Source organism: Anaerostipes hominis (ex Lee et al. 2021), from assembly GCF_002270485.1.
Classification (GTDB): Bacteria; Bacillota; Clostridia; order Lachnospirales; family Lachnospiraceae; genus Anaerostipes; species Anaerostipes hominis.
The window spans coordinates 56,653-171,995 of record NZ_NQOG01000003.1; the positions used below are offsets into that span (position 1 = coordinate 56,653).

The 115,343-nt window shown below is 43.3% G+C and carries 116 protein-coding genes and 7 pseudogenes (2 of these 123 only partly in view); 12 read left to right on the top strand and 111 right to left on the bottom strand.

Annotated elements, in window-relative coordinates; all coding sequences use genetic code 11:
* From CI597_RS04490 to CI597_RS04505, 4 genes and pseudogenes are all read right to left on the bottom strand, one after another.
* Window positions 1-210, bottom strand: partial view of an inositol monophosphatase family protein gene (locus CI597_RS04490; protein ID WP_051405220.1) — the 5' end (the start) only. Its footprint begins 495 nt before the window's first position; the window shows 210 of its 705 coding nt (coding positions 1-210); the start codon lies at window positions 208-210; its stop codon lies beyond the left edge, outside the window.
* A 63-nt stretch (window positions 211-273) separates the two neighbouring features.
* Entirely contained in the window at window positions 274-765 is a 492-nt protein-coding gene (locus CI597_RS04495) for a hypothetical protein (protein WP_024727708.1), read from the bottom strand.
* A gap of 48 nt (window positions 766-813) precedes the next feature.
* A pseudogene (locus CI597_RS19335) lies at window positions 814-957 on the bottom strand (glyoxalase); the annotation flags it as partial.
* Between the two features lie 83 nt (window positions 958-1,040).
* Entirely contained in the window at window positions 1,041-2,030 is a 990-nt protein-coding gene (locus CI597_RS04505; RefSeq protein WP_024727709.1) for a hypothetical protein, read from the bottom strand.
* Between the two features lie 296 nt (window positions 2,031-2,326).
* Between CI597_RS04505 and CI597_RS04510 the strand changes: the two are divergent.
* The 4 genes and pseudogenes from CI597_RS04510 to CI597_RS19695 form a co-directional block, all read left to right on the top strand.
* Window positions 2,327-2,620 (top strand): annotated as a pseudogene (locus CI597_RS04510) (phage integrase N-terminal SAM-like domain-containing protein); the annotation flags it as partial.
* Between the two features lies 1 nt (window position 2,621).
* Window positions 2,622-3,363: pseudogene (locus tag CI597_RS19690) on the top strand (IS91 family transposase); the annotation flags it as partial.
* Window positions 3,364-3,651: 288 nt separating this feature from the next.
* A complete protein-coding gene (locus CI597_RS04520) occupies window positions 3,652-3,888 on the top strand; it encodes a hypothetical protein (RefSeq protein WP_024727712.1) in 237 nt (78 codons plus the stop codon).
* A 660-nt stretch (window positions 3,889-4,548) separates the two neighbouring features.
* A complete protein-coding gene (locus CI597_RS19695; RefSeq protein ID WP_369882370.1) occupies window positions 4,549-4,656 on the top strand; it encodes an AraC family transcriptional regulator in 108 nt (35 codons plus the stop codon).
* Window positions 4,657-4,780: 124 nt separating this feature from the next.
* On the opposite strand, the gene CI597_RS04535 is transcribed toward CI597_RS19695, so the two are convergent.
* The gene (locus tag CI597_RS04535; protein WP_024727715.1) at window positions 4,781-8,251 is read right to left on the bottom strand and encodes an FAD-dependent oxidoreductase; all 3,471 of its coding nucleotides are present in this window, start codon (window positions 8,249-8,251) and stop codon (window positions 4,781-4,783) included.
* A 266-nt stretch (window positions 8,252-8,517) separates the two neighbouring features.
* On the opposite strand from CI597_RS04535, the gene CI597_RS04540 reads away from it, so the two are divergent.
* Complete coding sequence (locus tag CI597_RS04540; protein WP_024727716.1) at window positions 8,518-9,516, top strand: MerR family transcriptional regulator; 999 nt, start codon at window positions 8,518-8,520, stop codon at window positions 9,514-9,516.
* A gap of 535 nt (window positions 9,517-10,051) precedes the next feature.
* Here the strand turns inward: CI597_RS04540 and CI597_RS04545 are convergent.
* The 3 genes and pseudogenes from CI597_RS04545 to CI597_RS04555 form a co-directional block, all read right to left on the bottom strand.
* Window positions 10,052-10,531 (bottom strand): flavodoxin, encoded by a 480-nt coding sequence (locus CI597_RS04545; protein ID WP_024727717.1) that lies wholly within the window; start codon window positions 10,529-10,531, stop codon window positions 10,052-10,054.
* Between the two features lie 175 nt (window positions 10,532-10,706).
* Window positions 10,707-10,973 (bottom strand): annotated as a pseudogene (locus CI597_RS04550) (flavodoxin); the annotation flags it as partial.
* Between the two features lie 21 nt (window positions 10,974-10,994).
* Window positions 10,995-11,612, bottom strand: coding sequence for a flavodoxin family protein (locus tag CI597_RS04555; protein WP_024727719.1), 618 nt, complete (start codon window positions 11,610-11,612; stop codon window positions 10,995-10,997).
* Window positions 11,613-11,765: 153 nt separating this feature from the next.
* On the opposite strand from CI597_RS04555, the gene CI597_RS04560 reads away from it, so the two are divergent.
* Both CI597_RS04560 and CI597_RS04565 read left to right on the top strand, forming a co-directional pair.
* Complete coding sequence (locus CI597_RS04560; protein ID WP_024727720.1) at window positions 11,766-13,025, top strand: DNA repair protein; 1,260 nt, start codon at window positions 11,766-11,768, stop codon at window positions 13,023-13,025.
* Window positions 13,015-13,317, top strand: coding sequence for a YolD-like family protein (locus tag CI597_RS04565; protein WP_024727721.1), 303 nt, complete (start codon window positions 13,015-13,017; stop codon window positions 13,315-13,317). The genes CI597_RS04560 and CI597_RS04565 overlap by 11 nt, the downstream gene beginning before the upstream one ends.
* Window positions 13,318-13,333: 16 nt before the next feature.
* Here CI597_RS04565 and CI597_RS04570 read toward each other — a convergent pair whose 3' ends face one another.
* The 51 genes and pseudogenes from CI597_RS04570 to CI597_RS04815 form a co-directional block, all read right to left on the bottom strand.
* The gene (locus CI597_RS04570) at window positions 13,334-13,630 is read right to left on the bottom strand and encodes a hypothetical protein (RefSeq protein ID WP_235824545.1); all 297 of its coding nucleotides are present in this window, start codon (window positions 13,628-13,630) and stop codon (window positions 13,334-13,336) included.
* Window positions 13,631-13,866: 236 nt separating this feature from the next.
* Window positions 13,867-14,301, bottom strand: a complete 435-nt coding sequence (locus CI597_RS04575) for a PTS sugar transporter subunit IIA (RefSeq protein ID WP_024727722.1) — start codon at window positions 14,299-14,301, stop codon at window positions 13,867-13,869.
* A 123-nt stretch (window positions 14,302-14,424) separates the two neighbouring features.
* Entirely contained in the window at window positions 14,425-14,988 is a 564-nt protein-coding gene (locus CI597_RS04580) for a DNA-3-methyladenine glycosylase I (RefSeq protein WP_024727723.1), read from the bottom strand.
* 13 nt (window positions 14,989-15,001) lie between these two features.
* Window positions 15,002-15,541 (bottom strand): methylated-DNA--[protein]-cysteine S-methyltransferase, encoded by a 540-nt coding sequence (locus CI597_RS04585; protein WP_024727724.1) that lies wholly within the window; start codon window positions 15,539-15,541, stop codon window positions 15,002-15,004.
* A gap of 23 nt (window positions 15,542-15,564) precedes the next feature.
* Entirely contained in the window at window positions 15,565-15,822 is a 258-nt protein-coding gene (locus CI597_RS18375) for a diguanylate cyclase domain-containing protein (RefSeq protein WP_235824556.1), read from the bottom strand.
* A 23-nt stretch (window positions 15,823-15,845) separates the two neighbouring features.
* On the bottom strand, window positions 15,846-15,986 hold the full coding sequence (locus tag CI597_RS18380) for a hypothetical protein (RefSeq protein WP_235824546.1): 141 nt from the start codon (window positions 15,984-15,986) through the stop codon (window positions 15,846-15,848).
* 71 nt (window positions 15,987-16,057) lie between these two features.
* Window positions 16,058-16,645, bottom strand: a complete 588-nt coding sequence (locus CI597_RS04595; protein ID WP_024727726.1) for a class I SAM-dependent methyltransferase — start codon at window positions 16,643-16,645, stop codon at window positions 16,058-16,060.
* 163 nt (window positions 16,646-16,808) lie between these two features.
* A complete protein-coding gene (locus CI597_RS04600; RefSeq protein WP_034549440.1) occupies window positions 16,809-17,315 on the bottom strand; it encodes a GNAT family N-acetyltransferase in 507 nt (168 codons plus the stop codon).
* A gap of 125 nt (window positions 17,316-17,440) precedes the next feature.
* The gene (locus tag CI597_RS04605) at window positions 17,441-18,808 is read right to left on the bottom strand and encodes a 6-phospho-alpha-glucosidase (protein ID WP_024727727.1); all 1,368 of its coding nucleotides are present in this window, start codon (window positions 18,806-18,808) and stop codon (window positions 17,441-17,443) included.
* Between the two features lie 27 nt (window positions 18,809-18,835).
* A complete protein-coding gene (locus tag CI597_RS04610) occupies window positions 18,836-20,383 on the bottom strand; it encodes a PTS transporter subunit EIIC (RefSeq protein WP_024727728.1) in 1,548 nt (515 codons plus the stop codon).
* The gene (gene licT, locus CI597_RS04615; RefSeq protein ID WP_024727729.1) at window positions 20,380-21,225 is read right to left on the bottom strand and encodes a BglG family transcription antiterminator LicT; all 846 of its coding nucleotides are present in this window, start codon (window positions 21,223-21,225) and stop codon (window positions 20,380-20,382) included. Before licT ends, CI597_RS04610 begins: the two co-directional genes overlap by 4 nt.
* Window positions 21,226-21,240: 15 nt before the next feature.
* Entirely contained in the window at window positions 21,241-21,753 is a 513-nt protein-coding gene (locus CI597_RS04620; RefSeq protein ID WP_024727730.1) for a PTS sugar transporter subunit IIA, read from the bottom strand.
* Window positions 21,754-22,405: 652 nt separating this feature from the next.
* Window positions 22,406-23,338, bottom strand: coding sequence for a translation elongation factor Ts (tsf, locus tag CI597_RS04625; protein ID WP_034549442.1), 933 nt, complete (start codon window positions 23,336-23,338; stop codon window positions 22,406-22,408).
* 21 nt (window positions 23,339-23,359) lie between these two features.
* Window positions 23,360-24,088: a 30S ribosomal protein S2 gene (gene rpsB, locus CI597_RS04630; protein ID WP_024727732.1), complete on the bottom strand. Its 729-nt coding sequence runs from the start codon at window positions 24,086-24,088 to the stop codon at window positions 23,360-23,362.
* A 151-nt stretch (window positions 24,089-24,239) separates the two neighbouring features.
* Window positions 24,240-25,010, bottom strand: coding sequence for a GTP-sensing pleiotropic transcriptional regulator CodY (gene codY, locus CI597_RS04635; protein ID WP_024727733.1), 771 nt, complete (start codon window positions 25,008-25,010; stop codon window positions 24,240-24,242).
* 2 nt (window positions 25,011-25,012) lie between these two features.
* The gene (gene topA, locus CI597_RS04640) at window positions 25,013-27,106 is read right to left on the bottom strand and encodes a type I DNA topoisomerase (protein ID WP_024727734.1); all 2,094 of its coding nucleotides are present in this window, start codon (window positions 27,104-27,106) and stop codon (window positions 25,013-25,015) included.
* 15 nt (window positions 27,107-27,121) lie between these two features.
* The gene (gene dprA / locus CI597_RS04645; protein ID WP_024727735.1) at window positions 27,122-28,201 is read right to left on the bottom strand and encodes a DNA-processing protein DprA; all 1,080 of its coding nucleotides are present in this window, start codon (window positions 28,199-28,201) and stop codon (window positions 27,122-27,124) included.
* Window positions 28,194-29,711 (bottom strand): YifB family Mg chelatase-like AAA ATPase, encoded by a 1,518-nt coding sequence (locus tag CI597_RS04650; protein ID WP_024727736.1) that lies wholly within the window; start codon window positions 29,709-29,711, stop codon window positions 28,194-28,196. Before CI597_RS04650 ends, dprA begins: the two co-directional genes overlap by 8 nt.
* Window positions 29,712-29,786: 75 nt before the next feature.
* Window positions 29,787-30,236, bottom strand: a complete 450-nt coding sequence (gene nrdR / locus CI597_RS04655) for a transcriptional regulator NrdR (RefSeq protein ID WP_024727737.1) — start codon at window positions 30,234-30,236, stop codon at window positions 29,787-29,789.
* A 106-nt stretch (window positions 30,237-30,342) separates the two neighbouring features.
* A complete protein-coding gene (locus tag CI597_RS04660; protein WP_024727738.1) occupies window positions 30,343-30,588 on the bottom strand; it encodes a YlmC/YmxH family sporulation protein in 246 nt (81 codons plus the stop codon).
* 117 nt (window positions 30,589-30,705) lie between these two features.
* A complete protein-coding gene (locus CI597_RS04665; protein WP_024727739.1) occupies window positions 30,706-31,500 on the bottom strand; it encodes an RnfABCDGE type electron transport complex subunit B in 795 nt (264 codons plus the stop codon).
* Window positions 31,501-31,513: 13 nt separating this feature from the next.
* Window positions 31,514-32,089, bottom strand: coding sequence for an electron transport complex subunit RsxA (rsxA, locus tag CI597_RS04670; protein ID WP_006567153.1), 576 nt, complete (start codon window positions 32,087-32,089; stop codon window positions 31,514-31,516).
* Window positions 32,090-32,101: 12 nt separating this feature from the next.
* A complete protein-coding gene (gene rsxE, locus CI597_RS04675; RefSeq protein ID WP_024727740.1) occupies window positions 32,102-32,803 on the bottom strand; it encodes an electron transport complex subunit RsxE in 702 nt (233 codons plus the stop codon).
* A gap of 1 nt (window position 32,804) precedes the next feature.
* Window positions 32,805-33,416, bottom strand: coding sequence for an RnfABCDGE type electron transport complex subunit G (locus CI597_RS04680; RefSeq protein ID WP_024727741.1), 612 nt, complete (start codon window positions 33,414-33,416; stop codon window positions 32,805-32,807).
* Complete coding sequence (locus tag CI597_RS04685) at window positions 33,409-34,359, bottom strand: RnfABCDGE type electron transport complex subunit D (RefSeq protein WP_024727742.1); 951 nt, start codon at window positions 34,357-34,359, stop codon at window positions 33,409-33,411. The genes CI597_RS04680 and CI597_RS04685 overlap by 8 nt, the downstream gene beginning before the upstream one ends.
* A gap of 13 nt (window positions 34,360-34,372) precedes the next feature.
* Window positions 34,373-35,689, bottom strand: a complete 1,317-nt coding sequence (gene rsxC / locus CI597_RS04690; RefSeq protein WP_024727743.1) for an electron transport complex subunit RsxC — start codon at window positions 35,687-35,689, stop codon at window positions 34,373-34,375.
* Window positions 35,690-35,946: 257 nt separating this feature from the next.
* Window positions 35,947-37,188 (bottom strand): glutamate-5-semialdehyde dehydrogenase, encoded by a 1,242-nt coding sequence (locus tag CI597_RS04695; RefSeq protein ID WP_024727744.1) that lies wholly within the window; start codon window positions 37,186-37,188, stop codon window positions 35,947-35,949.
* A gap of 24 nt (window positions 37,189-37,212) precedes the next feature.
* Window positions 37,213-37,422 carry a DUF896 domain-containing protein gene (locus tag CI597_RS04700; RefSeq protein ID WP_024727745.1) on the bottom strand — a complete coding sequence of 70 codons (210 nt, stop codon included), beginning with the start codon at window positions 37,420-37,422 and terminating at the stop codon, window positions 37,213-37,215.
* Window positions 37,423-37,443: 21 nt separating this feature from the next.
* Window positions 37,444-38,298, bottom strand: a complete 855-nt coding sequence (gene proB / locus CI597_RS04705) for a glutamate 5-kinase (RefSeq protein WP_024727746.1) — start codon at window positions 38,296-38,298, stop codon at window positions 37,444-37,446.
* A gap of 174 nt (window positions 38,299-38,472) precedes the next feature.
* Complete coding sequence (nrdG, locus tag CI597_RS04710; protein ID WP_024727747.1) at window positions 38,473-38,970, bottom strand: anaerobic ribonucleoside-triphosphate reductase activating protein; 498 nt, start codon at window positions 38,968-38,970, stop codon at window positions 38,473-38,475.
* On the bottom strand, window positions 38,971-41,130 hold the full coding sequence (nrdD, locus tag CI597_RS04715; RefSeq protein ID WP_034549443.1) for an anaerobic ribonucleoside-triphosphate reductase: 2,160 nt from the start codon (window positions 41,128-41,130) through the stop codon (window positions 38,971-38,973). It lies immediately after the preceding gene.
* Between the two features lie 72 nt (window positions 41,131-41,202).
* Window positions 41,203-42,798, bottom strand: coding sequence for an NAD(P)/FAD-dependent oxidoreductase (locus CI597_RS04720; protein ID WP_095142886.1), 1,596 nt, complete (start codon window positions 42,796-42,798; stop codon window positions 41,203-41,205).
* Window positions 42,795-44,018, bottom strand: a complete 1,224-nt coding sequence (locus tag CI597_RS04725) for an NAD(P)/FAD-dependent oxidoreductase (protein WP_024727748.1) — start codon at window positions 44,016-44,018, stop codon at window positions 42,795-42,797. Before CI597_RS04725 ends, CI597_RS04720 begins: the two co-directional genes overlap by 4 nt.
* A complete protein-coding gene (locus tag CI597_RS04730) occupies window positions 44,008-45,183 on the bottom strand; it encodes a phosphopentomutase (protein WP_024727749.1) in 1,176 nt (391 codons plus the stop codon). The genes CI597_RS04725 and CI597_RS04730 overlap by 11 nt, the downstream gene beginning before the upstream one ends.
* A gap of 56 nt (window positions 45,184-45,239) precedes the next feature.
* Window positions 45,240-45,614 (bottom strand): hypothetical protein, encoded by a 375-nt coding sequence (locus tag CI597_RS04735; protein WP_024727750.1) that lies wholly within the window; start codon window positions 45,612-45,614, stop codon window positions 45,240-45,242.
* Between the two features lie 63 nt (window positions 45,615-45,677).
* Window positions 45,678-45,914 carry a hypothetical protein gene (locus tag CI597_RS04740; protein ID WP_235824547.1) on the bottom strand — a complete coding sequence of 79 codons (237 nt, stop codon included), beginning with the start codon at window positions 45,912-45,914 and terminating at the stop codon, window positions 45,678-45,680.
* A 237-nt stretch (window positions 45,915-46,151) separates the two neighbouring features.
* Window positions 46,152-46,376 (bottom strand): annotated as a pseudogene (locus tag CI597_RS19340) (cell filamentation protein Fic); the annotation flags it as partial.
* Between the two features lie 12 nt (window positions 46,377-46,388).
* Entirely contained in the window at window positions 46,389-46,556 is a 168-nt protein-coding gene (locus CI597_RS17915; protein WP_155854018.1) for a hypothetical protein, read from the bottom strand.
* Between the two features lie 136 nt (window positions 46,557-46,692).
* Window positions 46,693-47,772, bottom strand: a complete 1,080-nt coding sequence (locus CI597_RS04750) for an AAA family ATPase (RefSeq protein WP_024727752.1) — start codon at window positions 47,770-47,772, stop codon at window positions 46,693-46,695.
* Window positions 47,773-48,504, bottom strand: a complete 732-nt coding sequence (locus CI597_RS04755; RefSeq protein ID WP_024727753.1) for a DUF6414 family protein — start codon at window positions 48,502-48,504, stop codon at window positions 47,773-47,775.
* A gap of 134 nt (window positions 48,505-48,638) precedes the next feature.
* Window positions 48,639-50,906 carry a S8 family peptidase gene (locus CI597_RS04760; protein ID WP_024727754.1) on the bottom strand — a complete coding sequence of 756 codons (2,268 nt, stop codon included), beginning with the start codon at window positions 50,904-50,906 and terminating at the stop codon, window positions 48,639-48,641.
* Complete coding sequence (locus CI597_RS04765) at window positions 50,899-51,948, bottom strand: ATP-binding protein (RefSeq protein WP_024727755.1); 1,050 nt, start codon at window positions 51,946-51,948, stop codon at window positions 50,899-50,901. The genes CI597_RS04760 and CI597_RS04765 overlap by 8 nt, the downstream gene beginning before the upstream one ends.
* A 205-nt stretch (window positions 51,949-52,153) precedes the next feature.
* Window positions 52,154-52,840, bottom strand: a pseudogene (locus CI597_RS19345) (Fic family protein); the annotation flags it as partial.
* A 190-nt stretch (window positions 52,841-53,030) separates the two neighbouring features.
* Window positions 53,031-53,450: a hypothetical protein gene (locus CI597_RS04780; protein ID WP_024727757.1), complete on the bottom strand. Its 420-nt coding sequence runs from the start codon at window positions 53,448-53,450 to the stop codon at window positions 53,031-53,033.
* Between the two features lie 87 nt (window positions 53,451-53,537).
* The gene (locus CI597_RS04785) at window positions 53,538-55,190 is read right to left on the bottom strand and encodes a putative polysaccharide biosynthesis protein (protein WP_024727758.1); all 1,653 of its coding nucleotides are present in this window, start codon (window positions 55,188-55,190) and stop codon (window positions 53,538-53,540) included.
* A gap of 8 nt (window positions 55,191-55,198) precedes the next feature.
* Entirely contained in the window at window positions 55,199-55,696 is a 498-nt protein-coding gene (gene ybeY / locus CI597_RS04790; protein ID WP_024727759.1) for an rRNA maturation RNase YbeY, read from the bottom strand.
* Between the two features lie 4 nt (window positions 55,697-55,700).
* Window positions 55,701-56,708: a PhoH family protein gene (locus CI597_RS04795; protein ID WP_006567170.1), complete on the bottom strand. Its 1,008-nt coding sequence runs from the start codon at window positions 56,706-56,708 to the stop codon at window positions 55,701-55,703.
* 94 nt (window positions 56,709-56,802) lie between these two features.
* On the bottom strand, window positions 56,803-58,038 hold the full coding sequence (locus tag CI597_RS04800; protein WP_024727760.1) for a sporulation protein YqfD: 1,236 nt from the start codon (window positions 58,036-58,038) through the stop codon (window positions 56,803-56,805).
* 12 nt (window positions 58,039-58,050) lie between these two features.
* Entirely contained in the window at window positions 58,051-58,317 is a 267-nt protein-coding gene (locus CI597_RS04805; RefSeq protein ID WP_024727761.1) for a YabP/YqfC family sporulation protein, read from the bottom strand.
* Window positions 58,318-58,430: 113 nt separating this feature from the next.
* Complete coding sequence (gene rpsU, locus CI597_RS04810) at window positions 58,431-58,607, bottom strand: 30S ribosomal protein S21 (protein ID WP_006567174.1); 177 nt, start codon at window positions 58,605-58,607, stop codon at window positions 58,431-58,433.
* A gap of 151 nt (window positions 58,608-58,758) precedes the next feature.
* Window positions 58,759-59,064 carry a hypothetical protein gene (locus tag CI597_RS04815; RefSeq protein WP_006567175.1) on the bottom strand — a complete coding sequence of 102 codons (306 nt, stop codon included), beginning with the start codon at window positions 59,062-59,064 and terminating at the stop codon, window positions 58,759-58,761.
* Between the two features lie 238 nt (window positions 59,065-59,302).
* Here CI597_RS04815 and CI597_RS04820 point away from each other — a divergent pair, with 238 nt between their 5' ends.
* The gene (locus CI597_RS04820) at window positions 59,303-60,895 is read left to right on the top strand and encodes a X2-like carbohydrate binding domain-containing protein (RefSeq protein ID WP_235824548.1); all 1,593 of its coding nucleotides are present in this window, start codon (window positions 59,303-59,305) and stop codon (window positions 60,893-60,895) included.
* Window positions 60,896-61,543: 648 nt separating this feature from the next.
* Here CI597_RS04820 and CI597_RS04830 read toward each other — a convergent pair.
* The 11 genes and pseudogenes from CI597_RS04830 to CI597_RS04875 all read right to left on the bottom strand — a co-directional run bounded on the left by CI597_RS04830 (window position 61,544) and on the right by CI597_RS04875 (window position 73,465).
* Entirely contained in the window at window positions 61,544-61,768 is a 225-nt protein-coding gene (locus tag CI597_RS04830) for a hypothetical protein (protein ID WP_024727763.1), read from the bottom strand.
* A 17-nt stretch (window positions 61,769-61,785) separates the two neighbouring features.
* Complete coding sequence (locus tag CI597_RS17710) at window positions 61,786-63,780, bottom strand: leucine-rich repeat domain-containing protein (RefSeq protein ID WP_024727764.1); 1,995 nt, start codon at window positions 63,778-63,780, stop codon at window positions 61,786-61,788.
* A gap of 364 nt (window positions 63,781-64,144) precedes the next feature.
* Window positions 64,145-64,613, bottom strand: a pseudogene (locus tag CI597_RS19700) (recombinase family protein).
* Window positions 64,614-64,949: 336 nt separating this feature from the next.
* Window positions 64,950-67,589 carry an alanine--tRNA ligase gene (gene alaS, locus CI597_RS04845; protein WP_024727765.1) on the bottom strand — a complete coding sequence of 880 codons (2,640 nt, stop codon included), beginning with the start codon at window positions 67,587-67,589 and terminating at the stop codon, window positions 64,950-64,952.
* Window positions 67,590-67,717: 128 nt separating this feature from the next.
* Window positions 67,718-67,882 (bottom strand): hypothetical protein, encoded by a 165-nt coding sequence (locus CI597_RS18100; RefSeq protein ID WP_009289798.1) that lies wholly within the window; start codon window positions 67,880-67,882, stop codon window positions 67,718-67,720.
* A 78-nt stretch (window positions 67,883-67,960) separates the two neighbouring features.
* Window positions 67,961-69,199 carry a bifunctional phosphoribosyl-AMP cyclohydrolase/phosphoribosyl-ATP diphosphatase HisIE gene (gene hisIE / locus CI597_RS04850; protein ID WP_024727766.1) on the bottom strand — a complete coding sequence of 413 codons (1,239 nt, stop codon included), beginning with the start codon at window positions 69,197-69,199 and terminating at the stop codon, window positions 67,961-67,963.
* Window positions 69,200-69,787, bottom strand: a complete 588-nt coding sequence (gene hisB / locus CI597_RS04855; RefSeq protein ID WP_024727767.1) for an imidazoleglycerol-phosphate dehydratase HisB — start codon at window positions 69,785-69,787, stop codon at window positions 69,200-69,202.
* Window positions 69,788-69,801: 14 nt separating this feature from the next.
* Window positions 69,802-71,097: a histidinol dehydrogenase gene (hisD, locus tag CI597_RS04860; RefSeq protein WP_024727768.1), complete on the bottom strand. Its 1,296-nt coding sequence runs from the start codon at window positions 71,095-71,097 to the stop codon at window positions 69,802-69,804.
* Window positions 71,098-71,101: 4 nt separating this feature from the next.
* Complete coding sequence (gene hisG / locus CI597_RS04865) at window positions 71,102-71,755, bottom strand: ATP phosphoribosyltransferase (RefSeq protein WP_006567182.1); 654 nt, start codon at window positions 71,753-71,755, stop codon at window positions 71,102-71,104.
* 1 nt (window position 71,756) lies between these two features.
* Entirely contained in the window at window positions 71,757-72,968 is a 1,212-nt protein-coding gene (gene hisZ / locus CI597_RS04870; protein WP_024727769.1) for an ATP phosphoribosyltransferase regulatory subunit, read from the bottom strand.
* Between the two features lie 101 nt (window positions 72,969-73,069).
* Complete coding sequence (locus CI597_RS04875) at window positions 73,070-73,465, bottom strand: PH domain-containing protein (RefSeq protein ID WP_024727770.1); 396 nt, start codon at window positions 73,463-73,465, stop codon at window positions 73,070-73,072.
* Window positions 73,466-73,587: 122 nt separating this feature from the next.
* On the opposite strand from CI597_RS04875, the gene CI597_RS04880 reads away from it, so the two are divergent.
* Window positions 73,588-75,330, top strand: coding sequence for an Rqc2 family fibronectin-binding protein (locus tag CI597_RS04880; RefSeq protein WP_024727771.1), 1,743 nt, complete (start codon window positions 73,588-73,590; stop codon window positions 75,328-75,330).
* Window positions 75,331-75,363: 33 nt separating this feature from the next.
* Here the strand turns inward: CI597_RS04880 and spo0A (CI597_RS04885) are convergent, their stop codons facing one another.
* From spo0A (CI597_RS04885) to CI597_RS05025, 29 genes are all read right to left on the bottom strand, one after another.
* Window positions 75,364-76,170 carry a sporulation transcription factor Spo0A gene (spo0A, locus tag CI597_RS04885; RefSeq protein WP_024727772.1) on the bottom strand — a complete coding sequence of 269 codons (807 nt, stop codon included), beginning with the start codon at window positions 76,168-76,170 and terminating at the stop codon, window positions 75,364-75,366.
* A 93-nt stretch (window positions 76,171-76,263) separates the two neighbouring features.
* On the bottom strand, window positions 76,264-77,082 hold the full coding sequence (gene spo0A, locus CI597_RS04890) for a sporulation transcription factor Spo0A (protein ID WP_022260673.1): 819 nt from the start codon (window positions 77,080-77,082) through the stop codon (window positions 76,264-76,266).
* A gap of 110 nt (window positions 77,083-77,192) precedes the next feature.
* Window positions 77,193-78,410, bottom strand: coding sequence for a SpoIVB peptidase (gene spoIVB / locus CI597_RS04895; RefSeq protein ID WP_024727773.1), 1,218 nt, complete (start codon window positions 78,408-78,410; stop codon window positions 77,193-77,195).
* 101 nt (window positions 78,411-78,511) lie between these two features.
* Window positions 78,512-80,194 (bottom strand): DNA repair protein RecN, encoded by a 1,683-nt coding sequence (gene recN / locus CI597_RS04900; RefSeq protein WP_024727774.1) that lies wholly within the window; start codon window positions 80,192-80,194, stop codon window positions 78,512-78,514.
* Between the two features lie 7 nt (window positions 80,195-80,201).
* Window positions 80,202-80,666, bottom strand: a complete 465-nt coding sequence (gene argR, locus CI597_RS04905) for an arginine repressor (protein WP_024727775.1) — start codon at window positions 80,664-80,666, stop codon at window positions 80,202-80,204.
* Complete coding sequence (locus CI597_RS04910) at window positions 80,663-81,511, bottom strand: NAD(+)/NADH kinase (RefSeq protein ID WP_024727776.1); 849 nt, start codon at window positions 81,509-81,511, stop codon at window positions 80,663-80,665. Before CI597_RS04910 ends, argR begins: the two co-directional genes overlap by 4 nt.
* A 16-nt stretch (window positions 81,512-81,527) precedes the next feature.
* Window positions 81,528-82,343 carry a TlyA family RNA methyltransferase gene (locus CI597_RS04915; RefSeq protein WP_024727777.1) on the bottom strand — a complete coding sequence of 272 codons (816 nt, stop codon included), beginning with the start codon at window positions 82,341-82,343 and terminating at the stop codon, window positions 81,528-81,530.
* Entirely contained in the window at window positions 82,340-84,223 is a 1,884-nt protein-coding gene (gene dxs, locus CI597_RS04920; protein WP_024727778.1) for a 1-deoxy-D-xylulose-5-phosphate synthase, read from the bottom strand. Before dxs ends, CI597_RS04915 begins: the two co-directional genes overlap by 4 nt.
* 43 nt (window positions 84,224-84,266) lie before the next feature.
* Complete coding sequence (locus CI597_RS04925) at window positions 84,267-85,160, bottom strand: polyprenyl synthetase family protein (RefSeq protein ID WP_024727779.1); 894 nt, start codon at window positions 85,158-85,160, stop codon at window positions 84,267-84,269.
* A complete protein-coding gene (gene xseB / locus CI597_RS04930) occupies window positions 85,153-85,359 on the bottom strand; it encodes an exodeoxyribonuclease VII small subunit (RefSeq protein ID WP_024727780.1) in 207 nt (68 codons plus the stop codon). The genes CI597_RS04925 and xseB overlap by 8 nt, the downstream gene beginning before the upstream one ends.
* A gap of 960 nt (window positions 85,360-86,319) precedes the next feature.
* Complete coding sequence (gene xseA, locus CI597_RS04935) at window positions 86,320-87,528, bottom strand: exodeoxyribonuclease VII large subunit (RefSeq protein ID WP_024727781.1); 1,209 nt, start codon at window positions 87,526-87,528, stop codon at window positions 86,320-86,322.
* Window positions 87,529-87,927, bottom strand: a complete 399-nt coding sequence (gene nusB, locus CI597_RS04940; protein WP_235824549.1) for a transcription antitermination factor NusB — start codon at window positions 87,925-87,927, stop codon at window positions 87,529-87,531. It lies immediately after the preceding gene.
* 59 nt (window positions 87,928-87,986) lie between these two features.
* Window positions 87,987-88,364, bottom strand: coding sequence for an Asp23/Gls24 family envelope stress response protein (locus CI597_RS04945; protein ID WP_024727783.1), 378 nt, complete (start codon window positions 88,362-88,364; stop codon window positions 87,987-87,989).
* Between the two features lie 152 nt (window positions 88,365-88,516).
* Window positions 88,517-89,086, bottom strand: coding sequence for a SpoIIIAH-like family protein (locus tag CI597_RS04950; RefSeq protein ID WP_006567201.1), 570 nt, complete (start codon window positions 89,084-89,086; stop codon window positions 88,517-88,519).
* Window positions 89,087-89,089: 3 nt separating this feature from the next.
* Window positions 89,090-89,629 (bottom strand): stage III sporulation protein AG, encoded by a 540-nt coding sequence (locus tag CI597_RS04955; protein ID WP_235824550.1) that lies wholly within the window; start codon window positions 89,627-89,629, stop codon window positions 89,090-89,092.
* Window positions 89,630-89,639: 10 nt separating this feature from the next.
* Window positions 89,640-90,095 (bottom strand): stage III sporulation protein AF, encoded by a 456-nt coding sequence (locus CI597_RS04960; protein WP_024727785.1) that lies wholly within the window; start codon window positions 90,093-90,095, stop codon window positions 89,640-89,642.
* 6 nt (window positions 90,096-90,101) lie between these two features.
* Window positions 90,102-91,226, bottom strand: a complete 1,125-nt coding sequence (locus CI597_RS04965; RefSeq protein ID WP_024727786.1) for a stage III sporulation protein AE — start codon at window positions 91,224-91,226, stop codon at window positions 90,102-90,104.
* Entirely contained in the window at window positions 91,223-91,603 is a 381-nt protein-coding gene (locus CI597_RS04970; protein ID WP_024727787.1) for a SpoIIIAC/SpoIIIAD family protein, read from the bottom strand. The genes CI597_RS04965 and CI597_RS04970 overlap by 4 nt, the downstream gene beginning before the upstream one ends.
* An 11-nt stretch (window positions 91,604-91,614) precedes the next feature.
* Window positions 91,615-91,812: a stage III sporulation protein AC gene (gene spoIIIAC, locus CI597_RS04975; RefSeq protein ID WP_006567206.1), complete on the bottom strand. Its 198-nt coding sequence runs from the start codon at window positions 91,810-91,812 to the stop codon at window positions 91,615-91,617.
* A 10-nt stretch (window positions 91,813-91,822) separates the two neighbouring features.
* Window positions 91,823-92,341 (bottom strand): stage III sporulation protein AB, encoded by a 519-nt coding sequence (locus tag CI597_RS04980; protein ID WP_024727788.1) that lies wholly within the window; start codon window positions 92,339-92,341, stop codon window positions 91,823-91,825.
* Complete coding sequence (spoIIIAA, locus tag CI597_RS04985; RefSeq protein ID WP_024727789.1) at window positions 92,334-93,266, bottom strand: stage III sporulation protein AA; 933 nt, start codon at window positions 93,264-93,266, stop codon at window positions 92,334-92,336. Before spoIIIAA ends, CI597_RS04980 begins: the two co-directional genes overlap by 8 nt.
* A gap of 358 nt (window positions 93,267-93,624) precedes the next feature.
* Entirely contained in the window at window positions 93,625-94,278 is a 654-nt protein-coding gene (locus tag CI597_RS04990; protein ID WP_024727790.1) for a 3-oxoacid CoA-transferase subunit B, read from the bottom strand.
* A complete protein-coding gene (locus CI597_RS04995; protein ID WP_024727791.1) occupies window positions 94,275-94,949 on the bottom strand; it encodes a CoA transferase subunit A in 675 nt (224 codons plus the stop codon). The genes CI597_RS04990 and CI597_RS04995 overlap by 4 nt, the downstream gene beginning before the upstream one ends.
* A gap of 17 nt (window positions 94,950-94,966) precedes the next feature.
* Window positions 94,967-95,785, bottom strand: coding sequence for a 3-keto-5-aminohexanoate cleavage protein (locus CI597_RS05000; protein ID WP_024727792.1), 819 nt, complete (start codon window positions 95,783-95,785; stop codon window positions 94,967-94,969).
* A gap of 9 nt (window positions 95,786-95,794) precedes the next feature.
* Window positions 95,795-97,087: an MFS transporter gene (locus tag CI597_RS05005; RefSeq protein ID WP_024727793.1), complete on the bottom strand. Its 1,293-nt coding sequence runs from the start codon at window positions 97,085-97,087 to the stop codon at window positions 95,795-95,797.
* A gap of 62 nt (window positions 97,088-97,149) precedes the next feature.
* A complete protein-coding gene (locus CI597_RS05010; RefSeq protein WP_024727794.1) occupies window positions 97,150-98,100 on the bottom strand; it encodes a cyclase family protein in 951 nt (316 codons plus the stop codon).
* Between the two features lie 17 nt (window positions 98,101-98,117).
* Window positions 98,118-99,041 carry a 3-hydroxyacyl-CoA dehydrogenase family protein gene (locus CI597_RS05015; RefSeq protein WP_024727795.1) on the bottom strand — a complete coding sequence of 308 codons (924 nt, stop codon included), beginning with the start codon at window positions 99,039-99,041 and terminating at the stop codon, window positions 98,118-98,120.
* Window positions 99,042-99,058: 17 nt separating this feature from the next.
* A complete protein-coding gene (locus tag CI597_RS05020) occupies window positions 99,059-99,847 on the bottom strand; it encodes an SDR family NAD(P)-dependent oxidoreductase (protein WP_024727796.1) in 789 nt (262 codons plus the stop codon).
* Between the two features lie 18 nt (window positions 99,848-99,865).
* Window positions 99,866-100,216 (bottom strand): cupin domain-containing protein, encoded by a 351-nt coding sequence (locus CI597_RS05025; protein WP_024727797.1) that lies wholly within the window; start codon window positions 100,214-100,216, stop codon window positions 99,866-99,868.
* A 323-nt stretch (window positions 100,217-100,539) separates the two neighbouring features.
* Here CI597_RS05025 and CI597_RS05030 point away from each other — a divergent pair, with 323 nt between their 5' ends.
* Window positions 100,540-100,995: a winged helix-turn-helix transcriptional regulator gene (locus CI597_RS05030; RefSeq protein ID WP_024727798.1), complete on the top strand. Its 456-nt coding sequence runs from the start codon at window positions 100,540-100,542 to the stop codon at window positions 100,993-100,995.
* Window positions 100,996-101,061: 66 nt separating this feature from the next.
* On the opposite strand, the gene CI597_RS05035 is transcribed toward CI597_RS05030, so the two are convergent.
* The 5 genes from CI597_RS05035 to CI597_RS05055 all read right to left on the bottom strand — a co-directional run bounded on the left by CI597_RS05035 (window position 101,062) and on the right by CI597_RS05055 (window position 105,519).
* The gene (locus CI597_RS05035; RefSeq protein WP_024727799.1) at window positions 101,062-101,934 is read right to left on the bottom strand and encodes a DMT family transporter; all 873 of its coding nucleotides are present in this window, start codon (window positions 101,932-101,934) and stop codon (window positions 101,062-101,064) included.
* 2 nt (window positions 101,935-101,936) lie between these two features.
* Window positions 101,937-102,494, bottom strand: coding sequence for an elongation factor P (gene efp, locus CI597_RS05040; protein WP_024727800.1), 558 nt, complete (start codon window positions 102,492-102,494; stop codon window positions 101,937-101,939).
* A 65-nt stretch (window positions 102,495-102,559) separates the two neighbouring features.
* On the bottom strand, window positions 102,560-103,750 hold the full coding sequence (locus tag CI597_RS05045) for an iron-containing alcohol dehydrogenase (RefSeq protein WP_034549453.1): 1,191 nt from the start codon (window positions 103,748-103,750) through the stop codon (window positions 102,560-102,562).
* Window positions 103,751-103,760: 10 nt separating this feature from the next.
* Window positions 103,761-104,537 (bottom strand): shikimate kinase, encoded by a 777-nt coding sequence (locus tag CI597_RS05050; protein WP_024727802.1) that lies wholly within the window; start codon window positions 104,535-104,537, stop codon window positions 103,761-103,763.
* Between the two features lie 97 nt (window positions 104,538-104,634).
* The gene (locus CI597_RS05055; protein WP_024727803.1) at window positions 104,635-105,519 is read right to left on the bottom strand and encodes a LysR family transcriptional regulator; all 885 of its coding nucleotides are present in this window, start codon (window positions 105,517-105,519) and stop codon (window positions 104,635-104,637) included.
* 235 nt (window positions 105,520-105,754) lie between these two features.
* Here CI597_RS05055 and CI597_RS05060 point away from each other — a divergent pair, with 235 nt between their 5' ends.
* Entirely contained in the window at window positions 105,755-107,746 is a 1,992-nt protein-coding gene (locus CI597_RS05060; RefSeq protein WP_024727804.1) for an FAD-dependent oxidoreductase, read from the top strand.
* Between the two features lie 74 nt (window positions 107,747-107,820).
* On the opposite strand, the gene CI597_RS05065 is transcribed toward CI597_RS05060, so the two are convergent.
* From CI597_RS05065 to CI597_RS05075, 3 genes are all read right to left on the bottom strand, one after another.
* Window positions 107,821-108,567 carry a hypothetical protein gene (locus CI597_RS05065; protein WP_095142887.1) on the bottom strand — a complete coding sequence of 249 codons (747 nt, stop codon included), beginning with the start codon at window positions 108,565-108,567 and terminating at the stop codon, window positions 107,821-107,823.
* Window positions 108,568-108,582: 15 nt separating this feature from the next.
* Window positions 108,583-109,734, bottom strand: coding sequence for an amidase domain-containing protein (locus tag CI597_RS17715; RefSeq protein WP_024727807.1), 1,152 nt, complete (start codon window positions 109,732-109,734; stop codon window positions 108,583-108,585).
* Window positions 109,735-110,017: 283 nt separating this feature from the next.
* Window positions 110,018-110,512: a YqeG family HAD IIIA-type phosphatase gene (locus CI597_RS05075; protein ID WP_024727808.1), complete on the bottom strand. Its 495-nt coding sequence runs from the start codon at window positions 110,510-110,512 to the stop codon at window positions 110,018-110,020.
* 146 nt (window positions 110,513-110,658) lie between these two features.
* Here CI597_RS05075 and CI597_RS05080 point away from each other — a divergent pair, with 146 nt between their 5' ends.
* Window positions 110,659-112,200 carry a nitrite/sulfite reductase gene (locus tag CI597_RS05080; RefSeq protein WP_024727809.1) on the top strand — a complete coding sequence of 514 codons (1,542 nt, stop codon included), beginning with the start codon at window positions 110,659-110,661 and terminating at the stop codon, window positions 112,198-112,200.
* Window positions 112,201-112,293: 93 nt separating this feature from the next.
* On the opposite strand, the gene CI597_RS05085 is transcribed toward CI597_RS05080, so the two are convergent.
* The 4 genes from CI597_RS05085 to CI597_RS05105 form a co-directional block, all read right to left on the bottom strand.
* A complete protein-coding gene (locus CI597_RS05085) occupies window positions 112,294-113,283 on the bottom strand; it encodes an ABC transporter substrate-binding protein (protein WP_024727810.1) in 990 nt (329 codons plus the stop codon).
* A gap of 102 nt (window positions 113,284-113,385) precedes the next feature.
* Window positions 113,386-113,811: a hypothetical protein gene (locus CI597_RS18390; RefSeq protein WP_235824551.1), complete on the bottom strand. Its 426-nt coding sequence runs from the start codon at window positions 113,809-113,811 to the stop codon at window positions 113,386-113,388.
* 68 nt (window positions 113,812-113,879) lie between these two features.
* Window positions 113,880-114,887: a TRAP transporter substrate-binding protein gene (locus tag CI597_RS05100; RefSeq protein ID WP_024727812.1), complete on the bottom strand. Its 1,008-nt coding sequence runs from the start codon at window positions 114,885-114,887 to the stop codon at window positions 113,880-113,882.
* A 13-nt stretch (window positions 114,888-114,900) separates the two neighbouring features.
* Window positions 114,901-115,343 carry the 3' end of a TRAP transporter large permease gene (locus CI597_RS05105; RefSeq protein ID WP_024727813.1) on the bottom strand. 847 nt of this gene lie beyond the right edge of the window, so only the last 443 of its 1,290 coding nucleotides appear in the window; the start codon falls outside the window, past its right edge; its stop codon occupies window positions 114,901-114,903.

Below are 115,343 nucleotides of genomic sequence, written 5' to 3' on the forward strand. Positions count from 1 at the left end.
AAGGTTTGTAGTCCCGTCAACCGGGTCTAAAATCCAAAAGCTATCCGCATCTATCTCCTGCAATCCGGTTTCTTCTCCAAGAAACTGAATATCCGGTGCAAGGGCAAACAGTTCCTTCTTTAAGAAATTTTGCACGGCAATATCTACCTGCGTTACATAGTCTGCAAGACCCTTTTCTTTCACATGAGCAGCCATTTCACGGTTCTTTATGAGCCCCGCTCAGAAAACCGATAACTCCAATTTCCCATTCAAATTCTTCAGCATACCATTTTTTCATTTTGCATCCCCGTTTTTGTACATATTGAAAAACAGTTCTCTAAATTCTTTCTCCGAAAGTCTTAACTCTGTTTCGTTATAATAAGGAGCACCATCTCTGATTCCGAATTCAAGAGCAGTAGGTCCGTCTAAGTAGTAAGCTTTATATGCGTAGTCAATCGCTTCTGCCTGTCGAACATAATCTACTAAAGCCTTTGCTGCATTTCTGGATTTTTCGTCCGACATACCGCCAACTGCAAGACCTGAGCCTGCACAGTAAATATCTAAGTAAACTTCTTCCGCTTCTTCCGATGTCGCCAGAATACAGTATGAAAAAAGATTCTCCATATTTTCCGTTTCATAAATTGGTTGACCAAATAGCGCTTTGATTTTACCGCATATGAGCGGAAATTGATTTCCATAATTTGAAAAGTCTTCAATAAAATTATATAGTTTACTGCTATCTGTTAATTTTTTCATGCTTTTCACTGATTGAAATGTGTATGGCATTTTATCCTCCTCTGCTTTAGAGCATATTTGAAAATTTTATGTTTTTCTCTAGTTATTCAGAAGTTTTGTTAAATCCTCAATAGAAGCATCCATCTTCACAGAGAGTTCTTCCATAGACATTCCGGCATTCAGAAAACGCTTGACCACCATTTTCATATCCCCACCAACCCCTATGAGATGCTCGTCCAGATCTCTGTTGTGTTACTCACCGACAAACCTGAATTAATTTATACAACAATCTCCTCGATAAACTGAAAGTTGTCGTTGTTCTAAATTTACTGTGCTATTTCCTTGATATAGTTGGCAACATCATTCGGAATAGAATAGTATATCTCCATGTCCTCCATGCCGGATAGAGTGCCGGGAATAATATCCAATATATAATATTGATTCTGAACTTCAAACACAGTCATCTTTTCATTTTCCACCAAATTTTTCTCTTTTGTATGACGCTCTAATTGATAAGTCGTTATCGCACATATATCATTTTTTTCATCAGGTATTTGTCCGATTTCTGTCCATGTATCCTGCTTTATCTGATTATAAAATTCTGCAATTTCCTCCAACTCTGTCATCGTATAAGATGCTTCTGGATTCTGAAAAACAATTTCTATTTTTTGCTCTTTTGAAACATCTGCAAGCTCATCTGCACTATATGAATGGCTCTTTGCCGCGTTTCCTCCACTGAAGCCGTCAAAATTATCCAAGTCCAAGTCTTTTGCGCTGCCCGGCTCAAAATCTTTTACTCCCCAAGATGCAAAAATATCATTTTTATCTGAAATATCCGAACCCTTCTGTACCAGATTTACAATATATTTTCCGGTTGATACCGGAATATGATACTTTACAGGATTATCCTCAAAGAGTTCTTTTATATAAAAATTCCCGTTATCCTCATAAAATTGTTCCTCTCCCATGCTAATTTCCGGCGCCCCTTTTTCAAGCCAAAATTCGTCTGTCACTTTTTCATAAGACATGATGATGTACTGTAATTCAGCTTGTGCAGGAATTTCATTAACTTCTTCCCACTCTGTCCAATTCGCATTCTGCAGGTAATTGGCAATATCGTTTTTTCCGTTAATCTGAAAAATTACTATATCTTCCGGCGATACGAACTCAATAAGCTGTTCCTCCGAAACATCTTCCGGGTTTATTGTTGCCGCTAATGCGTTGTCTGTTTCCTGTGTTTTTTTCATTTCACACCCGACAAACAGAGTGATACAGCACATTAATGTAATTGCGAATACAAGTTTTTTACTATTCATGTTAATTACCCTTTTTCATATCAAATTCCAATTGAACAAAATCGCTGCGCGATGGCCTACCAAGGCTGTGACATAGCGATTTTCTGTTTTCTGTAATAAAAACAGTGGAAAGCAAGTCCTAAAAGTAGTATTGTTAAGTTACCACACCAAACAATCAAACAGGATCGACCTTCCCACTGCCTATGAAAAGAATAACACCCTTCCGCTTGGTTGGCAAGCGGTTTTATGACCCAAATGCGCCTCCGTGTAAAGCAGTGACTTTTTGATACTACTGATTTTACATGGAGGATTTTATTATGTACGAAAAATACTTAGAAAAACTTGAGGAAGCCGCAAAAATCCGGAATCTTAAAGAACGTTCCATCAACTGTTATAAAAACTATGTCTCTTACTTTCTGAAATATCAGGGTAAGAATCCGGAGGAACTTACCTGTCAGGATGTCAGGACTTTTTTGCTTGCTAAAAAAGATGAAGGGCTGAAAGCCACAACCCTGAATCTTTATAATTCTGCCATCCGTTTTTTCTATCGGAATGTCCTGCACATCCTTTGGGATGACATCATGGTCCCACGGATGATTCTGGAACACAAGCATCAGTATCATGCATACATGGGGATCCAATCTTTCCTACCATCCGCATATTCATGTGGTGTCTACTGGCGGTGGTTTGGACACGGACCGGAATTGGCGGCAAAAAAAGGATGGCTTTTTTCTTCCCGGGAAGTCCTTAGCCGGGCTGTTTAAGGGAAAATTATTATCCGGGCTCAAAGCCCTGCGTGATGCCGGGAAACTATGCTATGAGGGAAACGCCGCCAGGTACCGCAACCACTATGAATATCAGGAACTACTGAATGCCTGTTATGGGAAACACTGGGTTACGGATATCCGGGAGTCTTTTGCCGGTGCCGAAACGGTCATGAATTATCTGGGGGCGCTATACACATCGGATAGCGATCAGTAACAGCCGTATCCTCCGTATGGATGAAGATACGGTAACGATACGGGTAAAGGACTACAAAGATGGAGGTGTCTGGAAAGAACTGACCTTGGAGGGTGTGGAATTCGTCCGTCGGTTTTTGATGCATGTCCCACCGAAAAACTTTGTCAGGATACGCCACTACGGTCTGCTTAGCAATCATAATAAGCGGAAACTGATCCCCCTTTGCAGGAATCTGATCGGCTGCCGTGAATTCCTGAGGCGTTTCAGGAAAGATGACAAGGTACACGCAATAAAGATCCTATATAAAAAAGATGTCACAGTATGTCCCCGCTGCGGTGGGACTGTAGCTTATGAAACATGTACTGGATGGGGCTATAGAAAGAGCAGCGCGTGACTCAGGGAAAATGAAATATGAGACGCGCAGAATAGGGGGAAAGGGGGAAGTATACCCAAAAGTCCGTGAAATGACAGGATGGTCGAGAGTATTTGAGAAAGTGAATGCCTCATACAGGTAAAGAGAGGGCTATTTGAATCCCCATATATCGGACGCGACTTTGTTCAATTCGGAAAAACCAAAAGTGTGCTGAATAAGAGGGCACAAGGGCTTGCCCTCTTATTCAACCCACCTTCGGTTCTTTCCTTAGAAAATTTACTGAACGGCAGGGATGAGGAGTACTCCACAATGTCCGAAATGTTTTCCCTGGAATTGGGAAAAGGCTATCCCGATCTGTCAGATGGCCCTAACCCCTTTATTTACTTTTCTTCTCAGGAGATTATTTATGGAAGTGTCCTTATTGAGGGAACCAGCTATACGGTCCTGTTAGGTCCTGTATTTGAAGTTCCCGTTACAGCCCAGCTGATCAATCTATATAACAGGGAAACCATCATTCCGCCTGAAAATAAAGAAGCCATCACATAATTTTTGTATTCCATACCCCCGACAAACCGCATCCGCCTTGCAAAACATTTATCCCTGCTCCATCTGATCTTAAATAATAAAAGCGCGGATATTCAAGATATACTGGAAATAAGCTTTTCAGATAATACGCTGCGGGAATCCGTCAACGTGGAAGGCTTTCTGGAAAATCAGGAAAATGACACCCTCCGCTCTACCTATTATGCAGAGACAGAACTTTACGGCCATATACGCTCCGGCAAACCCTGATCTCTTAATGAAACATATGAAATCCTCACCGCTCAACCTAAGTGACAAAAAGCTGGCAAATTCCCCCCTGCGGCAGGCAAAAAATACATTCATCAGTACTGCTACAAGTGCAGGGATGCTCGGCGCCATCCCGGGCGGTGTTGATATTGAAAAAACATATCATCTTATGAATGTTTATATACAGGAATGTGAACAGCTGCAGTCCATAGAAAAAATTGATTCTCTGCGATACCAAATGCTTGTGGATTTCTGTAAAAAGGTAGGAGAAGCGTCCGTGCCGCCAGACGGGTTGTCCGCCGATCTGTATATCTGCATGAACTATATCAGAAGCCACACCAACCAACCGATTACGATCGAAGACGTTGCTTCCCAGATCAAACGCTGTTCACTTTTACAGAAAAGAGCCTGGCTGAGATCAGCAGCTATTTCTGCTATTCCAGCCAGGCACATTTTCAAAGTGCTTTTAAAAAACAGTATGGCATCACGCCCATGCAGTACCGAAAACAAAGCCGGATACTCTAATCTGTCCATCTAAACCTTTTGCTTTTTGCGGCTGCCATAAGAGTTGTCCTGATCTAAAAGGTGTATAAGAAAGAGCGGCCTGATCCTCGCCGCTCTTTCTTCGCAAAAAATATAAAATACTTTTTTATAATCCAAGTTTTTTCTTTAACTCATTGCTGACATCATATCCACTAAATTCCATAGAAATGACATAATCATCCTCTTCTCCATGAATTGGTGTCCATACCTGCGCATAGAACGGGTTCTTCTTCGCAATATCCCCGTAATGCCATTCATGGGCCAGGCATTCCGGACACCAGTGCCCGCCATGCAGGGCCGTATTGACTGACATTTCAAAAATATGTCCATCCGCACATTTCCATTTGATCGGTGTATAGATATCGGCAGGCATCTCTTCGGCCAGGCATTCGCCCCCGCGGAATTCTGCTGCTTTTTTCAGATCCTCCAGATCCAGATTCTCGATTCCCTTTTCCTCATCATATCCATGATCCAGATAAGTAACCTCTTCGCTCGGATGGAACAGCTCCACATCATCCCAACTCTTGATCGCGGCGCGCTTTTCCCTGGAACCGAAGAACGCCTTGATCCAGTCCTCATCATTGTGCTCTAATGCGTAATAGAGGCCGCCTTTCTTCTGCCCGATTTCTTTATTATGCGCTTTCATCTGCTCCGCTGTGGGGAACATAGCCGCGATCATCGGATTATCCATCATCCGCTGCATTTCCTCCTGGACACCGCCCCAGTACTGCTCTGCCGGGATACAACGGAAATGAAGGATCTCATCCAGCTTGTCCGCGTCTGAGAAATAATGTCCGTGGAAATTGTAAAACGGCAGTGCGTCCGCGTCATATAAATCTTTGATCGTGATCCCCATCGGTTTCAGTTCCACTTCCAGCTGCTCCCAGCATGCCAGGCGGTATCCTTTGCCGCTGCTCAGGTTATAGCCCTTCCTCCAGAAGGATTCCGGAACCCAGTCCTCACAGATATTTGCCATGCAGATACCGGATTCGATGGAGGTGCTCCATTCCAGCACACAGTTTGCCGGCTGGTGGAAGATGATAGGCTCTTCGCCTGCGCTCTCATTGCTTGGGTGCTGGCCTGTCTGGCGGATGGATACCCAGTGCTTCAGGCCGGACTCAAATACCGCCATCTCGGAAAATACTTTCGAGAGCGCATAATAGTCAAATATGGATGGGTTGATAGGGTCTCCCACCCTGCCCCAATGGATGGGATAGGTTCTGTTTCCGGTTTCCGCCACGGTGCCCACATAGACAAAATGTACTTTATCCGGATCCGGTTGTTCCTTGATGGCCTTGATAATGCTTAACGTAGACCCGATATTGGTATAGAGTGTTTTTTCCGGGTACTTGTCTGCCGCGGGGGATACCATTGCGCCGATATGCAGCACATAATCCGCCCCGTCCACAGCTCTCTTGATATCCTCATAATTTCCAAGGTCGCCCCAGCAGATTTCCAGATTCGGCCCCGCAAATTTTTTCATCTTTTTCCTGTTTACATCAGACGGCCTCGCGAACGCACGTACCTTAAAGCGGTTGCTCCGGCTCAGGAGCTGCTTTAAGGTCTCCTGCCCCATGGTTCCCGTCACACCGGTAACCATCACCAGTTTCTGGGGTTTTACCACATCCTGATACACCTCCGGGTCGTCAAAGGTGACAGCCGCTATATGGGCTTCCCTGACCGCGTCGATTGCCCTTCTCGCCTGTCCGGCATCGCCGACCTTCATATAGCCCGCACCGATTGCCCTTGCGCCCTCTTCAATTTCTTTTCCGCATCTGGAAGCCGCGCCTACGGCAATCACCGCATGATCGCAGGGGAATTCCATAACCTCATCCCCTTTTTTGCCGATCACTTTGCCTTCCTCGATTGCCGTAACAGTGATGTCAGTTACCGGCGTGATCCCTGCCGCGTAAATATGTTCCGTCACGCAGATTTTTCTCGGTGATCCTAAGTCCATACAGAACTCCGGCAGCATTTCCAGGTCTGTTACCTGACAGCCTCTTTCAGCAAGGTATTCCGCCACTTCCATGCCCACCATGCCTCCGCCGATGACGACGATATTTCCACTTACAGACACTTTTCCGCCCAATATATCATGAGAATTTACAACATGGGGCAGATCCGCGCCCGGTATCGGCGGAATGATCGGCTCCGCGCCAATCGCGTTGATCACGGTATGAGGATTGATCTCTGCGATCAGCTCCTTTGTCACGGTCGTATCCAGGCAGATATCCACGCACAGCTCCTCAGCCTGCCTTGCCATGGAAAGCACGGCATTTTTCATTTCTTCTTTTCTGGGTGCCTCTCCTGCAAGCACAAACTGCCCGCCTAATCGATCCGTTTTTTCACACAGGATGGGGTGATGGCCGCGCTTCTTTAAAACGATGGCCGCGTGCAGCCCACCGATTCCGCCTCCGGCAACCAGTACCGTCTCAGGCTGTTCCGTCTTCCTGATTGCGTATTCCTCTTCATAGCCCACAGCCGGATTTCTCAGGCAGGAAATCTGCGGCGTGTCCGTATTTTCAAAATAGTCATAGCATCCCTGGTCGCATCCGATGCAGTATGTAATATGATCCAAGTCGCCCGCTTTTGCTTTGTTGCAAAAATCAGGATCCGCAAGCTGGGCACGTCCCATGACCACCATATCCACCTTGTCTTCTTCCAGATAAGATTCCGCCAGTGACGGGATGTTGATACGCCCAACCCCTACCGTCAGCATGCCCGTTTCTTTCCGTATGCGGGCCGCGTTTTCCACATTGAAGCCTCTGGGAAGATCGATGGGCGGCACTTCATATTTTAACGCGGAGGAAAGGATATTTCCTCTGGAAACATCTAATACATCCACACCGGATTCTCCTGCCAGTTTGCAAAAATCAATGACTTCTTCTATCGTAAGTCCGCCTTCCAGATCGTCATCCTGGGCGCCGATCCTCATGAATAACGGCATATCCTCCGGGATATTTTCCCGGATCGCCCGGATACATTCCAGCGGGAATTTTGCCCTGTTTTCAAAGGAACCGCCGTATTCATCCGTACGGTGGTTGATGCCGCCAGACAGGAACGAATGGGGGAGGTAAGTATGGGCGCAATGAAATTCGATACAGTCAAACCCTGCCTCCACAGCCCTTTTTGCCGCTTTTCCGTAGCTGTTCACCACTTCCTTTATGGTATCAATGCCAATCCCCGGAATTGTCATTCCCGGCTCTACCTCCATATCGCTTGCCAGCAGGATCTGCGCCGTCTGATCCATGCCGACCGCCAGAGAGCCCTGCCAGAGCTGGATACCCGCTTTTCCGCCTTCCGCGTGGATGGCGTCCGTCAGCTTCTTCATGCCCGGGATAAACATATCGTCACTGATGGACAAAAACTGCCTGGGCGCGCTTGGCGTATGCACACTGCTGACTTCCACGATGTTCAGCCCGCTTCCCCCTTTTGCCCGCGCGGCATGGTAGTTGATCAGCTTGTCCGTGACAAAGCTGGTATTACCGGAAAACTTGGTTCCCATGGCAGGCATGATGACACGGTTTTTCAGTTCCATTCCCCTAATCCGGATCGGTGAGAATAATTTTTCAAACATTTTACTTCCTCCTGTTTTACTTCTGTTATAATTGTTATAATGAAATCATTATATACCCTTCACCAAAGTGAATGTCAAAAAGGGAAAATCAGACAAATTTCTCAGACGTTTTTTCCTCTTTGCGCAGGATAAATTGGTCACTTTTTTGTAAATGAAATTTTATTGAAAAAAATACAGCACAAAAGTATACAGTTGACTGCATACTTTTTACGGGTTATAATAAAAGCATATTTAGATACAATTCCGTAGGATAAGCTGGTGGAAAAATGAGAATACAGGAAGTATCCCATAAGACTGGTATTACAAAGAGAAATATTCATTATTACATCAAACAAGGAATCATTACGCCGAAAATGAATCCGGCAAACGGTTATTATGATTTCTCGGAAGAAGACTGCCAAAAATTAGTCATGGTACGATATCTGCGGAACGCGGATTTCCCCGTATCCGCGATCCATTCCATTATCACCAATCCGCTGACAGCCAGCTATTATCTCAATCAGCACGCAAAGAAACTGCAGCAGGAAATTGCCTGCTTTAATAAAATCATTAACAGCCTGCAATATATGATGGAACATCTGTCCCTGGAACCTGATTTCGAGGAGCTTTTTTCTCTGGGCAATCATTCTGGGTTAAACAAATTATCCGATTCCTATAGCAGCGAGCGTTTCGACCAATATGACCTGACTTTTATCAACCGTTTCCTTTGGGGTGGTTTTTTGCCGGAGGGCGAACTTACCGAATACCAAAAATTTCTTTGGGCAAAGCTCCAACAGACTACACTGGAACATCCGTCCGAAGACTATCGATCACTTTACGCCTTTATCAAAACTTTAAACCCCAGTGTCATTGATTCCATCTTTTCCCAGAAAAACGAACGGCATAGATATATTGCCAATCTGGATGAAAAAGAAAAAGACATCTGCATCTCAAATATGGTCTCCGCAATAGAGGATATCCTGGAACATACCGAATACATCCGCCTTTGGAAAGAAATCTATCCGGGATACTTCAGGCCTTTCGTACGTATACAGGCTTCAGAGCTAAGCAGGCTGGTATATGAATTCAGCCCTCTTTATCATGCCTATTTAGAAAATATCACTGATGTCTGCGAAAGGCTTTACCAGTATTTGCGCACTGCCTCCGGGGCAGGCTTGTCAGACAGGCTCCACAAAGCCCTGGATGGCTCGCTGGATATTGAAAACGCGAATCATGGAGAATTGGAGGCTCTGTTCTCTCTGCCTGAAAGTTATATAATTTTCTAAAAGCCTGTTTATAGCTCAGAGACTTTTTCCAATATACGCAGAAAGCCGGAAAACTATATGATAAAGTATTTAACACTTCCACTAAAATCTAACTAAACTGGAACATATTTTTTACCAATTTTAAAATAGTACTTCCGTTTAATATGAAAAAATCTACAGACAGCATTTATAAACTTCCTCGCTAACTTCTAATTGAACAAAATCGCTGCGCGATGGCCTGTCAAGGCTGTGGCATAGCGATTTTGTTCAATTCGTATTTGTCTTATTATACAGTATTTCAGTTCAGAAGTATAGCAGTGCATATATACTTCAAAGGAACTTTGCCTACAGTCCAAAGCATGCGTAAAAGAATACTATAATTGATTCAGTTTTTAAACTTTAACATATGTGTTCGTCATTTCTGTATCTGAGTATAATCTATACCTCTCTACCTTTTATGGCAGAGCTAGCACAAAAAAGACTTATCTGCTTTTATACAAATAAGTCTTTTCTACATTTAAGGTCTATTTATCACTTTAAAGAGCTGCTAGCTTTTCTAAAATCTCAGACTATCAAACCATACTTTTATTTCATTTTCACTCACATTTACATCAAATCTCTTACCATCCTTTAGTATCGCACCCGGACAGGAGGACTCCAATTCAGCGTTGGTATTGCCCATCCCGCTGCTTCCAGATGTTGCCACTGGAATAATAATCTTGTCATTCCAGTCATACTGTTCCAAAAACGTATTAATAATTGTAGGAGCAACGTACCACCAGATGGGAAAAGCAAGAATCAGAATTTTGATATTTTCTATATCCTCCAGTTTATTAGCAACCTTCGGTCTGAATGACTTATCATTCATCTCCACACTGCTCCGGCTATTTTTATTCATCCAATCAAGATCCGCAGAGGTATATGGTATTTCCGGACAAATTTCATGCAAATCCCCACCTACTACGTTCGCAATTTTCTTTGCCAGTTTTGCAGTTGTTCGTGTTGCTGAAAAATATGCTACTAATATTTCACTCATAATTCTAACCTCCTGTTTCATATAATAAATTAACGATTTTTCGCCCACATCTCGGCAGTTCTCACACTGTCTCATCTATACAAACGCTATACACATTTTTTTCTATCATCTGTGTATGCTGTAATAAATACTTATATAATTATAACACAATACACACGATACACCATCATAAACAATACTGCATTTTAGGATATCCAAGAAAAATGAAATCATAGTTTCCAATTTCCTCACTTTGATCAGCGATTGCGGGCCGATAGCTCTGATCGCTCATCTCCACAGAACTGCGGGACTTTTTGTCCGTCCAGTTCAAATCATCTTTTGTATACGGAACTTCCGGCTTAATTTCGTAAATATCTGCATGTGCCGCTTCTGCCAGCGCCTGGGCGGCCTTTTTTGTTGTACCTGTTGCCGAAAAATAGGCAACTAATATTTTTTTATTCATTGTATCCCTTCTTTCTGGTCATTACCTGATAAAATTTGTCCGTTTGAATGTTTCCTTCTCAGGCAATCCATATGCTTCCCTTCCGAGAGCAATGCTTTTCATAAGGAAAGCCATATTTTTCGCCAGAGTTCTCATCGTCTGCAGTCCTTCTTCATCCTGGCCGGCCTCACCGGGCTCTCTGCCGTGTATGCTGTTCCAGTATTGGCTGGATGCAACTGGCATCCCTGTAATCGTAAAATATTTGTTCAGCTGGTCAAACGTGGCGGATAAGCCTCCGCGTCTTGCTGCCACAGCACATGCACCGACCTTCATGGTCTTATCAAATTGTGTGCTGTAAAACAGCCGATCAAGAAAGGCACTCAGTGTAGCATTTGCCGAAGCATAATAGACCGGACTGGCTACCACCAGCCCATCACATTCTTCGAATTTCGGTGCTGTCTCATTGACGATATCATTAAATACACATTTCCCTTTTTCCACACAGGAATTACAGGCCACACATCCTCTGATATCCTTGCTTCCTACTTGGACTATCTCAGTTTTAATGCTTTCTTCCAAAAATATCTTTTCCATTTCATGCAGTGCCACATATGTATTCCCCCTTGAGTGAGGACTCCCATTGATCATTAATACCTTCATAATGAAACCTCCTTTTATTATAGGATACTCCCTAGAGTCAACTCCATGTCAAGAATTTTTTGCCCCATAAATTACCACACTCATTTTATCGAACACACGTTTCCTTGCCGTATCAGCTGTGCTATACTCAAATCAGAAAGGAGTGTCGTATTTATGGAGAAATCAATCTATGCATGTATTGACCTGAAAAGCTTTTATGCTTCAGTGGAAGCTGCCGAACGGAAACTCGACCCATTTAAAGAAAACCTCGTGGTCGCCGATCCGTCCAGAGGCCGGGGTGCCATATGCCTCGCCGTCACGCCGGCCCTGAAATCTCTTGGAATCAAAAACCGCTGCCGTCTTTTTGAAATTCCGGAAACTGTGACATATATCACTGCAAAGCCGCGGATGAAGCTCTATATGGAATATTCCGCCCGGATCTACTCCATTTATTTAAAATATGTCAGCAAAGAAGATATTCATGTTTATTCCATTGACGAATGCTTCCTGGATTTCACGCCTTATCTGCATACGTATGGAAAAACTCCGAAAGAAATGGCGGTCATGCTGACGGATGCAGTCCGCAGAGAAACCGGAATCTGTGCCACGGCAGGCATCGGCACAAACCTGTTTCTGGCAAAGGTCGCTCTGGATATCACCGCAAAGCATTCTCCGGATCATATCGGTTATCTGGATGAAAAAGAATTTAAGAGGACCATCTGGCATCACCGCCCAATCACAGATATATGGAATATCGGAAAAGGCATCGCCGCCAGGCTCAGCCGTTATGGCATTTACGATCTTTACGGGACAGCACATATGGATGAAAAGCTTCTCTATAAAGAATTCGGTGTCAATGCAGAGTTTCTGATCGACCATGCCCACGGGAGGGAGCCGTGTACCATAAAAGAAATTCATGATTATGAGTCTAAAAGCCACTCTGTTTCCCAAAGCCAGATCCTCTTTGAAGATTATTCTTATGACAATGCTCTTCTAGTCCTCAAAGAGATGACAGATGCACTGGCTCTGGAACTCAGGAGCCGTCATCTGACAACCGATTCCATTTCCATGTCCGTCGCATACTCCAAAAGAGAACTCTCTCCGTCCGGCGGCACCAGGAAACTTTCGGAGCGGACCGATTCCTATCGGGAACTCTCCCATGAATTTGAACGTTTCTTTCACCAGACTGTGCAGAGGGGCATTCCCATCCGCAAAATCTCTGTCGGTGCAAATCATGTGGAGGAGACTTCCTTCCGGCAGCTTCATCTGTTTTCGGATATGGAAAAAGCTGAAAAGGAACAGCATCTGCAGGATGCCGTCCTTTCCATTAAGCATCGGTTCGGAAAAAATGCCGTGGTGCGGGGAATGAGCCTGTATGAAAAAGCAACTGCCAGAAAACGCAATACTTTAATCGGAGGCCACAATGAAAGCTGACCGGGCAAGACAATTTCTTCCGTTTGCCGCTTTAAGAGGTTTTGATGAAATGCTCCGCGAGATAGAAAAGCAGTCAGTTCCAAAAAAAGAATTGACGGAAGAGGAATTAAGACTTTTAAATCAAAAAATAAAATCGATTGGCAAAGGATCGAATATATGCATTGTTCATTACGAAAAAAGTGCATATGCAGAGACAAAAGGAAAAGTATCTTTTATTGATCCGGTATTCCGCAGAATCTTCGTCGGAGAAAAAAGTATTTCTTTTGACGATATCCAGAGTATATCCGATTAATAGCTGCAAAAGCATATTATTTCTCCTTTTTGCTGAATTTGACTGCTCCAAAAATCAGCCAGCCAATGCCAATCAGGGTAATGCCGATAGATATACCTTCGGATACGCCAAATATAAACTGCGAAGCATCGGACGTCATATCCTTTAACTGCGTGAGAGGCATCAGGCGTCCGACGAACAGCAGCAGCAAACCGATGCACACATCTTTCAGTGATCTTAAATGCTGGCAGCTCCCTAACATTGTTTTCATATTCTGTTCACTGGCTTCCGGCAGCTGTGTACTCTCTATATCATGTCCCGCCACAAGCTTCATTTGTAATGCCGAGCAGCTCAGCCTGTGTCAATCCCTGTGCTTTTCCTTTACATTTTATGTGATTTCCGATTTTTTGTATATCCATAACTGCCTCCTTGATACTGTTTATTGTGCCTTAGATTTTTATGAAATACTATCTACCTGTGGTAGAATTCCGGCAGATAAAAGAGAAAAAGAATGTGAAGTCCTTTAAACCTTACACATTCTTCTTCATGGCCGATATTATTTTGCCTTTATCAGATTCCTTCAAAGATATCCAAGATTTCCTGCTTTGATTTCGCATGGGCTATCTTATCCACATTGGCAAGGTCGGAACATGTGACTGCGATCTTGCCGAGCATTTCAATATGTTCGTCATTTTTCCCTGCAATCCCTATGATCACATAAGCAGTCTGTCCGTCATAGTCCACTCCGTCCGGAACTTGCAGCAGTGAGATTCCGGAGGACTTGATCCTCTCCTCTGACTTGCAGATACCGTGCGGAATTCCGACATGATTTCCAATATAAGTGCAAGCTGCCTCCTCACGTTTCAGCATATCTTCCAGGTATTCAGGCTGAACATAACCATTTTCAATCAGTACGCCGCCTGCTGCCCTGATTGCATCTTCTTTTGAATCCAGTTTTACATTGAGACGAATATTATTTTCATTAAATACTTTATTGTCTGCCATTTTATTTCCTCCAATTTTAAATTTAGTTGTTGCTTATATATAGATTATATAAACTCTGTTTCCAAAAATCCATTTGTTCCAGTGCTGTATTTATCAAAAATAAATTTGACAAAGTTATCACTGTCACGACAGGCCATGTTCCAAAAAGCAGCCTTCGTCATGAGAATATATTACGCCTACCGACTGTAAATACGCATATATAATCGTTGTCCCCACAAACTTCATGCCTCTTTTCCTGAGGTCCTCGGATACGGCATCCGACAGTTCGGAGCAGGCCATTCCTTTTTCAAAGATTACTTTTCCATCCGTCCAGTGCCAGATATAGTTTGAAAAAGAGCCGTATTCTCTCTGTATCTCCCGGAATATCTCTGCATTGTTTACCGCCGCTCTGATTTTCAGCTTATTGCGGATAATCCCCGGATTCTGCTGAAGTTTCAGCAGCTTGTCTTCCGTATAAGCACATACTTTTTCTAAATCAAAATCGTCAAAAGCCTCACGGAATGCCTCCCGTTTGTTCAGCACACATTCCCATGACAGCCCCGCCTGAAAGGATTCCAGGACCAGCATCTCAAATAATCTGTGATCATCATATACCGGGACCCCCCATTCCTCATCATGATAACGGATATAAAGCTCATTCTTTGGATTTGCCCATGTACATCTCTGTTTCTCATCCGGCCATTCCATAAAATCTTCTCCTTTAAAGAGCAGTTCCCTTTTTGGGAACAAACAACTGTGACATATCTGCCCCTTCATGCTCAAGCAGTTTTATTTTGGCGGCAATGCCCCCTGCATATCCCGTCAGGCTTCCATTAGACCCAACTACCCGGTGGCAGGGAATGATAATAGAAATGGGATTATGACCGACCGCCCCTCCGACTGCCTGGGCAGACATTCGTGCTCTGCCCGTCTTTGCAGCCATCTTCCCGGCAATTTCGCCGTAGCTCATCACTTTTCCATAGGGAATCTCACGCAGAATTTCCCACACGCCCTGCCTGAATTCCCCGCCTTTCGGACATAAAGGAAGCTCAGAAATGGAAGGCTTTTCCCCGGCAAAATACCGGTCCAGCCAGTCTTCTACTGTTTTAAACACGAAAAGACCATCTTTTTTCTCCATATCTCCTGAGAGCGTTCCTCCAAAATATTTCTGTCCTTCCATCCAAAGACCCACAATATTATCGCCGTCTGAGGCAATGGTCAGCATCCCTAAAGGTGACTGATACTCTATAAAAAAATACATGTTTTCCTCCGATACAGAACTTTTTATCGCTCAGGCTTGTATATTCCGTAATTTCCTCTCCCGGTGCTCTTCACTTTATATAGAGCAGTGTCTGCATTTTGGTAAAGTTCCTGAAAAATCTCCCCGTCACAGGGATAAAATACCACTCCCATGCTGAAGGATACCTCCCCTTTATCCGCATATTTGCGACGCAGCAGATAACAGAGCATATTGCTTCTCGGAATCACATCATCCTCGGACCCAATGTTTCTCAATAAGACCATAAATTCGTCTCCGCCCATTCGGCCGCACAGATCGCTTTCTCTCAAAAAAACCTTAAATAATCCATGGAGCCTCTCGTCTGGCCTCTGTAATAATGAATCAGCAGCGAATCACGGTCAAAAAAGTCAGAGAACCGCTCAGCATCTGCACAGATAGTCAGGCGGAATATCTCCGGCTTCTTCATCAAAGAGATCTTTCGTCATGTTATATTCATAAAATCTGATGGTTTTTCCTTCCCATGATTTCCCCATACTTTCATTTTTCTGCCGATAAAAATAGGACTGTATCTGTTATGTACGATTCAAACTCAGTGAATCCAGCAGATTCAAAAAATAATTGAAGTTCTCTTTGGCTGTACACCCTCACATCACCTTTTTTTGAAAAGGGAAATACCAGCGTGTTGGCAAGACACCGCACCAGAGGAGAAAAAAACGGTTCAGCAATAAAAACTTTACCATTTACCTTTAATACCCGCAAACATTCATCGGCAAAGGTCTGGGGATTTTCAAAATGATGGAACGCGCAGGATACCGTAATAACATCCATACTCTCATTTTCAAAACCGAGAGGCGCACAGGGGCCAACCGTAAATGTACAGGCCGGGTATCTTTCTCTGGCAGACGCAATCATATTTTCAGCAATATCTACACCAAAGGCATTAACTCTCGCCTTTTTTGAGAGTTCTCCAAGCAGATATCCATTGCCGCAAGCGACGTCCAGAACATTGTCTCCATCTCTGAGCACCGCCTTTTTTATAATCTCTTGTTTATGGGATCTTGTCAACCATTGCTTGATTAAATAATTCTGATTTTTCTGTCTGCCAATCAGAAAGTTTTCAATCACGCAAACTCAGCGATCACTATCTCATTTCCATCAATATCACTTAAACGGACCTCGTAAGTTCCATTTCTGTATAGAACTCAATAAGTTCCTTTACCTGCTCAGAAAATATGTTTGTGCAGTAGTATCCTGTTAGCATCTTCTCACCTCATCATATTTATCAGTTTCAAATATACGTTACTGTTTTCAGCAGTGAATACATCCTCATATCAATGACTTTACCATTTTTCATGGCGTTATTTCTCAATGTTCCCTCATATTGAAAACCGGCTTTTTCGAGTACCCGGCATGATGCGGCATTGTATGCAAACGGCTCAGCATAGATTCGAATAATATCACTCTTGTCAAAGACATATGTACAAATTTGTTTTACAGCTTCGGTCATTATTCCTTTGCCCCAGTATTCTTCTGCTATACAATAGCCCAACTCACCAGTCTGTCTGTGTATGTTCTCTTGACGGAACACTCCAATACTGCCGATCACTTTGTTGTCTGCTGTGACAGCAAAAGCAAAAGTTTTATCTTCGTCTGCAGAAAGCACCTCCGTTATATATGCTGTTCCATCCTTCTCAGTGTAAGGGTAAGGCAGCCCATCCCGAAGATTATTTTGTATTTTTGTATTAGACAGAGCCGCCGCTAAATCTCTTGCGTCCGATAACTCCCACTTTCTTATTTCTCAACAACTGGTGGTATACATTGATGATACGGTTCTTGCGGTGTTGCTACAGAACGTGCGCCCGCCGGGCGCACAACGAAAGAAAGCCCGAACCGTAAAGTTTTCGAGCTTTCTTTATATAATTACTTCAATGTCGGCCAGTATTCCTTATTAGCTTCCATCAAATCGTCTAATATCTCTTTTGCCACTTTCATGCTTGGAACAGTCTTATTCAGGGTAAAGGCTTCCAGTACTTTCTGATAGGAACCCTCGATACAGCCCTCTACTAAGAGTTTTTCACAGTTTAACTGCTGCATCATCATTCCTTGCTGGAATAGCGGGATATTATCCTGTGCGATGACTTCCGGGCCTTTCTTACCGATGTAGGCAGGTACTTCTACCATAGCATCGTAAGGCATGTTGGGGATAGCTCCCTTGTTTTCGGTGATGACCAGAAAACGCGCTTTGGTGTCGTTTTTCAATGCGATAGCCAAATCGGCAATCCAATCACCATGACTGCCTGCATAGAATACTGTTTCGTCAATCTCGCCGGAAGCCAGATATTTGTCGATACCGTCGAACAGATTCTTTTCACGAGTCTCCATAACCTCGTTGGCACGGGTATGATTAGGATCGGAATGTTCCACAAACTCTTTCTGCTGCAGATAGTAGTTTAAGTAAGTGTTAGGCAGAGTGTCCGGGAAATTCTTCATGATTTCGTACACACCCTTCCATACATAGTACCAGCTGCCTTTGGCGTGGCGATTTGTTTTATTGTCGTTGCTCTTACCAGCTAAAGCTGCCTTATCTTTTAAATACGCAGACGGCAGCAGGATTTCCTGCTCCATGATATAGTCTCTGATCTTAGGCATCATATCCTCGCCCTTGTATTCGATGCCCGTAAACCAGCCAAAGTGATTCAGTCCATAATAGTCATAAACAATGTTATGTTTATCTTTAATGTTCAGAGCGGCAGCAACCATATCAATGATAGCAATAGGCATGTCGCAGATATTAATAATGCGAGCATCAGGACGAAGCTTACGGCAGGCTTCCGATACGACGGAAGCCGGATTGGAGTAGTTCAAAATCCAGTAGGTTGGTTTTGCATATTTTTCGGCATCATCAATTACCTGAATCATAGGGAAGATTGTACGCATACCATAAGCCAGGCCGCCGCAGCCGCAGGTCTCCTGACCCACACAGCCGTGACGAAGAGGGATTTTTTCATCCAACTCACGCATTGCATATTTTCCTACGCGCATCTGTGCAAAAATGAAATCAGCATCTTTATAAGCTTCTTCTGCGTCATAGGTGATTGTCAGTTTAATTCCGCATTTTAAATCCTCATCCAGAATCCAACGAACCAAAATGCCAACCTTATCCTGACGTTTTTTATCTAAATCAAACAGACGGATCTCATCTACCTCCAGCTCATTCTTGCGAAGAGCGATGGATTTTACAATACCCGGTGTAAAGGTACTGCCGCCGCCAACAATTGTAATGATCATATGCTTTTCCTCCTTAAAAATATTAATTTACATTTTTTCTAATGCGTCCTCTACCTGACCGCGAACAGCCGCTACCTGCATGCCCAGAATAATCTGGAGATCCTTTCCACTGCGCTTGATACCGCTGTTCTTTACTTTATTAATCAGGGTTTCATTAATCAGGGATTCATCCTTTACAACCACTCTTAAACGGGTGAAGCAGTTTTCCAGTGAATCAATATTGCTTTTGCCTCCCAGACCATTGATCAGGCTGACGACATCATCCGCTGCGTTGGAAGCGCCAACAGACGGTGCTGCTTTTTCTGCAATATTTTCCACCTCGCGGCCAGGAGTTCTTAAATTCAGTTTCTTAATTAAGAAAGTGAACAGGAAATAGTAAATTACGCTGACTGCGATACCCATAACCAATAACATAGGCCAGTTAGTCTTTTCCACGCCCAGTACCAGATTGGAAATTATAATGTTGACAATACCGCCGCTGGTAGAAGCCGGGATACTCAATACTTTTAACAATACCAGATTGATACCGCTGATTACAGAATGAATCAGGAATAAAACCGGCGCTGCAAAGACGAATAAATAGTCAATAGGTTCGGTAATTGCAGACAATACTGCTGTCAGCATCAAAGGCAGAATGAGCGCCCTGGTCTTTTCTTTATTTTTTTTAAATGCAGTAGTAATAAATGCCAGGGCGATGCCAATATAAGGGAACAGGTTGTTAAAGGTGTAGCTGTTAAAATAGGTAGAGTCTGAGAAAGCCCCAGGCATATTCATCTCTGCTACACGGATAGGATATGCACCTGCTATGATGGTATTGCCCTGTGCCAATGTGCCGCCCACATCAGTAAACTGGAAAGGTGCATATACCAGATGGTGCAGACCGGTAGGAACTAACAGCTTATTTAACAGACCGTATACAAACAGGCCTACATTGCCGCTGCTTACGATCATGCCGGATACTGCACTGATTGCAGACTGCACTAACGGCCATACGAAGGTCATGAGAAAGCCCACGCCGATAGCAGCAGGAATCATCAATAAGAACGGGAAGCGCACGCCGGAGAACATGGAGAAGTATCCTTTGAACTGCTTACCACCAAACTTATTGAACAGATATCCGGTAAGGCAGCCCATCAAAATACCGCCAAATACACCGGTGTCCAGTACCTGAATGCCCATTACCTCAGCCTGACCTGTACCGTACAGACCAAGCGTACCCGGCTCTGCAATCTTGCCAAAAAAATTTAAAGTAATGTTGTTAGCATTTAAAAATATGAAGAAGCCCATCAGGCCGATTAAAGAAGCATGACCTTTGTCTTTCTTTGCCATAGCGCCTGCAATGCCGACACAGAAAATAATGCTTAAGTTATTGATCAGATACATCAATGTGCTATAAATCAAGTTACCAATTAACCGGAAAGGCGCTGCCTGTAAAAAAGTCAGCTTTTCCGTAATCGTTGTGTTGGTCAATAAAATACCAAGAATCAGAATCGTACCAGCTACCCCCAGATACATCATAGGCTGTACAATTGACTTTGAAAATACTTCCAAAGAACTTTTGATTTTTTCTTTCATTCTTGAACTCCTTCATTTGAAATCAATGTAATAATGTGATAAATCAGATATCTTTTTTCTGAATCCGTCACCTTTTTATGATAGCTCTTTTGTATATAATCTCCTATCCTCTCCACACACTGAAAGGCTTCTGGATATTCCTGCTGCGCCAGCTGAAATACAGATACATCTTCCAGTTGTTTGCCATCCTTGTCCAGCACCCTTCTGGCAAAAAACTGCAGATGCCGCATAAATCGTTCGTATAATAGGGAATCATGATTGAGTACCACTCCATAATGATTCTGCACGATTCTTATAATTTCGCTGATTAGCTGGAGACTTACAATCAGTTGGTCTGCCCGCTGGTTTAAGTTGGCATTTACGATATGTAACGTAATAAACCCCATTTCATCTTCGGAAATATGAATACCCATATGCTTATCAATGATTTTTGCTGCTTCTTTAGAAAGAGCGAATTCTTTTTTATAAAACTGCTTGATCTCCATAAGCAGGGGATTCTGGAACACCACTTTATTCTTTTCCCGCTCTAAGGACATGCTGATGTGGTCTGTCAGTGTGATATAAATATTGTCATCCAGATTTAAATCCGATTTTTCCCGAAGCATGGCTACGATTTCTTCTGCAATAGACAGATAAATGATTGGGATTTCCTGCACCAACTTAGCCAGCCGGTTTCCGATGCTTTTTTCAGCCAGAGTAAAAACTTTTTCAATCCGGTCTTCTTCAAGGAACTCACCGGCTTTTTTGCCAAAGGCCAGACCTTTTCCTATGACGATCATTTCCTCGCTTTTTTGATCTTCCACCATTACTACGTTGTTATTGTAAATTCTTTTAATCCTCATAAGAATTCCTTTCCATCAGCCAAGCCACAAAAGTTTTTCCTGTGGCATAACCTGTCCGATGTCCCTTTTATGCAAAATACCAAGTTCGCTGCTATCCGGCAGTAGCACCATGGTAGTAGCCTCGTAACCGCTGCTTTTAATTTTGTCCATATCAAAGGTGATCAGAAACTGACCCTTTTCCACCCGGTCACCCTGCTGCACCAGCGCTTCAAAACCGTCTCCGCCCATTTCCACTGTGTCAATGCCGATATGCAGAATTACATTGATACCGTTATCTCCTGCAATGGCTATGGCGTGATTGGTGGGAAAAAGCGCTTCTACCATGCCGCTCATAGGGGCGTAAAGCTTGCCCTCTGCCGGGATAATGGCCAATCCGTCACCCATGGATTTCTTCGCAAAAGCTTCGTCATTCACTGTTTCTAACGGGATGACTTCACCCATTAAAGGGCTGCCAAGTTCTTTTGACGGCTTTACCAATTCCGTGAGTGTACTTTCCGATTTCCCCATGATACGTGATAAAATACCCATAATATAACCTCCCTTCTGGAATTTCCTGCTTGTTCTGATTGCTGGCAGTGCTTGATTCATTTTTTGCGCAGCAAAAAAACAGGCTTAACCAAAATCATTAAATAACAATAAACGTTATTGAAAGATTTTGGTTAAGCCTGCTTACACAGTAACATTCCGCTTTTCTTTACAAGTACATGATATCAAAACACAAATTTTTTGTCAATGTTATTTTAAAAAAATGTTTGTATAATTTGATATAGAAATGGCGATTATCGCATAAACACTGTATTTATCCGCAATATAACAATTTAAAAAGCACTTATTTTACTACTGATTTACCACGATTAAATGAGCTTTGATATGACAATAAAATTAGAGTGGACACCATGCCGATAGGCCCTTCGGAAATAAATATTTTCTAAGACAAAAGGGACCCTTGTTTTCACAATGTCCCTTTCTGTCCAGTCTACACTTTCCTTCCTACTTAAACATCAAGCAATCTTTTCATTGATAAGTTAGGTAATAAATCCTACCCAATCTCTGACCCATGTATTACCCAAAATAACGCGATATTTTATGATAATCTATGATAGCATTACTTGTAAAAAGTTCGGAAATCTCAGTAAACCCGTTATTCTACACTGATAATGGCAGTCTAATTACAAACGGATTAGTTTCCCATCTGCTTTGCCACTTCCTCAGCAAAGTTCTCTTCTTTCTTTTCGATTCCTTCGCCTGTCTCAAAACGGATGAATCCTTTAATGGCAATCTTTGCAGAATTAGCTTTTGCTACTTCTTCTACATATTTTCCAACAGCCTGTTTTCCGTCTTCAGCCTTTACATAAGTCTGATCTAACAGACAAACTTCTTTTAATTCTTTGTTCAGACGTCCGATGATCATCTTCTCGATGATGTTGTCCGGCTTGTCCGGATTTTCATTCTTAGCCTGAGCTTTTAAGATTTCTGTTTCATGATCGATGTAATCTTTAGAAACTTCATCTCTGCTTGTATATTTCGGCATAATAGCAGCTACCTGCATAGCTACGTTTTTACCCATCTCTTTGATCTCGTCGTTGACAACATCTGTCTCAACTTCTACTAATACGCCGATCTTTCCGCCTGCATGAATATAAGAAGCAACAAATCCGGCTGCTGATTCCATCTGTGCAAATCTACGGATATTTAAGTTCTCACCGATGATTGCAATTTTTCCGTCTAATACTTCTTTTACAGTTTTTCCTGCTTCTGCTTTAGATTCTTCTGCAAGGAAAGCTTCGATATCTGCCGCACCTGTTGTGAGAGCCTGATCTGCAACCTCTGCAACATAAGTCTGGAACTGTTCGTTCTTAGCAACGAAGTCAGTCTCAGAGTTTACTTCCACAATAGCAGCTTTCTTTCCGTCATCAGAGAGTTTAGTAGCAACTAATCCTTCTGCCGCAATACGTCCGGCTTTCTTTTCAGCCTTTGCAAGTCCCTGCTCTCTTAAGTGCTCAACTGCTGCTTCCATATTTCCATCGGTAGCGTTTAATGCCTTTTTACAGTCCATCATTCCGGCACCGGTTTTTTCTCTTAATTCTTTTACCATTCCTGCTGTAATAGCCATGATTTTTCCTCCAAATAAATCTTATTGTTCTGCAGCTTCCTCTTCTGCTTCCACATCAGCAGCATCCATTCCCTGGTTTGCTTCTACAACAGCATCAGCCATTGCGGATGTGATCAATTTAACTGCACGGATTGCATCATCGTTTCCTGGGATGATGTATTCTAAATCTTCAGGATCACTGTTTGTATCTGCAATACCTACCAGAGGAATTCCCAATGTGTGTGCTTCCTGAACACAGATATTTTCTTTTTTAGGATCTACGATGAAGATCATATCCGGAATTTCTTTCATCTCCTCGATTCCGCCTAAGTTCTTCTGTAATTTATCCATTTCTTTTCTAAGTTCTAATACTTCTTTCTTTGGAAGAACTTCAAATGTTCCGTCTTCTTCCATCTTTTTGATCTTCTTTAAACGGTCGATACGGCTTCTGATTGTCTTGAAGTTTGTGAGCATTCCACCTAACCATCTCTGGTTTACATAGAACATTCCGCAGCGCTCTGCTTCTGTCTTTATAGAATCCTGAGCCTGTTTCTTTGTTCCCACAAATAAGATCTTTCCGCCTTCTGCAACACATTCTTTTACTGCGTTGTATGCATCGTCTACCATGCCTACGGATTTCTGAAGGTCGATGATGTGGATTCCGTTACGCTCTGTGTATATATACGGAGCCATTTTAGGATTCCATCTTCTTGTCTGATGTCCGAAGTGAACACCTGCTTCTAATAACTGTTTCATTGAAATAACGCTCATAAAAAATCTCCTTTGGTTATGCTTCCACCATTGTCATTATCCCGGCAAACCTCTCGGCACCTACCGAAATTCCAACGGCGTGTTTATTTTTACCTTTGACAGTATAGCACATCTGTTTTACACAATGCAAGAAAAATTTCGCACTTCCGGCTTAGATACGCCCGGCCCGGTTTAATTCGCCAAAAATCAGGTCATTTACAACCTTGATATAAGTTCCTTTCATGCCGGAAGACCGGGACTCGATGACTCCCGCACTCTCCAGCTTTCTCAGTGCATTGACGATGACTGAACGGGTGATGCCGAAACGGTCGGCAATCTTGCTGGCAACCAAAATACCCTCGCTCCCGTTCAGCTCATCAAAAATATGATGAACCGCTTCCAGTTCCGTAAAGGAGAGAGTTCTGAAGGCAGATTCGATGATATTCTGCTTTCTGCGTTCACTCTCTATCTCTTCACTGACAGAACGCATCATTTCCAATCCAACGACTGTTGTTCCGTATTCAACCAATATAATATCATCAATCGTATAGTCATCTTCCATCCGGTACATAAACAGCGTGCCAAATCTCTCTCCTGCGATATCGATCGGGGAGATAATACCGCAGTAGCGGTGAATGTCTCTTTCAAAACCGAGTGTCTGGAGATTTACATTCTCCTTCGTGGATAATATCGTCAACAGACGCTCATTTAAATCCGTGTCAATATAATCCCCAATTTTGCCGCTGATCATCTCTTCGATAGGATCTATGTTCTCTGAATTTTGAATTCCTAAGATCTTTCCCTTTCTACTGATAACGATCACATTGGAATCCATAACCTCCATCAGAACCTGACAGATGTCATTGAAAACGACTTTTTGTGAATTGTTGTTATGCAGTAATTTATTTATCTTCCTGGTTTTATCTAATAATTGTACACTCATAGCTACTCCTTATTTTCCGTAACTTCTTCCTCTTTCGGCAGATCACATACATATCCGCAGTGTTCGTCTGAACAAACCAGTTTCTTTCCTTTTTCCACCATATACTTTCCGCAGCGCTCACACTTGACGGTAGAAGGCTTCTGCCATGACATAAATTCGCATTCCGGGTTATCCTCACATCCGTAGTATTTCCGACCCTTCTTGGTTTTCTTTAAGACGACTTCCTTTCCGCACAGCGGACATGGAACTCCGATCTTTTCAAAGTGAGGTTTTGTGTTTCGGCAGTCAGGGAATCCCGGACAGGCCAGAAACTTCCCATACGGCCCATATTTCACGACCATATTGCGTCCGCACTGGTCACAGACCACATCGGTCACTTCGTCCTCAATGGTTACCTGCTCCAGTTCTTTTTCTGCGGCCTCCACGGCTTCTTTAAGATCCGGATAGAAGTTTTCCACCACGGATTTCCAGTGGACCTTGCCTTCCTCCACCATATCCAAAAGCGCCTCCATCGTAGCGGTGAAATGCACATCCACGATAGACGGAAATGCCTTTTTCATCATGGTATTGACCGCTTCTCCCAGCTCCGTCATATACAGATTCTTCTTTTCCTTGACCACATACCTTCTGGCAATGATCGTAGATATGGTAGGAGCATACGTACTCGGCCGTCCAATACCCTGTTCTTCCAGGGTGCGGACAAGCGTTGCTTCCGTGTAGTGGGCCGGCGGCTGTGTAAAATGCTGTTTGTGGTCAAACTCTTTTAACTTCAGCTCCGTGGAAGTATCGATACTTTTCAGTATGACATTACCTTTTGATTTCTCATTGTCGATGTTGTACACAGTCAAAAATCCGTCAAAAACGATCTTGGATGCGGAAGCATTGAAACGGTATCCGTTGGCATCGATCTTTACGGATGTAGTCTCATACTTGGCTGCACTCATGCGGCTCGCCATAAACCGGTTCCAGATCAGCTGATAAAGCCTGAACTGGTCTCTGGAAAGCTGTTCTTTCAAGCTCGCCGGGGTGTTCTCGATGTAAGTGGGACGAATGGCTTCATGGGCGTCCTGTACATTTTTGTCGTCCTTTTTTGAAACTTGTCCGTTTCCGACAAAATCACTTCCGTAGGTTTCAGAGATGAACTCTCTGGCATTCTTATCTGCCTCTTCCGAAATCCTTGTGGAGTCTGTACGCAGGTAAGTGATCAATCCCACGGTGCCTTTTCCTTTGATGTCTACACCCTCATACAGCTGCTGAGCAATCCTCATGGTTTTTGCTGTCGGAAAATTCAGTTTGCTGGATGCATCCTGCTGCATCGTACTGGTCGTAAACGGAAGCGGGGCTTTCTTGATACGCTCCCCTGTCTTTACGCTGTCAACATGAAATTCGGCGCCTTCAAGTTCCGCAAGGATCTTGTTCAGCTGTTCTTCATTCTTGATCTCGATCTTCCCGTCTTTGTCTCCGGCAAACTTGGCCTCCAGGGGCTTTTTGCTCCCTTTCACATTCAGAAAAGCATCCAGTGACCAGTATTCTTCCGGTATGAAAGCGCTGATCTCTTCTTCCCGGTCACAGATCAGGCGGAGCGCCACAGACTGTACCCGGCCTGCGCTCAATCCCCTCTTGATCTTTGCCCATAAAAGAGGACTGATCTTATACCCGACAATCCGGTCTAAAACACGTCTTGCCTGCTGGGCATCCACCAGGTCCATGTCGATCTCTCTCGCATGCTTTAATGATTCCTTGACTGCATTCTTGGTGATCTCATTAAATGTGATACGGCTGCATTTTTTATTCTCAAGTTTCAGCGCATAATAAAGATGCCATGAAATTGCTTCCCCTTCCCGGTCAGGGTCAGTCGCGAGATAAACTTTGTCGGCCTTTTTCACTTCTTTCCTCAATGCCGCCAATACTTCTCCCTTGCCCCGGATCGTAATATATTTTGGTTCAAAATTATGTTCCAGGTCGATTCCCATCGTACTCTTGGGGAGATCCCTCACATGACCGTTGGATGCAATGACCGTATAATTTTTCCCTAAAAATTTATTGATCGTCTTTGCTTTCGCTGGTGATTCTACAATTACTAAGTATTTTGGCATTTTTGCACCTCTTAATTATATTTTTATTATGTAATAATTTTTCAGTATTTCTTCTGCCAACCCCTGCCTCTGTAGATAGTATAAGGATGTCACAGCCTCTGTGACCGGCAGTTTTGCCTCCGAAGCTATCTGTTCCAGGCATTTAGGTTCCAAACTCAAAACATCATACACCATTTTTTCACCTCTAGCAAGTGAATTTTTATCAAATTGACAGACATTATGTGAAAATACTCTGAATTTTGGAAATTCATTTAAGATATCTTCGGGGCCGGAAACCAGCTTGGCGCCTTGCTGGATCAGGCGATGGCAGCCCCTTGATACATCACTCGTCACATTGCCCGGGAGTGCAAAAATTTCTTTGTTTTGTTCCAATCCGCAGTCCGCTGTGATCAGAGATCCACTTTTCTCTCTGGCCTCCACTACGAAAATTCCGTCGGAAAGGCCACTGATGATCCTGTTCCTCTGCGGAAAAAGAAAAGAAAGCGGCTCTACGCCGGGACCATACTCAGAATAGATCACACCCTGTTTCTCTACATCGGCGAACAGTTTTTTATGTGCTTTCGGATAAATCCGGTCAATCCCGCATCCCAGAACACCTGCCGTCGGTGCGCCTACATCCAGGGCTCCTCTGTGAGAAGCTCCGTCGATTCCCCTTGCCATGCCGCTGACGATCAAAACACCCCTCCTGGACAGCTCTTTTGCAAAATATCCTGCCATCTCTCTTCCATATAAAGTACAGGATCTGGCCCCTACTATGGCAATGACCAGCCTTGATTCCTGCGGCCTGCCTTTTCGGAAAATGCCAAACGGATAGTCATAGATCTGTTTGAGCCGCTGTGGATAATCAGGTTCTTTCCATATAATATAGTCTGTTTTCTGCTTTTTTAGCTCCTCGTACTTCTTACAGATATAAGATTCATCTCTTGTCTCAAGAAAAAGCCGGTACTGTCTCTTGTTAAGAAATGGCTTTGCAGTCTCCGCATTAAGCTTCCTGAGTTCCTCCGGATGAATAATGGCAGAAAGGATCTCACCCTGCGTCTTTCGATTCATCTCAAGAAGCGACGTAAACCAGAACCACGAAATCTTTTCATTCATATCCCACAGCCTCCGATAAAAACTCCATGTTGCGCAGAGACAGTGCCTCTATAAGATGTCCCTCCCCGATCTCGCTTTTCTGTTCCATTCCGGCAATCGTTTTTGCTGTCCTCACAATCTTATGAATACCCCGCATAGAAATATGATGTTTCTTTTGTTCTTCTTTTAAGATTCTTCGGCTTTCTTTGGACAACGGACAGATTTTTTCTAAGTCCTCTGCCTGTATCTGACCGTAATAAGAATACGGAGTATCCGAGAGTTCTCTCTGTTCCTCCCTGATATTTTCCAAAACCCTGCTGCGGATGGCAGCCGAATTTTCAGTCTCGGCGTCCATTTTCTTTGCCTCCTGTCCAACTGTGAGAATCAGATCAAAACGGTCCAGTATGGGCCCTGAAAGTCTGTGATAATAGGACCGCTTTTCACCCGCACTGCACCGGCATGCCTCCGGAGTAAAGCTGTTGCCGCATGGACATGGATTCATGGCCGCTGCAAGTAAAAAGTCCGCAGGCATGGTATAGTCTCTCCCAAGCCTGTTTAAAATAATCTGCTTATCTTCCAGCGGCTGTCTCAGGGCTTCAATGCATTTGGCGTCAAACTGTGCCAGTTCATCCAGGAACAGGACACCTTTGTGGGCAAGTGTGATCTCTCCAACTTTTGGAACCGCTCCCCCACCGATCAGCGCTCCCCTGGATATGGAAGAATGAGGTTTTCGGAAAGGCGGACAAAAATCTTCTGCCTCCCGGTGGACACCGGCCGCCTGATACAGAGCCTGCACCTCCAGATATTCTTCCTCGGATAAACTGTTCATGATAGAAGAAATCCGTTCAAGCGCCATAGTCTTGCCACAACCTGGAGCTCCGATCAGAAGAATGTTATGCCTCCCGGTTACGGCGATTTCCAGAGCTCTTTTTAAGAAAGCCTGTCCTTTTATTTCTGAAAAATCATGACACTGGCTGTCAAGGATCATCCTTTTTTCCTTAAAATGATATGGAAGCACACACCCGCTTCTGAAATAGTCCACGGCATCGGAAAGATGTTTTACCGGAACCAGTTCCACATCTCTGATATGTACAAGGGATTCCATATCATCATAGGGAACCATAAATCGCCGGATGCCCTGCTTTCTCCCTTCCATGATGATGGGCAGGCACTGTCTGATCCCATGGACACTGCCGTCCAATCCCAGCTCTCCCAGGAGACAGATGGGCGGTTCTTTGTTAATTGGAATATAATTGAGACCGGCCATAACGGCCGCTGCGATGGGAAGATCAAATGCGGTTCCTGTCTTTCTGATGTCGGCAGGAGATAAATTGACGGTAATTTTCATAGGAGGGAGCGGACAGCCCAGAGCCCGCAGTGCGGATTCCACCCTGTGCCTGGATTCTTTTGCTTCATTAGAAAGGCGGCCTACCATAGTAAAGTATGGGAGACCGCTTCTTAGTTCCGCTTCGACCTGAATGATACAGCCTGCGGCGCCTGAAACAATGCCGCTTAACATCGAACAAAACATAAAGCCTCCTTCTTCTCCGGAAGCCTTTCAGCTAACAATATACTGTATCTTATCATGTTTTCTATTTTTTTACAACTATTTCAGCAATTTTTTCAGTTCACTCATGAAGGTGTTCACATCTTTGAACTCTCTGTATATAGCGGCAAACCTTACATATGCCACCTCATTCAGTTCCTTCAGCTTGTCCATGACGATTTCTCCGATCAGGGAACTCTCTACCTCGCGCTGTCCGAGATTATAGATCTTTGTCTCGATCTCATCTACAATCTGATCTATCTGTCCCATGGATATAGGCAGCTTGTGGCAGGACTGTACGATACCCGCCTTGATCTTGGAGCGGTCATACATCTGTCTGGTCTTGTCCTTCTTGATCACAGACAGCGGTTCTGTCTCGATCTTTTCATAGGTCGTGAAACGCTTGCTGCAGTCGTCACACTGTCGTCTTCTCCGTATAGAGTTATTGTCTTCCGAATGTCTGGAATCAATGACTCTGGAATTTTCACTTCCGCAATAAGGGCACCTCATTTTTCTACCTCCCGGGCTATGCTTTTCTTTGTACTCTTTTGAGAGGCAGAACACGTCTGCCTCAAGACTTTCCATTCGTTAAAGGAAGTATATCATTTTTTCCAGATCACTTCAAACATTCTTTTTCATTAATATCCACCAATACAGTGTCACAGCCGATTCGAATGATCTTCTTATATGGAATATAATAAAACTCTCCTTTTGTAAAACATAGGATCTTTGTCGCTTTTGGAACGATCAGACATAAAATCTGACCTGACGCCAGGTCAAACTCCAGGTCGATTACACATCCCAGTTTATCTCCGGTCCGGCAGTTGATAACATCCTTTTCCCTCAACTCTAAAAACTTCATGAAACGCCACCCCAGAAAAATAGTTATAATAGTGTATGCCCCAGGAAATAAAATGTGTCAAAAAGGCTGTATCCTCCAGTCAGATACAGCCTAATGATCTTTATATAATTCACTTTATTATACAGTAATGATTTTTTTCGGACACTTCTTGGCACAGAGTCCGCAGTTGACACATTTCTCATAGTCTATATGAGCAATGTTATTTTCTACGGTAATCGCTCCAAGCTTACATTCTTTCGCACAGAGCCCGCAGCCGATACATCCGGCTTTGCACACGGACATGACGTCTTTTCCCTTGTCTTTAGAATTACACTGCACTAAATGCTTCTTGTCGTAAGGAACCAGTTCAATAAGTCCCTTCGGACAGATATCGGTACATTTTCCGCAGCCGATGCACGCTTCTTTGTCAACATACGCAATACCGTTGACGATGGAGATTGCATTCTCAGGGCACACCTGGGCGCAGCTTCCGAATCCCATACATCCGAAAGAGCATGCTTTGGGCCCCTCTCCGGGTACGTTCATGGCTTCCACACAGCTCATCTGTCCTGTATATTCGTATTTATTTGATGCTTTCTCACAGGTCCCCGCACACTTTACGAATGCCACCTGTTTTACGAAGTCACCGGCTTCCACACCCATGATGGCACCGATTTTTTCTGCCGCCGCAGGCCCGCCTACCGGACAGGCATTGACCGCAGCTTCTCCGTTCGCGATCGCTTTTGCAAGCCCGTCGCATCCGGCATATCCGCAGCCTCCGCAGTTATTTCCGGGAAGTTCTGCGCGGACTGCTACTTCTTTTTCATTGACCGGAACCTTAAACTTCTCAGAAGCGATTCCCAAAAGAATAGCAATGACCAAACCAATGCCTCCGACCACGACGGCCGCGAGGATAATTGCTGTAATATCCATTTTTGCTACCTCCCTATATGATTCCTGAGAATCCAAAGAAAGCGATAGCCATCAGCCCTGCCGTGACAAGAGTGATCGGCATTCCTTTGAAAGATTCCGGGATGTTGTTGTATTCTAATTTCTCGCGGATACCAGCCAGGATCACGATGGCGATGGTAAATCCGACAGCCACTCCAAATCCGTTGACTACACTGGTAATAAAGTTGTAATCATACTGAACGTTATTCAATGCAACACCGAGCACCGCACAGTTGGTAGTGATCAGCGGAAGATATACGCCTAAAGACTCATAAAGAGCCGGCATAGATTTCTTTAAAAACATTTCCACGAACTGAACCAATGCCGCAATGACAAGGATAAATGCGATCGTCTGAAGATATTCCAGATGAAACGGTACGAGTATGCCCGCATAAACGAAATAGGTAACCGCTGAGGCGATTGTGATGACGAAAATAACCGCAGCGCCCATTCCGCCGGCAGTTTCTACCTTCTTGGATACACCAAGGAAAGGACAAAGGCCTAGGAACTGGCTCAATACTACGTTATTAACTAATGCCGCACCGATTGCGACTAATAATAAATTTGACATTGTTCATCCCCCCTATTTGTCATCCACACTGTTATCGAAAAACCGGCTTCCACAGGCACCGTTTCCGCAGCTTGCACAGTCGCCGCAGCCGGAAGCCTGAGGCTCTCCTGCTTTTTTCGGTTTCTTGTTTCTTACCTTATTCTGAACTGCAACAAGGCAGGCCAGGACAAAGAATGCTCCGGGGGCCAGGATAAAGATCGTGATCGGCTCATAAGCAGCCGGCATGATCTTTGTGCCAAAGATCGTACCTGCACCGAGGAGTTCACGGAAAGCTCCGATCACAGTCAGTGCAATGGTAAATCCCAGTCCCATTCCGACACCGTCGAAGAAAGAGAGAACTGCCCCGTTCTTAGATGCAAAGGATTCTGCGCGTCCCAGGATGATACAGTTTACTACGATCAGAGGAATGTATATTCCAAGGCTTGCATTCAGTGACGGCACATATCCCTGCAAAAGGAACTGTACTACCGTTACCAGAGATGCAATGATAACAATATAGCCCGGAATACGGACCCTGTCAGGAATAATATTTCGCATGAGTCCAATGATCAGATTGGAAAACATTAACACGGCCGTAGTGGAAAGTCCCATTCCTGCCCCGTTGATGGCGGATGTGGTTACCGCGAGGGTAGGACACATACCGAGCATTAAGACGAAAGTAGGATTTTCTTTGACAATACCGTTGATTAAACGTTCTATCGGATTACTTTTCATCTCAATTACCTCCTTTCAATGTATCCATTAAAGCAACACAGCTGTTGACCCCGCTTGTTACCGCACGGCTGGTGATCGTGGCACCGCTGATGGCATCGACCTTTGCGTCGTCGTTCTTGCCGGAACCGTCTTTTACGACTTCAAACTGCTTCGCTTTTTTATCTTTGAAGTTACTCTTAAATTCATCTTCTTTTGCCTTCATACCAAGACCTGCGGTCTCACTGATCGTCAAAGTCTCATATCCGTTGACCGTACCGTCATTCTTGACACCGACGGAGAGGGTGATATCTCCGCCGTACCCGTCAGGGTTTGTCACGGAGAATACATATCCAAGACCTTTTCCGTCCTTATCTACTGCTTTGGCAATCTCACTGACCGTATTCTGGCCCAAATTCTTTGCCTTCAAAACTTTGTTTATCTCTTTTTTATTAAGCTTCACTGCCTCAAATCGATCTGCGTCTTTGAACACAGCCTTGTATGCTTCCTGTTTTGTCTTTTCTTCCTGCTTTGCAATCGGATCTTTGGTCACGTTGTAAACGAATCCAAGGATCAGTCCGGCAGCCAGAGTGATGATAAATAATTTAATACAGTCGTTTACTAAACTTTTATTCATTGTCTTTGCCTCCTTTTGCCTTCACAATTCCAAACGGAGTAGGAACCGTAATCTTTTCAATCAGAGGAACAACCAGGTTCGCAATGATAATAGAGTAAGAAACTCCCTCTGCCATCGGTCCGAACAGTCGGAAAATACCGGTCAGCAGTCCGCAGAGGACGCCGAAGATGATCTTTCCTCTGGAAGTGATCGGTGAAGTTACATAGTCCGTTGCCATGAAGATCGCACCGAGCATCAAACCGCCGGAAAAAATCTCAGACGCCATGTAAGTGAGATCGAAGCCATGTCCTCCAAAAAGCAGTACGAAGACAGCCACCGTCGCCACATAGATGCATGGGATCAGCGGTGAGATCACTTTCTTTAATACCAGGTAGGCTCCTCCCAGGAGGAGAAGGACGGCGGATGTCTCTCCGATCGTTCCCGGGATAAATCCTGTAAAGACATTTCCGAGGTCTACACTCTTTCCTGCTTTCAGCAGGGCAAGAGGAGTCGCGGTGGTGACACCGTCATAGGTAAATGTCGTCATTCTTGCCGCAAAAGAGATCATCAGAAAACAGCGGGCTCCCAATGCCGGGTTCATAAAATTCTGCCCCAGGCCGCCGAAAACTTGTTTTACGACAATAATAGCAAAAAGGCCGCCGAGCACCGGCATCCAGAAAGGAACACCTGCCGGCAGGTTCAGCGCAAGCAGGAGTCCGGTCACAGCCGCGCTCAGATCGCTGACGGATACTTTTTGTTTCATTAGCTTCTGATATATATACTCAGCAGCCACACAGGTGACAATGGAGACCGCAATGGTCACAGCCGCAGATGCACCGAAGATATAGATACCAAAAACTGTGGCCGGGAGTAATGCAAGGATTACGTCCAGCATAATGCTTTGTGTTGAGCTTTTGTCCCTTACGTGCGGGTTTGCTGAAACACGATATAATGTTTCGTTCATATGTACCTCTCCTTTACTTCTTTCTACGATTTGCCAAGACCTGTTTGCGTCCTGTCTTCATTGACTGTGCCAGGTTTCTCTTCGCCGGACAGATAAAAGAACAGCATCCGCATTCCACACACTCATCTCCGTGGAGTGCCTCAAATGCTTCAAAGTTATTGTTATCTGCCAGTACGGACAGTCTCGCCGGCATTAACTTCTGAGGACAGACGCTGACACAGCGCCCGCAGTTGATACAGTTGCTCGGCTCTACGGCAGACACAGGGTCCTTTGTAAATGCAAGCAGAGAAGAAAATGTTTTGACAGCCGGAACGTCGGTAGTAAACATGGCCATTCCCATCATCGGACCTCCGGAGATCACCTTTTCAGGCTGTCCCTTAAATCCACCGGCCGCTTCGATCAGTTCGTTGACGTTGGTTCCCGTGCGGACTAAAAGGTTTTTAGGGCTCTCAACCGCATCTCCGGTCACCGTTACCACACGGCGGAACAAAGGTCTTCCCTCTTTTACCGCTTCCTTGACAGCAACAATCGTTGCCACGTTGTCCACAATACATCCTGCATCTGCCGGAAGCATACTGGAATTGATGGCTCTTCCCGTAGTCGCATAGATCAGGGAACGCTCCGCTCCCTGCGGATATTTTGTCTTTAACTCTGCAACCGAAATTCTTGCATCTCCTTTGACACAATCGCTGACTTTGGCAATGGCATCTTTTTTATTGTCTTCCACTGCGATGATCCCTTTTGCCTTCGGGAACAAGTCAAGAACAATGTTAAGACCTTCCACGAGGACTTCCGGAGTCTCCATCATGATCCTGTAATCTCCGGTTATGTAAGGCTCACACTCCGCACCATTGACAATGATGTACTCGATGGCATCCGGATCTTTCGGAGCCAGCTTCACATGAGTCGGGAAACCTGCCCCTCCGAGCCCGACGATCCCTGCGTCTTTGATCGCAGCGAGAACCTCGTCTCTGGTCATATCCTGATACGGCTTTGCTTTAAACTCCGCTTCTTTAAATTCTCCGTCGTTTTCTATTACAATTGCATTTACTTTTGCCCCGGCGGGAGTCACTCTCGGCTCGATTGCTTTCACCGTACCCGAAACAGAGCTGTAAATATTGGCAGACACAAAACCGCCTGCCTCTGCAATCTTCTGTCCCGCCAGTACCTGATCACCTTTTTGTACGATCGGTTTCGCAGGTGCCCCGATATGCTGGCCGACAGGTAAAACAACATCTCCTTTAGGCAGATATTCGGTGATCGGAGAATTTTTTGCGTATTCTTTCCCGTCATCCGGATGAACTCCGCCGCTAAATGTAAACAATGCCATTTTTAAGCCTTCCTTTCTCTTTTCTTTAATTTCCATATCTTTAATGATAAATTGTTTAGCATGCAAAATCAACTTTCGACATTTTTTTCACAAATGAAATCCCACAAAATAACACACATATCACTAAAATCTTTTCATTCTTTTACTTTTTTCATCTTTTTGCACAGAAAAAGAAACAATAGTGCTTTCTATATGTGAATTAATTATCAATCTAAAAGGAGTCCCCGATCCTGAGAACTCCCTCTTTGAAGTTTTATCTAATGCCTGATCTGTCCATTGCCATAAATAATAAATTTGGTAGTCGTCAGCGCATCGAGTCCCATCGGTCCCCTTGCATGGATCTTTTGGGTGCTGATTCCGATCTCGGCTCCAAAGCCGAACTCGAATCCATCGGTAAATCTCGTGGAAGCATTTACATAGACTGCAGCCGCATCGATCTTCTCCAGAAACTCCTGGGCATGGGAATAAGAATCTGTGACAATCGCCTCGGAATGTTTGGTATTGTAGCGGTTGATATGTTTTACCGCCTCATCAAAACTGTCCACGACCTTTACCGAGATAACGGCATCCAGATATTCGGTTCCCCAGTCTTCTTCCGTCGCCCGGATAACCTGGTCACTGACTGCCATGACTCTCTCGTCTCCTCTGACCTGCACTCCCTTTTTCAGCAATGCCTCTACGACAGCCGGAAGATGGGTCTGTACAACATCTTTATGTATGACCAGAGACTCGCATGTATTGCAGGTTCCAAGCCTCTGAGTTTTTGCATTGACCACGATATCGACAGCCATTTGGGGATCTGCATACTCATCGATATAAGTATGGCAGTTTCCGGTTCCTGTCTCGATCACGGGAACCGTGCTGTTTTTCACGACACTCCGGATCAATCCGGCTCCGCCTCTTGGAATGAGGACATCAATATATTCATTCATCTGCATCATCTTTGTGGCAGTTTTCCGGCTGGTATCTTCCAGGAGCTGAATGCCGAATACCGGCATCTTTTTCTTGGCTAATGATTCCTGGAGAACTTTAGTAATCGCAAGATTAGAATGTATGGCGTCGCTTCCGCCGCGGAGCAGGCAGGCGTTTCCTGTCTTAAAGCAAAGAGCAAACGCATCCGCAGTGACATTGGGACGGGATTCATAGATAATCCCCACAACGCCCAAAGGCACGACCTTCTTTCCGATCAGCAGTCCGCTTTTATTGGGCTTCATCTCGGTGACTGCCCCGATGGGATCTTCCAAGTCCGCCACCTGTCTGAGTCCTTCTGCCATGCCTTCGATCCTGTCAACCGTCAGAGTCAGACGGTCCACCAGTGCCTCCGACATCCCGCGCTCCATGGCTGCTTTCACGTCTTTTACATTCTCCGAAAGAATGTAATTCTGGTTTGTCACAAGCTGGTCTGCCGCTTCCCTGAGCAGCTCGTTTTTGTCATTCATAGGCGCCTGCGCCAGAACGACCGACGCTTCTTTTGCCTGTCTTCCTAATTGTTCTAACATAACAACCTCCCTTCTATCTTTATCTCAGTGCTTTCCCTTTGGCTTCAGCGGAGTCACACTTCCGTCCTCATTCTTTATGCTGATATGATTCAGCTGTCCGCGCAGATTTGCCCGGACAGACTGGATATATTCTTCTCTCAGCTTTTTCTGCTCCTTCTTTTCCTTCTCTGAAAGCCCGATGGACTTTTCCAGATGATATAATTCATTGATTCTTCTGATCTTGTCTTCGTTCATACTATTCCTTTCCAGTCAAAATTATGAGTTTAAATACGGACATTCCGTAAGATATTTCCGAAAATTAAAATGTTCTCTTTTATGGGCTAAGAAAAGCGTTCCGATCTCCCTGCCCCCGATAATTCTGTTCAGGTCATTTAAATCTCTGCTGTTTGCTATGACCATATCGGCCCCGCAGTCTGTCACAATATTTGCAGCTGCGATCTTTGTGGCCATGCCCCCGGTTCCCACCTTGGTCACAGCTCCTTTTGCCATGTTTTCGATCTCTTCGGTAATCACGGGTACTTCTGATATAAGTCTTGCTCTTTTATTTTTATGCGGGTCGTCCGTATATAATCCGTCTATATCCGTGAGAAGAATCAAAAGATCTCCTTCTACTACCGCAGTGACCACGGCAGATAAAGTGTCATTGTCTCCGAACTCAATTTCTTCTGTGGAGACGGTGTCATTTTCATTTACGATAGGAATGATGCCCAGACTCAGCAGCTGGTTAAATGTATTTCTTGCATTGAACCTGCGCATATCGTTCAACATCGTCTCTTTTGTGATGAGGATCTGGGCAGAGCCCTGATTGTATTCAGCAAATAGCTTTTGATAGATCATCATCAACTGTCCCTGTCCCACGGCAGAGCAGGCCTGCTTCATCGGAAGAGATCCCGGGCGTTCCTTTAGTCCCAGTGCTTTATAGCCGACCCCGATCGCTCCGGACGATACTAATATCACATCTTTTCCGCTGTTGTGAATATCTGTCAGGACACGGACCAGCTTTTCAAGCCGGAATAAATTTAGCTGTCCTGTCTTCGGATGTATCAGGGAAGAAGTCCCTACCTTAACTACGATCCGCTTCTTATCCTTTAGTTTTTCTCTGTTTTCCATAATGCTGAAGTCCTGTCCTATTCCCGCTGAGCCTCGGTCAGCGCAGTTTATGATTATTGTAGCCTCTTTCTAAAAAAAAATCAACGTATTATCACCGAAAAATCGACACGAAAAATTGATTTAGTTAAAAACCCAGAAGAATCTGACTATATCAGAATTCTTCTGGGTTTTTAACTAAACATCAAGAAGGATTACATCTTCACTTTCCAGTGATGCTTTCACGTCAATGACTCTTTGATTACTGCTTCCCCGGAATCTTAAATTTAAATCCTTTTTTTCTTCCACAAAAGGGCCGTCCACTAAAACATCCAGATATTGAAGCACCTCCGGATCAAACTCCATGATTTCTTCAAACAGATAAGAAGAATACATCCAGATATTTTTTTCCGGACAACGCTCTTTGAGTTTCATCAGCAATTCCCTGACCGGACGCCGGTTTGCAGGCTCCATAGGCTCTCCTCCAAGAATCGTTGCCCCGGCTATATGCTCTCCTGCTGTCAGTGTTAAAAATTCTTCTTCCGTTTCTTTATTCCATTTAAGGCCGCCCTCAAAATCCCATGTTTCCGGGTTAAAACAACCCTTACACTTCCTCGTGCACCCCTGTACAAACAGAGAGGTCCTGATGCCGACTCCATTGGAAATATCGATCTTCCTGATCTGTGCGTACCGCATTTAGTTCACCTCTTGCACCTGGTTATCCAGATGGACAAACCGTTCTCCGATCTCCTGGGTACGTCCCTTGTTCCAGAAATTATCTCCCAGATATCCGCAGGTCCTGCGGCATACGTTTAAAGTCTTGTGGCTTCTGTTGCCGCAGTTCGGACAGTACCACTCATAGTTCTCATCAAGAAGGATTTCCCCGTCAAATCCGCATTCCTGACAGTAGTCTGACTTTGTATTGATCTCGGCATACTGAATGGTATCGTACATATAGTCAATCAGAGCAGACAGCGCTTCGAGATTCTGATTCAGGTTCGTTACCTCCACGTAACTGATCGCCCCGCCTGAAGAAATGCTCTGGAACTTTGCTTCAAATCCAAGTTTTTCAAAGGCATCGATCGGTTCAGTCACGTTTACATGGTAAGAATTTGTAATATAATCTTTATCCGTGATTCCTTCCACAACACCAAACCGTTTCTTTAAGCTTCTTGCAAACGTATAAGTCGTAGACTCTGCCGGAGTTCCGTACACGCTGAATCCAAGTCCGGACTCTGCCTTCCACCGGTCACATGCTCCCCGGAGACGCTCCATGATCCTGACAGCCAGTTCATCGCCTTCCTCCGTCGTATGACTTTTTCCGAGGAGGGAAAGAACACACTCGTACAAACCGATGTATCCAAGGGAAAGTGTAGAGTAGCCGCCTTCCAAAAGCTTATCGATCGTTTCGCCCGGCTTCAGCCTTGCGATGGCTCCGAACTGCCAGTGGATCGGACTCACATCTGACAAGGTACCTTTCAGGCTCTCATGCCGCAGCATCAGCGCTTCCCGGCACAGGCTCAGGCGTTCGTCGAGGATATTCCAGAATTTCTCCATATCCTGCTCCGCAGACAATCCCACATCGGCCAGGTTAATAGTCACGACTCCCTGATTAAATCTGCCGTACCATTTATAATTGCCTTCTTCATCTTTCCATGGGGCCAGAAAGCTTCGGCATCCCATACACGGGAACACTTCCCCTTTGTAATTCTTCTTCATGATCTTTGCCGAAATAAAGTCGGGCATCATGCGTTTTGCCACACATTTGACCGCCAGATCCGTCAGATAGCGGTACCTGCTGTCTTTCGGTACGTTGTTTTTATCCAAGACATACAAAAGTTTTGGAAATGCCGGTGTCACATAGGCTCCCACCGGATTTTTCATTCCCTCATACCGCTGCCTTAACATTTCTTCGATCAGCATCGCCGTCTCTTTTTCATATTCCGGTTCTTCACTGATGTACATGAAGACAGACAAAAACGGAGCCTGTCCATTGGTAGTTGAAAAGGTATTGATCTGATACTGTATCGTCTGGATGCCGGAAACGATCTCATCGTGAAGACGGTCTTCTGCGATCAGTTCTACTTCCCGTTCCGTATACTCTTTTCCGATCATCTCCCCTTCCTTTTTCACCTTTTCTTTATGTTTATCTAAGCTCACTCTTACAAAGGGTGCCAAATGGGAAAGCGAAATCGTCTGGCCTCCATACTGACCGTTTGCCACCTGCTGTACAATCTGGGTCGCAACCGTACAAGCAGTCTGGAGGGACTTCGGAGTTTCAATCAGTTTACCGTTTATCACCGTTCCGTTTTTAAACATATCCTTTAAATCCACCAAGTCACAGTTATGCATCTGCTGGATATAGTAGTCCATATCGTGAAAATGAATGATGCCGTCATCATGTGCCTGGACAATTTTAGGCGGAAGCATCATCCTCCTGCAGTAATCCCTGGAAAATTCCCCTGCGATCAGATCCCTCTGTGTTGCCAGGATATTCGGATCTTTATTAGAGTTTTCATCCAAAGCTTCCTGGTTTTCTCCGGTCACGATGCCGAATACCTCATTGTCAATGGTATTCGTCTCTCTCTGGAACTCTCTGACCTTACGGTATCCTTCATAGGCCTTCGCCGTCAAAATCTGGTCTTTTTGAATGAGCTTTTCAAATACCTGGTCTTCGATCCGGTAAATGCTGATATCCTCGTCTCCCTGATGTTCCTCATGGATCTCAAAGGAAATATCCTTTGCACATTTTTCATCTACAACCCCGCTTCCGTACCTCATAGCTTTTAAGATGGCAAGTTCGATTTTAGACGGATCAAAATCTACTTTACTGCCATTTCTCTTAATCACTTTCATTTATCTTCACCCTTTCAATTATTCTGTCCTCTATTATAAACCAATATATATTGTGTGTCCAGATGTTAAACATCACAATATGTTGTATTTTTTATCCATATTTTCGATTAATTGTTCGGCCGTTTTGATGCCGTCCATAGCCGCAGACGTGATTCCTCCGGCATATCCTGCGCCTTCCCCGCATGGATAGATCCCGGGAATACTGCCCTGAAATGACTCATCCCTTTCCATCCGGAGAGGAGATGAGGTTCTCGCCTCAATTCCGCTCAGGACTGTATCACCATCAGAAAATCCTTTGATTTTTTTCTCAAAGGCATCCATTCCCTCGATGATTGCCTCTGAAATCTCATCCGGCAGACATTCCCTTATATTTGCGAATGCTGTTTTCCCTTTTGTATTGGGAAGGACTCTTCCGAATTTATCACTCTTTTTATCTTCCTTAAAATCTGAAAACGTCTGAACGGGTATCGCTCCGTTTCCGGCCCGGTAAGCTTTCTCCTCCCACTTTCTCTGGAATTCGATGCCAGCCAGCGGATGTTCCGATCCAAAATCTTCCGGCGTTACACTGGCAATGATCGCGCTGTTTGAATTTCTCGCCATACGGTCGTGATTGCTCATGCCGTTGACTGTCAGCCTTCCTTTTTCTGAAGACGCATTCACTACAAATCCTCCGGGGCACATACAGAAAGAATAGACACTCCTGCCGCCTGAAGCCCTGTAAGTAAGTTTATAGGAAGCCGTGGGCAGTTTTTTGTCCCCCGCCCCTTTTCCATACTGGGATTCGTCAATCTTCTGCCTCAGATGCTCCACCCTTACCCCGATAGCAAAAGATTTCGGCATCATATACAGCTTATTTTCGTACAGCATTTCAAAGGTATCTCTGGCACTGTGTCCTACCGCCAGTACTGCGGTATCGCAGGGAAGTGTCTCTGTTTCATTGATCACAAGCGCAGTCATTCTGCCTTCTTTTATTACTAAATCTGTTACCTTGTTTTCAAACCGAATCGTTCCTCCTGCTTCCTGTATGGCATTTCTCATATTTGCCACAACCTTACAGAGCAGGTCTGTCCCGATATGCGGCTTTCCGTCATATAAGATTTCTTCCGGTGCCCCGTATTTAACAAAGGTCTCCAGCACAAACCGGTTCCGCCCGTATTTGTCCTTCACTGCCGTATTGAGTTTTCCATCAGAAAAGGTTCCGGCCCCTCCTTCTCCGAACTGTACGTTTGACTCAGGGTTGAGATTTCCGCTTTCCCAGAAAGCCTCTACGTCCTTCATTCTCTCTTCCACGGGTTTCCCTCGCTCCAGAAGAATCGGTTTTAACCCGGCTTTTGCCAGAACCAGGGCGGCAAAAAGGCCGGCCGGACCCATGCCGATCACCACAGGGCGGACCGGTATTTCCTTTCTGCACCTGGGTAACCGGTATTCTTTTCTTTCGGCCTTCGTTATCCTGGGATTTTTGTTTCTTTTGAGAAACACGGATTCTCTCTCTATTTCTGCATCGATTGTATATACATAGCTGATCTGGTCTTTTTTTCTGGCATCCAAAGACCGCTTAAAGATCTGATAGCTTTTTAACGGTGCGTGATGTACCGCTTTCTTTATTTTCTGTTCCAGCTGGACCTTCGTATGTTCCGCCGGAAGTTTTATCTGACTGATTCTGATCATTGATTCCCCGCCTCTATCTGATTTCCCGAAATATATCCTGATGTAAAAGCCCACTGAAGATTATATCCGCCACAGGTGCCGTCTACATCCAGCAATTCCCCGGCAAAGTACAGCCCCCGATGGATCTTGGATTCCAGTGTACCCTCGATGACTTCCCTGACAGAGACGCCGCCTGCCGTCACCTGTGCCATATCGAACCCTTTATACCCCGAAACCGGGACCGGAAACTTCTGTATCATGGAGCGGATCTGCCTCAGTTCTTTCTGTGTAAGGTCTGCTGCACTCCTCTCCGGCCGGATCTTTATACGGCTCAGTACCGTAAATGCCAGTTTTTTATTCAGGAAGCCCTGGAGAAATTCTTCCGCTGTCTTGTAATATCCGACTTTTCTGAAATAGTCCATTAATTCCTTCAATGTAATCTGCTCCGGCATGAGGTTTAAGATCACCTCCACCTTTTTCTTCTTCCTCAGAGCATCGATGGCATACCGACTGATTTGAAATACCGGAATTCCGGATATTCCGTATTTGGCAAACTGGACCTCTCCTTTTTGTTCTGCGGTCTTTTGGCCGTTCACATAAACCGAAAGAGCGCAGACACTGCGGACGCCGGCCAGATGTTTAAAGAACTTTTCCCCTGATTCCAGAGCCGCCAGAGCCGGAAAAATATCCGTAACAGTATGTCCCATAGCTTTTGCCAGAGCATATCCGCTGCCGTTGCTCCCCAGTTTTTCCTGGGCCGTTCCCCCGGCTGCCAGGATGATATTCCTGCCCTGATACTTATCTGTGCCGCACGTTACATGAAATGTATCCTTTTTCTTCTGAATCCTTTTGACTTCCGTCCCTGTCTTCATATGTACGCCGAGCTGTCTCATTTCTCCTGTCAGTGTATCAACGACTGTGGAAGCCTGCATGGACGCAGGATAATAATATCCTCCCAAGTTGGTGGTCAGCATCCCCATGGACTGAAAAAAATCCAGGGTCTCTGCCGCCCCGAACACCTCCAGCATAGAATATGGGAATCCCGGTTTTTCTCCCCGGTAACAGTCCTGGTCCAAGTAACTGTTTGTCAGGTTACACCGTCCGTTGCCTGTGGCAAGGATCTTTTTCCCCGGCTTGTCCATCCGTTCCAGCACAAGGACGGAGCATCCTCTGCGCGCCGCTGTGATAGCCGCCGTCATGCCGGATGCCCCGCCTCCTACGATGATTACATCATATTTCATCTATATCCTCCAAAACACTGGTTCCGTCTAATTTTGACTCTACACCAAAATAGTCTAACACAGTGCTCCCGATATCTGCAAATGTTTTTCTTGTTTTTAAATTGACACCTTTTGTCTGCCCATATTGATACATGAGAAACGGCGTATATTCCCTGGAATGATCCGTGGAAGGAGTCGACGGATCACATCCGTGGTCTGCCGTGATCATCAGTACATCCCCCTCCTTCATCAGCCCCAGAAGCTTTGGCAGCTGTTTATCAAAATAGCTGAGAGCTTTGGCATATCCGTCCACATCGTTTCGGTGCCCGTACAGCATGTCAAAGTCTACGAGATTCACGAAGCATAATCCTTCAAACCTCTTCTTCATCCATTCTTTCGTCTGCTCAATGCCATCCTCATTGTTTTTCGTAAACGAAAACTCAGTCAGCCCTTTTCCGGCAAAAATATCATGGATCTTTCCAATACCGATCACATCAAATCCCTTTTCTTTCAGCTGATCCAACATAGTCACTTTTGGCGGTTCTATAGAGAAATCATGCCGGTTGGATGTCCTGGTATAATGGCCGCTCTCCCCTGTAAACGGACGCGCAATGACCCTGCCCACGCCGTGTTTTCCAGTCAGTATCTTTCTTGCAGTCTTACAGTACCTGTATAATTCTTCCGGCGGCACCACATCTTCATGAGCCGCAATCTGGAATACACTGTCCGCCGATGTATAGACAATGAGCGCTCCGGTCTTCACGTGCTCATCTCCGTAATCCCTTATAACCTCCGTACCGGAATACGGCCGATTGCAAAGGATCTTTCTACCTGTTTCCTGTTCAAAAAGCGCAGTGACTTCTTCCGGAAATCCTTCCGGATACACCGGCAGCGGTTTTTCAGATATGATCCCCGCGATCTCCCAATGTCCGATGGTAGTATCTTTTCCCTTCGACTGTTCTGTCATGCGTCCGTAGCTGCCAATCGGCGCAGTTATCTGCCTGTCACCGTCAATCTCTGCGCCGTCAACAGCAAATAACCCCAGTTTCTCCAGATTCGGCAGGTCAAAGTACAGGCTTTTGGACACTGCCAGCAGCGTGTTGCTTGCCTCATCCCCGAAATCTTTCGCATCCGGCGCTTCCCCGATGCCGAAGCTGTCCAGCACGATCAAAAAAACTCTCTTCATTCCGGTCACCTCAATCTATCTTGTTCAGAATTTTATCTTCTCTTTAGATTATAGTGCTAACTGCTGTAAGACTCAAGGAAATGATACACTTCTTCCACGGAATGAAATTTCTTTTTCTCTTTCAGCATCTGGTGGACTTCATCCGGCAGATCATTTTTTGTTAAATCTGTATATTCAAAAATTTCTTTTGTCTGATTGTTCAAGATCACCAGACTGCCGTCGCGCAGGGCGAGCCCGTAGGTTGTCTTTTTCTTTTTAGAAGTCTCTGCCTGCTCTTTTGTCGTCTGTTCTTTGATGATTGTGGACTGCACCTGATGGACCAGCTTGTCCTGGCTGGTATCCTTCTGATAAAACGCCACATAACACATATACCCGCAGAGGGTTGTGATCACGACCATATATATTAATAAAAAACGGTTGATTTTGTTCATACGAAACACTCCTTTTCCATAAGCGTTCCCAAAATCAGCCGTTCTATTCAAAAAAAATCAAATTTAGCAATTTACATGATTCAGCAGCAAAATATCCTGTTCTTTTGCCGTATCACATCGGCAGGAAATTACTTTCTGAATATCCAGATACACAAAACCGTCTTCAAAACCATCGGTATTAATCTTTTGGACTTTGACAAAATTCTTGCTGAAATCCAGGACGGATCCGAGGATGGAATATCTTCTGTCTTCATCCATATAAAAACTCACGAGCAGTCTCTGTTCCTTGGCATATCTCAAAAGTGCCTCCATACAGGACTGATGATCCTTCTTTATAATCCTCCCGTGACTTCTTTTCTTGTGGAGATACAGCGTTCCAATCCGCCTCTCCTTGCTGCCGTCTGTTCTAATATTTGATTCATGCCCTATCCTCCGCTTTTTCTTATATTATAGCAGAAAAGTAAACAGATTATAATTAATTATCAAAATTGTAAAGAAAATACGAATTTATTTCCGGTATCTGGAAATTTTAATCTTTTAGTATCCTATTCTAAAGTAATCTAAATATGATTTATACCGATCCTGTGCCGTTAGACAAGTATCGTTCAAAAAGCCTTTTTCATGATTCCATTCCTTCAGACCGCGGTAATAAAACATCTTTAGGTCATCACTGATAATAAACGGTACAATATTATGTTTTAAACATTCTTTAAAAAGAATCAGCCTGCCCACTCGTCCATTTTCATCTGGAAATGGAACGATAGGGATTAAAAGCTATTTATAAATTCCCCAATAGCCGTATCTTTCGCCACCCTTACGTTCTATTTTTCCCTTTTCTATAAGTAGCGCTAATATTTTTACTTCTATTGAGACATCTTTTGTGACATTAGGGGCTTTGGAATCTGATACTTTAGGATTTTGAAGAACAGTAAATTTCACCATAATATCTTCTCCATGAACAATATACTCCGGAGCGTCCACTCCAAAATTTTTGCAGGCATCCTAAATTTTCAGAATGCCACATCCCCAGCTTTCGATATATCCTGCACGATAAAATACTCTTGTAATATCCGGTGATTTATCTCAAAAAATCTTCCACTAACGCCTGATTGATATCATTTTTTATCAAGTTTCGAGCATGTCTAAAATTCTGAAAAACATCCACTCCAACAAGATATTTATCTTCTAAGTCTTTCTCATTCATTTTTGCCTTTTCTTCTCTTGTCAGCCGCGAATACTCTTCATGAACAATCTTAGACACCATTTTCTTTTTTGCAATAAGGTCCAAAAGTTGAAACTCAATGTACCTATTCACTCTATAATACAGTGGATCTCCTATTTTTTTGCGTATTGTTTCTGGTGAAGGCTCGTTAGATGTACATATAAAAATTACATTCCTCAAATCAACATCATAATTTTTATCCATGTAATGACCTTCATCAAACATCTGATAAAACGCACTCCATATACCTGGATTTGCTTTATCAAACTCATCCAATAAAACCACATTACTTTTTCGTTCTAATAAGTCCTTTGCAAAACTTCCTCTGTTATGATCAGCACCATATAAATAATCAAAAAAACCTTGCGTCTGATACATAGATAATTGTTGCCTAAACAATTCTCCACCAAGAAGCATACTCAAATATTTAGCTGTCTCTGTCTTCCCAACACCCGAAGGCCCATAGAACATAAAAATGATTGGTGCATTCTTATTCTTCTTACGATATAACTCGTACAACGAAGCCAATAATTGTTTTTTCACTTTAGGTTGCCCTATTATCTCCTCATCAAAATGAATATTAATGCTCTCTAACTGTTTCTTTCCTATCGACCTATATTTGTATTGCTTTATCTTTACATTCTCTTTGCTATGGGATCGAATAATTTCATCCTTAATACATTCTGGTGGATTCTGCAAATATACAATCTCCAAAGTATCATCCACTCGATCCAAAATAGTACAGAAATTCTGAATACCTCCCTCCGTGATGCTCGAATATGACATCGAATATCCTACTACATAATCAAAATCTACTTTTCTAAATACATTTTCCGAATCGCAGACCTTAACCAAAGTTTCCAAAGGGTAATATCTTTCTGGAATAATTTTCGAAAACTCATTACGAGGTCCATAATATAATACAAATTTTGCCATCTATTCAACTCCTGCCAATATAATATCATAAATAGGCAACGATTTGTCCTCATTGTTCTCTGCCACAACCTGCTCAAAATCAGTTATAATTTTTCCTTCATCAGAAAACATCTTTGAAAAATCAAACTGATCTTCTTTTCCCTTTCCCACTTCAACACCATAAAAGTTCAAATTCATCTGTAATAAATCAGAAATCCCATAGTTGTTCTTAAATGCTTCATTGTTAAAGCGGAATATTGCCTTTTCCGTTTCCTTTATTGCTAACAGTTCATAATATCCCTTTCCCAAACGCAATGTATCATACATTTTATTCATATTGATTGCAAAATCTCCATCAACACAAATCTTCCCCTCTGTCATTGCTAAATAAGGAGTAATTGTCTGAAAATATGCAATAGAGTTAGGCATAATATATATGCTATATCCATTCATACATTTAATGTCACTGTCCGACTCCCTTACAACCTCTATAAAATCTGAGAGTGTCGTATTTGAAATCGTTGTTTTTATAAAATTTTCTCCTGATGTGTAGGCTCCTATATTAGAGTCTAAGTTTGCACTTCCGCTAACAAACAAAGAATTAAATAGAACTTTTAGCCTTGCACCAGCTCTAATTTCAGTATTGTTTCCGACCTTTTCTTCTTCTGAATCAGAAATCAATAACGTGCCACCATTGAGAATAGTCAAATAGTCTGTGGCAGAATTTTCATCAAAATATACCATTTTTCTCATATACTACCTCATTAAAAATTTCAATCCTAAAATATTCCAAATATATCACACTCTCAAGGCGAAAACACTTTTAAAATACCTTCTCTCATCAAATAAACGATGTCTTCTACTTCCATATGCATTTTTCGACATTATTACTCGAATACTATTTCTTCCTCTGCCTTTGCATATACATCCAACTGATTCTCCATATCCAACTGATTAACCAGCCAGCCACGTGTCATACACATCTTGATAAAGTCATCAATACGATTTACTCCATTCATTTCTTTTAATGTTACAACTACACCAAATTGAAGAGGTCCTTTTTTTCTCCGCAAACGTTCTTTGGTATTTATCTTAAGTCCCCAAAGACCAGATTCATATGCTTTCCTTGGTATTCTTCTTTCTTTAATTTCTTCACTGATATGTTTAATATTATCCCATTTTCGATACATTCTTCTTGCATCTTCTTCATAAAGGGTAATCAGCTTATCTTCCGATTGCTGGTTATTATCTATTGGTTTTATTTTAGCTTTTCTGTTTTCAACAACAACCCTTCCAAAGTGTATATCCATTTCAGTGCTTGTATAATCAACCCCCTGATTACGATCACACTGTGGAAAATATACTAACGTTGCTCTTGCATAAAATGGATGTGCATTATCTACAACTGGTACTGGCAGATTATATGTATATGTCTCATATTCCTCTGATGCACCAGTCAAAATAAAACGTATCTCATCATCTGAAGATTTTATAATATCACTAATATGTTTTGGAACAACACCATAACCAATGCTATGGGAAATATCATCTTTCCTATTCCATCCCGCAGCAGCATCAATCAATAATGCTTTTGCAACTTCTCTACTCAATCCCATAATATGAATTAAATATGCCAGTTTTCTTGAAATCCACGGTGCTGCAAATGAAGTTCCGCTTACATATGCCGCCCCCATATCATCACGACATACAACCATTTTATCCATATAGCTGGAACCACCTCCACCATAATAGCTAATATCAGGCTTATGGAAAAAGGATAATACAGGACCAACTCTAGTATAAGATGCTGATTTTCCTCTAAAGTCTACGGCATTGACAACCAGAGAATTAAGTGAATCTGCTGGCGGTCCAATTCTCATATCTTTTTTTGTTTCACCATATGGAATATTTGTCCCCGCAACAACAAAAATAACATCATATTCACTTTGTATGCGGTCAAGTTCTGCTGCCTCTGGAGAAATAAAATTAGGCTTGATTTCAAGTCTGGAACCCAATGATAAATTCCATACTTTAATATCTCTATTTGAGGCGACAATGTTTCGTATCATTTTCAATACAGTAAACGAACTAAAACCCTTATGTGTTGCAACACCAAAATGTCGTACTCGGAATCTGCCACACCCATCATCAAGTGACGGATTACCTTGCGGACCATCTACAATAATATAACTTACTTCTGTTCCATGCTCATAATCTTCTGAGGTCAAAGGAATATTCGGATCAAGTAAATTTTTATATTCCACCCACTCATGAAAATACACCTTTTCATTAAATTGTGTGTCAATAACTCCTATTACAGGTTCATTGGTCGGATGAGGTATTAGGCTTTCTTCATTACTAGGCTCCTCCTTATCATCTAACACCTCATCTCTCGTAAGCCGGGAAAAATCAGTGACACTCATCGCAATCAGATACGAAGCGTTATTATATAACAGTTTCGCTTCATCTGGATTAAGTCTTAACGTAGTGCCATCAATAATACGTTCATCAACAATATGAATCCCAAACTTTGACAACAATTTCTTTGTTTCAATGCCCGTCTGATAAATTGTGATAATGGACTCCTCTGTTATCTCTTCTGTTGCGCGATCAATATCAAACCTTTCAACGTAAAATCCATCCACCACAGCATTTAAAAATTTGGATTTAGAAAATTCACGAAATCTATCCGCCGGCGTCTCTGCTATCTTTTCTGTCTCCTCGCTAGTAATATCTCCATTAAAGTATTTTTCAATAACAGATATTGTTTCATTCAAAACTACGATTGCTTTTTCAATCGTTTTAAGCGAAACATAATGAGTAAACACATGCTTTTGTATCTCTTTACCATCCTCGTCTGGTTCCCATATAAACTTAACTCCTCTGATAGATTTCGTAGGCGATTTACTATTCTCAGACAACAAAATTTTCAGTCTATTACTCTTTGCAACAATATGCGTATAGTGTACGCTAACCAAAGCACCATTGATATCTGTATTGGTTCCCCAGTATTGCAAAATTCTTTTCAATTGCTCAGATAATTCAATAAGATGTAACGAAGACACACTTCTTCCCTTTGGAAGTCTCGGCGAGCCAGGTTTGGAGCCATTAGGCCTTTGTTCAAACCTTCCTTTTAATTGTAAAATGTTATTCATTCATTACACCTTCTTTCAGTTCTCTTGCAACACTACTTTTTGATTTTCCAACCAGTATTTCTATTTCTCTAACTGTAAATTTCTGACTCTGAAGTTTTTTCAAATCTTCCGGTTTTTCATTGCAAACTGCATAGTAAAGCCTTCTAAAATAATCCATACCATCACGTGGATTGCTAAATGCGATAGACGTTTTAATCAAATTTTTCAATTCTCCCGGATATGGTATCTGTGGCATTAGTTTCATTATTTTACGGAACAAGCGGATATCCCTATTTGCCAGTTTTAATTTATCAAGATATTGATCTAACATCTTCTCTGCAATCGTAAGAAGATCTTCTTGGGTATATCTATCAAAATCAATAACTGAATCAAATCTTCTAATTAACGCTTTGTCAAAATATTTATAAAGATTCGTCGTTGCAACTAAAACAACATTTTCATTCATTCTATCGAATCCCTTCAACATAGCAGAGGTGGCGCGTCCCATTTCCCGTAAATCATTCTGATTCGTTCGATCTAAAGCCAAGGCATCGATTTCATCAAACATGACAATTACCTTATTTGGTTGAACAAAACTATTTATTTCCTTGAATAACATAGATAAATTCTTTTGTGTCTGTCCAAGCTTACTATCAATCACTGCTGAAAAGTCCACCATAAAAATTTCTCTATTCAATATTCGTGCAACTTGCTTAACTGCCTCTGTCTTCCCTGTTCCTGGCGCTCCCTGAAATAAAAACTTATTAATTCCAACATGACGTTCAATTGCATTTACTACGCCCAATAAATCACTGGTAATTACATCTGGAAGTAACAGAACCTCTTCCTTTCCCTCAATTTTTTCAAAAAAGGGAGAAGTATTCTCCGACATCTGTGGTACAAACGTATTCACATTGGACAATAAGGACATAATATACTCCGAAAGCTGATAATCTCCAGAAGCATCAAATCCTTTAGCAATTTCATAAGCTTCATTTCGAAAGCCCGCATCATTCTTTTCTACATAATACTTTATTAAACTTATCACATTTTTTTTCTTCATGATACGCACTCTCCTCCTCATTTTTCTATGCTTTAGCTTATCATGTTGGGACATTTTTGTCAATATTGGGACAAATATCACAAAAACTAAAGGAGCATTTACACACGATCCTGTAAATGCTCCTTTAGTTTTTATCCTATAAATTTATATACAAAGCAGTTTGCCGCTGTTACACCGCTTTCTGCTGGTGTCTCCTTGTTACCTTCCCATCTTGAAATGGATGAATACGCTCAAATCTCACATGAAATTCAATCATTGTTTCTAATGTTATATTTATAGTACTGTTATACCACATCAACAGTTTTTGCATTTCATTATGAACATTTTCTTGAAGAACAGTTTCCATCCCGACCACTTCATTTGGCAGAGTTTTATAATCACCAACTAAAAACCAGTCTTTTCTGGAATCACTGGTCCCCGATTTTAACAAAAAATGGAGCTCTTTGATAAACTTTTCTGTCAAGGCTGCTTTTGACTGTTCGATAATAAAATCAATTCAGCGGAAATGGTTTACGGTTTCGATGATATTATCTACATTTAGGCTCTCATTCTCAATACCAACCGTATTTGTTTCAAAAATATACCTCGTCTGATCATGGGTCAGTCTGCTGCCTTCAATATGATTGGAGTTATATGTCAGATCAATCTGAGTCTTATGATAAATACCCCCGGATTTTTCCGTCTTCTTTTCATACTGTAATATTTCTAAAAGTGTTTTTGGCTAATTGCCTTTTTTATTTTTACGTTCTGGCTTCACTGCATTTTCTGGTATATTCCATGTTTTTCCTGTAAGAAAGGCCCCTTGTACCCGGCCATTAGCACAATAATTCCGCACGCTGCGCTCAGAAATTCCCCATTTGTCTGCCATCTGTGATACAGAATAATAATCCATTTTAAATCCCCCACATCATATAATTATCTATTCATAAATCCAATTCTTGTACCAGTATACCACATTATCGGCAATATTCCATTATGTTTTTTCGATTCCATAGCGTTTATTGCCGATATCAGTCAAAAACATCCATCCAATTTATTTTTGGAGATTCCATTGACAGACGAATCCTATTGTCGGGCTATGATTAGTTTTTATAATAACTGCTTAATTTCCATGTTTTATTTGTTCTTACAAATACAGCTGTGGCAGGATTAGCCGTTTCCGAATCTTCGGGAATAAAAACAAGAAAATAGCACACATCATTAGGAAGATATTTTTTCTCTTTATCATTAATCTGGTCTTCCGGAAATATTCCATATTTATCGTAGCTGTTTTTTTCATAGTTTATAGATTCAAATTTGATCTTGTTTTCCTTCAAATATTTTTTCAATTTTGCTTTCATCTTTTTAATATCCGCCGGACTCTGATTCCATGAAATTTTGCTTTCTGCAACCTGTTCTGTCGATTGTGTCTGTTTCTTTTCAGTAGACTGTATCGTTTTCTTATTGTTACAGGCAGTAAGAAATACTGCTAACAGTAAGCAAGTAATTAAAACTTTTTTCAAGATTTTCTCCTACATTTAAAGAAGCCCTCATTTCATGTATCTTAATTAAAATAAAGATAACGAAAGAAGGCCTATAAATCAATACAATTACAATAATTTTAGTTTCTGAGCTAATCTTAAAATAGCATGTCCCTTCGGCATTTGTTTCAACTCTTCTTCTGAAAAAGTTTGAAATTTAATTACAAATATAAAGTAACTAATCATACCAACAGGCACCGCAACAGCCAAGCAAGCCGCATAACCTATGCTAGATCCAGATATAAACTGTTCAAAAACCCAGGAAATGATAAATATTACAATTCCCATGATCCCAGCACTGAAAACAGGTTTTAATACAGATTTTTTTACATCCTGTCTATACCCTGTAAATTTAGTGAGCGCCCGGGCGTTCAGCATGCTCATGACGACTGAAAAAGCCACCGTTGCCAAAACGATTGCATAAACATTGGCATTTGTGGTCTGAATTAAAAGTACCAAAACTGCAACATTGGCTACAACTGAAATTGCTGAATGTTTTACTGGAACTCTCATCTTCCCAAGACCCTGCAGGATACCGTTTGTCATAGTAGACAGACAGTAAAATACAATAGAAACAGCACCGACTTGCAGCATCCTCGGACTCAATCCCTCAACTGCATATTTGGGTCCGAACAACAGTCCAATCACAGGTTTTGCTAAAACTGCAATTCCAACTGCGCATGGAATAGCAATCAATAATATAAACCGGACGGCTGTATCAATATTTCTTTTGATCGCATCCTGTTCATTGACCGCATAAGACCCTGCAATATCAGGTACAATGGCATTGGATAAAGAAGATGCGATCGCGATGGGAACATTGATCAATACATTATACTGACTTGAAAACAGGCCGTAAAAAGCAGATACTGTTGTCTCCGGCAATCCTTTATTCGTCAGCAGATGTCCAAATAAAGTAGAATCTATACTGACACTGCAGTTATATATAAATGTACTGAAAATTACCGGGGTGATCGTAAAGATCAGAATCTTTACAATTCGTTTGTAGGATTCGGTCTTTTTTGTTTTATCGTGCTTTATCTGTAACTTTACTTTTGGTCGATAACTTAAATAAACAATAAAGCAGAATAAAAGTCCGATCAAAACACCTGCTCCAGTACCTATGGCACTTCCTGCTGCTCCGTGTTCAGCCAATTTAAAGGCTGCTGCTTTTGTAGCATGTCCTACATAAGGCGCAACTAATACATATGCCATGACAACGCTGACCACAGCATTAAGCAGTTGTTCGATGATCTGTGATACGGAGGTAGGCACCATAGTATTGTGCCCTTGGAAATATCCCCGCAGTACACCTAAAATTCCGGAAAAGAATATTGTTGGCGACATAGTCCTTAGTGCAAAGACAGACCCCTCATTCGGAACAAGAAAAGGGGCCCCAACATATGTGAAGATGAACCCTGCACCGCCAACTACTGTCGCGTATATTAAAGCTCCATGAAACACTCTCTGTGCATTTTTATACTGTTTCATTGCAAGCCTTGATGCAATCGCTTTGGATACTGCCAGTGGAATGCTAAACGATGCTATCAGTAAAACCATACTATAGATCGTATATGCAAATCCATAGTATCCCATTCCCTGCTCGCCAATAACAGAAAATAATGGTCTTCTATACAGTAATCCAATAATTCGGCAAAGCATCTGAGCCGCAATCAATATGGTTCCTTGTACTAAAAAACTGCTCTTTTGTTTTTTCCCCATAGTTACCTCTAATCTCTCGTGTAGTGGACCAGCTGCAAGATCTCTTCCTGTTTCTCTTCCATCACCGCACGTTCTTCATCTTCCATGTGGTCATATCCAAACAGATGAAGCATACTGTGGGCGATCAAAAAGGCATATTCTCTCTCCAGGCTGTGTCCGTAAGCCTCGGCCTGTTCCTTTGCCTTGTCCATGGAAATCACAATATCACCCAGCATCAGCTCCCCTGAATCCGGGTGAAACGCTGCCGGATCTTCTTCCAGTCCGTCGAAACATCCAGGCTTTTCGTACTCGACCATCGGAAAGGAAAGAACGTCCGTGGGACGGTCAATGCCCCTTTGTTCCAGATTGATCCGATGGATCTCATTATTTCCCACGAGCATGAGATTCACTTCGCACTCAAAAGGGCATGTTACATAATCCACAGCAGCCTCAATAACTTGTCCGGCAATCATTTCACAGTCTATGCCTGCTGTTCCTTCATACTCATTCTCTAAAAAAACACTCATAACTTTACCTGTCTTTCATTCGTTTCCGGGGAGTTTTCTCTTTTTTCTTTCGGTTTTTGCTTTCTTCATATTTATCATATGCCGTGACGATCTGCTGTACCAGAGGGTGCCGCACGACGTCCTTGTTTGTCAGCTTACATATTCCGATATCCGGAATTTTCCCAAGTACTCTTACTGCTTCTTCCAGGCCTGAAATACTGTCAAACGGGAGATCTTTCTGGGTCAGATCACCGGTAATGATCGCCTTTGATCCAAAACCGATCCTGGTTAAAAACATCTTCATCTGGGCGGGTGTCGTATTCTGTGCCTCATCCAGGACGATGTAGGAATTATCCAGTGTCCTTCCCCTCATATAAGCCAGAGGAGCTACCTCAATCAGACCCTTTTCCATGTTCTTCATAAAGGCATCTGCCCCCATGATCTCATAGAGAGCGTCATAGAGCGGCCTTAAATACGGATCTACCTTGCTCTGCAGATCCCCCGGAAGAAAACCAAGCTTCTCACCGGCTTCTATGGCCGGCCTGGTGAGGATGATGCGGTTCACTTCATCATTCTTAAATGCAGTGATGGCCATGGCCATCGCCAGATAAGTCTTTCCGGTCCCTGCCGGTCCGATTCCAAACGTGATCATCTTCTCTGAGATCTGTTCCAGATATTTTTTCTGTCCCAGTGTCTTGGCTTTCACAGGCTTTCCCTGGACGGTGTGGCAGACCACATCCTTATCCAGTTCCAGCAGATGGCCGCTTTTTTCTTCCATGGACAGGGACAAAGCGTAATTGACATTCTGTTCTGTGATAATGTTGCCTCTCCTGGAGAGTTCCAGCAGTTCCCCGATCACAGACTCCGCTTTTTTCACAGCTTCTTCGCCGCCCACCACTTTCAGCTGTCCGTCTCTTAAAATCAAGTTTACATGAAGAGTCTTTTCGATCTTCTTCATGTAAACATCAAATTGTCCAAATACATTTCCTCCATGCTCAGAAGGAAATTCCAAATCTATTTCTATTGGATTCATAGGTACTCCTCAACATTTTATTTTCTTATATTAATAGTAGTTTACCATTTGCCTCCGATCTTTTCAACATTTTGTCATACGGCAGCAGACAGAATTACTGCGGAGCAGCGGTTGTCGGCGTAATTTTTTCTACCTGTTTTTTCGTCAGAGATTTTATATTTCTGATCTTTCCAACCGGCTCCTCAACATCAATCGTCCCCTTGGCAATGTAGTCATTTCCCTGTCTCTCATATTGAATGTTGGTTTTTATCACTTTAATTCCCTTTTTCTTCTTGTCATTGACATATGCGGAGAGCCGTTTTTTCAGCTTATCCTGAGCCTGTGCTTCCGTCAAAACTCTTCTTTTGGGTTCGTATCCTTCAAACTTCTTTGTTGTGATGCCGATTGGAAAATATAGATCACCGATGTGCAGCAGTTTCTTCTCACCTAAGACGTCATAATCCCCTTTCTGCTCCTTGATCGGAAGCTTGAGCTGCCAGTTTAACAGCTGTATACTTTCCACCCGCGTACTTTTCGATATAAACTTTTTCTCATAAGTGGCAATCGGTATGGTCTCCTTGTAATCTTCTTTGGTTCTCAGAATAATTTGCCCGTCGGCTTTGATCTTGCTTGTCTCGGTGACCTGATAATCGTCACTGTAATAATAGATCATTCCCGAAATGAGCGTATCTCCCCTTTTTACTTTGTCTCCCACCTGGACTAAAGGAGTGCCGCTTTTTACTGACATAGAAGTAATTGTTCCCTTTTTATTGGAAACAATATCACATGGCTTTCTGGGATTTTGTTTCGTTTTCCTGTCCAATGATTCCTTTATGTCAATATGTAATCTGGTGCCGTTGATGGAACAGGAAACCCATGCAATGCCTTCGTGGTCTTCCCGGATATGTTCCTCTAACAGGTTGCAGTCAATCTTTTTCTTATACGTCCCGATTTGATAAAAATTGCTCTTTACATATTTCAGCATATCGCTTTTGGAATACCGTTCATTTCCCGACACTGTGATCTCCCAGATAAACTGGGACATTAAAAACATCAGGACTAAGGCCATGCCGATGCCGAAGAAAAACACCTTTCGTTTCCGGTGCTCCAATAAAAAAAAGGGAAGCCCCTTTCTCCCCAGAATCCGGACTGAAGTCCCGGTTTTTTCTGCAAGTGCCAGAACAGTTTCATAGGCTCTCTTTTGTACGGAACACTGATATCCATTCCCACCCGGCTTCAGATTCCAGAGCACCAGGTTTTGTTTTGCACATAGGTTAAGAAAACGTTCCACGGAAGGACCTGATATCTCTAAAAATATACTTCCGAAAAAATACTGTATTAATCTGACCATCCTGATTCTCCTTTATGCGTATTCCAGCCGTGTGATTTCGCCGGTCACCTTCATAATTTCCATGGAATAATATTGAATGACAAGATTTGTCCCTATGATCCTCAAAACCACGTGGTTTCCCTGGACGGCGATTTGATTTTCTTCGTAAGACAGGATTCCCTTATAATTTTCAATCATCACCTGTTCATTGCCGGTTAAGGTAATAATAAAATCGCCAAAGACCACATCTCTTGGAAGGGATAAACCTTTGGCTAATGCCTCCTTTGGCTTTTTCTTCATATAGACCCTCACTATGCTTTTTGGCGCAGCAGCACACTTAAGCATCCTATCGTTGTTTTAATATATGCAAAAGAAAAGCACCGTATACCTCAAGTATACGATGCCTGCTTCTATTATTTTACTTTTCTTTTACGAGCCGCTTCAGACTTTTTCTTACGACGAACACTTGGTTTTTCGTAATGCTCTCTTTTGCGGATTTCCTGCTGAATACCTGCTTTGGCACAGTTTCTTTTAAATCTGCGAAGAGCGCTGTCTAAAGATTCATTTTCTTTAACGATAACGTTTGACATTCTTAATTCCTGACCTCCCCTCCAGCCTTATATTGTGCATTATGACTGTTTGGGCACTTTCTTGCACTAGATTATTATACCATAATTGGGATATTCGTCAATAGTTAAAATCATGTTTTTCAACGGAAAAAATGAGTTTTTATAGTTGACTTTAGAGAGGATTCCAGATCTCTTTAAGAAGATGCTCGGGCACCTTTGTCTTTACCTCTTCTTCAACTGCGTAAATACAATAATTTTTTAAATCTTCTGCGGCTACCCCTGCACTTCCGGTAAAAGCCCTCGGTGCCATTCCCTGCTGCCGGCCTAAAAAGGACAGCGGTGAGTCGCTTCCAGTATCATTGACGGTGTCTTTTACCTGATATGTATATTTTACATGATAGATGTCTAAGATATCCCGGATTTCATTGAATTTCTTTACGGATCTGCCCTGATAGATCTGCTGCTTTTTCTTTAGCATATAACATTCTCCTAATATCCGAATCGTTAAATTGGTTCCACAAACTTTTCATATATTATATCATTCTTTTAATTTTCAATCAACTATTTATACAATCACAATATCATGAGTATTTTAATAGCTTTTCATTCTATTTTTTTCTAATATATGTTAATATAGTATTAATTATAAATTTATTAATCTTTATAAATACAGATTTATGAAACAACTAGTTCATCTAAAAGAAAGGAAGGTACAAATGAAAAAATTGAAACAAATATGCAGCGTAATGTTATGCATGATTATGGTGACCGTATTTACCATAACTCCAATCCGTGCAGACGATGTAACAACACCTCCAACTACTACTATTTCAGGAACTGCTTCTATCACAGGAACCGTTTCACAATTTTCCGAGACTAAGGATGTAAAAGCATCTCTTTCAAATACAACTCCGGCTATAGGAGTAACTGTGGAAGCTACAATCGCATACAAAGTTGGAACCGTAGAAAAAACAATCAAGTCAGGTCCTATTACCAAAGAAACAAAAACAACAGACCCAGCTACCGAAGTAAATTTTAGCTTTACAAAGGAAGATTTAAATCTATTACCCGCAGGTACTTACGACATTAAAGCTAAATCTACAACTGACAGTGAAAATCCTGTTGCAGAAGCAACGATTGGTTCTATTATTGTTAATAAAGAAACCCCGACAGTAACCATTGACAAGTCCATCTCGCTGACAAAATCAAGAAGCAATTTTGAAACAGCCGATGGGGAGATCAAGGCAAAACTTGACAAAGCATTCTTTTCAAATACAAATCCAGCTTCTCTTGAGTTAACCGCATCCATCAATGACAACAGCAATGTTGCTAAAGTCACAGAGAAAGCCACAGCGACTAAAAACGGTGAGGTATCCTTTACTTTTACTCAGGCCGACTTAAATACACTACTGGAAGGTGATTACACAATTACTGTGACTTCTGCCGGAAATGACTTTAACAATGCAGTAGCCGCTGTCACCCTCGGAACCATCAAAATAACACCGATGGTAAATGCATCTGTTAAGACTCCTCAGACATTCGATTTATCGAAACAAGGCGATATCGTCATAGGTGTTGATAATAACGGTCGAACTTTAAAAGACATCAAAAACGGATCCCAAACCTTGACAAGCGGAAAAGATTATACTGTCGGAGACAAAATTGTAACAATCAACAAGAATTATTTCAGCCAATTTGCCGTAGGAAAACAACATTTAACGTTTGATTTCGATGAGGGCAGTGATCCGATCTGTGAAGTCGATATCATAAAATCCTCAAAAAACACAAACCTGATTTTAAAAGGATATAAAGGCAAATCCATTACGACATTATCAAACAGAACTGCCGGAAGTAAGCTTCCCGGATGGAACAAGAAAAGCTATAAGGCAGCCGGAAGAAAAGGTTATGAGTTTGTCGGATGGACCTACAACGGAAAAACCGTGACAACAGTTCCAGATGACAGATTAAATGTAACACTCACTGCAAAGTTTTCAAAGTTAAGTGTCGGCAGGGCTTCTGCTTTGTCTGTAAAAGGCAAATCCGGCAAAGGAGTTGGATTCACAGCAAAATCAAAGACTTACACAAAAGCAGACGGAACAAGACGTGCATTCCGTTTCCGCTACTCCCGAAGCAGCAGCATGAAAAATGCGGCTTACAAAACAACGGGATTAGGTAAAAATGTATATACAAAAACAGGATTAAAGAAAAATGCACGGTACTACGTTCAGGTAAGATATTACTATTATGATTCAACGAATCAGAAAGTATATGGAGCATACTCAAAAAGTACATCTGTGAAAGCGTACTGAGTTTTTTCTTCGTAATTAGATAGCCCTCTTTTCAAACTGAGAAAAGATAAAATAATTCAGTTTAAAGGTCAGGAGTGAAAAATAGCGTGTGAAGTTCCTTTTGAACTTACACACGCTATTTTTTACTCCCTGATTCTCAATGTGAATTTTTTATTTAAATAAAATTTTATATGCGATCTTTAATTATCCTTATTACCACGAATTAACCACGATTGAATGAGCCTTGATATGACAATAAAACCAACATGGGAGATAACACAAAACAGTGTATCTCTGACAGCTTACGTAAAGCTGTGGCAAGATTATCATCAGATATTTGAATTATATAATTCAAAACTTCGAACGAAGTATAATCACAAGAATATTTGTCCATTGTTAGAAATACAGAAAAGGGAGTAGAACAAAGTGGGCAAGCCCACTTCATCTCCCCAACCCCTCACTCTTTGAGGGGCTTGACAACTTTGCGTGCCAGATGCAATTTGCCGCAGGCAAATAACTTCCTTACGCATCTGTGCACAACCCGCGGAGCGTTTTTTTTCATAGGGAAGGTCGTAGAACTTTCCTATGAAATGAAAAAGCCCGTACAAAACATGTGATTTGTACGAGCCGATTAAAGCAATATTTAGTTGTATATCTTTTCCTGCAAGTCTAATTGTATCTGCTGTCCCTGCGGTATTTCATCATAAGAGACTGATAAACAGCTCCGTTGTCATGAAAAACATAGTCACAAAATTCCTGAAGCTGTTCTTTGGAATAGAGGTCAAACCGAAGTTCAAGCAGTTTCTTCTCTACTGTTTCCTTGATGTAGGGTAAATCTGAAAAATAAGCACACCCCGTTTCAATCTTCATGTCCTCAAAAATATCTCTGTCCATAAAATTCCCCACAGTCTTTATCTGCTCCTGCGTGATTTCCTTACTGTGAATACGCCAGCCAGCAGACCAAGAGATACGAACATTAGTGCAAGCCACGTTGTCATATTCGTGCTGTCGCCGGTCTTGGGGCTGTTAGCCGCTGTCTGCGTATCTGTGCTTTCCGGTTTCTTATCTGTATCCGTTGCAGACGGTTTCTTGTTATCGTCTGTTGTTGGCTTCTGTGTGTCTTTTTCCTTGACAGTCAATGTAACTTCAACATCTTTTACAGTATTGTAATTATCCGTATCTTCTGGTGTATAAGTTACTTTGAATGTATTCGTTCCAGCACTTCCAACAGAAGTTGTTGTAGCGTCCTGCCACGCAAAGCCCTCTGGAAGTGCTACGTCTGCAAGGGTCTGTCCGACAGTTGCCGTCAAGCCAGTTGGTGATTTATAAGTCGGGTCTGCCTTGCTGATTGTAAACTCTTTCCAAGCTGTCTCCGCTCTCTTATAAGTATCGTCTTCTGCAACAGTCGCTTTCACTCGATATGTGCCAGCATTTTTTGGAGCAGTATCAATGTCATTCCAATTATTACCGTCTTTGACCTGATAAGAGAATGTAACATCTCTGTTATCGCCTGTTACGATACAATCATCTTTTGATAATGAAACTGGGGTTTTATCATAAATCCTATCAAGATTAAGTGGGTTTTTGAATGTAATTGAGTTGTCAGCTTTTTCAATCCATTTAGCCTGATAAGTGTGACCGGAATTATCCAACTTGTTTACCGGGGAGTTTATTATGTCAATTTCTTCCCACCCATCAAAAGTGTATCCAGATTTTACAGGAGCTGCATATTCATCAAGAGAAAACACCGTATCCTCTGGAAAAGTCCCCCCATCTGTAATAAGAAATACGTGGCTATATCCGCTATTCGTATTTAGGTTATTATGGGTACCACCAATGTTTGCAACTTGCGCTTTGTCAGAAACATATACAACAGCAGAGTTACTGCCTGTGTAGGTAGCGAAAGAGTTAGAAACAAAGGTTGTCGGGATATTTTCGGTCATGTTAAAAATGACCTTATTTCCAAAGTTGGATAATCCATACTTTCCAATACTGTTTAAAGTTTTAGGTAGTCTAATGTAGCCTGCTAAATTGCAGTTGTTAAAGCCATATTGTTTGATTTCTGTTAGCGTGTCGGGCAAGGAGATGCTTGTATTCGTGCTCCAATTTTTAACATTCTTAAATGTTTGGTCTCCTACGCTAGTAATCCCCTCAGAAATAATTACCCTGCTGACATCGTTTTGGTTCCACGGTTGTTTGCCTACTATCACATCTCCACAAGTAGATATTTCCCCAGATCCGGAAAAAGTCAAGGTGTCACCTTCAACATTGTATTCAGTCAGTCCGATTACCCGAATGGTGTAATCGGCTTGTGGTTTATTTATATAATATTCAGTAAAATCAGTACTTCCTGCACGGCAATCCGCTACCCAGTTACCATCAGCATCAAAAGCAGCGCATGCAAGAACTGCATTCTGAATATTGTCAGCATAAGTAACTGATAAAGAAACTTTTGCGTCTTTGGAAACAGTTATTTGCTGGGCGTTATCTGTATTTGTAAATTTAATCTCATTGATAACATCGCTATATTTGCTAAAACTATCAGAGTCAATTGTTACAGTAACGTTATTGCTAGTATCAGACTGTGGCACAATGCCTGTGCCGGAACCGTCATCCAGACTAGTAGGAGCAATACTACGGTTCAGATTCGTAGGTTCGCTCTCTGTTTCCGGGTTTACATCATCTTTGCCTGTAGTGTCTGTATCTTTGGTGTCGTCCGTTGTTGCACCAGTCGTATCATCTGTTGTATCAGTGTTATCTGTCATATCCGTCGTATAGTCAGCTTCATTTTCCTGCACTATAGTATCATCATTTTCCTGTGCGAAAGCAAGATTAGACTGTACGCCAATGACCATACATAAGACGAGCACGCAGGCGAGTAGGCTTTTCAATTTTTTTTGCTTCATCTTATTTCTCTCCTTTTTGATTTTTCATATTTGTGGAGGTCTTGAACCAGACAGGGCAAATCCTGCATCTCCATGAGCTGTTGTTTCTCTGGTTCGCTCTCCCGATTTCTCATTATAAGAAATCTTCGCTTTGCCGTTATCTCGTTTTCCCCCTCCCCTCAATGTAGATTATGATATTCACATCAGGATAAAAGGATTGAGTGGTCAGAAATACACACGGCACAAAAAGCAGACTTTTTGTGCCGTGTGTGTTATCATTTAGTATAGGATAATTTTGGATAAAAATAGTGGTTTTAAACTTAAATCAGTACAAAAAAACAAAGTTTAGAAGTGGTGTAGAAAGTCTACTTTTTATGCCATTTCTCTATGCCTTTGGTTGCTGGTAACGGGCTATCCACCTCGCAAACGTGGTGTGATGATAGATTTCTTCAAAATCCTCCGGGAAATCATGTTTTGGTCGCCCGAACTGTACGCCTTTTTCCTTTGCGATACGTATTCCCTCCGCCTGCCTTTGTTTTGTGTTTTCTTTTTCAATCTGGGCGACGTAGGAAAATATCTGTAATACCAAATCCGCTATAAATTTTCCCGTAACGCCATTGCTCCAGTATTTCATCATAATCACGTCCCAGACGGTCTATGGACTTGATATAAAGCTCGTCGCCTGCTTTCAGTTTCCTCACCAGCCTTTGATAATTCCTGCGTTCAAAATCCTTTCCCAACTGTCTGTCAATATACATCTGTTTCTTCGTCAGTCCAATTTCCTGCATGGCTTCCACCTGTCTTGCGATATTCTGGTCTTTGCTCGAAACTCGGATATATGCGTATTTCGCCATGTTAAATTCCTCCTTTATCTGTTATCCACAAAGGAAATTATAATCAAGGCAATATTTCAAAATATGAACAAAACAATAAACAAACGACGTACAAATCTATGAAGAAATGTACAAGAAATAAACCATACTATTTTTCCATAATCATCCTTTTTTATTGATATGAAATTATTTACTTTTTTTAGAATAGCACAATTAAAATAGTAGTTTTTTGTCCTGTCATAGATATCATACAAATTCAACTAATTCTATAATTATATTTTAAATACGCTCATAACAGTAAAAACCATGGAATGCAACCCTTTGCTGCACGTCCATGGTTTTTTAACTTAGTTCTATTTACTTCAGCTGTCCGGCCAGTTCTTCCTTCGCCTGCGCGATCGCATCATCGATTCCTTCCGGCTTCTTTCCGCCTGCCTGCGCCATATTCGGACGGCCGCCTCCGCCGCCTCCGACACATCCTGCGATGCCTTTGATCAGATTTCCCGCATGGGCTCCGGCTTTCTGTGCCCCGTCGGTAGCCATAGCCACAAGGAACACTTTTCCGCCCAGAGAAGATGCCAGAACTATGACGCCCTCCCCAAGTTTTTCTTTCAGGGAATCACCCAGCTCGCGCAGGCCGTTCATATCCACATCGGTCACTTTTGCCGCCAGAAGTTTCACTCCGTTTACTTCCTGCACCTGATCCATCACATCCCCGAGAGCATCTTTCGCCAACTTGCTCTTTAGAGACTCGTTTTCGCTGTGAAGTTCTTTCAGCTCTGCCATCAGGGCTTCCAGGCGTACCATCAGTTTAGACGGGGTTGATTTTACAACCTTTGCGGCCTCCATAAGTTCTTCTTCCATCTTCTCATAATACTCAAAGACCGCTTTGTCTGTGATAGCCTCGATCCTTCGGACTCCGGCCGCAACTCCCGTCTCTGAAAGAATCTTGAATGCAGTGATGGTGCCTGTGTTAGAAACATGGGTACCTCCGCAGAGTTCCACAGAGAAATCTCCCATAGAAACGACACGCACTTCATCCCCGTATTTCTCGCCGAACAGAGCCATAGCACCGGTATTCTTGGCCTCGTCCATAGACATCAGCTTCGTCTCCACCGGCAGACTGGCAGCGATCTCCTCATTTACGATATCCTCCACCTTTTTGATCTCTTCCGGTGTCATCGGAGAGAAATGAGTAAAGTCAAACCTCAAATGCTTTGCATTGTTGCTGGAACCGGCCTGTTCTACATGGCTTCCCAGCACGGTGCGCAGCGCCTTCTGCAGAAGATGGGTGGCACTGTGATTCTTCTCTGTCTGACGGCGGTTTCTCTCATTGACATTTAAAAGAACCTTCTCACCGACACTTAAATTTCCTTCATTTACATATCCTACATGTCCGAATTTTCCTCCGGAAAGCTTAATCACATCTTCCACGGCAAAAGAGGAATTTTCGCTCAGGATCACGCCCTGATCCGCTTCCTGTCCTCCGCTTGTGGCATAAAACGGCGTCCTGGAACAGATGATCGTTCCTCTCTGCCCTTCCACTAAAGAGTCCGTCAGCTCTTTATCCGTCGTCATGGCAATGATCTCTGATTCGCAGGTCAGTGAATCATATCCGACAAACTCAGAGGTCATAGCAGGGTCCAGCTGTTCATAGACTGTTGCGTCGGCTCCCATGTAGTTGGTCGTCTCCCGGGCCTCTCTCGCCTGCTTTCTCTGCTGTTCCATGGATTTCTGGAATCCTTCCTCATCTACGGAAATGCCTTTTTCCTCAAGAATCTCCTTTGTCAGATCCAGAGGGAATCCATAAGTATCATAGAGCTTAAAGGCATCCTTTCCTGCAAGCTCCTTCTTTCCTTCTTTGGACATGGCTTCTTCCATGTCCGCAAGAATCTGAAGTCCCTGGTCGATAGTCCTGTTGAACTGTTCTTCCTCTGTTGTAAGAACCTTGTAAATAAATTCTTCTTTTTCCTTCAGTTCCGGATATCCGTCTTTGGACTCTGCGATCACGGTCTTACTGAGTCCGGCCAAAAACAGATCCTTCATGCCAAGCATCCTTCCGTGTCTTGCCGCACGGCGGATCAGACGGCGCAGCACATATCCGCGGCCTTCATTGGACGGCATGACACCGTCGGAAATCATAAAGGATGCAGACCGGATATGGTCTGTAATCACTCGGATAGAAATGTCATTCTTCTCATCAGCGCCATAAGTCACGCCTGCCAGTTCACAGATCCTGTCACGGATCGCTTTGATCGTATCCACATCGAAGATAGAATCCACTTCCTGGACTACGACAGCCAGACGCTCAAGCCCCATTCCGGTATCAATATTTTTATTGTCTAATTCTTCGTAATTGCCGTTTCCGTCATTTTCAAACTGTGTGAAGACATTGTTCCATACTTCCATGTAGCGGTCGCATTCACAGCCCACCGTACAATCAGGGCTTCCGCATCCGTACTTCTCTCCCCGGTCATAATAAATCTCTGAACACGGTCCGCATGGTCCTGCACCGTGCTCCCAGAAGTTGTCCTCTTTTCCGAAACGGAAGATCCTCTCAGGAGCAATGCCGATTTCCTTCTCCCAGATCTCGAATGCCTCGTCGTCATCCAGATAGACAGAAGGATACAGACGTTCCGGATCAAGTCCCACAACCTCAGTCAAAAACTCCCATGACCAGCGGATTGCTTCCTTCTTAAAATAATCCCCGAAAGAAAAGTTTCCGAGCATCTCAAAAAATGTTCCGTGACGCGCTGTCTTTCCGACATTCTCGATATCTCCGGTACGGATACACTTCTGACAGGTCGCAACTCTGGTCTTCGGGGGCACTTCCTGGCCTGTAAAATATGGCTTTAACGGGGCCATACCTGCATTGATCAGCAAAAGACTCTTATCATTCTGAGGCACCAGAGAAAAACTCTTCATCACCAAATGATCTTTGCTCTCAAAAAAATCAAGGAACATTTTCCTTAATTCATTTACTCCATACGATTTCAAATCTCCATCCTCCTAAAAATTAATATGAAACTATTCTGCCCGGACAGATGCCTATGGTGGCAGCTTCCTTTACAGCAAAGAAAAACCTTCTGCTGCATCAGAAGGCTTTCCATTCTATCTTACACATCTTATTCCTGATCCGGTTTCTGCTCATTCTTTGCTTTCTGCTGCGCTTTCTTCTGCATCTTACCGACAGCCATCTTCTTTCCGAAAAAAACGCCTCCTACCGATACGGCAAGCAAAAAAATAAACTTGATCAGATATGTGACAAACTCTGATAAATATGCGTGCATGTCCTGCCTCCTTTATCAAACCACGGTTCTTTGGTTTGCTCATGTGGCAATTATATCAAATCGGACAGCGAATGACAATTATTTTCTTTCAATTAATTCCCTGGTCACCTCGTCCCAGGTCATACCCCGCTCTGCCATCAGGACCATCAGATGGTACAGGAAATCAGAAATCTCATACTTCATTTCCTCCACATCCGGATTTTTCGCCGCAATGACGATCTCCGTGGCTTCTTCCCCTACTTTTTTAAGGATCTTATCAATTCCCTTTTCAAATAAATAATTCGTATAGGAACCTTCCTTCGGATGCTTTTTGCGGTCCATAATCACATCGTAGACAGACTGGAACACTTCCATCGGGTTGTCATCTTTGTATTCCTTCTTTACAAGATCCGTAAAAAAGCAGGAATAGCTCCCTGTATGGCAGGCATTCCCCACCTGCTCAACCTTAGCCAAAAGTGTATCTTTGTCGCAGTCAATGGTCAAAGACTTTACATACTGATAATGTCCCGAGGTATCTCCCTTGGTCCACAGCTCATTTCTGCTGCGGCTGTAATAAGTCATGATACCGGTCTCGACGGTCTTTTCAAACGCTTCCTTTGTCATATAAGCAACCATGAGCACTTCATTGGTCTTATAATCCTGAGTTACCACGGTTAGCATTCCATCACTGTTTAATTTAAATTCATCAAAGCTCATAGAACTTTCAAATGTGTTGACGCCGAATTTTGCAGCCCTGCACTCGTGTTTCAGTTCCATGACTCCAAACGTCTCTCTGGATGCCACCGCCAAATCGTCGGCACCGGTAAGTTCTAAGATGCGGACAGCTTCTTTCGGATCTGAAATGCTCACCATCACCGGAAGGCCAGATACTTCTTTAATTTCTTTGATCAGGGATGCAAATGTTTCATACCCTTTGTCTGCCAGTAAAAGCAGTTCTCCAGCTCCGAGCCTCGCCATTTCCTTCGCAAATGATACCGGTTCTTCCTGGCTTTCCAGATCCACGGACACGATGATCTGATCCTTTCCGAACCGGTCCCCGGCCTTTTTAACGATTTCCTTGTCCACAAGGACTGTTTTTCCAAGGCAGACCTTATCGGCTCCGGCATAAAGAATTTTCTTCACGTCTTCCAGGTCTTCAATGCCTCCTCCGGCATAAAGCGGGATGTCAATATCCTTTGCAATCTCTTTCACTGTCTCCGCAGTTATTTTCTCGTCGTAATAGCTGACGGCATCTGCACCTGAATGATCGTATGCCTTTGCCGCTTCTGCAAGCTTTTCCCCATAAATGCAGGGAATGATTTTTTTCTGTCGTTCCATCTATAATGCCCCTTTCGTGGAAAGCACATCCGCAATCCGCGGGTCCATACCGGTTGCCTCGTCCAATGCCTTTGCAAATGCCTTAAATGCCGCCTCCATCAGATGATGATTATTGGTGCCGGAGAGCTGCCTGATATGCAGATTCATGGCACCGGCATAAGATACCGCATAGAAAAATTCCCGGACCATCTCCGTGTCAAATCCTCCGACCCTGTCCGCAGTAAAGCTAAGGTCCGTGTCAAAATACGGCCTTCCGGATAAATCCAGACCGCACAGCACGAGAGTTTCGTCCATCGGCAGTACAAAGGAGCCATACCGTTTGATGCCCTTTTTATCTCCTGCCGCCTGTTTGATCGCTTCACCAAGAACGATCCCCGTGTCTTCAATGGTGTGATGGCTGTCCACATGCAGGTCGCCGTCCACCTTCACTCTCAGGTCAAAAAAACCATGCTTTGCAAAACTGATCAGCATGTGGTCAAAAAAACCGATCCCTGTGTCCACCTCAGAGGCTCCCCTGCCGTCCAGGTCGATAAACAGTTTAATCTTCGTTTCACTTGTGTTCCGGATAATTTCCGCGCTGCGACTCATATTGCTTCCTTTCTCTATTCGTTTTCAAATCTCACTTTAATAGAATTGGCATGGGCTGTCAATTCTTCCTGCTCTGCAAATGTTTCGATATCTTTGTGGACCGGTTTAAGAGCCTCTCTCGAATAATAAATCACACTGGATTTCTTGATAAAATCGTCCACACTCAGTGGTGAGAAAAACCTTGCTGTTCCGTTGGTGGGGAGTACATGGTTCGGGCCTGCAAAATAATCTCCCAGCGGCTCACAGCTGTACTGTCCGACAAAGATTGCCCCCGCGTTTTCGATCCTTGTCATGACATCAAACGGATTTTCCATCATGATCTCCAGGTGCTCTGAGGCGATAGAATTTGCCGCGTCCACTGCTTCTTTTAAATCTTTGGCGATTAAAATATATCCGAAAGAATCCAGAGATTTTTCCATGATCTCCGTTCTTGAGAGCTTTTTCAGGAATCCATCCACTTCTTCAGAAACCTGTTTTGCCAGTGTCTCACTCGTCGTCACCAGGATAGCGCTGGCCATCTCATCATGTTCTGCCTGGGATAACAGGTCCGCGGCCACATACCGGGGATTGGCGCTGTCATCGGCCAGCACGAGGATCTCGCTCGGTCCCGCGATGGAGTCGATACTCACATTGCCGTACACTGCTTTTTTCGCCAGAGCCACGTAGATATTCCCCGGTCCCACGATCTTGTCTACCTTCGGGATTGATTCTGTGCCGAAAGCCAGAGCCGCTATTGCCTGGGCGCCCCCTGCTTTGTATACCTTTTCGGCTCCGGCTTCTTTGGCCGCCACCAGAGTATTCGGATTGACCTTTCCGTCCCTGCCCGGAGGTGTCACCATGATGATTTCTTTCACTCCTGCCACATGAGCCGGCACAACGTTCATGAGCACAGAAGACGGATAGACCGCCTTTCCTCCCGGCACATACACTCCGCACCTGGCAAGTGGAGTCACCTTCTGTCCAAGTAAAATGCCGTTCTTTTGTGTGTCAAACCAGCTGTTCTGCTTCTGCTTTTGATGGAAGTCCCGGATATTGACGATAGCCTTTCTGATGATGTCAAGAAGCTTTGGCTCTACTTTTTCATACGCTTCCTCGATCTCAGCCTCCGTCACCAGCACAGTGTCTGCCGTAAGCTTTGTTCCGTCAAACTTCTCGGTGTACTCAAACACCGCCTCATCGCCTCTGGCTTTTACATCATTGACGATGGCATTTACCTGCTCTTCGTACCCCTCGTAGTGATTCGGGCTTCTCTTCAGCAGATCGTTTAAAATATCCGCAATAGAATCTTCATTTACTTTTACAATTCTCATGGCACTACCCCTGTTTCTTCTCGTCTAACAACTTCTTTAATGCAGTCACAATTTTACTGATCCTCTCCTGCTCCATTCTCTGACTCACCTGGTTTACGACCATCCTTGCAGAGAGCGGACAGATCTCTTCCAGCACTTCCAGTCCGTTCTCCCTTAGTGTAGACCCCGTCTCCACGATATCCACAATAACCTCTGAAAGGCCGACGATCGGTGCCAGTTCCACGGAACCGTTGAGCTTTACGATCTCCACGGTCTGGAGTTTTTTATTATAGAAATACTCTTTCGCGATATTCGGATATTTGGACGCCACCCGGATCAGCTGACTGCCGTTTAAATACTTTTTGGCTTCTTTCGGCCCGCAAACGCACATCCTGCATTTACCGAATCCAAGGTCCAGCACCTCGTAAAGATTCCGTCCTTCTTCCAGGATCGTATCCTTTCCGACCACCCCGATGTCTGCTGCCCCGTATTCCACGTAAGTAGGCACATCGCTGGCCTTGGAGAGGAAAAATTTAAGCTTCAGATCTTCGTTTACAAAAATCAGTTTTCTTGTTTTTTCATCCTTCATCTCTTCGCAGGTAATCCCTATCTGTTCCAGCAAAGATAATGTCTTCTTGGCAAGCCTTCCTTTTGCCAATGCAAATGTTATATATCTCATCTCACTGCCCTTTCATTAAATCCCTGACGGTATCCCCGGTTTCATAGTACAAAACGCATCCGATCCGGTGATCCGAAGACATGGCCATATAATCTTCCAGATTCCTGTCCTTCTTTTCCAGTATGACTGTCTTTCCTTCTTTCCGATAGCCCACAGCTGCCGGGATGGCGGCTTCCATGGCCTCCTCTTCATAGACGATCAGCATGTCTGTGAAATCGGCCTCCATTTGGATCTTCTGGCGTTCCAGCGCCATCATCAGGCTGTCTAGCACGATGGCAAAACCGATGGACGGTGCTTTCTTTCCGAACTGTTCGATCAGGTTGTCGTAACGGCCTCCTTTTAAAACTGCGTCTCCGGTTCCGTAGGTATATGCCTTAAAAATAACCCCGGTGTAGTAATTATGACGGCTCAGCATGCCCAGATCAAAGCTTATGTACTGCTCCAGCCCGTACACCTTAAGCATCCGGTAAACTTTTCTCAGCTTCCGGATGGCTCTCTTTGATGTCTCATTAGACACAAGGGCATCGGCCTTATCTAAAATGTCTACATCGCCGTTGAGCTCATTGAACTGGACAAAAACATCTTTTACGGCCTGGGGAATATCTAGGCTTTCCACAAATTCGATCAGGCCGAAGAAATTTTTATTGATGATCAGCTCTCTTAACTGCTCTTTTACGTCTTCATCTTCTATACACTCTACGAGTCCCTGGAAATACTCGACCTGGCCAATGGTCAGCCGGAAATCTTTCAGTCCGGCATTCAGGCAGCAGTCGAGCGCCATGGCGATGATCTCTCCGTCTCCGTGGCTGGAAGGATCATTGATGAGCTCTGCGCCCATCTGGCAGGTTTCCTTTAGTTTCAGCTGATAGCTGGAATTATTCAAAAAGACATTCCCGGTATAGGCAAACCGCAGATTCCGTTCCTCACTGTCATAATACTTTGCCACGCACCGTGCCACAGAAGGCGTGATGTCCGGCCGCAGGACCAGGGTATTTCCCTCCCGGTCAAAAAATTTGTACATCTCTTTAGAGGAAACAGTTCCTTTCTCACTGTTAAATATATCGAAAAATTCAAAAGTTGGGGTTATGATATTCTCATAGCCGTAGAGGGCAAATACATGATTTAATTTATCCTTTAACCTGAGTCTCTTTTTACATTCCAATCCGTATATATCCCTTACTCCTTCCGGCGTATGGACCCTCTTCTGATTCATAATTCTTCTCCTTCTTCACTTCAATACACTAAAGTGGTAATTCACTACTATGTTAAATACTTTAGTTATCATACCAGTCTATCTTTTCGTTGTCAACCGTTTTACATATCTCTGTCCGCGAAATCTTCCTCCATATGGCTGCTTGCGCCGTACATATCGCGTCCCACAACCCGTTTTGCGATCCGTTCTTCCTCGATCCACCGGCTCAGAAGATCCTTTACCCTTCTGGAATCAGCAATATTTTTAAGTTCAATTACCGGGTTTGAGGCATCCCTTGTGGTAAGGCGGATCGTCCCGGTGCCGAAAATGCGGTTTCCGAAAGTTTTCTCATAGGAGACATCCATGACTCTGTATAAGAGGCATTCTTCCTCATGTGTTGACAAAAGTCCTGTCTGCGTATATAATCTTTGGTTCTCAACTCTGTATTTTGTAAAGGTAATCGGCCACCACAGCAGATGACTGCGGTCTGACCATGTTTTATTTTGTTCATCTATCATTGGCTCGGTCCTCCATATTCTGAAAATTACCTTTCCATTATACCTGCATTAACGGCAAAAAATCAACCAAAACAGGGCGCGGCGTGATATAATACGATTAACTAAAAAATGGAGGTGCAGCTATGGCATTTGACGGATTTGTCATTTCAAATATCGTAAACGAACTAAATGAAAAAATATTAAACGGAAGAATTTATAAGATTTACCAGCCTGAGGCCGATGAGATCACCCTGGTGATCAAACAGAACCGGGAAAATTTAAGGCTCCATCTTTCTGCCAGTCCGGGCCTGCCGATCGTCTATCTGTCGGATCAGGGCAAACAGAACCCGATACAGGCCCCAAACTTTTGTATGCTGCTGCGAAAGCATCTGAGCAACGGCCGTATCGTCTCCGTAGAACAGCCGGGCTATGAGAGGATCATCGAGATCACCGTGGAACATCTGGACGAATTAGGCGATGTATGCCAAAAGAAACTGGTCATCGAACTGATGGGCAAGCACAGCAACTTAATCTTCGTGGGACAGGACGGAATGATCCTCGACAGCATAAGACACGTGGGGGCCAACATGAGCTCCAAACGGCAGGTCCTGCCCGGCATGGCTTACTCTATGCCTCCCACACAGCATAAAAAGGATATAGATTCTTTGACTCTGGAAGACTTTTTAGCCGGGATCAAGCCAAAACCTGTACCAGTCACCAAGGCACTTTACTCGTCCATCACAGGCATGAGTTCGTTTTTGGCAAATGAGATCTGCTACCGCGCTGGAGTCGACGGCAGCCAGTCCACAGATTCCCTCACGCAGGACCAGTGCTCCGGTCTCTACTCCCAGCTGAAAAAACTGGCTGTTTCCGTGGAAAAACACGAATATGTGCCCAATATTATTTATCAAAACGGGGAACCGAAAGAATTTTCCTGTTTTCCGATGACGTCTTATGAGACATCTTATGAAGTGAAAGTCTTTCCCACCATCAGCGATGTCCTGGTCATCTATTACTCTGAGAAGGAAAAATATGCGAGAATGAAACAGAAGTCTGCCGATCTGAGAAAAATTGTCCAGACGTCCATCGAACGCACGAGCAAAAAATATGATCTGCAGAGAAAGCAGCTGCTCGACACGGAGAAAAGAGATAAATATAAAACATATGGGGAATTAATTCAGGCATATGGATACGGCCTTGAACCTGAATCCAAATCCCTCACGTGCCTGAACTATTACACCAATAAAGAAGTCACCATCCCTCTTGACCCTTTCAAGACTCCTCAGGAGAACGCGCAGAAGTACTTTACCAAATATAATAAACTGAAACGGACCTATGAAGCTCTCTCCGAGCTTACGGTTGAGACAAAGGATGATCTGATGCATCTGGAATCGATCGCATCTTCCCTGAATCTTGCAGAGAACGAACAGGATCTTTCCTCCATCAAACAGGAACTCTCAGATTATGGATATTTGAAAAAGCGCGGTTCAAAAGGGGCTAAAAAACCGACGAAGTCAAAGCCTCTCCACTTTTTGTCCTCCGATGGATTCCATATGTATGTAGGCAAAAATAATTATCAGAATGATGAGCTGACATTTAAATTTGCCAACGGCGGCGACTGGTGGTTTCACGCAAAAAATATGCCTGGCTCTCACGTCATCGTGAAAAAAGAGCAGGCAGATACTCTGCCGGATGCTACTTTTGAAGAGGCCGGGCGGCTTGCCGCTTTTTACTCCAGCGGCCGTCAGGCGCCAAAAGTAGAAGTCGACTATGTACAGAGGAAGGAATTGAAAAAACCGCCGAAAGCAAAGCCTGGATTTGTTATTTACCATACGAATTATTCTATGATGTGCGTCCCGGATATCTCAGGCATCAAAGAACAGTAACCGATAAAGCATTCTGGCGGTTATCCTCTTGATTTAAGAGGCGTTCATGTGATATTCCAGCCTGAGTTTATCTGCGATCAGCGCAATGAATTCAGAATTTGTCGGCTTCCCTTTGCCGGCACTGATCGTATATCCGAACATCTCTTCCAGCAGCTCGATCTTTCCTCTGCTCCATGCCACTTCAATGGCGTGGCGGATAGCTCTTTCCACACTGCTGGAAGTAGTTTTATATTTCTGTGCAATCGTTGGGTATAGCAGCTTTGTTATGTAGTTCATCATGTTGACGTCATGGATCGCCATGATGATGCCTTCCCTAATGTACTGGTATCCTTTGATATGAGCAGGAATCCCCAGATCTCTGATGATCTTTGTCACATCTTTCTGGATATCATATTCTGTAAACGTTTTTTTGACCGGCTCGCTTTTCACCTCAAATGTCTTTTGGTAGTTATTATTTACTCTTTTCATTCTCATCATCTGATTGATCCTGTCCATTAAGACATTCGTATGAAACGGCTTCATCATACAGTAGTCGACACCCATAAGGCTGATACACTCGATCAGTCTCTGATTGCCGATGGAGGTAATTGCAATAAAAGAAGGTATCTTGTCGTCGTCCATCGTCCCGTTACACTGTTCAATCACACCCAGTCCGTCTAAAACCGGAAGGACAATATCGATCACTACCACATCGGGCTCATTTTCCTTAATCAGCTTTACTGCGGAAGCACCGTCATAAGCCACTCCCACTACCTGCATTTCATTTTCCATTTCTCTGCAAAGTTCCTTAGCCTCATTTTGACTGCTGACGGCGATCAAAATTTTTCGTTTATCATACATTATGTATACCTCTCCATCCAAATCTAACCATTCTAAGAGAGAAATATATCAAGCATATTCCCCTTTGTCAATCGCATAATCAAACAATATTTACTATCTTCCATCATTTTCAGACATTTTTTGCGACACGATTCGATCTCCGTATTCAAGTCTGATTTTATCTGCAATCAGTGCAATAAATTCTGAATTTGTCGGTTTGCCTTTCCCTGCATGGACTGTATATCCGAACAGAGCATCGATCGTATCCATTTTTCCGCGTCCCCAGGCTACCTCGATGGCATGGCGGATCGCCCGTTCCACTCTACTAGATGTAGTACCAAACTGTTTGGCAATTGTTGGATATAGTTGTTTCGTTATGGAGTTCAGAATATCCATGTCGTAGATGGCCAGCATGATTGAATCTCTCAAATATTGATAGCCCTTAATGTGAGCCGGCACACCTATTTCATGGATAATGTTTGTGATAATGATCTCCAGCTGGTTCTTATTCAGACCTTCCTGCTCCTTTAATGCGACAAAAGGCTTCTGTACTTTTTTGTCTAATTTTGCTTGTTTTATTTTTCGGATTACCATTTCCGAATCAAATGGTTTGAGGATAAAGTAAGATGCACCCAGCTCCATCGCTTCTTCGGCAACACTTTCCTGACCCATGGCAGTCACCATAATCACCGTCGGCTGTTTTTCTAGTCTCTCATCGCGAAGCTTTTCCAACACCCCGATTCCATCAAGCTTCGGCATGATAATATCCAAAAGAACAACGTCCGGCTTTTTCTCTTTGATAATCTCCACGGCAGCTTCCCCGTTGCCGGCACTTCCGATGACCTCGATCTCCTGATCTAAGTTTAAAAGCTGAGTCATCATACTGACCATTTTCTGATTATCATCCGCGATTGCCACATTAATTTTGCTCATGTTAAGTCCTCCGATTCTGTTTTTATTTACAATATAATTATATATTTTTGCAAACTTTACAAACACCCCTTATCCTTCGCAAGTTTTTTGTAAATAACAGCAAAATCATCTTATTTAGAGGAATTCAGCATGTTTTCAATGAAGGTTGCGTACCCTTTTGTCGAATCATCCACAAACACATGGGTTACCGCACCTATAATGTGGTTATTCTGAATGATAGGAGTCCCGCTCATTCCCTGAACGATACCATTCGTCAGCCTTAACAGTTTTGGATCTGTAATCTCAATCTCCATCCCTTTCAACACATCATGGTTGGATTGATCCACACTTTTGATCTCAATGTCATAGGTCTCTCTCCTGCCGCTGATGCAGCTTATGATCTGCGCTTTACCTTTCTTCACTGATTGTTTATAGCCGATTCGGTAAGCCTTGTCTTTCTTATCCGACTGAGTCGTACCGTAAATACCGTATTTGGTATTCTTGCGGATGGTTCCCAGAAGATTTGCCTCCTTGTAAAAAATGCTTCCGACTATTTCTCCAGGAGATCCAGATTTCCCCTTCTGAATTGTGTCAATCTGCGGAGACAGCAGGTATCCGCCCTTGATGTCCATCAGCTTTCCGGTATCCATATCACAGATACCGTGTCCTAATCCTCCGAATTCGTTTCCGGCCACATAAGTCATAGTTCCAATGCCCTGTGTATTATCCCTGACCCAGGCGCCGATCTTGTACTGGCTGTCTGTGACAGACTGAACAGGCTTGACTTTAATCTTTGTTTTTTTATGGTTCCGGATCACTTCCAGGGTGACTTCCTTTCCGTTGCATTCGTTGATCTTTTTCATAAAATCAACCTTCGTTTCAACCTTTGAACCATTCACTGACAGAATATAGTCACCCTGATATAGTTTATTGGAGCTTGGGGAATGGTTTCCTCCGTCCACTCCGGTGATCATATCTGTTTCCAGCACAAGGATCCCATTGGTCTCTACATAGATGCCGACAATCTTTCCGCTGGGCACCAGTGTTTTTTGTTTGACGACATTCACCTTAATGTCCTTTAAAGGTATGGCGCCGAACAGCTTTGCTTTGATCTCATCCTGCCCCACCGAATCTTTGGTTAGCACGAACGGCCGGTTCAGTTTGATCTTCTGATCCTTGACAGTCCCGACGGCCGGCACGTCATACTTTAAACAGGCTTTTTCTCCCATGGTCAGCTCAATAGAATTGGGCAGTACATTTCTGCAGTATTTGAAATATACGGCACAGATTCCTACGATGTTTATGACAAACAGAGCAATGAGAAGTTTGCGGTAGTAGTATTTTCTCATGGTTTCCTCCTAAACAGATTAAATCATAAATGATTTAAAAAAGGACGTACGCTTTTATGCGATACATCCTTTTTATTATGTCTGAAACCTAAGAAAAGCACTCAGTATAATTTTGCGTCATTTGCTAAACTTTTCATTTCTTCTGAATTTTTTAAGACGGCCTCCGTAATATCGTCGCCGTTGATCATACGGCTTAATTCCCTGAGAGAATCCGCCTCTGTGAGCTTTTGTATGGTCGTTGTCGTCTTCTTTTTATCTGCACGTTTTTCAATATAGTAGTGTGAATCTGCCATGGCCGCAATCTGGGGAAGATGAGTGATCGCCAGTACCTGATGGTCTTTTGCGATGACAGCCATTTTCCTGGCAACCTTGTTGGCTGTCTCACCGCTGATTCCCGTGTCGATTTCGTCAAAAATCAACGTTCCTACACGGTCCACATCCGCGAGGACAGATTTCACGGCAAGCATGATCCTGGAAAGTTCTCCGCCGGATGCCACATCCGCGATAGGCCTCACCGGAAGTCCCGGATTTGTGGAAATCATGAAGGATACCTTATCGATCCCATCGGCATGAACTCCTTCGGCCCCCGATACCTGAATCTGAAAGCGGACAGAGAGAAAATTAAGCTCCGAGAGCGCCTTAAAAATCTGCTGTTCCAATATTTTTGCGGCTTTTTTCCGCTCTTTTGAAAGCTTTTGGGCCGCCTGATAAAATGCCTTTTCGGCTTTGGCTATGTTCTCCATGAGACATTCTTTTTCTTCCTCATAGTGTTCATAAGTTATAAGTTTCTCCTCAGCCTGCTGCCGGTAGTTTAAGACATCCTGAATGGTCCTTCCATACTTGTCTTTCAGTCCGTTAATGAGGTTTAATCTGTCTTCTGTCTTCGAGAACTCCTGAGGGTCATATTCCATTGACGATATATATTCTGAGACCTGCTGGTTAAACCCATTAATAATATCTTCTGCCTGAAGAAGCTGCTCGTAGGAATCTGTCAGCCCGGAATCCAGGTTCACGATCCCCTGAAGCTCTTTTAAGGCACTTGAAAGCAGAGTTCCTACGGAAACCTCGGCTTCGTTTCCGGTACATTCATAAGCCTTTTTTACGCCCTCCATAATCTCCTGGCTGTGGATCATTTTTTGATAAGCTTCTTCCAGAAGTTCATCTTCATTTTTTACGAGATGTGCTTCCTCTATTTCCTGGATCTCGTGTTTTAAAAAGCTTATCTCCCGGAGTCTCTGGGCTTCATCTGTTTCAAAATCTCCTCTTCGGTTCAGAAGTTTCTGCAGTGCCTCAAATGTTCTCTTTGTGTCTTTCCTATATTGTTTCCCATTTTGGCTTAAAAAATGGTCTAAAATTGATTTGTGATTTTTTTCATTTAAAAGGGACTGGTGTTCCTGCTGCCCATGAAGGTTCATGAGCCTATCTGAAACCTCCTGAAGGGTCTTTAACGTCACCGTACAGTCATTGATGCGGTTTACATTCCGCTTCTCCGATATCACCCTCCTGACCAGGATCATGCCGTCCTCTGCGGGAAGGTCCCTTTGTTTCAAATCGTTTAAAATTTCTTCATCTTCCGTGTAAAATAAAAGTTCAATCAGTGCCTCATTGCTCCCCGGCCTGATCATATCCCTCGAAACCTTTTTCCCCAGGGCACTTTCAATAGAGCCGATAATGATCGACTTTCCCGCCCCCGTCTCACCGGTCAGTATGTTTAAGTGCTCGTCAAAATGGATCTCGATCTCATCAATCAAAGCTAAATTTTTTACATGCAGACTCTGTAACATAATTCACCTACTTATCACTTGTGCTCTCCATCATCAGACGGATCTCCCTGATGACGTCATCGCCCTTTTCCTGCTCTCTTACGGCACAAAAAATCGTGTCGTCTCCGGCGATGGACCCCATGAGTCCGGGAAGATCCAGATCATCAAGCGCTGCGGCACAGGCCATTGCCATGCCTGAAGCCGTCTTGATGACCAGCAGATTGCCGGATGTCTCCATGGAAACAATAGCGTCATTTAAAATTCTCTGATAGGACTTTGCCACTTCTTTTTCCCTGGCACTCAAAAGCCCGTATGCCTGCCTTCCGTCCGGCAGAGGAATCTTCGTAAGCTCCAGTTCCCTGATATCCCTGGAAACCGTCGCCTGGGTCGTACTGAATCCCTGGCCATTCAGCAGGCTGGTCAGTTCTTCCTGTGTCTCGACCGGCTGCTTTGCGATCAGTTCGATGATCGCCTGCTGTCTCTTTTTTTTCATGCTTTCCCACCAACTTTCACCCGAAGCGTATGATAAAAACTATTTTCCTGCACCTTGACAACCTTAGCAACTTTCCGGGACTTATGAATCTTTATGATATCTCCCGGATTCAGGCGCTCCGCCACCTGGCCGTCGAAAGTTACAAGCGCTTCCTCAAGCTGAGTTTTTCTGACCTTCTGGATATGGATCTCAATGGTATCCCACTCGCCGAGGACAATGCTCTTTGCCTGGAGAGAATGGGGACAGACCGGTGTGATCAGAATGACATTTGCCTCCGGATTGACAATCGGGCCTCCTGCCGAGAGATTATATCCCGTGGACCCGGTAGGGGTTGAGATGATGACTCCGTCTGCCGCATACACATCTAATAAATCTCCGTTGACAATGATCTTAAATGAAATGATCCGTGAAAAACCGCTTCTCGTAATGACGATGTCGTTGAGGGCAGACAGCCGATAGCATGAGATGTCCCGGTGGTAAATACATCCCTCCAGCATCATCCTCTCCTCGATATGAAAATGGTCATTGAGCAGATCATCGATCCCCTCCGACAGATGAGACATTTCAATCTCCGTTAAAAATCCCAGGGTGCCCAGATTCACTCCCACCACCGGGAGGTCATGAGGTGCTATGAGGCGGGATGCATGCAGCATCGTCCCGTCTCCGCCGAGTACAATGACACATTCCACTTCCCCGGGAATATTGGAATAGGACTGGGTATCTTCCGTAAAATCTTTTCTCAAAAAAGCGGCTCCGCCTTTTGACTCAATGTACTCCCTTATCTTGTTGGATATGGAAAATCCCGGGTCTTTCACTTCATTGGTCATAATCAAAAAATTCTTCATCGTCTTCCTTCTTCTGCTATTTTGCCCTCTCCAGATCACCGTGAGATGCCGCTACCACTTTCGGTATCTCGTCTCTCAGGTTGTTCTCGTGCTGCTTTTCTTCGGTCTTCTTCATATGAAGAAGATATTCGATGTTTCCCTCCGGACCTTTGATCGGAGAGTAATCAAGATGTAACAGTTCAAATCCATTGCTGCTGGCAAAATCCGTGATTTTTTCTATGACTTCCTCGTGGACGGCCGGATCTCTCACAACGCCTTTTTTCCCGACTTTTTCTCTGCCTGCTTCAAACTGTGGTTTGATCAGAGCGGTTACTTCCCCTCCGTTTTCCAAAATTCCATAGACGGCGGGAAGAATTTTGGTCAGGGAGATAAAGGACACGTCGATGGAGACAAAACCCGCTGGCTCCTCTATGTCTTCCGGTGTCACATAGCGCATGTTTGTTCTCTCCATGCACACGACCCTCTCGTCATTTCTCAGGCCCCAGTCCAGCTGTCCATGCCCCACGTCTACGGAATATACCTTTTTGGCACCGTTTAAGAGCATGCAGTGAGTAAAACCTCCAGTAGACGCTCCAACATCCATGCATACCCTGTCCGTAAGCTGAATATCGAACTGTTTCATTGCCTTTTCGAGCTTCAGTCCTCCTCGGCTGACATACTTTAAGGTCTTTCCTTTTATTTCGATGGGAAGTTCTTCTTTGACCATAGTGCCGGCCTTGTCTTCCCTCTGTCCGTCTACAAAAACTACACCCGACATGATGATCGCCTTTGCTTTTTCCCTGGATGCCGCCAGCCCCTTTTTCACCAGCAGAACATCTAATCGTTCTTTCATGCTTTATCTCCAATCCAACCTTTGATTTTTTCTGTCATCGTATCACTGTCGATGCCAAGCATTTTCCTGAGCTGAGTTACAGAACCATGCTCCACAAATCGGTCGTCAATTCCGATATTCCGGACCCTGCCCTTGTAATCATGATTTGCCAGAATCTGTGTTACCTGCTGTCCGAATCCGCCGTTTAACACGCCCTCTTCCATTGTAACGATCAGGCGGTGTTCCTTTATGAGAGAACAGATCAGTTCTTCATCCAGAGGCTTCACAAACCTTGGATTCACGAGTGTCGGCTTATATCCTTCTTTTACGAGTTTTTCATAGACAATTGCTCCTTCTTCCATCAGATTGCCCAGCGGGAGTAGCGCGATCTCACTGCCTTGTCTGAGAATACTTCCCTTTCCCCTCATGATCGGCGTAAATTCCTCTTCAAACAGTGTGGAAGCAGTTCCTCTCGCGTATTTTACCGCCATGGGACCTTCTCCCTTTGTAAGGGCATAGGTCACCATTTCTTTTAACTCTCTGCCGTTGACCGGTGCCATAACGGTGACATTCGGGATCGACGACAGATAGGAGACATCAAAAATACCCTGATGTGTCTCTCCGTCGGCTCCTACGAGCCCGGAACGGTCTACTCCGATCAGCATCGTCAGTCTTCCGATCGCCGCATCATGAAGAATCTGGTCATAAGCTCTCTGAAGAAATGTGGAATAAACAGCTGCTGCCGGTTTCAGACCTCTGGCCGCCATTCCCGCACAGAACGCAATGGCATGCTGTTCTGCGATACCCACGTCAAAGAACCGTTCCGGAAACTGTTCCTTGAATCGTTCAAGCCCGGTTCCCTCCGGCATCGCAGCCGTGACAGCCGTGATTGTTTCATCCTTTTTTGCAAGTTCCGTCACAGTATCTGCAAAAATATCCGTGTAGGAAGGCCCTCCGGAAGACTGTGCGGACAGATTCTTTCCGGTACGCACAGAGAAAGGCCCGACTCCGTGAAATCTGGCCGGTTCCTTTTCCGCAAAGCGGTAGCCCTTTCCCTTCTTTGTGACAACATGAATAATAATCGGCTCATCCAGCTGTTTTGCCCTCTCAAAGGTATCGATCAGGAGAGGTGTATTATGTCCGTCGATAGGGCCGATATAAGTGATCCCCATATCCTCAAACATCATCCCCGGAACGAACAGCTGCTTAATGGAGTCTTTGGAACGTTTCAGACCTTTGGCAATCGGCTCTCCGACTACCGGGATCTGCATCAATGATTTTTCTACGTTTCCCTTAAAATCTACATATTCTTTTTTGGACCGCACTTTATTCAGGTAGCCGGACATACCGCCTACATTTTCGGAGATAGACATCTTGTTGTCATTAAGGATGACGATTAATTTTCTCTTTTCTTCCCGAAGCCTTGCCATGTTGTTCAGCGCTTCATAGGCCATGCCTCCCGAAAGCGCTCCGTCGCCAAGCACTGCCACGATTGTTTCATCTGTGCCTTTTAAATCCCTGGCCTGCGCCAGTCCCAGGGCAACGCCGATGGAGGTTGAACTGTGTCCGCTGTGGAACGCATCGCAGTCACTTTCTGTGGGTTTTGGAAAGCCGCTCATGCCGTGGAACTGCCTCAGCGAAGCAAAGCCGTCTTTTCTGCCCGTCAGGATCTTGTGGATATACGACTGATGCCCTACATCAAATACCAGCTGATCTTTCGGAAAATCCAGAACCGTGTGAAGTGCCATTGTAAGCTCCACTGCCCCCAGATTAGAAGCCAGATGGCCTCCTGTTCTGCTGACATTCATCAGCAGGAATTTCCGGATCTCTTTGGCTAAAATCCGGTAATCTTTTCTGTCTATTTTTTTAATATCATTGGGATGATTGATCTGTTCTAACATGTCTACTCCTTTGGCAGTCCTTTTTATACATACTTCTTGAAATCTAGTAGGTTCTGTGAATCAAGTATTCTGCCAGACCTGTGAGATAACCGTCAGATGTATCATAGGTTCTCAGAATCTCCACTGCCTCCAGCGAGATCCTCTCTACATCCTTCCCGGCCTGTTCCAATCCTTTGATCGAGACATATGTGGTCTTCTGATTTTTCTCATCGCTTCCCACCGGTTTGCCGATGACTTCCTGCTGTCCTGTGATATCAAGGATGTCATCCTGGATCTGAAAGGCAAGACCGATCTTCCGTCCGCATTGTTCCATGGCTTTTACATCTTCCTGTGATGCACCGGCAAGCACCGCCCCGATCATCATGCACGCTTCAATCAAGGCAGACGTTTTGTTGTGGTGAATAAACATGATCTGCTCCATCGTAAGCGCAGTACCCTCCAGTTCCACGTCTGCCACCTGTCCTCCGATCATGCCGTAGATACCCGGTTTCCGGGCAAGAATCCGGATGGCCTCTGCCACTTTTGGAAGGTCTGCATCCTCTAAAACAAACGCAGCCGAAACAGTCTCAAATGCATAGTTGAGCAGGGCATCTCCCGCAAGGATCGCCATATCCTCTCCGTAGACGATATGACAGGTTTTCTGTCCCCTTCTGTAGTCGTCGTTATCCAGAGCAGGAAGATCGTCATGGATCAGGGAATAGGTATGGATCATCTCAATCGCAGCCATAAAGGGTTCAATAACTTTTCCCTTTCCCCCGAACATCTTGAAGGTTTCTTCCATCAGCATTGGTCTCAGCCGTTTCCCTCCGGCTTTCACCGTTGTGTTCATCGCCTTGAGCACTGTTTTCTGAAAGCCTTCCGGTTTCGGAAGATAATAATCCAGTATTCCTTCAATATGACTTATACGCTTTTTAAGCTCCTGATCAAACTCATTCATTGTTCTCTCCGTTTTGTTCTAAAATAATCAGCTCTTTTTCCACCTGGTCCAGAGAATCCTTACATTCTTTTAAAGTCGAAACCCCTTTTGTATAAAGTTCTACCGCGTCGGCAAGCTTTACGTCCTCCTGCTCTAAATTCTTTAATATATCGTCTAACTGGCTGAATCCTTCATCAATATTAAACTTCTTTTTTTCCATAAGTGACAACCTGATTTCCTTTCCAAAAATATCTTCTTAATTATATCATATTTGATTTGAATTGAAACCCATGAGTTTTTCTTCACTATCTTCAGTCAGCTTTTGAAATGCTTTCTTCCGATAGTGAAGAAAAACTATTGCACAATGGCGCCTCCTGTTTGAAGCATTCCTTATCCAGTAGATATTACGTCCGACATCTTCATGACTGGAGTGAGGTATTCTACGTACTGAATGGGAATCATTCGGAATCTGTCCTGTTGATCAGGGAACAAAAGAAAAGACAGGATAAATCTCCCCGTCTTCTCATCTTATATATTTTAATAAAAATTTACTGCTTTCCTGTTTCATAATACAATCTGTAAGACAGAAAAACTTTACAACTCTTGTTACTGTTTATCATTACAATTGGAAATAATACAGCGTATAGAATTTCATTTCAATACAACTCTTGTTACTGTTTATCTGGAGCCTTGATCTTATCGCCAGTGAAGCCAAATCATTTCAATACAACTCTTGTTACTGTTTATCGTATTTTGGGGAGTTTTTATGCGTCAGCTATCTCAGCATTTCAATACAACTCTTGTTACTGTTTATCCGCCTCTGTGTCTCCCATAAGCTGTGCAATTTTCTATTTCAATACAACTCTTGTTACTGTTTATCTAACGTTTTTATGCCGTTTCTTGTTTTTATTATAGTCAGTTTTCCTGATGAAATCAACGTTTCTTTGATTTTTTCCCAACCGATTGTATAAATTGCTAAATCACCTTTAAAATCTCCTTCTGACTCCCATTTTAAGCGGTTCTTTGACGTTTTTTGAGTTCTTGAGGTTGGGAAAACTAAGCATTTGTGAAAGACAAAGTGGGCAAGCCCTACGGGCAGGATGCACAGCTTCGCGCGCGGAACAAAAGCTGTGCATAGAAAAAATTGGTTCACGAGGTGTGTAAAGCACACTTTTGTTCTTTATTTTTCTCTCGGTATAACTTGTGTTACTTTTGTTTTTATAGATCCGTCGGAGATGGTAATCTGTACTTCATCACCTTTGGATATCTGAGTCGCCGATACAACCGGACGCCCGGATTGATCTGACAAATATCCATATCCGCCGATCAGTTTTGCCGTAGGGGAAAGGCCGTGAAGCCGCTGTGCATATAGTTCAAGGCGATGCTGATAACGGTTCCGCAAAAAATCCATCCTCTTTGTCAGGCGGTCTTCTAATTCTGCAAGCGTCATCCTCTGCTCCTGCAATTGAAGCTTCGGATCAAAACTGCGCAGTTTTCCGCTGTACTGTTCCAGACGGAGTTCATAATTTCTCAGAATATGGCGGATCTGTACAGAAAGACTTCTTTTCCTTGCGTCAATCGCATCCAGCGTCTCCCTTAAATCCGGAACTGCAAGTTCACACGCCGCCGTGGGTGTGGCTGCCCTTAGATCTGCAGCATAATCTGCGATGGTGGTATCCACTTCATGGCCTGTCCCAGAGATAATTGGCGTTTTGGCCGCATAAATGGCCCTGGCGACCATCTCTTCGTTGAATGCCCAAAGATCCTCGATCGATCCGCCTCCGCGGCCGATGATGATCGTATCAACCCCATAACGGTCCAGAGTCTGAATTCCTCTCACGATCGTATCTGCTGCTCCGTCGCCCTGGACCTGTGCCGGATACAGCACGAGTTGTATATATGGATTCCTCCGCTTTGCAACACTCATGATATCGTGGATGGCGGCTCCTGTCTTCGCCGTCACGATGCCGATGGTTTTAGGATTTTGGGGAATGGGCTTTTTCTTTTCGTGATCAAATAAGCCTTCCTTGTAAAGCTTATCTTTCAGCTTCTCAAACTCCACATAGAGCCGTCCGATCCCGTCCAGAGAAATCTCGTTGGCATAAAGCTGATATGTGCCGTTTCTCTCAAACACACTGATGCTTCCCGAAACAATGACCGTCTGACCGTTTTCCATCTCAAAATCCAGCCCGTTTATCCTCTGGTTGGCAAACATCACACAGGAAATCTGACTTTTATCATCCTTCAGTGAAAAGTAGATGTGCCCGGAAGAATGGTATTTGCAGTTTGAGACTTCTCCCTTGATATAAATCCGGTTCAGGGCATAATCGCTCTGAAAGATTCTTTTGATATACGCATTGATCTGCGCTACTGAAAATACTTTATTCATCTAACCAATCTTTCCAAGAACCCCATTGATAAATGAGGCGGCCTTTTCGTTGCAGTAGGTCTTGGAAAGTTCCACTGCCTCGTTGATCGCCACTTTATCCGGAATATCCTCATCAAACATTATTTCATAAACTGCAATTCTCAAAATCGTAAGCTCGGCTTTTCCAAGTCTCCTGATATCCCAGCCTTTGCTGTTTTCATTGATCCTTTGGTCGATTTCTTCAAGACGGGAAAGCATATCGAGAGTCCTTGTCTTTATGTAGTCTTTCTCTTTGTTCCTGAAAAAATCATTATTTGCGAAATACAGGTCCGCCTGCGCTTCAAACTCCTCGCTTGTGTGAAAATCGATGGAAAAGCACAGACGGAACATCTGCTCTCTTAATTTACTCCTTGTCATCATACGGTCCTTTCTCTACACAGTAAGAACGGAACTGCTTTTCACAGCTCCGCATCTTTTGATTATTCTTCTTCCAGCGCTACGCCGGCAATTCTTACGTTGACTTCGTCGATGGTCAGGCCTGTCATATTTTCTATGGCTGTCTTGACCTTCTCCTGCACTTTCTTTGAAATCTGTGCAATGCTGACCCCATAATCCAGTTCGATGGCCAGATCGACACTGACATGGCTTCCCTCCACGTTGACGCGGACACCTTTGGAAAGCTTCTTCATGCCCAGCTTGCTCACAAGCTCGTTGGTGATATTGCCGCACATGCCTGCCACGCCTTTGACTTCTGTCGCCGCAAGACCCGCGATGATCGCGATCACTTCGTCCGCGATCTTCACTTCTCCGAGCAGCCCTTTTTCCTGAATCTTGTAACCACTACTTTTATTCTCCATAAAAAGCCTCCTGCTGATTGCTTCTAAAAACTTTTTCTTCTGTTTTATAATTCTTCATATACAGTATGTTAATTATACCAAAACTTATCGATGTTATGCAAGAAAAAAGAAAGTGTGCAAATCCCTGTCCCCGGAATTTACACACAAAGCCTTTAATCTTCTGTTTTTATCGATGTGATCACGACATTTTCCAGCTTGCATCCCGTCTTTCTCGTAACGATATCTTCAATCTGGCTTCTCTCCACTTTGGAGACATCTTTCAGGTTCACCAGGACATCCACGTTTCCGTTTTGAATGGTCACGATGGAATTTAAAAATCCCTTGGCGCCCAGAAGGTTTTCGGTAGCCGTCTCCATCTCCATCTGTTCTGCCAGGGTAGCAAGCTTATCCACCGCATCCTGTTTGACACTGTCCTTGACTGTCTTGTCTTTGATGATTTCTTCCAAAGTGTCCTTTGCCTTGCTGTGGGTCTGTTCTCTCTCAAGCTTCGCCTTTGCCACGTAATTTCCCACCTGGGCGTTAGTGAGCACTGCTTCCCCCACATCCGTGATGTCATCTTTTGCCTGACTCTGGGAGGCATTTTTTGCCGTGTTGCTTACAGTCTTTGCTTTGTCCTTTGTTGTAGTAATGTACTGACCCGTATAATTTACATAGCCCGCGACCGCTATAATAACAGCCAGAGTTGTGATGATTAACTGATTTTTTTTCACGATTTTCTTCATTTCCTAGTCCTCCATTTTTAACACCTTTATTTTATAAGATGAAATGTGAAACAACACACTCACCGCATCGACGATATTCTGGTTGACAATATCGCTTCCTCCGCCTTGTGCGACCACTACAACTCCTTCCACTTCAGGTTCTACTTCCTTCACTATGTAAGGGACCTTCTCCCCGTTTTTATCAATCAAAACGGTCTCCTCATCTTCCTTCACCGTTTTTTCGTCCTTTTTTGTGCTCTCTTCATAAGGTGTATCCTTGTTGACGACCGACTCCTTTGAAGATTTCAGAGTGATCATCACTTTTACTTTTCCCACGCCTTCCACATTTTTCAACGCTGCTACAAGCCTTTGTTCCTGCTTTTTGACATAGGCATCCGTGGATGACACGCCCTCATTGCTTTCTGAGTCTTTGGTGCTTTTGGCCGTTTTCTTCCCTGATGAAGGAAAAGAAAATACGATCAAGGCAATACCAAGAACAAAGATCAAAACAATTTTCTTTGTGCCCAGAGATTCAATTTTTTGGATCAGTTCATTTTTGTCCATCATACATTTCCTACTCACTTATATTGATATGACTCTCATCTACATTATAGAAGTTCAAAAGTATTGTTTTTACTTTCTTTGCTTCGGATTCTTCATCTCCAACCTTCACGGAAATCTCATCGATCTCCGGATCATCCTTTGTATTATCCGTATCTACTTCCACTTCTTTTGCCTGGATCTTATAGGATTGAAGGATTTTTTTTATTTTCTTCTCTTCGCGGCTTTTATAAGTCTCAAGAGCCTGGCTCCTGAAAGAAGCTTCTGTGCTGTCAGCATTCACATTGGAAAATACCGCCAGGTCTTCCGGTCCTATATTCATAACATAGGCAATCGGTCTCATCATCAGGGCCAGAAGCATAAAACCGGTCACCAGTCGGATGTAGGGCTTGTATTTATCCCCCTGGCAAAGCTGGCCTACCAGTGTCATAAGAATCAGAAAAAAAACAATCGCTTTAATATACTGCATATGCCGTCACCCCGTATAGTAATTAATATTTGTGGAAAAGGCTACGATGGCGATGGACAGAATAAACAAAATACTCAGAGTAAACACTGTCCTGAGCAGCAGTTTTCCGCTCTTGATCACCGCATCCAGAGACCCTGTGATCCGTTTGTCTGAGACCGGCTGAAGCAGAATTCCTGTCCCAATATAAGAGAGAAGAATTCCGCCGATCTGCATCAGCGGAACCAGAATAATGACACAGAGAACAAAAATACCCGCCACTCCGATGCTGTTTTTGATCACGACAGCTGACCCGATCAGAGTCGTTGTCACCGTGCTGACGCCCTGTCCCACCCCAGGAATCATGGACACACCTTTTTTTAAAATACCGTCTTTTACGGAATCTACTGCCGGCAGGAGCATGGCCTGGATCATCTGGATTCCCAGAACCACAGCCAGCAGTGCCTTTAACAGGGCTCTCACTGCCCATTCCAGTGTATCGCAGAGCCTGGAAAGCTTCTCCTCCAGCGAAATGTGATTCACGATCTTTAACACAAACAGGATTTTTACCGCCGGAAAGATCACACTCTGGACCAGAAGAGAAATGATATAGATCACAAACAGATACATCTCATACAGAGCCACCGATGTGGATACTCCCGTGGTTGCCACCACTGCGATAGAGTAAGCCGTGATCAGTCCTTTCATGAAATCAATGAGCGTAGAGATCACCTGATCCGTGATAGAATTTAAAAAGAAAAAAGAATTCGCCATCAGACCGATCAAAATCATGTAAGTGACATAAAAGGCTGTATCTCCTGTATTTCCCTGAAAGAATGCATCGGAAAAATTTTTAAACACTGCTGCGATGATCGCCACTACGATCAGCTGTTTCATAAAATTCTTATTTTCGGACAAAATCAAAAACAGCTGGTCCCCGACACTTTGCCTGACCATGGAAAAAGCGCCTTTTATATTTCCAGTTATCAGCTTTTTCACCAGTTCCTCATAAGAGAAACTGATGTTTGATTTCTCCAATGTCTTCTCCACCTGTTCAAACGAATATTCGCTCAAATCTTCCTCTTCGTTTGCTGACACCTTTGCTGTGAAGATCAGCACAAAGATAAATGCCAGCAAAATGATCCGTTGTCTCATCCCATCAGCCTTTCTAATGTCGTCAGCAGAGATTCCAGGATCGGCAGGCTGACAACCAGTATAGACAGCTTTCCCGCCATCTCCACCTGTTTTGCCATGGTTGCCTGTCCCGCATCTTTGCATATATTTGAGGCAAACTCACACAGAAAAGAAATCCCGACCAGCTTTAAAAGAATTTGTATGTAAGTTCCCGGAATTCCTGAATAAGACTCAATGGCGCCAAATAAGTCTATGATCTTCCCCATCTCGTCCAATGCATAGATTGCCAGAAACAGGCTGGATACAAGGCCGATCACCAGGCTGTACTCCGGCCTGATGGATTTAATTTTCAACGTAAGTATACTGGCTATGATGCCAAAAAGTGCGATCTTAACCATAGGCCCGCCTCCTAAGATATGGTGAACAGTGTCTGTACACTCTCGAAAAGATCATAGATATAAGGGATTACCCATGACAGTACAAGGATCAGCCCCGCAAGGGTGATCAGAAATGCCTGTTCGTCCCTGCCCGAGTGTTTCAGTACTTGCACCAGGATCGTGACCAGAATTCCCACAGCCGCAATCCGAAAGATAATGTTTACGCTCATAAGATCCTCCTTACAATAAAATAATCACAACGAGAAGTCCAAAGGACAATCCAAGGCTCTGATATAATTTACAGTTCTTGATCACCTGGTCTTTGATCTGATACATTCTCTCCTCGATCTGCTCAATCGTAAAATCAATGGTCTTCACCTGCATGTCCTTGTCCAGATAGCCAATCGTATCTCCCATGGTGATCAATGGCTCCAGCATCTTTTTCTCCAGGACATACGGTATGAGATCCTTCTCGACAGAACTCTTCCACACTTGAGAAAATGTTTCTTCCTGGTAAGAAGAGAGTTTTTTTGATACGTCAGAGAGAAAAACAGAAAACTCGGCATTCATCTTCCCGGCTATGGTGCCGATGGCATCGGGAAGAGGCGTCAGTCCATAGCGGATCTCGCCCTGCAGAAGATATAAAAGCCTTTTTAATTCAATCCCCTGCTCCAGTCTCTTTCTTTCCCTCGACGCCCGGTAAAATCCAAGGATACCGCCGGAAATAATGACTATAGCCGCACCCAGCAGTTTAACCATAAAGCCTCACCCCCTCCTCGTCCAAAATCTCCTTGACGGTTCCCGCCTTCCCCTGTTCACTCAGGACAACATAGCGTTTAAAAACTTTTCTTTCGATCATTTCCCCAACATACGGCACTTTTTTCAATTCCTCCATATCTTTGCCGTGGATCGTCGCCATCAAAGTACAGCCGCAGTAAGCACTGTACAGCATAGCGTCCACGTCCTCTTTTTTTCCAATTTCATCTACTGCTATCACATTTGGAGCCATAGAGCGTACAAGCATCATTATTCCTTCCGACTTCGGACATCCGTCCATCACATCTGTGCGGATGCCCACTTTGTTCTGCGGTACTCCCATATAAGAAGCCGCAATCTCACTGCGCTCATCCACCACACCCACAGTCTCGCCGCCGTCGGAAGCCATGCGGATCATATCCCTTAAAAGCGTTGTTTTCCCTCGCCCCGGAGGCGAAATGATCAGCACCGGGAGAAGCTGTCCATCTTTCGTGCAGTGTTCAAATATCCCCTCCGCACAGCCAATGACCTCATGGGCCACACGGATATTCAAAAAAGTGATGTGCTTCATCGTCTTGATCTCGCCGTCCTCAATAGACACTTTTCCTGCGATCCCTACCCGGTGTCCCCCTTTCACGGTCAGAAACCCCTGTCTTAACTGGTCTTCATAGGCATAAAGAGAATAATTGCTGATGTATTCCATCATCTGTTTTAGCTCTTCTCTCGTGAGAACATGTACAAAATGATGGCTGGTCGTAAGCTTCCCTGCAGTGGACAAAAAATATTCTTTATTTTCATAGCGGACGATCACAGGCTGATGGATACGCAGCCGGATTTCCTGAAGTTCTCTCGGCTTGAGACCGCTTTTCTGCATCAGCCCCCGGACAGACTTCGGGAGTATGTGGTAGATCTCACTTGTGTTTTCCATAGGACTCCCCCTTCTTCGTAAAGCTGTATAACCCTAATATATGTACCGCACAAGGTATTTAGAAGCGCAAAAAAGCACCAAGATTAAAAATTGAACCGACCCCCAAAAGTCAGACCAAAAATCTAACGATTGGAGGTCGGTCTTATTATGGCAAAATATAGCCTTTAGCTAAAAAAGAAAGTAGTTGAAGCGGTGTCATCGCGGGGAGGATGACCTGTGTCGTTTTCTCGCCATATTTCTATATATCGTTCTAAGCCTTTTAGAGCTTGATACTTGACCGTAATACAAAAATTCCGGGAAGGAGAATCTCCCTTCCCGGAAAAAACAATAAACTTTCATAAAATAGTTGACAAACCCGTCATAATACTTTCATGATTTTCAAATGGCTGTCTATTTTCAAATATGCACCGGTCAGTTTCTTTACCTCTTCTATCGTTGTTTCCGGAGAGATTTCAACCAGCTTAAATCCGTCTTCCTCCACATCAATGACAGCTAATTCTGTAATGATTCTGCGGACCTTTTTGACCGCAGTCGGCGGCAGCGTCACTTTATCCAGCAGCTTTGGCGTCCCTTTTGCCGTGTGGGTCATGGCAATGATCACTTTTTTTGCTCCTACCACCAGATCCATCGCTCCGCCCATACCGGAAACCATTTTACCCGGTACGATATGGCTTGCCAGTGTTCCTTCTTTATCCACCTGCAAGGCTCCAAGAATCGTTATATCCACATGTCCTCCTCGGATAATCCCGAAGGATGTACTGCTGTCAAAGAAGGAAGCACCTGATTTCACAGAAACATTCTGTCCCCCTGCATTGATAACATCTTTATCTTTTCTTCCTTTCGGTGCTGCGCCTCCCATGCCCAGAATTCCATTTTCGCTCTGCAGCGTAACCTCCAGATCATCTGTAATATAATCAGAAATCATGGTTGGCAGCCCGATCCCTAAATTTACCACATCACCATAGTTTAATTCCTGTGCAGCTCTGCGGGCAATGATTTCTTTTGGATTCATTCTACACCTCCGCATTTTTGTGGTTCCTGTACAATATAATCAACCAAAATTTTAGGTGTCATGACATGATTGGGGTTAATCTCTCCTGCGGATACTATTTTTTCTGCACCTGCAATCACAACCTCTGCTGCCTGTGCCATAAGCGGATTGAAATTCTTTGTGGTTCCATCATAGTAGATATTTCCATCTTCATCTACGACAGATCCTCTGATCAAAGCTACATCTGCCTTTAATGGCAGCTCCAACAAATATTCTTCTCCATGGATATTGACCGTTTCTTTTCCTTCGGCCACTTCCGTCCCGACTCCGGTTGGCGTCAGCACCCCGCCCAAGCCGCTACCGCCTGCCCGGATCCGCTCTGCCAGCGTTCCCTGGGGCACCAGTGTGACTTCCAGCGTTCCCTCTGACATTTGTCTTCCCGTTTCAGGATTGGTTCCAATATGAGATGTTATAATTTTTTTCACAAGTCCTGCACTGATCAGTTTCCCGATCCCTGTTTTCTCATTCAAACCGGAATCATTAGAAATGACCGTCAGATTTTTATATCCTTTCTTCACGATTGCATCCATCAGTCTTTCGGGAGTTCCATTTGACAAAAATCCTCCGATCATCAGGACCGATCCATCATGAATGAATTCCATTGCTTTGTCTGCAGTGATTCTTTTTTTCATGGCAATCTCCCCTGAACTTAATTTAAACTCAATATATTTTTTGCATCCTCCGGTGTCGCCACCTGATTCCCAGCTGTTTTAATGATTTTCGCAGCACGCTCCACTAACTGGGCATTTGATCTGGCTAATTCCCCCGGTCCATAGTATACATTATCTTCCATTCCAACTCTGAGATGTCCTCCCATGGCAACCGCAGCCAGCATGATCGGGACATGTTGTTTTCCAATTCCAAGTGCACCCCATGTGCAACCTTTGGGAATCAGATTTTTCAAATACACAAGATTTTCTACGGTTGCGGCGCTGCCCCCTGCTGCTCCCAATACAAATTGATAGTGAGCCGGAGCCTTTAATACACCTTTCTTTAAATAATGTATGGAATTGTAAATCATCCCGGCATCAAAAATCTCGATTTCAGGCTTTACACCACATTCTTGCATCGTCATTCCTAATTCCTCTAAAAACCTGGGATGGTTAAGAAACAGACTGTTGTGCATCCAGTTCATGGAACCGCAGTCGTACGAAGCCAGATCCGGCTTACAGACCTTAAGATGTGCCTGTCTTGTTTCATCTGTTGCATTCAAATCACCGGATGTAGTGCAGTTTATCAAAATATCGCACTGTTCACGGATATATCCCACGGTTTCTTCAAACCTGGCAGTATCCATTGTTCCCTTACCTTCATCATCTCTCATATGAAGATGGCAGATGGCTGCCCCTGCTTTATAGCACTCATAAACATCATCTGCGATTTCCCTTGGTGTCATGGGAATATTCGGATTATCTTTTTTCGTTGGCCACGCCCCTGTGGTTGCGACCGTGATCATTGTTTTACTCATCCTATCCTCCTAAAGCTCTTTTACTGATTCCTGTACTATGTGATCCTTGTTGAATTTATATTCATTGACAAATGATACTGCAATAGAAACGATCAATGCTGCACCTGCAAAAATCAGGTACGCATAGTTCAGGTTGCCAATGACATTTGTTACAATCCCATTGATCAGGAAGCACCATGCTGTTACAAAGCCCTGTATCGGAAATATGACGGAATTCACCTTATCAAACCCATGTCTTCCAAAAATAGATGTAGGAAATGAAGTTGTGAAATTGGCACTACCGCCGATTCCAAATCCGATCATAAAGATTGAAATATAGAAAAGAATCCCTGTAGTCCCATCAGAAATTACATTGATGACCAAAGCCGCTGCATACCAGACTCCGAAGCCCTGCATTGTTTTTTTTGTTCCAATCCGGTCATCAATGATCCCGATCAGCCAGGAACCGAACACACCTAATAGTGCAACTACCGTCATCAAGGATAAGGCGTTGGCCTGGCTCATCCCAAAATCCCTGATGTTTCTGGTGACCAGCTGTTGCATAACGCCTACTGAACAAATCTGGAACATTCCAGTAAAAATAGCTGCTAACCAAAGCTCTTTGGTTTTTAGCAGTTTTGATGTAGTCCATTCAGAATCTTCTTTTGAAGTGAAATATTCTTTTTTGTAAACCTCATCCGGCACATTATCTGGATTCAATCCCCGTTCCTTAGGTGTATCCCTGATGAAAACAGCACCTATTACTCCTAAGATAACTGCTGCAATCCCAATAGGGATGCATCCTTTGGCGATCCCTCCGCAGACTGCCACCAGCCCGGTTAAAATTGCTACATAAAAGGCTGATGCAAAGTTATGTCCCATGGTCGTGTATCCCATCACGATACCCTTTTTCTTTGGAAACCAGTTGGCTACCAGAGTACCGCCTGCTATGTAGCCCGCTGACATCATCCCCGTTGCACATAAAATCATTGCCGCCGTATACACAGGAAGCGTTGTGGCACTTCCGCAGATGATATATGCGATTCCTGCTATGATCGTAAAAATTGATGAAGTTGCACGGGCGCCAATCTTTTTATTGATCTGCCCTACGATAATAAAACCTATGACAGCGATCATTCCTGCATATCCATTTGCCTGGATGACCGTTCCCGGGCTCACTCCTATATTCTGGGCTGCCGCAGGGGCCAGTACGTTCGTTCCGTCATTGATCATACCTACATAAAAGAAGAACATAAACAGACAATAAAGAATCGTTCCCCAGCCAGCCACTCCAAAGTTTATAACAGAGTTTTTTTTATCCATAAAATCCCTTTCTTTTCCCAATGAAAGCCGCTGCTTTGGCGGCTTTCACTCATTGCTGTTTATTATCTGTTCATGCATCCTGTTCCACCATACAGATAAGTTCTGTCCGGTACATCATTTAGATCATCTTCATCAATCTCCGCAACACAGCGTGCCATGGAGCCGTCACCCATGTACCACCGGATTGGAAAACAATTAAATCTGAACCGTTTTCCGGATACTTTGTCCAGATCCCCGCCAAGGTTTTCTACACCGACAATTCCATGACCTAACAGCATTTTATGGCAAGGTTCCCATGTACCCCAGCATCCGATGGCTTCCAGCTCCCCAAATTTTTCATCGTAGGCTTCCTGTCCATGAATCCTTATGTATTCTTCTTTGTCAAACTCAGCATAGGCTTCTTCTCCGAACTGCTCCTTGTATTCTTCTGTAATCGGTTTTCCTGAAGCACCTAATAAGTTCATGCGGGTCATACCGTTATTGCCCATTGCCGTATGGAGCGGATGATCCAGTGCCTGCATATCCATGGCTACACATTTCACTTTGTGTTCCACGAACCATTTCCCCGCATCAATCCCTGTACCGCAGGAATAATGATAATATTCTTTGGAATCATCAAACTGACGGTGCATTCCTGTATTTAAGCAGACCACCATTCCCTCTAATTCCTCTGGCCTGATATCTGCACGCTTACATGCATCCTCCAGATGTTCCGGCATAATCAGTCCCCAGCGATCTACATTAATTTCAAGGCAGACTGCATCTCCTGTATAGGCATCCACCGGCATTTCATGGGTATAGCGTGCCCTTTTGCCATCAAACTCAACTTCCATAACATGACGGGGAGCGTCACAATGTGTGCCTGTGTGCATCGTACATCCGATATACTGTGTCAGAACACCTCCTTTTGCCATGGTATGTTTGCTGTCAATCACCGGCTTATCAAAATAAGGCCATCTTGGAATCTCTGCGCTGAATGGATGTGTTAAATCAATAAATACTTTTTTTCCCATAATTTTTTCCTCCGAAACTATTTTCCATAAATCATTTTGATAAGATAATCATTTAAACCATTTTTAGAAGCATTAATCTCTTCCTGTGTGTATTCCCTGAAACCTTTTCCTGTCTTAAATCCCAGATCGCCATGTTCTTTTAGATTTTTCAATAATGGAGAGGGTTCTTTGGAATCTTCTAAATATTCCAGTACATAGTCGTGGATATTCCATGTCAGATCGACACCGACCATATCCGCATTTTCGATGGGCCCTAACTGCGGAAGTCTCAGACCAAAACTGTACTTCACAGCTTCATCCACTGTTTCAGCATCTGCTATTCCCTGTTCCACAATGGAGATTGCTTCTCTCCAAAGCGCATGCTGCATACGGTTTGCAATGAATCCGGGAACATCCTTCCTGCATAAAACAGCTTTTTTCCCAGCCTCGTTCAGAAACCTGATCACATCCTGCGCAGTTTCAAAATCAGTCCCCTCTGCGATCACAACTTCCACCAGCGGGATCAGATACGCCGGGTTCCAGAAATGGGTTCCTACAAAACGAGCTTTCTTTTGTAATTTCTTTGATATTAAGGTAGGACTCATGACCGAGGTATTGGTAGCAAAGATTGTGTCCTCTCTGCAGATTTCCTCCAACTGTCTGAAAATATCCTGTTTCAATTCCAGATTTTCAAATACACATTCAAATACAAGATCGGCATTTGAAGCTGCATCTTCCAAATCAGTTGAAAAATGAATCCTTTTAACTCGTTCTTCCATCTCTTCCTTCGTAAAGATGCCTTTTTCTCCCAGCATCCCAAAATCCTTCTGGATATCCTGGTAAATATCTACGTCCTTCACATCATATAAACAGACTTTTACGCCTTCTATGTTGGTGCAGACCTGAGCAATCCCTTTTCCCATCATTCCGGCACCGACTACTGCGACTTTTCTGATCATCATCTTTACTGCCTCCAATTCTAATTAGCCCAGTATCCGCCTTCTGTGGCCACATTTGCACCGGTCATAAAATCACTGGCAGATGAAGCGAGGAAAATACATGGCCCTACGAAATCCTCCGGTTCCCCGAGCCGTCCAATCGGAAGACGTTTCAGGAAATTTTTATAGACTTCACTGTCCGGGTCAAACATCCACTCTGTAAGATCTGAGCGGAACACTGTCGGATTAATCGTATTGACATTGATTTTATATTTTGCTGTCCACTCACAGGCAAGAGACTGTGCCATCAGGTCAATCCCTCCTTTTGCTGTACAGTAGCCCGTATAATTTGCCATACCCATCTTGGATCTGGCAGAAGATACTAAAATAACTTTTCCGCCTTTACCCTGTTTTATCATTTCTTTGCCCACATACTTACAGAACAGCCATGTCCCCTGTACATCTGAATCCATGATCTTTTTCCACATGGACAAATCCTGTTCAATGATCGGCTGAGGATGATTGTATCCCGCAGATGTTACCAGTACATTGATTTCTCCGAATTTTTTTACCGTATCATCTACGACCTTGATGACATCTTCCTCAACCGCCGGATCTCCGCAGGAATATCCGCATTCTATCCCTTCTGCTTCCAGTTCATCACATAAGGCTCTGCATGTTTCTTCTTTTCTTCCGGTTACCATGACCTTCATTCCGGCATGTCCATATCCAAAGCAGACCGCTTTTCCCAAAGCCCCTGTGGCACCTGTGATGATTGCAACCTTCCCTTTTACATCAAACATATTGTTTACGAACTCTTTATTTACCATGATGCTCCTCCGCTTCTTCTATGCTTCCGGGTAATTGATGATTACCAGCATTTTTGCTGCGTTATTTGTTCTGTTCTCTAAATAGCGCCCCTCATTCGGAGGGAATGAAATAGACTCTCCTGCATGGATGATATATTCATGATTGTCCGAATCCCGGACAGACATCTCACCTTCCAGCACATAGTATACTTTTTCCAGTGGATTATCTTCATAGGCATACTCTGCTCCTCCGCCCGGAAGGAATGTTGACAATCCGACCCAGAATTTCTCTGCCCCTGTTTCCTCTTTTCCGTGAATACGCATGGCAGTCATCCCATAATGTCCCGGTGCTTCATAGGTTTTTAATTCTTCTAATGTTCTTTTGATCATTCAAATCTCCTTTCTAAATTTTGATACTTTTTTCACAAATCAACCCGAAGTAGATGCATCTTTTCTGTTTTCCTTCGACATCTATGATGATAGCATTGTATTTTTATGCGTACAATACTTACAATTCTGTCACTCAGTAACCATTTGGTTACCTGCCAACCATAAAGTAACTACCTTTTCACCGCATATTCTCTTACTTTTCCGGTTATTTGCCCCAGCACTTCCGTTATTTTTTTTATCAAAATCATTTACAAAATTATTCTCAGTGTTATACAATACACATAACCTTATAATTAGACAAAAACATTACAAGGAGGAATTCTATGGAGCAAAAAGGTACAAACCCCTATCATTTTGCCTTAAATTGTATTAAAGGAAAATGGAAAATGACATTACTCCATCACATTCACTACCATGGAAAGATCCGTTTCAACCAGACCCTAAACCATTTTCCTATCAGTGAGAAGGTATTAAGCCAGCAGTTAAAAGAATTAATGCATGATAGATTGATCCGCAGGATCCAGTACAATACAATCCCCCTGAAGGTTGAATATGTCCTGACCCAAAGCGGCGAAGATCTGATACCGGCCCTTGATATACTTTATGTATGGAGTATGCGCAGGATGGCTGAATCCGGAATTGAGATCGACCCTGATAATTTTGATGTACACTCGGATCGTAAATACATAGAACAGCTGGAAGATATCTTTCGGATGTATGAGAGGCAGCAGGAATTGCTGCATTACGATGCACAGAAAAAATATGATATCGGAAAATAAAAAAAGTTGCCCAGTTCACACTGGGCAACACCAATATTAAATCAAGGATATTTCCGGTACAGGAAATTACTCTTCTTTTTCTCTGCGGTTATTGTAAAAAAACATAACGACCGCTGCCGCTATGATAATGAAATACCCAAGGATGCTGAATCCATCCGGCACCTGCCCGAACAAAAAGAATCCGAGAAGTGTCGAAAAGATAATCTGAGTATAGTCATAGATGGATATTTCTTTTCCGGGCGCATACGTATAAGCCGCCGTGATGGAAAACTGCCCGCCAGCTGCGGCAAGTCCGGCCAGGAGCAGATACACAAGCTGTATCCCTGAAATTGGACGAAAAGTTCCAATCATAAACGGAATGCAGCTTATACAGGAAAATGTAGAGAAGAAAAACACGATGAACGGTCCTCTCTCTCCTCTGGTTCCAAGCTTTCTTACACAGGCATAGGCACATCCTGCGAACATCCCTCCTAAAAATCCGATGAATGCCGGAAGAACCAAGACCGATGCAAAACTTGGTTTTACAATGAACATACTGCCGATAAATGCGGATGTGATACAAGTCAACTGGAATACGGAAATTTTTTCTCTCAGGATCAGATAAGAAAATACAATGACAAAAAAAGGTGACAATTTGTTCAGCGTAGACGCATCCGAAAGCACCAGATGATCCACCGCATAAAAATTACAAAAAATACCTAAGGTCCCTGCTAAGGACCTTAGGATAAACCAGTGTAAATTCTTGATCTGAAAATGGAATCCGGCGCCGCTTCTTTTGATCATCACAAATGCAAAGATCAGGGCTACCAGATTCCTGAAAAAGCTCTTTTCAATCGACGGAAGATCTCCGGAAAGCTTTACAAATGCATTCATCCATGCAAAGCAGAACGCCGACAGGATGATGCAGACGATCCCCCGAATCTTCTGGTTTTTTGACAAGCTTATACCCTGGATAAATATTCCCCGGTTCTTGTATCAATCTTCAATGTATCACCCTGGTTGACAAACAGAGGGACATTGACATTTGCACCCGTCTCTACCGTACAAGGCTTTGTAGCGCCCTGAGCTGTGTTTCCTTTTTCTCCCGGTTCACATTCCGTCACGAGCAGTTCTACATGCAGAGGAGCCTCTACCTGGAAAACTGTTCCGTTGTGTGAAACCAGAGTAACGTTCATATTTTCTTTTACAAACTTCAGTGACTCCCCAATGGTGTCCGGGTCCAGAGCGATCTGGTCGAAAGTCTCCGGATCCATGAAATGGAATAATTCACCGTCTGTATATAAATACTGCATTTCTTTTCGTTCGATGTGAGCATTCTCAAACTTCTCAGATGGACGGAAAGACTTTTCAATCGCACCCCCACTCTTGATATTTTTTAACTTCGCGCGCACGAAGGCTGCTCCCTTTCCAGGCTTCACATGCTGAAACTCAATAATCTGATAAATATTGCCTTCGTATTCGATGGTCAGCCCATTCTTAAAATCTCCTGCGGATACCATATCGTAATTTCCTCCTTAATCATTTTGTTCTATAACATTCTATAATAAATGGTACTTCTTATCAACTATTTATTTGCCAATTTATATACATTAAAGATATCTTCTTTATTTAAGACACGAAAAGCCCCAATGGTCCTCGTATCTTTGTAGGAACATCCGTCGGCCATCGTCCACAGTTCGTCCTCTGTCTTAAGGCCGATTTCTTTGGCTTCTGAAAAACAGGTCGGCATATCCAGTAACTTAAAGTAATTTACGGTAGCGTTGATCGCTTTTCTCGCCACTTCTTCTTTATTGTCCCCGGAAATTCCCCACACCTTATCGGCAAAGCGCACAAACCGGTCTACATCTTCCATGTAGGAATACTCTGCCCATGCTCCCCAAACGGCGGAAAGGCTGGCTCCGTGGGCGATATCAAACTTGGCGCTCAGTTCATGTCCCAGCTGGTGAGGAGCAAAATCTTTCTCAGCGCCAAGACCGGTCAGTCCGTTGTGTGAAATACTTCCGCACCACATGATCTCGCTCATGCTCTCATAATTATGAGAGTCCTGGATCGCGATTCTTCCGTTGGCGATCACGGTCCGAAGAAGCCCTTCGGCGATCTCGTCGGTCAGCTGATTGCCCTTTGTCTTCGTAAAGTAACGGTCCAATGTATGCATCATAATGTCGACAATGCCGCAGCCCACCTGATACTTGGGAAGCGTATAGGTAAGTTCCGGATTCATGATGGCAAACTCAGGGCGATTCAGATCCGTACTGAGACCTCTTTTTACCTGGATCTCCGTATTGGTGAGGACGGCTGAATCACTGGTCTCACTTCCAGCGGCTGCGAGAGTCAGGATGACACCTACCGGCAGTGTTTTTTCCACTTTCTTTTTCCGGGACCAAAACTCCCATATGTCCGTATCCGGATTTGCAGCTCCGTGCGAAACTGCCTTCGCAGTATCGATCACACTTCCGCCTCCCACGGCAAGAATCAGATCTGCCTGGAATTCAACGGCCTTCTGAACAGCTTCTCTGGCAAAATCAAGTCTTGGATTCGGTTTTACTCCGCCGATGGTCTCCACCTTGAGCCCTGCCGCTTCCAGTGTCCCGGTCACTCTTCCAAGCAGCCCGCTCTTTACGACACTTCCTCCTCCATAGACAACGAACACTCTGGAGCCGTGATATTTCTTCGCCAGCTCTGCCACCCTGTCCTCTGAAGCTTTTCCAAAAACAATCTCTGTCGGTGTGTAATGGGTAAATGCCTGCATCTTCATTCCTCCTGTTTTATAGATGGGTTAATTTTCCAACGATCTCTTCCGCAATCTCTTCGACATTTTTATGATCTGTATCTACAATGATATCTGCCGCCGCGCGATACTTCGGTCTCCGAATCTCCATCAGTTCCGAGATGTACTCCGTATTCTTGCGCCCTCTGAGCAGGGGACGTTCGTCACTGTCTTTGACACGCTCCAGGATCGTCTCCGGTGAAGCAGTCAGGAGAACAACCCTGCCGTTCTTCTTCATCTCCCGGACATTAATCTCTCTCATCGCCACTCCGCCTCCGCAGGAGACGATCTGGTTATTCTTTTTCTGGAGCTCGATCAGAAGGTTGGTCTCGCAGTTTCTGAAATATTCTTCGCCGTACTCCTCAAAGATCTTGTTAATCGACATGTGTTCTTTATTAACGATTACCTGATCCATCTCTACCTGCGGTGACGCAAGGATCTTGCTTAAATAGTCAGATACTGTACTCTTTCCGACACCCATAAATCCAATCAGAAAGATATTGTGTGTAAACAAAGTCCTTGCCTGGATTTTCCTGCTGTTTTCCACAATATACGTAAAAATATCAAGGATCTCTTCCTTATATGTATTCTCTTTTACATGCTCTTTCAGCATTTTGCGCTGCCGCTTTTCCTGTTCCGGCTGCAGAATCGGAAGTCCGTTCTCCTTTTTGTATTCCATGATCTCTTTGATAATGTCCATCCGGTCTTCCAGAACCGACACGATCTGTTTGTCGCAGACTTCCAGTCTTTCTCTGATCTCTTCTAACCTTCCCATTGTGTTCCTCACTTTTCTTCAATCGTAGTCTAATGTGGTTCAGTATACCATAATCCGGCATTTCTTTCAATATTGTGCTCAGCCGTACCTCATCGTTTTATATCTGGTGCCGGGATTTAATAAACCCTATAAAGTCTTCAACGATCGGTGAGAGATATTTATCCTTCTGTGTAACGAGATAGATATATCTCTTGATCTCAGGCCTTTTAATGGGGATTGCCTCCACCTCCATGGTTTCCAGAATAGGAATTCTCGGCACAATAGAAATCCCGAGCCCGGCGGCCACAAGGCCTGCAACAGAGGAATCCTCCTCCCCTTCATATGCGATGAAAGGCTGCGCTTTTACCTCAGTAAAAAGTTTATTGATAAACGGCCTCAGACCGCTTTTGCGCGAAAACATAATGTAAGGATAATTCGTTGTCTTTGCCAGGTCAACGGCCTCTTCCCCTGCCAGAGGATGTCCTTTGGGCGTGATCAGCACAAGCTCTTCTTCCACAACAGGAGTGAAATTCAACCGGTCTTCACCCTCTTTATAGGATGAAAATACGAGATCATAGGTACCCTTTTTCAATTCCCCGATCATCTGCTCTGTGGTTCCCTGTCCAAAAGAAAAACGGATATTCTTACCCTCATTCTCTTTCATGTAATCACTCATATTTTGTGGGATAAAATGACTTCCCAGAGTATAAATATATCCGATGTCGATATATCCGCCGGCCATTCCGGATACTTCACCCACCACACGCCTTCCTTCATCCAGCATGTCCAGTGACTGTATCACATATCGGCAAAAAAGCTCACCCTCTTTGGTAAGCCTGGCATTTCTTCCAACTTTTTCAAACAATTTGACATTTAACTCCTTTTCAAGAGCATTGATGGCATGGCTCAGACTGGGCTGGGTGATATTTAAAATGTGGGCAGCCCTGGTGTAGTGCTGCTCTTTCGCCAGTGTTCTCAAATAATATAGATGATTCAGATTCATATGATCCCTCCGGAATTGGTTTTCTTAGTTATGAGTATACCTTATCGTGCGGAGCACGTCCACCCGAAGGGTATGAGTTACGGTATGCCCTGTGGGTATACCTTATCGTGCGAAGCACTCCCATCCGAGGATTTACAATACGGTGTGCCCTGTGGGTATATTCTTCATTGCATTTGTATACACAGTTTGATATAATTATTGCAGTGAAATAGAAAGAAAAATGGAGGAACTAACTATGGCTGCAAAGAATTTCCGCAATCTATTTGAACCATTTACAGTAAAATCAATGACATTAAAAAACCGTATTGTCATGACGCCGATTGGAACAAATTTTGCTGAGCGAACAGGAGAAGTCAGTGATAAACTGATTGCATATTATAAACAACATGCAAAAGGAGGCATAGGCCTCATCACAGTGGAAGGTGCCAGTGTCGCATCCCCTCAGGGATCTTTAAGCACGAACCAGTTGAGAATTGACCATGACAACTACATCCACGGGCTGTACAAGCTCTGTGAAGCGATCCATGAATACGGATCCAACGCTTCCATTCTGCTCAATCACGGCGGTGCCGACTCGGACGGTTCTGTGACAAATATCCAGCCGGTATCTGCTTCTGATATTCCATCAAAAGCTGGAGGAGACATCCCGAGACCTCTTACGATAGAAGAGATCCACGGTATTGTCCAGAAGTTTGCAGACGCTGCTAAGCGCGCAGTCACAGCCGGCTTTGATGCTGTTGAGATTCAGGCAGGACACGGCTATCTGCTGAACCAGTTCTTATCCCCGCTGACCAATGACAGGACAGATGAGTTTGGCGGTTCCAAAGAAAATCGTGCACGCTTTACAACGCTCGTCTTAAAAGCAGTCCGCGAAGTTGTAGGCGAGAATATCCCGATCTTTTTGAGAATCAGTGCAGATGAGCTCACTGAAGGCGGAAACTCACTGAATGACACATTGGAGATCGTTGAATATTTTGAAGATTATGTAGACGTATTTGCAGTATCCGCAGGTCTTACCTGTACAATCCAGTATCAGCATGACGCAGATTACCTTCCGGACGGATGGAAATCTTATATGTCCAAGGCTGTTAAGAAGAAAACAGGAAAGCCATGTACCGCTGAAGGAAATATCCGTGAACCTGAGATCGCCAATGAGATTTTAAAGAGCGGCCAGTCTGACCTGATCGGTATCGGCCGAGGACTGATCGCAGATCCTGAGTGGGTCAACAAAGTACAGTTCGGAAACACCGATGATATCAACAAATGTATCTCCTGCAACAATGGATGTACTGCAACGCTCAGCAACAAACCGATGCGCTGTACTGTCAATCCATTTGTAGTAAGCGGAGAAAATTATAAAAAAGAGCATATCAAGAAGCCTTGCAACGTGGTTGTTATCGGAGGCGGTACCGCAGGCCTTGAAGCCGCATGTACTGCAGCAGAGGTGGGATGTTCCACTGTTCTGATCGAAAAGACCAACCAGCTTGGCGGACTGGCCAGACGTGTGGGCAACATGCCGAATAAAAAACGTCTTGGTTACTTCCCTGCTTATCAGGAAAAAAGAGCCATGGCCCTTAAAAACCTGTTTATCTGCAAGAATGTAGAAGCTACCGCGGAATTTGTAGACGGATTCAAACCGGACATCGTTGTCAACGCAACCGGCTCCAACCCACTGCTTCCGAATATTCCAGGCCTTAAGGAAAACCTTGAGAAAGGAAATGTCTCTACAATCTTTGACCTGGTTGACAAGGTAGACACATTTGAAAAAACAGATCTTTCCGGCAAAAAAGTCGTTGTCATAGGCGGAGGAAATGTCGGTTTGGATGTGGTTGAATTCTTTGCTCCTAGAAAAGCAGACGTGACCATTGTAGAGAAAAAGCCTCATTTTGGAGAAGACCTGGATCTGATCACAAGAACCGGTGCCAATGAGCTTTTGGAGAAATATAAAGTCACTCAGTATCCGAATGCCAACCTTTTGAAAGTGAAAGAGAATTCTTTCATTGTCCGTCATGACTATAAGGATCTGGAATTAGATTTTGACTACGGATTTATCTGTCTCGGAATGCAGTCTGCCACACCGGCGCTGCAGGCTCTGTACGATCATTTTGTGGATGAGGGCATTGAAGTTCTCAACATTGGTGACAGTGCAAAGACAAGGCGTATGATCGAAGGTGTCAAAGAGGGACGTGATATCCTGATCGCACTGGAGAGACATCACTTCTTATAAATTTCATTAATGATATTTTAAAGGTCTTTGGGAAAAGCTATTGTCATGCTTTTTCCAAAGACCCTTTTTATTTATTAGGTAAACCGAAAAAGATTTATTATTCTTTTTGTTGAGGTATTATAACTACTGATTTTTAAGGATAACATGTTGTTTTCGTTAATATCAGTGCTCACTAGAATCTGGGTGTCATCATAAGCTGTTGTAAATACTTTGATTTCTTTATTTTTTTCGTCAACCCCCTTTATTTTTCTTGGGTTTTGAATCATTTTACATGTATACAGACAGTTAAAAAAACTTCCTTGTTCTAAATCTGCAATTTTTTCGAGATCATTTCCTCTATACTCTTTCATTGTTACTGTTGTAAAATTTGCAACCCAGCTGATTAGACTGTCATTTTCCTCCGCCAATAATTTACTGTCAGAATTATATGAGTTATAGAGCAAGATTTGTTCCCCATTGTTACTGGGAAGTAACTCTGTAGTCTCTTCCGACTGTGAATGATTCAAATCATACTTTTTCAAATCTAATATTTTATCAATTTGAAATCTACTATCTGCTTTTCTCAGAATTACAAGAGATGTAACATTTGAGATTAATATTTTGTCTTTGTTGTAATATATCAGCTCCCATCCATCACCTGGGGCTGATTTTTTTTTATTTACTTTATAAAATTGTTGCTTGGTCAACGTTTTCATATCTTCTGTTTTTACTTTTTTTGTCTCAGGATATTTTTTCTGCTCTTTAATGCCCGTAGCCTGACACGCTGTTCCAAAAACAATGATAAATACGGAAATAAGTAATTGAAGTATTTTTTTTCTCATAATCCTACCTTTCTGTCATTTATATGAACCACTTATATGAACATATTTCGCTTGTGTCATCCATCCTCGAGAACTCAGTGGGACGTTTCGCAACATGTCTTTTTTCTTATTGCTTGAATGTTGACAAATAAAAACATCCTTTTTTCTGTTCCATGGATCACCTGGAGTAGTAGGATTAGGGACATAACCAGAAATGATTACACTGTGTGTAGCTGTATACTGTCCTACCTTACTATTCCATGGTACTTTCTGAACAATATCACCTAATCTGCATCCTTTCATATTAGTCTTAGATGCTTTCAAGCCCTTTACTGATGATGATCCCTTATTTTCTCGCCAGTAGTTGTGAAACATCTGTGCACCTTTCCATGATGAATTGTATCTATACCATTTTTTAGATGCTTCTTTACCTTCTTTATCTTCAGTAATTCCGCCAGCTTTTAGGCATTGAGAAGTGAAATTTGTACAGTCTCCATCCCCAGAATAAAATGGATAATTTGGATTAGGCTTTAAAGCGTACTTTAATGCATATGCTTTAGCCTTATTTCTATCATAACTACTAAATTTATATTTTTTCTTTGCTGCACTAGTATCAGTCATTTCATAACTTTGAATGTTATTAGATTGTTCCTGCTCTAATTTATTAACATAAGATTTGGCAACCTTAATTATATCTTTTTGCTTTTTCTCTAGAGCGGCTTTATCGGTTTGCTTATCTTTCATCGTTTTGAGTGCTTGTTTAAAGTCTCCTTCTACATTATCATTCTGTATAAACCACTCTCCATTTATTTTTTCTAAATAAATCAAATGTTCATGTAGTTCCTCTGATTCTGTGTCCTTTGAACAATTATAATGGATTTTAATATCTTCAGTTAATGATACTTTTGCCTTGCTTTCATTAATTAAAATCTTATTATAAGTAAGTTCAGAATTAAATTTTTCAAAACACAGATCTGAATTCTGAACCTTACGATACTTTATTAAAGTATCTAAATCAAAATACTCTAAATTTTCATCAGAATTAAAATATGATTTTAATTTGGAATCCATCTTTAAATGGGCTAAAGCTTTATTCTTATCCATAAAAAAATTATTCAAGACTTTTTTAATTTGAACATTATCAGTTGATTCTTTTTCAACAAATTCATTGGCAAATGTATTCTGCAAAGCAAATAGAATAAAGCCTAAAACTATACAACATATGCTTATTATTTTTTCATACCTCTTCCTCCTTCTTTACTAATCTGATAGTTATATACTAAATAATAATCCGTAGAACCATCTATGTCAACAGTTATGACTACTTATACCATAATGTTATTAATTCCTAATATAATTTTAATATTTGCTTGATATAAACATTTTCTTTATTACAAAAACAAAAAATAGTATGCTGATTCCACTACAATCAGCATACTATCCTCGATAAAAATCATGTAATAATTTTTACTCAACTTTTCTTATAAAAATGCAGAACGATCCTCTCAAGATACCGTTTCAATACGATTTGTATCTCCTCTTTTGGATTCATGGGCTTTACAAGGATACTGTAAACATTGGCCCTATTGGCCCCGTAGACATCCGTAAACAGCTGGTCTCCCACAAACAGTGTATTAGACCGGTCTGTTCCCATCAGCTTCATGCCCTTCTCATAACTTCCCACCATAGGCTTGTTCGCTTTATAAATATAGTAGGTTCCTTCCACTGCTTCGCAGAACTTTTTCACTCTGGGTTCCTTGTTATTGGACATAAAACAAAAATCAAAGCCGATGTCTTTCAGTTCCCTGAAAAAACGGACTGCCCGGTCATCTGCGGGTGCATTGTGAGGCACCAGGGTATTATCTACATCAAATAAAATCCCCCGGTATCCTCTGTCATAATATGCTTTAAAGTCAATGGAATAAGTACTGTCCATATATTCATTCGGGTAAAATTTCTCAAACATCTTCTGTGTATCCATCCTTTATTTTTCTTTTGTCCTATTCTAGCATATAACTGAAAAAAAGCCAAACTTCCCTGAATGTGGACGTGCATTTTAAGAAATGCTATAATAAAATAAGAAAACTGTTAAATATGGCAAAGGAGAATAACATGGATCAGGAATTAAAAAAAGAATTTCAGGCTGACCTGGCCGAATTTCATTTAATGACCAGAAAGTTTTATCAAAAAGAAATCAGCGTTAAAGAATATAAAGGTTTTTCAGGAGGATTTGGAAGCTACGCACAGAGGGGCGGCGGTTCCAGTATGCTGAGACTTCGGTTTACCGGGGGAGAAATTACGAAAGATAAACTCCAGTTTATTGCGGACAGTGTTGAAAAATATAAGATAGACAAACTCCATCTGACCACCTGTCAAACCGTACAGGTACACAATCTAAATGATGTTACCGTATCTTCCCTCATCGAGGAAGCGTTTGAGCATGATATTATCACCAGAGGCGGCGGCGGTGATTTTCCCAGAAATGTCATGGTTTCTCCTCTCTCCGGAGTAGAAAAAGAAGAATACTTTGACGTGCTTCCATATGCCAGAGAGGCCGCCGATTATCTTCTGACTTTCATCAAACGGGTGAAAATGCCCAGAAAGCTGAAAGTCTGTTTCTCTAATTCTCCAAAGAATATAACACACGCCACTTTCCGTGATCTTGGATTTGTTGCCCGCAAGGATCACACCTTCGACGTTTACAGCGCCGGCGGCCTTGGCAACAATCCTAAAATGGGCATACTCGTAGACGAAGGGACAGACCCATCAAAAGTACTGTACTATATTAAAGCTATGATTCTGACATTTATACAGCACGGCAACTATGAAAACCGCGGGAAAGCCAGAACACGGTATATGCAGGATACTTTGGGCCAGGAAGGCTACCGGGCTGCTTTTCTTGAAAACCTCAGCAAGGCAATGGCTGAAGATTCTCTTGACCTCAATGTACAGGAAGTTCCTGTGACAAAAGAAGGCTGCGGCTTCCTTGAGGAAAACTTCCGGATTACCGCACAGAAACAGGACGGTCTTTACAGTGTTTTATATCATCCGTTTGGAGGGAATATCCCGCCGGAGCTGATCGCACCGATCAATGAAGCTGTACAGAAGATGGACCAGGTGGTCCTGAGAATCTCCCCAGACGAAAGCCTTTATTTCATCAACTGTAACAAAGAGGAAGCCCTGGAACTCCTGGAACTTACCAAAGACAGTGCATCCAACCTGTTTGAGACATCTGTCGCCTGTATTGGCAGCGGGATCTGTCAGATAGGTCTCAGAGACTCTCAAAAGCTCTATAAAGCTGTCATGGATAAGATCCGCCCCTTAGATTTTTCGAACGGTGTGCTCCCGCAGATCCATATTTCCGGCTGTCCATCCTCCTGTGGAACTCACCAGATTGGGACACTTGGCTTCCGCGGAGCCACAAAGGTTATTGATAAAAAACCTCTTGCAGCCTTCCAACTGTATATCGGCGGAGAGGAAACACAGGGCAATGCACAGTTCGGGGAGGACGCCGGAACCATTCTGGAAACAGATATTCCGGACTTCTTAATAGAAATTGGACAGGCAGTACAGAAAGAACACAAATTATATTCCGACTGGATAAAAGAAAATCCAGATGTTCTAAAAGCTATCATCCAAAAATATACAAAATAAAAAAACACCCCATTGGCATCAATGTTTTTAACATTTTCCAATGGGGTGCTTTTTTATTTTTATCTTCTCTTAATTGTATTCCCTTATAATTATTTATTTGCTCTCTTCCACTGCCGAATGAAAAGTATCAGGATATACAATCGACAGAATATACTCATAGGCTTCGCTCCACCGGCTGTTTGGCTTATACTGATACAGTTCTTTCGGAAGAATAACAAGGTGCTTCTGCTTCACAGCCTTCAAATCCTCCCATCCGGATTCCGTTTCCAAAGTATTATGAAGCTTCTTCAGGGCAAGCTTTCTGTCTCCCATGGTTGTGACAAAAATATAATCAGGATCGCTCTTTGATATCGCCTCCAGTGAAGGAGTCTTATTTTCCGCAAGATTTTTATTGTTCGCAGCTGCATTCTCTACTCCGATGTCCTGCAGGATATTGCAGACTACATTTTCCTCTGTCTTTACCTTGATGTCTGCAGAATAAGCTCTGAGCACCAGTGCAGTCGTTTTCCTGCCTTTTGGTACTTGCTTCAGCAGGTAATCCGCTTCCTCCCTTGCTTTCTCTCCATACTCCTCATAATTATCCTCTTCTCCGGTTACTTCCGTCATTTGTTTTAAAACGTTCAGGTAATCGTCCAGAGTATTCATCCTGACAATATAATATGGAATTTTTTCTTTCTTTAGAGTCTCAGCTGTATCCATCTGCTCCTCAATGTTTCCTGAAATCAGAACCAAATCCGGCTTCAGGGAAAGAACAGCATCCAGATCCGGATATTTGACAGAACCAACATTTTTAATCTTTTTTTTGTTAAGATTTTCGTGAACTACCTCTTCTTCCAGCACATCTGCAGTAGCTCCGCATAATTCTCCTCCGGAGAGCAGCCATACATCCGACAGGGAAGCCGATAACGCTACTACTTTTTCCGGTTCTTTTTTTATCTCTACTTTTCGCCCGGTGGAATCTTTTATCACTGTATATGACTCTTCTTTTATCTGTTTTTTGTCCTTGTCATGGTTTCCCCTGCACGAGGCCAGAAACAAGACACACAGCAGAAGTAATACAGTCGCTCCGCACTTTTTATTCATAATCTGGTATATATTCCCCCTCACCAGTATTTGCCAATGATCTTGCTGACAATATTTTCTTTTATTATATAGTATAACTCCAGCAGGTGCAAGTTTATTGCCTTAAAGCGCTTCTCTTTCAGGTGGCATTCCGCGGTCCCCACGGTCTCCCAGTCCGCTGAAATGCCACAGCGTCAAATTTTTTGGCTCCTTTGTCTCCAGATATCTGTCTTTCAGAGCTTCGATCAATAGTAACGGATCTACAATGCCTCCTCCGGCTCCGCAAACTGCCAGAGTATCTCCGTCATCTATTAATTCTACAGCTACCAGAAGGTAATATTCCATAACGAACATTACAGCGAGAAAGATCTGGAATGTGGCTGTACAGGTGCGACCGATAACAATCAGTGCAATTCCTTTCACTGCAAATTTAGATGCCTTGGAAACTCCCACAAAACCTTTTATTTTTTCTCCGCTTTCTGTCTTTACTCTCGGCTGCGGTGCAAAGTTCAACTGCGGGTGAAAGTTCATCCAAATATTGTGTATCACTCAGAACCTTTCCTGTAAAATAAAGAACAGGCTCTTTTATTGCTTTCCAATAAAAGAGCCTGCTGATCTTACTTCTGATTCAAATATGCATTAAAAATATCTTTTGATACATTTTCCTTAATGCTTTTATATATGTCGGAAGCCGCTTTCCTTACGTCCTCCTGAGTTTTCTTATCCAGCGCAACAATCTTTGTACCACTATCTTTTATGACCTTCATCCGGTCCTCGATCCGTTCATCCGAAGCTTTCCTTGCATATTCCTTTGCCGTCTCTGCCGCCTCCTCAATAATCTTCTGCTGATCTTTCGGAAGGTCTTTATAAAATTCATCACTTACAATCAGAGAAATATAATGGGGCAGATGATTTGTTTCTACCACGTAATCCTGCTGTTCATAAAGTTTGCTTGACACAATGACCTCATATGGGTTTTCCTGTGCGTCTATGGTCTTCTGCTGCAGGCCGATGTATACCTCACTGAACGTCATCGGCGTCGGATTGGCTTTCAGTGCCTTCCAGAAATCCATATGGTAGCTGTTTTCCATGGTACGGATTTTCTGTCCTTTAAAGTCATCAATCGACTTCACCTCTTTGTTGGTAGACATGACACGAAATCCCTGGTCCGCATAACCAAGCAGCTTAAATCCACCTTTTTCATAAACCTTTTCCATCTTCTTATAAAATACAGGATTGTCTACGGCAGCTCTTGCCTCTTCAATCGTAGTGAAGGCACTTGGCAAATCAAAGACAGCGGTATCCGGCATAAAAGTAACCTGAGGTGCCGTATTTTGCACAACAAAAGGAATATCACCGTCAGAACAGCTCTCCAGCAGTTCCCTGTCTCCCCCCAGCGTACTGTTTGGATATACCTCAATCTTCATTTTCCCTTTACTCAATCTGCTTACTTCATCTGCAAACTTCTGAGAATATAGCTGCGTCACGGTATCTTCCGGGCTGGAAGTTCCAAGAGGCCACGCATACCGCTGCACACCGTCATCACTTTTCTTCTTGCATCCGCTAAGAGCCAAGACAGAGACGACACATAAAGCCGCAATACCAAATCTTATCAATCTTTTCATCTGTATCCCCCTCCTATAACAGCGCCAGGCTGATCTGCGGTATAAATGTAATAAGTAACAAAGCCACAAGGAAACAAAGGATCAGCGGCATTGCCTTCTTTGCGATATCCACTACCGGGATCTGAGTCAGGGATGAAGCCACAAACAAATTGACTCCGATGGGCGGAGTTACAAAACCAATCGCCAGGTTGACTACCATCATCACACCAAAATGAATTGGATTCATTCCAACGCCCACTGCAATCGGCATCAGAATCGGTGTCAGAATCAAAATAGCCGGTGTCGTATCCATAACCATACCCACAAGCAGTAAGAAGACGTTGATTACCAGCAGAATGACAATTCCATTGTGGAATGTTCCAAGAATCCACTCGCTGACTGTCTGAGGAACCTGCATCAGCGTCAGGACTCTTGAAAATGCCACGGATGCTGCCAGTATAAATAAAATAGGCGCAT

Bases quoted from the DNA above. Each gene is read 5' to 3' on its own strand.
- nusB (WP_235824549.1), bottom strand. From the start codon at position 87,927: ATGATGACAAGGAGTAAATTAAGAGAGCAGATGTTCCGTCTGTGCTTT.
- ybeY (WP_024727759.1), bottom strand. From the start codon at position 55,696: ATGAGTGTTTTTTTAGAGAATGAGTATGAAGGAACAGCAGGCATAGAC.
- CI597_RS18375 (WP_235824556.1), bottom strand. From the start codon at position 15,822: ATGGGCGGAGACGAATTTATGGTCTTATTGAGAAACATTGGGTCCGAG.
- CI597_RS04815 (WP_006567175.1), bottom strand. From the start codon at position 59,064: ATGCTAAAGAAAAAGCAGCAGATCTATCAGGGCAGATCCGTAAAGAAA.
- hisG (WP_006567182.1), bottom strand. From the start codon at position 71,755: ATGAGATATATAACATTTGCATTGGCAAAAGGAAGGCTTGCCAAGAAG.
- CI597_RS04495 (WP_024727708.1), bottom strand. From the start codon at position 765: ATGCCATACACATTTCAATCAGTGAAAAGCATGAAAAAATTAACAGAT.
- CI597_RS04560 (WP_024727720.1), top strand. From the start codon at position 11,766: ATGGAGAAATCAATCTATGCATGTATTGACCTGAAAAGCTTTTATGCT.
- hisIE (WP_024727766.1), bottom strand. From the start codon at position 69,199: ATGGAACGACAGAAAAAAATCATTCCCTGCATTTATGGGGAAAAGCTT.
- CI597_RS04800 (WP_024727760.1), bottom strand. From the start codon at position 58,038: ATGGTCAGATTAATACAGTATTTTTTCGGAAGTATATTTTTAGAGATA.
- CI597_RS04665 (WP_024727739.1), bottom strand. From the start codon at position 31,500: ATGGATATTACAGCAATTATCCTCGCGGCCGTCGTGGTCGGAGGCATT.
- CI597_RS05065 (WP_095142887.1), bottom strand. From the start codon at position 108,567: ATGAGAAAAAAAATACTTCAATTACTTATTTCCGTATTTATCATTGTT.
- CI597_RS04720 (WP_095142886.1), bottom strand. From the start codon at position 42,798: ATGATCAGAATCAGTCAGATAAAACTTCCGGCGGAACATACGAAGGTC.
- CI597_RS04505 (WP_024727709.1), bottom strand. From the start codon at position 2,030: ATGAATAGTAAAAAACTTGTATTCGCAATTACATTAATGTGCTGTATC.
- CI597_RS05000 (WP_024727792.1), bottom strand. From the start codon at position 95,785: ATGAGTAAAACAATGATCACGGTCGCAACCACAGGGGCGTGGCCAACG.
- CI597_RS04580 (WP_024727723.1), bottom strand. From the start codon at position 14,988: ATGGAATGGCCGGATGAGAAACAGAGATGTACATGGGCAAATCCAAAG.
- CI597_RS04695 (WP_024727744.1), bottom strand. From the start codon at position 37,188: ATGTTAGAACAATTAGGAAGACAGGCAAAAGAAGCGTCGGTCGTTCTG.
- xseA (WP_024727781.1), bottom strand. From the start codon at position 87,528: ATGAATAAAGTATTTTCAGTAGCGCAGATCAATGCGTATATCAAAAGA.
- CI597_RS04735 (WP_024727750.1), bottom strand. From the start codon at position 45,614: ATGAACAAAATCAACCGTTTTTTATTAATATATATGGTCGTGATCACA.
- hisZ (WP_024727769.1), bottom strand. From the start codon at position 72,968: ATGAATCAGAAGAGGGTCCATACGCCGGAAGGAGTAAGGGATATATAC.
- CI597_RS05025 (WP_024727797.1), bottom strand. From the start codon at position 100,216: ATGATCAAAAGAACATTAGAAGAATTAAAAACCTATGAAGCACCGGGA.
- CI597_RS04520 (WP_024727712.1), top strand. From the start codon at position 3,652: ATGTCCGAAATGTTTTCCCTGGAATTGGGAAAAGGCTATCCCGATCTG.
- CI597_RS05055 (WP_024727803.1), bottom strand. From the start codon at position 105,519: ATGAATCTGAATCATCTATATTATTTGAGAACACTGGCGAAAGAGCAG.
- CI597_RS04605 (WP_024727727.1), bottom strand. From the start codon at position 18,808: ATGATCATTACAATTGTTGGCGGCGGCAGTACCTTTACACCGGGTATT.
- argR (WP_024727775.1), bottom strand. From the start codon at position 80,666: ATGAAAAAAAAGAGACAGCAGGCGATCATCGAACTGATCGCAAAGCAG.
- CI597_RS04545 (WP_024727717.1), bottom strand. From the start codon at position 10,531: ATGAGTGAAATATTAGTAGCATATTTTTCAGCAACACGAACAACTGCA.
- CI597_RS04970 (WP_024727787.1), bottom strand. From the start codon at position 91,603: ATGGTTAAGATCGCACTTTTTGGCATCATAGCCAGTATACTTACGTTG.
- CI597_RS04915 (WP_024727777.1), bottom strand. From the start codon at position 82,343: ATGAAAGAACGATTAGATGTTCTGCTGGTGAAAAAGGGGCTGGCGGCA.
- CI597_RS04680 (WP_024727741.1), bottom strand. From the start codon at position 33,416: ATGAATAAAAGTTTAGTAAACGACTGTATTAAATTATTTATCATCACT.
- spoIIIAC (WP_006567206.1), bottom strand. From the start codon at position 91,812: ATGAGCGTAAACATTATCTTTCGGATTGCGGCTGTGGGAATTCTGGTC.
- CI597_RS04880 (WP_024727771.1), top strand. From the start codon at position 73,588: ATGGCATTTGACGGATTTGTCATTTCAAATATCGTAAACGAACTAAAT.
- CI597_RS04765 (WP_024727755.1), bottom strand. From the start codon at position 51,948: ATGAAGAAAAAAAATGTGATAAGTTTAATAAAGTATTATGTAGAAAAG.
- CI597_RS04555 (WP_024727719.1), bottom strand. From the start codon at position 11,612: ATGAAGGTATTAATGATCAATGGGAGTCCTCACTCAAGGGGGAATACA.
- topA (WP_024727734.1), bottom strand. From the start codon at position 27,106: ATGCCAAAATACTTAGTAATTGTAGAATCACCAGCGAAAGCAAAGACG.
- CI597_RS04570 (WP_235824545.1), bottom strand. From the start codon at position 13,630: ATGAAGCTTGTGGCGGGACATGATATAGAGAGTACACAGCTGCCGGAA.
- rsxC (WP_024727743.1), bottom strand. From the start codon at position 35,689: ATGGCATTGTTTACATTTAGCGGCGGAGTTCATCCGGATGACGGGAAA.
- CI597_RS05050 (WP_024727802.1), bottom strand. From the start codon at position 104,537: ATGGGAAGGTTAGAAGAGATCAGAGAAAGACTGGAAGTCTGCGACAAA.
- CI597_RS18100 (WP_009289798.1), bottom strand. From the start codon at position 67,882: ATGCACGCATATTTATCAGAGTTTGTCACATATCTGATCAAGTTTATT.
- CI597_RS04785 (WP_024727758.1), bottom strand. From the start codon at position 55,190: ATGGGGAAAAAACAAAAGAGCAGTTTTTTAGTACAAGGAACCATATTG.
- CI597_RS04950 (WP_006567201.1), bottom strand. From the start codon at position 89,086: ATGAAGAAAATCGTGAAAAAAAATCAGTTAATCATCACAACTCTGGCT.
- CI597_RS04875 (WP_024727770.1), bottom strand. From the start codon at position 73,465: ATGATAGATGAACAAAATAAAACATGGTCAGACCGCAGTCATCTGCTG.
- CI597_RS04830 (WP_024727763.1), bottom strand. From the start codon at position 61,768: ATGGACAGAGATATTTTTGAGGACATGAAGATTGAAACGGGGTGTGCT.
- spoIVB (WP_024727773.1), bottom strand. From the start codon at position 78,410: ATGAGAAAATACTACTACCGCAAACTTCTCATTGCTCTGTTTGTCATA.
- CI597_RS04750 (WP_024727752.1), bottom strand. From the start codon at position 47,772: ATGGCAAAATTTGTATTATATTATGGACCTCGTAATGAGTTTTCGAAA.
- CI597_RS04585 (WP_024727724.1), bottom strand. From the start codon at position 15,541: ATGTATTTTTTTATAGAGTATCAGTCACCTTTAGGGATGCTGACCATT.
- hisB (WP_024727767.1), bottom strand. From the start codon at position 69,787: ATGAGTCGCAGCGCGGAAATTATCCGGAACACAAGTGAAACGAAGATT.
- CI597_RS04955 (WP_235824550.1), bottom strand. From the start codon at position 89,629: ATGGACAAAAATGAACTGATCCAAAAAATTGAATCTCTGGGCACAAAG.
- licT (WP_024727729.1), bottom strand. From the start codon at position 21,225: ATGAGGATTAAAAGAATTTACAATAACAACGTAGTAATGGTGGAAGAT.
- CI597_RS04650 (WP_024727736.1), bottom strand. From the start codon at position 29,711: ATGTTTTGTTCGATGTTAAGCGGCATTGTTTCAGGCGCCGCAGGCTGT.
- CI597_RS04965 (WP_024727786.1), bottom strand. From the start codon at position 91,226: ATGAGACAACGGATCATTTTGCTGGCATTTATCTTTGTGCTGATCTTC.
- rsxA (WP_006567153.1), bottom strand. From the start codon at position 32,089: ATGTCAAATTTATTATTAGTCGCAATCGGTGCGGCATTAGTTAATAAC.
- dprA (WP_024727735.1), bottom strand. From the start codon at position 28,201: ATGAATGAAAAGATTTCGTGGTTCTGGTTTACGTCGCTTCTTGAGATG.
- CI597_RS05030 (WP_024727798.1), top strand. From the start codon at position 100,540: ATGGAGCAAAAAGGTACAAACCCCTATCATTTTGCCTTAAATTGTATT.
- CI597_RS04990 (WP_024727790.1), bottom strand. From the start codon at position 94,278: ATGAATCCAAAAGAAATCATTGCCCGCAGAGCTGCACAGGAATTAAAC.
- rpsU (WP_006567174.1), bottom strand. From the start codon at position 58,607: ATGTCAAACGTTATCGTTAAAGAAAATGAATCTTTAGACAGCGCTCTT.
- CI597_RS17915 (WP_155854018.1), bottom strand. From the start codon at position 46,556: ATGGTGAAATTTACTGTTCTTCAAAATCCTAAAGTATCAGATTCCAAA.
- spoIIIAA (WP_024727789.1), bottom strand. From the start codon at position 93,266: ATGGAAAACACAAGTGAGATCTACCACATACTCCCGAAGTCTGTCCGG.
- CI597_RS04685 (WP_024727742.1), bottom strand. From the start codon at position 34,359: ATGAACGAAACATTATATCGTGTTTCAGCAAACCCGCACGTAAGGGAC.
- CI597_RS05100 (WP_024727812.1), bottom strand. From the start codon at position 114,887: ATGAAAAGATTGATAAGATTTGGTATTGCGGCTTTATGTGTCGTCTCT.
- CI597_RS04565 (WP_024727721.1), top strand. From the start codon at position 13,015: ATGAAAGCTGACCGGGCAAGACAATTTCTTCCGTTTGCCGCTTTAAGA.
- CI597_RS05075 (WP_024727808.1), bottom strand. From the start codon at position 110,512: ATGTTTGAGAAATTTTACCCGAATGAATATATGGACAGTACTTATTCC.
- recN (WP_024727774.1), bottom strand. From the start codon at position 80,194: ATGTTACAGAGTCTGCATGTAAAAAATTTAGCTTTGATTGATGAGATC.
- CI597_RS05010 (WP_024727794.1), bottom strand. From the start codon at position 98,100: ATGGGAAAAAAAGTATTTATTGATTTAACACATCCATTCAGCGCAGAG.
- nrdD (WP_034549443.1), bottom strand. From the start codon at position 41,130: ATGAAAGTGATTAAGAGAAATGGCAGTAAAGTAGATTTTGATCCGTCT.
- CI597_RS04700 (WP_024727745.1), bottom strand. From the start codon at position 37,422: ATGAACGAAGACAAGATCAGAAGAATCAATGAATTATATCATCTGGAA.
- codY (WP_024727733.1), bottom strand. From the start codon at position 25,010: ATGAGTGTACAATTATTAGATAAAACCAGGAAGATAAATAAATTACTG.
- CI597_RS04995 (WP_024727791.1), bottom strand. From the start codon at position 94,949: ATGAAAAAAAGAATCACTGCAGACAAAGCAATGGAATTCATTCATGAT.
- CI597_RS04925 (WP_024727779.1), bottom strand. From the start codon at position 85,160: ATGAATGAGTTTGATCAGGAGCTTAAAAAGCGTATAAGTCATATTGAA.
- CI597_RS04660 (WP_024727738.1), bottom strand. From the start codon at position 30,588: ATGAAGTTTTTAGAGTTGAGGGAAAAGGATGTTATCAACTGCCGGACC.
- rpsB (WP_024727732.1), bottom strand. From the start codon at position 24,088: ATGAGCGTTATTTCAATGAAACAGTTATTAGAAGCAGGTGTTCACTTC.
- CI597_RS04960 (WP_024727785.1), bottom strand. From the start codon at position 90,095: ATGCAGTATATTAAAGCGATTGTTTTTTTTCTGATTCTTATGACACTG.
- CI597_RS05020 (WP_024727796.1), bottom strand. From the start codon at position 99,847: ATGGTAAATAAAGAGTTCGTAAACAATATGTTTGATGTAAAAGGGAAG.
- CI597_RS04535 (WP_024727715.1), bottom strand. From the start codon at position 8,251: ATGTTTGAAAAATTATTCTCACCGATCCGGATTAGGGGAATGGAACTG.
- tsf (WP_034549442.1), bottom strand. From the start codon at position 23,338: ATGGCTATTACAGCAGGAATGGTAAAAGAATTAAGAGAAAAAACCGGT.
- CI597_RS04910 (WP_024727776.1), bottom strand. From the start codon at position 81,511: ATGAAGAATTTTTTGATTATGACCAATGAAGTGAAAGACCCGGGATTT.
- CI597_RS05045 (WP_034549453.1), bottom strand. From the start codon at position 103,750: ATGAAGATGCAGGCATTTACCCATTACACACCGACAGAGATTGTTTTT.
- rsxE (WP_024727740.1), bottom strand. From the start codon at position 32,803: ATGAAAAGTAATCCGATAGAACGTTTAATCAACGGTATTGTCAAAGAA.
- CI597_RS04620 (WP_024727730.1), bottom strand. From the start codon at position 21,753: ATGGGTATTTTATCACGTATCATGGGGAAATCGGAAAGTACACTCACG.
- dxs (WP_024727778.1), bottom strand. From the start codon at position 84,223: ATGTTAGAACAGATCAATCATCCCAATGATATTAAAAAAATAGACAGA.
- CI597_RS04725 (WP_024727748.1), bottom strand. From the start codon at position 44,018: ATGAAATATGATGTAATCATCGTAGGAGGCGGGGCATCCGGCATGACG.
- xseB (WP_024727780.1), bottom strand. From the start codon at position 85,359: ATGGAAAAAAAGAAGTTTAATATTGATGAAGGATTCAGCCAGTTAGAC.
- CI597_RS18380 (WP_235824546.1), bottom strand. From the start codon at position 15,986: ATGAAGAAGCCGGAGATATTCCGCCTGACTATCTGTGCAGATGCTGAG.
- CI597_RS04820 (WP_235824548.1), top strand. From the start codon at position 59,303: ATGAAAAAATTGAAACAAATATGCAGCGTAATGTTATGCATGATTATG.
- CI597_RS05015 (WP_024727795.1), bottom strand. From the start codon at position 99,041: ATGATGATCAGAAAAGTCGCAGTAGTCGGTGCCGGAATGATGGGAAAA.
- CI597_RS04610 (WP_024727728.1), bottom strand. From the start codon at position 20,383: ATGAAAGAAAAAATCAAAAGTTCTTTGGAAGTATTTTCAAAGTCAATT.
- spo0A (WP_022260673.1), bottom strand. From the start codon at position 77,082: ATGAGCAAAATTAATGTGGCAATCGCGGATGATAATCAGAAAATGGTC.
- efp (WP_024727800.1), bottom strand. From the start codon at position 102,494: ATGGTATCCGCAGGAGATTTTAAGAATGGGCTGACCATCGAATACGAA.
- CI597_RS05085 (WP_024727810.1), bottom strand. From the start codon at position 113,283: ATGAATAAAAAGTGCGGAGCGACTGTATTACTTCTGCTGTGTGTCTTG.
- CI597_RS04945 (WP_024727783.1), bottom strand. From the start codon at position 88,364: ATGGAGAATAAAAGTAGTGGTTACAAGATTCAGGAAAAAGGGCTGCTC.
- nrdG (WP_024727747.1), bottom strand. From the start codon at position 38,970: ATGCGGTACGCACAGATCAGGAAGATCGATATTTCCAATGGAGTCGGC.
- hisD (WP_024727768.1), bottom strand. From the start codon at position 71,097: ATGAGAATTGTAAAAGTAAATGAAGATTCTATTGCGGATATTTTAAAC.
- CI597_RS04755 (WP_024727753.1), bottom strand. From the start codon at position 48,504: ATGAGAAAAATGGTATATTTTGATGAAAATTCTGCCACAGACTATTTG.
- CI597_RS04795 (WP_006567170.1), bottom strand. From the start codon at position 56,708: ATGAATCCAATAGAAATAGATTTGGAATTTCCTTCTGAGCATGGAGGA.
- CI597_RS05060 (WP_024727804.1), top strand. From the start codon at position 105,755: ATGGCTGCAAAGAATTTCCGCAATCTATTTGAACCATTTACAGTAAAA.
- CI597_RS17710 (WP_024727764.1), bottom strand. From the start codon at position 63,780: ATGAAGCAAAAAAAATTGAAAAGCCTACTCGCCTGCGTGCTCGTCTTA.
- CI597_RS04730 (WP_024727749.1), bottom strand. From the start codon at position 45,183: ATGAAGAGAGTTTTTTTGATCGTGCTGGACAGCTTCGGCATCGGGGAA.
- CI597_RS04575 (WP_024727722.1), bottom strand. From the start codon at position 14,301: ATGGCAGACAATAAAGTATTTAATGAAAATAATATTCGTCTCAATGTA.
- CI597_RS04980 (WP_024727788.1), bottom strand. From the start codon at position 92,341: ATGGTTAAACTGCTGGGTGCGGCTATAGTCATTATTTCCGGCGGTATC.
- CI597_RS05005 (WP_024727793.1), bottom strand. From the start codon at position 97,087: ATGGATAAAAAAAACTCTGTTATAAACTTTGGAGTGGCTGGCTGGGGA.
- CI597_RS04805 (WP_024727761.1), bottom strand. From the start codon at position 58,317: ATGAAGAAAAAGCCAAAGGAGGCATTAGCCAAAGGTTTATCCCTTCCA.
- nrdR (WP_024727737.1), bottom strand. From the start codon at position 30,236: ATGAGGTGCCCTTATTGCGGAAGTGAAAATTCCAGAGTCATTGATTCC.
- proB (WP_024727746.1), bottom strand. From the start codon at position 38,298: ATGGAAAACAGAGAAAAACTAAAGGATAAGAAGCGGATCGTAGTTAAG.
- CI597_RS04540 (WP_024727716.1), top strand. From the start codon at position 8,518: ATGAGAATACAGGAAGTATCCCATAAGACTGGTATTACAAAGAGAAAT.
- CI597_RS05080 (WP_024727809.1), top strand. From the start codon at position 110,659: ATGGATCAGGAATTAAAAAAAGAATTTCAGGCTGACCTGGCCGAATTT.
- spo0A (WP_024727772.1), bottom strand. From the start codon at position 76,170: ATGTATGATAAACGAAAAATTTTGATCGCCGTCAGCAGTCAAAATGAG.
- CI597_RS04760 (WP_024727754.1), bottom strand. From the start codon at position 50,906: ATGAATAACATTTTACAATTAAAAGGAAGGTTTGAACAAAGGCCTAAT.